Source organism: Peptoniphilus koenoeneniae, assembly GCF_030812875.1.
GTDB classification, from domain to species: Bacteria; Bacillota; Clostridia; order Tissierellales; family Peptoniphilaceae; genus Peptoniphilus_B; species Peptoniphilus_B koenoeneniae.
Window position 1 is genome coordinate 56793 of the sequence record NZ_JAUSTN010000003.1, and the last position, 115343, is coordinate 172135.

Consider the following 115343-nt stretch of genomic DNA (forward strand, 5'->3'; position numbering starts at 1 on the left):
ATTTAAAACTTTTATGGCTTTTGATGCATTTCTTATTCTTCTGCAATCCCTACTTATTACAGATGCATAAGCCTTAAATTCTTGACCTAGGGTCATGGGAACAGCATCTTGTAATTGTGTTCTTCCCATTTTTAAAATGCTTTGAAATTCTTCAGCCTTATCTTCAAGGGCTTCAAAAAGTCTGTCAAGTTCTTTTAAACTTTCTTCGATTAAATCCAAAGCTCCAAGTTTTCCTGCAGAAGGATAAACATCATTTGTAGATTGACCCATATTTACATGGTCGTTAGGATGGACAAATTCATATGTACCTCTTTTTCCGCCCATATATTCATTTGCTATATTTGCAATAACTTCATTTGCATTCATATTTGCAGATGTTCCTGCTCCCCCTTGTATGGGATCTGTTAAAAATTCTTTTAAATATTTTCCTGAAAGTATTTCATCACAAGCAAACTTTATAGCATCAGCTTTTTCTTTTGGTAAGATGCCAACTTTTTCATTAGTTATGGCGCAAGCTTTTTTTATTATTGCCAAATTTTTTACCATCTTAGGATGAAGATGTCTTCCTGTAATTGAAAAGTTTTCAAAAGCTCTTAAGGATTGTACACCGTAATAAGCTTCTGAGGGTACTTGTTTTTCTCCAACTGAATCTCTTTCAATTCTATATTTCATAATATTCACCTCTTTTTTATTATACATCAATTTTTAAAATCTTTATTAAAAGCTTTAGAAATTATGATTGTTAAGAAATTATTAAAGTTTGTCTCTTTAAGTTTACTAATATTTTTTATGTATTAAAATGAAGGTGGAGGTAAAAATGAAAATTTTAATTACTACAGATTTATATTCTCCAACTATAAATGGAGTTGTAACTTCTGTTTTAAACCTTAAAGAAGAACTTGAAAAGATGGGAAATGAAGTGAGAGTTTTAACTCTTTCAAATAAACCCTATTCCTATTATAAAAATGGGGTTTATTATATAAAAAGTTTTCCCCTAAAAATATATCCTGGCGTAAGAGCAACTGTTTCTTTTAGAGATCCGGTTATAAAATCTGCAATAAATTTTAAGCCTGATCTTATTCATACTCAATGTGAATTTTCAACTCTTATAATTGCAAAAATAATTGCAAAAAAAATTCGCTGTCCTATTGTTCACACTTATCACACCATGTATGAATACTATGTAAAATATCTTACTAAATATGACAGACCTTTAAAAAAAGCTTTAAAATCAATTATGCACAGACTCTTAGAAAAATGCGATGTTTTAATTGCCCCTACTGATAAAGTTAAAAATTCTTTAAGATCTTACGGTCTTAAAAATAAAATAGCCGTCATCCCCACAGGTATAGATTTGTCTGTTCATAAAAAATCTTTTGATGAGGATGATATAAAAAATCTTAAAAAAAGTTTGGGAATTGACCTTCATAAAAAAGTTTTATTATTTTTAGGTAGAATTGCCCAGGAAAAAAATCTTCTTGAAATTGTTTATAATTTTAAATATTTAATAAAAGAAGATGACTCCTATATCCTTTTAATTGCAGGAGATGGTCCCTACAAAAAAGAACTAGAAAATATAGTTTCCGAATTTAATTTAGAAAATAGAGTATTTTTTACAGGCATGATAAAACCAAGTGATACTTATAAATATTATAGGCTTTCGGATGTTTTTATTTCAGCATCAAATTCCGAAACTCAAGGTCTTACTTATATTGAAGCTATGGTTAATGGTCTTCCTGAAGTTGTTAAATATGATGATTGTCTTAAGGGACTTCTTGAAGAAGGAAAAAACGGATTTTATTTTTCCAATGCGGAAGAATTTAAAAAGGGCATAAAAAAAATTTTTGCAAATAGGGAAACTTATATGAATATGAAAAAAAATGCTTTAACAAGTGGCAATAAATATTCAAAGGAAGAGTTTGCAAAATCTGTTTTTGAAGTTTATAAGTCTGCTATAAAAAATTATAAATTTCCTAAAAAATATTCAACCACTATGCTTAGAAAAATAAAAATCGGCGGTAAAAGACAATTTAGAAAATTAAAAAAAATTCCCCTCCCCCTTTTAGAAAAGTTGAAGCTTGATTAGATTGACAAAGTTTTAAAAGTAATCTATAGTTAATAATTAACAGATATAAAAATTAATAGAAGTCCATGAAGATGTCCAGTAGAGAAATCGAATTACACCATCTGAGACTTCAAGAGCTGTACTTATACAGAATAAAGCCCAAGTGAATGGTGGTACCACGAATGCGTCCATTTCGCCAGGGCTTTTTTTATTATTTTGGAGGTAATATGAAAAACGTAATTGATATTTTGGAAGAAAGAGGTTTTATAGACCAAATAACTTATGAAGATGAACTTAGAGAACTTTTAGAAAAGGAAAAAATTCCTTTTTATATAGGTTTTGATGCAACTGCCGATTCTTTAACTTTAGGACACTTTTTACAAATAAGAGTTATGCAACATATGCAAAGGGCTGGCCATATTCCTATAGCTCTTTTAGGTGGAGGTACTACTTTTATAGGAGACCCCTCCGGCAAAAATGATATGAGAAAGTTAATGTCAAAGGATTTTATTGAACACAATGTATCTTGTTTTAAAAATCAAATTTCTAAATTTTTAAATTTTTCAGATGGCAAGGGTCATTTTGAAAACAACGGCGATTGGCTTTTAAATTTAAACTTTTTACAATTTATGAGAGAAATCGGAGTTCATTTTAGTGTAAACAGGATGCTTACCTTTGATTGCTATAAGAACAGAATGGAAAAGGGACTTACTTTTTTTGAGTTCGGCTATATGCTTATGCAATCCTATGACTATTTAGTTCTTTATAGAAAATACGGCTGCAAACTTGAGCTTGGAGGATCAGATCAATGGTCTAATATGCTTGGTGGTTATGAACTTGTAAGAAAAATTGAAAAAGATAATGTTTACTGCATGACTTTTAAACTTCTTACAACTGCTTCTGGACAAAAAATGGGAAAAAGTGAAAAAGGTGCTATTTGGCTTGATGAAAATAAAACTTCTGCCTACGAACTTTTCCAATATTTAAGAAATTGTGATGATAGAGATGTTATAAAATTTATGAAATTATTGACTATGCTTTCTATGGAAGAAATTGCAGAGTATGAAAAACTTGAAGGAGCTGACTTAAATAAGGCTAAAGAAGTCCTTGCTTATGAAATAGTTAAAGATATTCATGGAGAGAAAAAAGCAAAAGAAGCTCTTGATGCATCTCATGCTCTTTTTAAAGACGGTCTGGATTCCGATGATATCCCTTCAAGTGAAATGAATAAAAAAGATTTTGAAGAAGGCTACCCTTTAGTTGACCTTATGAAAAATTTAAACCTTGTTAAATCTAATAGTGAAGCCAGAAGATTAATTGAACAAGGTGGAGTTTCCATTGAGGGAGAAAAGGTTGAAGATAGGGATAAGGTTGTTACTTTAGAAGATTTTGTAGAAGATAAAATTTTAATTAAAAAGGGTAAAAAAGTTTACCATAAGGTAACTTTAAAATAGGTTTTAAAAATGATATTAAAAAATGTTCGCCTAATTGATCCGGCAAATAATTTAGATGAAATAAGGGATATTACAATTGAAAATGGCAAAATTAAAAGTCTTTCAAAAACAAATGAAGATGGAATTGATTTAAAGGGTTTAATTGCCTGCCCTGGTTTTGTAGATGTTCATGTGCATTTTAGGGACCCGGGCTTTACCTATAAGGAAGACTTGTTTACAGGAACACAAGCAGGTATAAGAGGAGGCTATACATCTCTTATTTGTATGGCAAATACAAATCCTAAAATGGATAGTCCAAATTTAATTAGAGATTTTTATAAAAAAGCTAAAGAACTTCCCATAGATGTTTTTACAGTTTCTGCCCTTACTAAAAATTTTGACGGAGAAAATCTTGTAGATATGGAAGGTAATTTAGCTGCTGGTGCTTTAGGTTTTACTGATGACGGAATCCCCAATACTAATTCCAATTTAGTTTTAATGGCACTGAAAAAAGCTAAAAATTTAAATGTTCCTGTAAGTTTTCACGAAGAAGATCCAAAATTAATAAAAGAAAATGGTATTAATCATGGAAAAATTTCTGAAAGTCTTGGCCTTTATGGTTCACCTGATATCTCTGAAAGTCTTCTAGTTCTTCGTGATGGTTTTCTATCCTTAAAAACGGGAGCAAAGGTTGAAATTCAACATATTTCTGCAGGGGATTCTGTAGAAATCGTAAGAGAATTTAAAAAACGTGGAGCAAATTTATATGCAGAAGTTACTCCCCACCACTTTTCTCTTACAGAAGATGCTCTTTTAAAATACAAAACTTTGGCAAAGATGAATCCTCCCCTTAGAAGTGAAAAAGATAGGCTTAAAATAATTGAGGGTATGAAAGATGGAACCATAGAAATAATTGCAACGGACCATGCTCCCCATTCAAAGGAAGAAAAAGAAAGGGAACTTACAAAAGCTCCCAGTGGTATTTTAGGACTGGAAACAGCTCTTTCTTTAGGCATAGAAAATCTTGTTGATAAGGGTCATTTAACTTTAAATAAATTAATAGAAATGATGACTATAAATCCTGCCCGCCTCTATAATTTAGATGCAGGTCATCTTTCTTTAGGAAGTCGTGGAAATATTACAATCTTTGATCCTAATGAAAAATGGGTCTACAAAAAATCTTATTCAAAATCTGAAAATTCACCTTTCCTATGTCAAACCCTAAAGGGAAAAGTAAAAATGACAATTTTTGAAGGAAAAGTGATTTTTGATGATTCAAGAGAAAAATAAAATTGTTTTAGTTGAAGATGACAAGATTATTGCAAGAGAACTTAAAAATAAAATTGAGGATTACGGATATAGGGTAAAACTTATAGAAAATTTTGAAAATACCCTTGAGGAGATTAAAGATTTTTCTCCTCAACTTTTAATCCTGGATATAAATCTTCCCTACACTAATGGTTTTACCCTTTGTAAGGAAGTAAGGTCATTTTCAAAAATTCCCATACTTTTTATAAGCTCAAGAGAGGATACTTTTTCCTTTATAAATGCCATAAGTTACGGTGGAGATGATCTTTTAGTAAAACCCTTTGAAAGCCAAGTTTTAATTATGAAAATTCAAGCTCTTTTAAGAAGAAGCTATGACTACACAAAAGAGAAAAAAACTTTTAAAGATTATACTTTAAGTGAAAATATGACTTTAAAATATAAAGACTCGGAAATTGAACTTAGCAAAAATGAATATAAAATACTTTCAATTTTATTTTCCAACCCAAATAGGGTTGTTACTAGAAGAGAAATTATTGAAGACCTCTGGGATTCTCAAGAATTTATTGACGATAACACTTTAACTGTAAATATTAATAGGCTTAGAAAAAAATTAAAGGCTAATGGAATTAATGACTTTATTGAAACTAAAGTTGGTTTAGGTTATAAAATATGATTTTTTTTAAATTAAATAAATCCCACTTTTTATTTTTTATTTTAAATGCTTTTCTTCTCTACATTTTCTTCGTTGCTTTTAAATATAACTTGTGGGACCTATTTTACATCTTACTTGTTGAATTTATATTTTTACTTATTTTTTCTATTTTTAAGTATAAAAAATATAAAAATTATTTAGAGAAAATTAAAAAATATAATGATAGTCTTATAAGTTTTGAAGATTTTTACCAAAGTCCCAGTGATTTATACGTCTATGATTATTTAAAAAGGATTTATAGGCAAGTTGCAGAAACTAAAAGAGAAAATGAAGTTTTTAAGAAAAATTTTAAGGACTATATTAATTTGTGGACTCATGAAATTAAAACGCCCATCTTTGCCCTTAAACTTTTAAATGAAAATAATTTTGAAAGTAAAAAAGAAATTGATAAGCTGGAAAATTTAGTTGACCAGGTCTTAACTTATGCAAGACTTGAGAAAAGTGATTTTGATTATAAATTTAACTTTTTAAATCTTAAAGATCTTGTCCTCCAAGTAATAAAGGCTAAGAAAAATCTTTTTATAGAAAAAAATCTTTCTCTTGAAATTAATATTCCTGAATCCTTAGAAGTTTTAAGTGATTTTAGATTTTTAAAGTTTGTCCTTGAACAGATTATTTTAAATTCCATTAAATATACTAATCTTGGTGGAATAAAAATTACTTTTAATGAAAATTTTATTGAAATAAAAGATACAGGAATTGGAATAAAAAAGCAGGATCTAGATAGAATTACAGATTTTGGTTACAGGGGAGAAAATAATCCCCTTGCCTCTTCTACAGGTCTTGGTTTATATTTAGTTAAAAATATTTTAGACAATTTAGGACATAAGTTTAAGATTCTTTCCAATGAAGATGGAACAAATTTTATAATTTATTTTGAAACTTACAAAAATGTAAGATAAATGTAAGTTTAAATTAGGGAGTTTTCTCCCTTTTTTTATTACAATAATTATAGGTGATAAAAATGCTTAAACTTATTAATGTTAAAAAAACTTATACTTCTCTTTTAAGCTCCAACAATGTTGAGGCTTTAAGGGGTGTAAATTTTACTATGAATGATGGGGAATTTATTTCCATTATGGGAGAGTCCGGCAGCGGAAAATCAACTCTTTTAAATATTATTTCAACTATTGACGATCAAAATGAGGGACAGGTAATTTTAAATGACTTAAATCTTGAAACTTTATCTAAAAGTCAAAAAGCTATTTTTAGAAGAGAAAATTTAGGTTTTGTTTTTCAAAACTTTAATCTCCTTGATACTATGACTGTTAGGGAAAATATTGCCCTGCCCCTTGTTTTATCTCAAGAAAAGAAGGAAGAAATTGACAGAAAAGTTTTAAATGCTGCAGGTTCTTTAAATATAATAGATCTTTTAGACAAGTATCCCTTTGAACTTTCTGGTGGACAAAATCAAAGAGTTGCTGCTGCAAGAGCTATTGTAAATGAACCGGATCTTCTTCTTTGTGATGAACCAACAGGTCAACTTGATTCAAAAAATTCTTTGGAATTTCTTGAACTTTTAAAAAAACTAAATAGATTTATATCAATTATTATGGTTACCCACTCAGCCTTTGCAGCTTCAAAATCAAATCGTGTTTTATTTATTAAAGACGGAATAATTATCCATGATATTTATAAGGGTGATTTAAGTGAAGAGGAATTTTACAAGAGAATTGTAAGATCTCAATCCATGATATTAGGTGGACAAAATGATTTTTAAAACTTATTTCAATCTTTCAAAAAATATATTAAAGAGAAATAAAAATCTCTATATTCCCTATATTCTTACAGGAATTTTTATTGTAGTGATTGCATTTTTTATGGATTATTTTGCAAGCTCATCTTTTATTACTAAGCTTAGGGGTGGAAGGACCATATCCTCTACTTTCACTTTTGGTTTTTTTACTATTTGTATTTTTTCTTTAATTTTTTTATCTTACACAAATAATTTTATTATTAAAAATAGATTTAAAGAACTGGGAGTCTTTTCGATTTTAGGCTTTATGCCCAAGGATTTAATTTTTATAGAGCTTATTTTAACCCTTATAAACTATTTTATAATTGTTTTTTTAGGTATAATTTTTGGGACTTTGCTTTCAAAATTATTTTTTATGTTTGTAAATACAAGCCTTGATATGGGAGGAACCTATTCTTTTGAACTTACTCCCCTTCTTTTAACGGCTTTTGCCTTTTCCTTAATATTTTTAATAATTTTACTTTTAAATTTATTTAAAATTATAAGATTTAATCCTAAAAAAATTATTGAGCAAAAATCCATAGGTGAACTTACTGCAAAAAATTCAAAATTTTTAACTTTCTTAGGAATATTTTTAATGCTGGGAGGATATATAATTGCAAATTTAAATTTAAATCCTCTGGATTCCTTACCTTACTTTTTTCTTGCTGTTATTATGGTAATTTTCGGAACCTTTCTTCTTTTTTCTCAGGGTCTTATATTTTTCTTTAAAAACTTAAAGAAAAGGGAAGATTTTTTCTATAAAAAGAAAAATTTTATCTATATTTCTCAAATGATTTACAGAATAAAATCAAATTCCAAGGGTCTTGCTTCCATTTGCATTTTACTTACCATGGCAATTATTACCATTGCTTTTTCTTTAGGCCTTTTGAATTTTAAAAATCAAGTTATGAATAGGATTGACAAGGATGTAACTTTTACCTTTGTTCCAAATAAAAATTTCAATAAAGAAAAAACTATAAAAGATCTTAAAAATTTCCTTAAAGAAAATAATATAGAAATTCTCCAGGAAAAAATTTCTATAAAAAAAGTTAATTATTCTAAAGATGGTAAAAAAGAAATTGATGGAATTTTTTATGAATTTAATTTAAAAAATAAGGAAGATTATAAAATTTTAAGAAATTTATCCAGTGACTTTTCAAAAAATATTTTAAAGGGTGTTGAATTATTTTCTTATTCTTCAAAATATGAAATGAACAGGGCGTTTTTCTACCAAAGCGGTGGCCTTTTATATATAGGTTTTTTATTATCCATAATTTTCTTTGCTGCAAGCATTATGGTTATGTATTACAAGCAAGTTTCTGAAGGTCTTGAGGATAAGAAAAATTATGACATTTTAAGAAAAGTGGGCATGACTAAGGAAGAAATTAAATCCGGTATCAATTCTCAGGTTAAAAGCATCTTTATGCTTCCTTTAATAGTTGCCATTTGTCATTCCTTTGGTTCTCTTAAAATTGTTAATGGAATTTTTAATACAATTTTTGATTATTCCCATTTAGAAAGCGGTATTTACCTAAAAAGTCTTTTAATAATTTTATTTTTATCCATCCTCGTTTATATTTTCTCTTATAGATTAACTTCAAATGTTTACTACAAAAATATTAGAGAAAAAATTTAATAATAATAAATTTTTATTTTTTACTTTAATATTTTAATTAAAAATCCTATACTTAAAACTCTCTTTTGCTTATAAAAAGAGAGTTTTTTTTAATTTTTTTTGCATTTCACAATAAATTCACCAATTGTAAAGAAAATTTACATTGAAACTAAATTTATATTACATTTATTTGACAATTGTTTTTTATAATCTACTTACATCAAATAAGAAAGGTGATAAAAAAATGAAATTAAAAAAATTAGCTGCAATTACTTTGTCTTTGTTAATGATAGGCTCAATTGCCACAGGTTGTGGTAAAAAAGAAAATAAACCTGCAAATACAAATTCAAAGCCAGCCAACACAGAACAAAAAAATGACAAAAAAGATAGCGAAAAGAAAACCTCTGATATCTCAGGTTCTTTAACTGCTTCAGGTTCATCAGCTCTTCTTCCTTTATGCCAAGATGCTGCTGACAAATTTAAAGAATCTTATCCTAACATTTCAGTTACTTTAAATGCCGGCGGTTCAGGTACAGGACTTAAACAAGTTGCTGATGGATCTGTAGACATTGGAAACTCAGATGTTTTTGCTGAAGAAAAACTTGATGCTGCAGTTGCTAAAGATCTTGTTGACCACAAGGTATGTACTATTACTATGGCTCCTATTGTTAACAACGACATAGCAAGTCAAGTAAAAGACTTAACTAAACAACAACTTATTGACGTCTTCACAGGAAAGATTGCAAATTGGAAAGAACTTGGAGGACCTGATGAAAAGATTCTTCTTGTAACAAGACCTGACTCTTCAGGTACAAGAGCTTTATTTACAAAATACGCTTTAGATGGAAATCAAGAAAGCTCAACAGCTTCTTATCTTGAAACTGATAACTCTGGAGAACTTCTTGAAACTGTAAAGACAAACAAGGGTGCTATAGGATATGTTGCTCTTTCATATCTTGTAAATAACAAAGATGTTGCTCCAATTTCTATTGACGGTGTTGCACCAACTCTTGAAAACACTTACTCAGGTGAATATCCAGTTTGGGGATATGAACACATGTATACAAAAGGTGAACCAAGTGAAGCTGCTAAAGCTTTCATAGACTTCATGATGAGTGATGATTATGCTCAAAACATGGAAGCTCAAGGCTACGGCGTTGCTTCAAAAATGAAAGTTGATCGTTAATTATTTTAACAAATAAAGGGCAGTTTAGGCTGCCCTTATTTTTTAGGAGATTTTATGAATAAAAAAGAAAACACAAAAACTTTGGATATTAACAAATATGAAGAAAATTTCAAAGCTAAAAAAGAATCTCTGTACTATGATAGGAAAATGAAAAATAAAAAGGAAATATCTTGGCAATTTATAATATTTCTCTCAGGAATATTTGTAATAAGTCTTACAATAGCCATAGGTGCTTTTTTAATTTATAAGGGCTCTTATACTTTTTTAGGCCTAGGCCACAGCCTTTCTGAATTTTTATTTTCTTCTGAATTTAAACCTGCTGATTCTGCTAACGCACCTAAGGGTTTAATAGGTTCTTGGGCTTTTATTTCAGGCTCTCTTTTAACTTGCGGTCTTGCCCTTTTGATTTCAACTCCCTTTAGTCTTGCTGCTGCAATTTTTATGACTGAAATAGCTCCTAAGTTTGGAAAAAAAGTATTTCAACCAGCAGTTGAAATTTTTGTAGGTATACCTTCTATTGTTTACGGCTGGACAGGTCTTACAATTCTTGTTCCCTTTATAAGAGATACTTTTAATCTTGGCTACGGAAACACTATTTTTACTGCCGCTCTTGTACTTTCAATAATGATTTTTCCATCTATTACAAGCGTCGCTTCCGATGCAATAAAAAGTGTTCCTAAATTTTATAGAGAGGGCTCTTTTGCTCTTGGAGCTACAAGATGGCAAACAATTTATAAGGTTGTAGTTCCTGCTGCTATGAGCGGAATTATAACTGGAGTTATTTTAGGCCTTGCAAGAGCTTTTGGAGAAGCCTTGGCAGTTGCAATGGTAATAGGAAAAACAAGAACAGTGCCTAAATCTCTTTTTGATTCAGGTTCAACTCTTACTTCCATTATTGCATCAAACATGGGAAATACTTTTGATGGGACTGAATATAACTCAGTTCTTTGGTCTATGGCCCTACTCCTATTTTTAATATCACTCTTATTTATATTTTTAATTCACTTAGTTGGTAAGAAAGGAAATCAATATGAATAGATACAAAAGATCAAAAGCTGTAGACAATTTTATGACAGGAGTATTTTATTTAGTTGCAGGATTTTTTCTCCTTTTACTTTTAGTATTTGCTCTTTATGTAATTATAAAAGGCTTTTCAGGTGCAAGTAAAGAAATGTTTACCTTTTCAAGAAAGGGAATAATGAATCAATTTTTTAATACTATTTATTTAGTATTCCTAGCTCTTTTATTTTCCTGTCCTATTGGAATAGGTGCTGGCATATATTTAAGTCAATATGCAAAGCCTGGCAAATTAACTTCCGCAATACAAATGAGTATAGAAACTCTTTCTTCTCTACCTTCAATTATTGTAGGTCTTTTCGGATATTTGGTATTTATACTAATGACTGGTATGAAATGGAATCTTTTTGCAGGAGCTCTTGCTTGTAGTATTTTATGTCTTCCTCTTATAACTTCAACTGTCTTTGACGCACTAAAAGCCCTGCCTGAGCATTATGCTTTAGGTTCTTATGGCCTTGGTGCAACAAAAAGACAAACCATAGTAAGAGTATTAATTCCCGCTTGTACTTCAAGAATTATGACAGGAGTAATCCTTGCTGCAGGAAGATGTTTCGGTGAAGCTGCAGCTTTATTGTATACGGCAGGAATGAGTACTGATATAAATTGGTACAATTGGAATATAACTTCTCCAACTTGTCCACTAAATCCTTTTAGACCAGGAGAAACTCTTTCTCTTCACATTTGGGCTTCTTTCTCGGAGTCAACTGCTTTAAATGCTAAAGATATTGCAAACTTATCATCAGCTATTCTTATGCTTTTGGTCCTAACTTTTAACTTAGGAGTTAGGGTAATGGCAAGCAACATAGATAAAAAAGCCTTAGGAAAAACAAAGTAATTGCAAATTTTATAAAGAAGTCGCTTATGCTGACTTCTTTTTTTGTTATAATTTATTGGGAGGTAATATTATGTATATAAGAAAAGCTTTAGGAAAAGATTTAGAGAGAATTGAAGAAATTTATGATGCTATTTTAAAAGATACGGAAGACGGTCTTATACATACAAATTGGCAAAGAGGTGTTTATCCCACAAGAAAAACAGCAGAAGAAGGAATTGAAAAAAAAGAACTCTTTGTTTTAATTGACAGAGAAAAAATCCTTGGAGCTGCAAAAATAAATCAAGAACAAGTGCCGGAATATAAAAATGCCTCTTGGGAATATGACGTTGCTGATAATTTAATTATGGTCATTCACACTCTTACAATAGACCCTAAATTTAAAAATAGGGGTTGTGGAAAGTATTTAATGAATTTTTATGAAGACTATGCTTTAATTCACGGTGCCCCCTATCTTAGAATGGACACTGTTGAAACAAATATTGATGCTTTAAGTTTTTATAAAAAATTGGGCTTTAAAAATGTGGGAACAGTATCTTGTACCTTTAACGGAATTCCCAACACAAACCTTGTCTGCCTTGAAAAATCTTTAGTAAAAACAAACAAGGAAGCTGAATAAGCTTCCTTTTATATTTTATTCTTACTTTTTAAAAATTTTTCATTGGCTATCAAAATTTTTTCATAAAATTCATTATATGATTTACTCAATTTTCTCATTGCTGGAATAAAAATTTCATAATAACCTGATTTTTTATTAAATTCTTTAAAAGTATCCATAAGTTTTTTTTCCTTTGAATTTTTATACTCTAAAGAATTTTTATAATCCTCGTAAATTTTTAAAACTTCTTTATTTTCATTAAGAAATTCTTCCGAATTTTCTATTGCCGACTTATAATTTTCCAAACTTTTTTTAATTTGATCCTTTGAAATGTCCTTTGAAATAAAATTCATATACTCTTTAAGGTCTTCAGGGATTTTTATTTCTTCCATGGAATCTAAAAAATCTATAAGAGTATAAAAGGCTTCTTTTTCTTCTTCACTTTCTATTTTTTCATTTAAAAATTGGCCAAAATATAATTTTAAATAATCTCCATAGTAGCCTGGAAAAAGTTTCGTCAACTTATCTATTATTTTTTCTCTTGCGGAAATTCCTTCAATTTCTTTTTTAAAATCTAAGATTGAATCCTGACTTTCTAATTTTGAAATAATTTCCTTTTTTCTCAAATCATTTTTTATTTCAAGTTCTCTTTCAACGGCAATTTTTCGTAAAATATTTTTGTCCCCTTGTAAAATTTTTTGAATTTCAGTTACAGAAAAATCTAAATCCCTAAAATATTTTATCTTTACTAACTTTTCCTGGTCTTCTTTTGAAAAATTCCTATATCCGTTGTCTAAAATTTCAGGTTTTATTAAATTTTTTTCAATGTAATATTCAATGGCCTTTCTTGTTAATTCTGTCTTCTTTGCAATTTCATTTATTAACATCTTATCCCTCCTTATTTTTATATTAATCTCACACCTTAGGTAGAGGTCAAGAGTTTTTTAATTAAAAAACAGTTGGTTTTTCCCAACTGTTCTAATTTTTTATTTCTATTAAAATTTGTTCTTGCTATTTGTAATTATTAAAAAGATAAGACTTATTCCTAAAAAGATTAAAAATTTAAGCCAAAAAATCTTGGGATCAAGACTCCATTCTGGGTGATTTTTAAATTGTATTAAATCTTTAGTAAGAAAAATTAAGCCTAATATTAAAAAAGTTATTGAAAATTTATACTTCAAAAAAAATTTTTTCATACTTTTCCCCCATTTTTTATTTCTAAAAGGCTATTACAATTCCTCCATCATCTGCATAGGTTGTTGAAAGACCCTTTGCTTCTAAAATTATTATGTCTTTAAAATTATAAAGTTCTTTTACCTTTTCTTTAAAGAGCTCTGCTTTTTTCACGTCATTTGATTCCGTTATAAATAAAATTTTATCTTGAAAGTCATGAGAGATATTTCCAAAGCTCTTAGCAAGATTTATAAGACTTTTTTTAAAGCCCCTATTTATTTGAAAAACTTCTATTTCTCCTTTTACTCCCTGCATTATTGGTCTTATATTTAAAGCTCCTGCAAGAATTCCTGTAACTTTTTTCATTCTTCCGTTTTTTACAAGATTATCAAATCTTTCTAAAATAAAAAATGTTTTTAATTCTTTTACTCTTTCTTCTAATTTTTCAACTAAAGTTTCAAAATCAAATTTGTCCTTCCATTGAAGAAAAGAATATAAAAGGCTCACTTCTCCTGCTGCCGCTGAAAGAGAGTCCAGTATGTGAATTTTTTTATTTGGATTTTCTTTTTGTGCCTCTTCCATACCAACTTTTGCTGCATTGTAAGTTCCGGAAAGTTGTTTTGATATGGTTATAATTATTAATTCGTCTTCTTCCATTTCCAATATTTTTTCTTTAAATTCAAAGGGGGATGGGCAAGATGTTCTTATGGGATTTTTACTTGCTTTCATTTTTTCCAAGAAATTATTTTTATCCAACTTGTCATTGTCTACATACTCAACCCCGTCAATATAGATTTTAAAGGGCACTATTCCTATTTTGTTTTTTTCTGCAAATTCTTTACTTATATCACAGCATGAGTCTACAATAATTCCTGTCATGAGTCCTCCTATCTATCTAACCAAGTCTTTTTTCTATAAAACTTGCAAGCTCTTGGGCTTCTTTTTTTATTTCCTCTTCGTCTTCTCCTTCTATCATAACACGAACAAGACTTTCTGTTCCTGAGGTCCTTATTACTATTCTACCCTTGCCTTCAAATTTACTTTCCATATTTTTGATTTTTTCTTTTATTTTTTCGTCTTCAAGATATTTAAATTTTAAATCTGGTCTTACTTTTGCATTCACAAGAACTTGAGGATAAGAAATCATAAGCTCGTTAAGTTCTGAAAGTTTCATCTTTGTGTTTTGCATAACTTCCAAAATGTGAATGCCTGTTGCAAGTCCATCTCCTGTTGTATTGTAATCAAGAAAAATTATGTGGCCTGATTGTTCTCCGCCTAAGGAATAATCTCCCCCAATCATTTGTTCTAAAACATATCTGTCCCCAACTTTTGCATGAATTAAACCTATTCCTTCTTCTTGCAAATATCTTTCAAGACCTATGTTGGACATAATTGTTCCTACAACTTTATTGTTTTTAAGTTTGTTTTGTCTTTTTAAATACATGGCACAAATGGCAAGTATATGATCACCATCAACTATTTGGCCCTTTTCATCTACTGCAATTATCCTGTCTGCATCTCCGTCAAAGGAAAAACCGCAATCAGCCTTTTCTTTTATTACCAGTTCTCTTATTAAATCTGGATTTGTGCTGCCACAATTTTTATTTATATTTGTTCCATCAGGTTTGTCATTAATTACAACAAGATTCGCTCCCAAATCTTCTAAAACTTCTTTTGCAATTTTATATAGGGCTCCATTTCCTGTATCTATGGCGATTTTTTTGCCTTTTAAATTTAAATTTGAAAGTCCCTTTAAATAATTTGCATATTTTTCTCTTCCGTCATCTATATTTCTAAGGTTTCCCACTTCTTCAAAAGTTGCATTTTTATAAATTTTAACATCTGAGTAAATAAGTTCTTCTATTTGATCTTCAACTTTATCTGGAAGTTTAAAACCTTGATCAGAGAAAAATTTTATACCGTTATACTCAAAAGGATTGTGACTTGCACTTATTACAACTCCAAAAAGATAAGACTCTTTTCTTGTTAAATATGCAATTCCCGGTGTAGGTATAACTCCGGCTAAATCTACATCAAGACCTATACTCATTACTCCTGCAGCAAGGGCACTTTCTAAAAGATGCCCTGAAAGTCTTGTGTCCCTTCCTATTATTACACGTCCTTTACTTGCTTTTGAAAGTACATATCCTGCAGCCCTTCCTAAATTAAAAGCGAGTTCCGGCGTAAGTTCTTGGTTTGCTACTCCTCTTACTCCGTCCGTTCCGAAAAGTCTTCCCATTTTTTATTCCTTTCTACAATTTCAATCAAATTTTCTTTTGTATTTATCTTTGGATCATCGAGAACTTTTTCTTCAAGAGCTTTTAAAATTTCTCCAATTATGGGACCTTCTTTAAAACCTAATTTTTTTAAATCAAATCCATCAATTTTTAAAAATTTTTCCTTTGCCGTATCTTGGTTTAAAAGTCCCCTTACCCTTTCTTTTCTATCTATTAAAAAATCTGCCCTTCTATCTTTTCTTGTGGAAATTCTATCTGCTATCATTAAATCGTAAAGTTTTAAAGAATTTTCAGTGCCCAGATTTCTTATTTGCCTTCTTAATGCCCTATCAGTCATAACTTCATGAGCCGTCATGTGATATTGAATTAAAAGGCTCACATTTTTTATAAAATCCTTTGAAAAATTAAGTCTTCTTAAAATCTTTTCAGCACTTTTTGCCGAAAGGTCTTCATGGCCATAAAAATGCCCCTGGCCACCTTCATCAATAGAAAAAACTTGTGGCTTTTCTATGTCGTGTAAAAGAGCTGCCATTCGTATTTCTAAATCTTTGGGACAATTATTTACAACTTCTAAAAGATGATCAAAAAGAGTTTTTGAATGATATCTTGTCCTTTGATCATAATCAATTGTCTTCATAATCTCCGGCAAAAAAATCTCATAAATATTTAATTCTTTTAAAAGATTTAAACCCACCTTAGGATAGTCGCTCATTAAAATTTTAGAAAATTCATCTCTTATTCTTTCAGAAGAAATATTTTTTAAAAGATTTGCATTTTCTTTAATAGCCTCTTTTAAATCTTGGCTTAAAGAAAAATTTAAGGTGGAGGCAAATCTTATGGCTCTTAAAATTCTTAAAGCGTCTTCACAAATCCTATCTTTAGGATCAAGGACCGTTCTTATAACTTTATTTTTAATGTCATCAAGACCACCATACAAATCAATAATTTCATCATAAAAAGCCATGGCATTCATGGTGAAGTCTCTTCTTTTTAAATCTTCTTCCAAATTTTTTGTGAAAAATACCTTGGAAGGCTTTCTATTTTTTATATATTTGCCCTCAAGTCTAAATGGGGTTACATCAAGAGTAAAATTTCCATTTACAACAAGAATTGTCCCAAGACTTACTCCAATATCTTTTAATTTAAAATCTTTAAGACATTCTTTTATTTCATCTGGATCTGCTGAAGTTGCAAGATCATAGTCTTTTGGTATTTTTCCCATAAGCATATCCCTAAGGCAACCGCCTACAAGATAGGCCTTATGTTTTTTATTTAAAATTTCAAGAATTTCTTTAACTTCTTCAGGCAATTTATTCATATAAAAATTATAACATAGTAAAAAGTTTCTTTAAACAATTTGTAAGCCTTAGGATATGTTATAATAGTTCCAACGGAGGTATTTATGAAAAGAAAATTTATAGCTTTAATATTAATTTCCCTTATGCTTTTAACAGCTTGCGGAAAAAATAAAAAAACTCAAACTGTACAACCTGATGAAAGTTCAAAAATTCCCACCAGTGGAGAAGTTTCCACTCAAAATGTAAATGGGGAAGAAAATACGGAAGGCACATTACAAAATGAACCTACAGCAAAAACTTTTGACAGAGATTTGGTTAAAAAGTTATGTGAAGACTCAAGTTACATTTCTCGTGTGAAAATCGGAGAAGCAACGGAAGGTGCCAATGAAATTTCCTTTGTAGTAGATTATAAGGGAGATCTTTCAAATATAAAGATGACAGCTCCTAAAAGCCTCACCCCTGGAAAAGAGTATCTGATTTTTTATAAGGATGACGAAAATGGAAAAGTTGTGCCTACAAAAGCAGAAGACTCTTATGTAGAAATTGCAAGCACAAATGATTCCACTTTAAGCTATGTAGAAAACAGGTATAAAAGACAGGAAAGAAAAAATTTGCCTGAGGAAAAAACTCAAAACTCTGAAAAAAATAATGGCAAGTTAAATAAGGATGATAAAACTTCCAATAAGTCAGGTGGAGATAATTAAAATGAAAAAAACAATAAAAAAATTAAGTATTCTACTTTTAGCCCTTTTAATTTTTGTTCCTTCAAACTTATTTGCAGCAAAGGATATATCTATTTATCTTGACGGCTATAAGATAGAAACAGACGTTAAACCCTTTATAAGTTCTTCAAGGACTTTTGTTCCCATAAGATTTATTTCTGAAAAAATCGGCTGCAAAGTTGATTGGAATCAAGAAAAACAAATGGTTACAATTTCAAAAGATAATAACAATATAAAGTTAACTATAGGAAAAAAAGATGTTCTTATAAATGATAAGGAAAATGTTAAAAATGACGTTGCTCCTTTAATTAAAAATTCAAGGACCTTTGTTCCTTTAAGATTTATTACAGAATATTTTGATCTTGAAACTAAATGGAACTCAAAGGAATATAGGATTGATTTAGTTTCAAAAGATGAAAACAAAAATCTTTCTGAAAATGAAAAAGTCTATGTTTCAAGTGTTAAAGATTTGGAAAATAAATTAAAAACATCCTATGATGATTTAAAAAGCTACTTCTTTGAAAATGCCGATAAATATTCAAACGAAGAACTTAAAAAAATTTATGATGGTAAGATTCAAGAGATAAACGGAATTATTGAAAAAATAAAAGCTTTAGCTCCGCCAGAAAAATTTAAATCTTCCCATGATTTTTTAGTAAAAAGTCTTGATTATTTAAAGAGCGTTCTTGCAAGTCTTAAGGATGGATTTTTAAATTCTAATTCAGATTCAACTAAAGAAAGTTTAAAAAATTTAACGGATTTTTCCATTAAAATAAATGAACACTTAAAAGCTCTTCAAGCAAACATTGATGGCCTAGAGTACATTCCTGACAAGGCAATAGAGCTTTACAACAAGGTTAAAGAAAATAATCCTATTAATGACAAAACTTTAAATAACCTTTGGAATCAAATAGGAAAATAAAAAAAGGACAAGGATTTTAATTCCTTGTCTTTTTTATTTCTCTTTTATGAAAAAAAAATAACTTTAATTTTTAATCATTAAGAGTTTTATTTATAACATCTATTATGTGTTTACATTTTATTAATTTTTTATCTTCTTTTTCAAGTTTTATATCAGGAATATAAATTTTATCAAAGCCCATTCTAAGGGCTTCATTTATTCTTATATCTATGGAGGGGCAGGCTTTTAATTCTCCTGTTAAACCTAAGTCTCCTATAAAGATTGATCCTGCCTTTATGGGAATATCTTTTAAGCTCGAGTATATGCTCATTAGAATTGCAAGATTACTTGCTCCTTCTCTTAGATTTATGCCCCCTCTTGTTTTTACAACTACATTTTTATCAAACATGGATAGGCCTGCTCTTTGTTCCAGAATGGATATTATTGTAAAAAGTTGTTCTTTTCTTAAAGATTCACTTATTCTTGTGGGATAGGGCATAAAGGATTTACTTACTAAAGCTTCTATTTCAAGGATGATAGGTCTTGTCCCTTCTCTTACTACACAAAGGGCTGAGCCTGCCTGCTCTTCTCCTTTTTTTCTTTCAGTCATAAAATATTTTGAAGGATTGTCTATGGACTGAAGACCCTTGGAAGTCATTTTGAAAAATCCCATTTCCCCCGTTGAGCCATATCTATTTTTTGTTGTGGATAGAATTCTTAATTCTTCATAAGAATCTCCCGTTAAGTATAAAACTGTATCCACTGCATGTTCAAGACTTCTTACTCCCGCTAGTTCGTCTTCTTTTGTCATTTGACCTACTATAAATATCGCTCTTGGTCTTTTATAGTTTTTACTTAAAGACATAAGCTCATAAGTACATTCCATTATTTGAGTGGGAGAACCTGGTCTATTTGTAAGTCTTCCTAAAGTAAAAGTTTGTATTGAATCTATAATAAGTATATCTATATCTAATTCTTCTGCTTCTTCTATAACCTTATCAAGGGAATTTGTGGAAATTACCCAGAGCCTATCTGATACTCTTCCGTCAATTCTAAGAGCCCTTGCTTTTATTTGAGTGGAAGATTCTTCTCCCGATGCATATAAAATCTTTTTTCCTTTTTCCGCCAAAATATTTGAAATTTGTAAAAGAAGGGTGGATTTTCCACTTCCCGGTTTTGCAGTTAAAATGGTGAGGGAATCTTTTAAGATTCCTCCACCCATTACTCTGTCAAATTCACTTAAACCTGTTAAGATTCTTCTGTCATCTTTTAATTCAACATCTTTTAAAAGCTTAGCTGGACTTTGACCGCCTAGGCTTTTTTTTAGATTTTTATGCTCTTTTTCTTCAATGCTTTCTTCTAAACTTCCCCAAGCTCCGCATTCAGGGCATTTACCTAAAAATCCTGGAGAAGTGTAACCGCACTTATTACACTTGTACATTTTCTTTTTCCTTATTTTTTGTTGAAATTTTTCTTAAAACAAGTTTTTCATTTTGAATATAAGCTGTTATACCTGAGCCCTTTTGAACTTCTCCACTTAATATTTTATCTGCCAGGGCATCTTCAATGTTAGTTCTTATAGCTCTTGCAAGAGGTCTTGCCCCATATTCTTTATCAAAGCCCTTTTTGCTTATATATTTTACAACATCATCTGAAAATTTAATGTCTATATCCATTTCCCTTATTCTTAAAGCAAGGTCTTTTAACATATTTTCAACTATTTGTTCAACTTCTTTTTCTCCTAATTCCTTAAAGACTATTATATCGTCAACCCTGTTTAAAAATTCAGGTCTGAAATTATTTTTAAGTTCAGTAAAAATAATTTCTTTCATATTTTCATATTCAGTCTTTTTTTGGTCTTCCAAATCAATAGAAAAACCCATTTGAGATTTTTTCTTTAATAAATTTGCTCCAGCATTAGAAGTCATAACAATTACAGTGTCTTTAAAATTTACAGTCCTTCCTTGAGAATCAGTTAATCTTCCTTCATCAAGTATTTGAAGTAAAATGTTAAAAACATCAGGATGGGCCTTTTCTATTTCGTCAAACAAAATTACACTATAGGGTTTTGTCCTTACAGTTTCAGTAAGTTGTCCTCCTTCATCGTAACCTACATATCCTGGAGGTGAACCTATAAGTTTTGATACGGTATGTTTTTCCATATACTCACTCATATCTATTCTTATCATATTTTCAGCCTTGCCAAATAAACTTTCTGCAAGGGTCTTAGCCAAATAGGTTTTACCCACTCCTGTAGGCCCTACGAAAATAAATGACCCTATAGGTCTATTTGGATCTTTTAAACCGATTCTCGCTCTTTTAACGGCCTTAGAGAGGCTATCTACAGCTTGGTCCTGTCCCTTAACTTTTTCTTTTAATTCTTCATTTAAATTTTTAAGTTTTGTTTTTTCTTCTGAATTAAGTTTTGTTATGGGAACTCCCGACCAATCAGAAACAATTTTTGCTATATCTTCAAAGCCTACAAGAGGTTTTTCATTACTCTCTTCAAATTCCTCTTTTTTTATTCTAAGGTCATCTTGTAATTTTCTCTGTTTATCCCTTAAACTTGCTGCAAGTTCAAAATCTTGATTGGAAATAGCCTTTTCTTTTTCCTCTTCAACATCTCTTAATTTTTTTTCATATTCAACTTGAAAATCTGGAACTTTAAAAGAACCTATTCTAAGTTTTGAAGCAGCTTCATCAATAATATCTATTGCCTTGTCTGGTAAGAATCTATCATTTAAATATCTCTGAGAAAGTTTAACAGCAGCTTCTATGGCCTCTTTAGAAATTATAAGTCCATGATGCTTTTCGTAATTTTCCTTTAAACCATCTATTATTTTTATTGAATCTTCTATTGTTGGCTCACTTACATTTATAGGCATAAGCCTTCTTTCAAAAGCTGTGTCTTTTTCAATATGTTTTCTATATTCACTTGTTGTAGTTGCCCCTATTATTTGAAGATCTCCCCTGGTTAGGGCAGGTTTTAAAATATTTGAAGCATCCATAGCGCCTTCTGCAGCTCCTGCTCCTATAAGAACATGGATTTCATCAATAAATAAAATTACATCTTCATCGGCACTTGCTTGGTCTATTACACTTTTTAATCTCTCTTCAAAATCTCCCCTATATTTTGCTCCAGCTATAAGGGCGGAAACATCGAGGGTTAAGATTTTTTTACTTTTAATAAATTCAGGCACTTGTCCTAAAATAATTCTTTGTGCAAGACCTTCAACTATGGCTGTCTTTCCAACACCAGGTTCTCCAATAAGAACAGGATTATTTTTTTTACGCCTTAAAAGAACTTGAATAATTCTTTCTATTTCTTCATTTCTTCCAATAACAGGATCTATCTTTCCCTTTTGAGCTCTTTCATTTAAATTTATTGTCCACTGGGAAAGACCCTTTTCGCCGTCCTCTTCAAGATCGGAATTTCTCTTTTCTGCCATAGCTTTAAAAATGGATCTTTCCAAATTTTCAGAGCTTATTCCCAAACTTCTTAAAACAAGTATGGCAATTCCCTGACCCTCTCTTAAAATTCCAAGAAGAAGATGTTCCGTTGAAACTTCTTTACTCTTAGTTTGTTTTGCCGCCTCAAAGGCAAGCTCTATTATTCTCTTAGTTCGGGGTGTATATCCTAAATTATCCATGCCTTGGTTGTTGCCCCTGGAAATAAGGCTGTCAATTTTTTCTTTTACTTTCTCATAATTTATGCCAATGCCCTTTAAAATTTTAGAACCTAAACCATTTTCTTCTTTAATAATTCCAAGAAGAATATGTTCACTACCTATATAGGCATGGCCGCTTAACCTTGCTTCATTTTGTGCAATTATAAGTGCTTTCTGTCCAGACTCCGACCATTTTATATACATGTCCATCAAAAAACCTCCTTCATAATACGTCTGATTTTGTTGGCACGTAAAATATCCCTGGACTTCTTTTCAATAATTGCTCCTCTTTCTATTTGCAAAGCTCCGTCAGTTAAAGTCTTGGCTAATTCATAAATATCTATTTGATCCTTTGCCTTTATGATACTTAAATCTATACCTAAGGCTATATTTGAAAAATTATTTATCATTTCTTCCTCAGAAATAATCCTTGCATTTCTCAAAATACCATAAGACCTGTTTACCAAATCCTCAAGATTAATTATTTCGTCCATATAAAATTTTTTACGTTTTTCTCTTTCCATATCTTCTATTTCAAGAGCCAGAGAAGAAATTTTGTCAATTAAATAATCTTCTCCAATTCCTATAGTTTTTTCATTAGTTAAAACAAAAATATCCTTACTTTCTTTTCCACTTTTCTCCATTCTGTCAAGGCTAAAACCCATTCTTAAAAGAGAACGACTTAAAGAATCCATGCCATAATAATTAAGAGCAGGAATACTCATTAAAACTCCAAGTTCAAGACCTGTGCCTAAAAGTTGGGGTTGACTTGTTAAATAGCCGAACTCTCCATCAAAAGCATATTTTAAATTTTCACTTATAAAATCATCTATACCATTTATCTTTTCCCACATCTCTTTTAAATGTAATCCTCTTAGAGAGTCTGTGATAACAAGATGATCTTCCTCCATTAAAAAAATATCAGGAGAATTTTTCCTTGACTCCAGAGAAGAAATCTCTCTATTTTCCATAAGCATAGGACTTGTTGAAATACTGTCCAAAAATTTTAATCTCTCAAGAGAAGTCATGCGAGAAATTTCTTGTCTTTCATAGCCCTTTAAATTTAAAAGGTCATGAATTTTTAAAGAAAGCTCTTCAGCTTCTGTAGATGAAATTCTGGGAACAAAAGGAAAACCGCTTATATTCCTGTGCAATCTTATCCCGGAAACAATAATCATTTTTTCCCCCTCAAAGCCTTAATCTCATCTCTAATTTTTGCAGCCTCCTCATAGTTTTCAAGAGAAACTGCCATATTTAATTTGTCATTTAAATCCATTTCATGACGTCTTAACTTTAAATCTTCGGAAATATTAATAGGCATCTTGCCCTTATGAGTCCAGGAATTTTGAAGATTCTTAAGAAATCTTTCCACATCAGGTCTAAATTCATCATAGCAAGATTCACAACCAACACAAGTTTCCTCCATAACTTGACCTAAAGTTGAACCGCAGTTTCTGCACTCTTTTATTTCCATTTGGTCCTCACTGCCGCCTCTAAACTTAAATATATCTTGTAAAAATCCCTTTACCCTATCATTCATAAAAACATTGAAAAAGCCCTCGCCTTTTAATTTTTTTTCAGCACATTGAGAACAGAGATGAATTTCACTTATATCTTCTCCCACAATCTTTGTAAAAGAAATTACAGCTTCATTTTTTTTACAATTATCGCAAATCATAATTTGCCTCCTAAAATAAACAAAACAATATTTTTTAAAATATCAGCTCTTATAGTATTTCTGTCTTCCACATGAGAACCTAAAGCCCTATCACTTATAGCCGCCATAATAATATGAGCCTCCCTTTGTGTAAGCTTTCCGGCATTTAAAAGAGAATTAATAAGTTCTTCAGCCTTGTCCCTTGTAATTGAATCTCCAATTTCATCTATAAATACATTTCTTGCAAGCTCAGCATTTGGAAACCTTACCTTAGTAATCCTAATAAAGCCTCCGCCTCCACGCCTCGACTCAACATAATATCCCTTGTATGGAGTAAAACGAGTAGTTAAAACATAATTTATTTGGCTTGGAGCGCAGTCAAACCTCTCTGCTAAAAGAGATCTTTGAATTTCAAGACTTCCCTCCGCTTCCTTTAACATTGCAAGTAAAAAATCTTCTATTGAATTTGAAATTTTTGCCATAATATCACCTTTGACCATCTTTGCCTTTTCAGACAAAAAAAATATTTCTTTAGATTATGATAACATGAACCAATTCTTCTGTAAAGAATTTTTTGACCTTCTTTGATGTTTTATTAAAAATTAAAGTAAAAATAATTTTTTTATGCTTTACGTATAGCATTTTGTTTTTATTAAAAAAGTTGTAAGTTTTTCTACTTACAACTTTTATTTTTATATGTTTAATATTTTTTGTGCGTTTTTATAAAAAATTTTATTATATATTTCTTTTGTTATTTCTTTTTCTTCTAAGAGTTTATTTAAATAATCCATTAGGGGAAAATATTGGTCTTTTTGGTATATGTCTGTTCCAAACATGAGTCTATCTTGAAATTCTTTTATAAATTTTATTCCAAATTCTTTATCTCGCATAAGGGCATTGCCGCCACTGTTTGCTGATAAGTCAAAGTAGAGATTTTTATATTTTCTTAATTTTCTCTCATTATTCTTAGTGTTTCTTTAAATTCTTTTGTCTTTGTTGCTTCTTCTAGTAGGATTTTTATTTCTTCATCTGTTAGTTCTTCTGAATTTTCTATAAGGCTTTCTAAGATTGCTCCTCTTGTTATTAGTCTATGAGTTCTTTCTTTTCTTCTTTTTATTATGTCTTGTTTTAATATCTTTTTTTCTTGATTTTTTAGTTGCCTTAATCTCTGTTCTGTATCGTCTATTTTATCTTTTATTTCTTTTGACTCTTGTCTTATTTGATCTAATTTTTTCATATTTATCTCCTTTCTTGTAATAAAAAAGACGATGAAGATATCTTCTCCCCGTCTTTAAGTTTCTCTCTCGACTTAAATGTTAACTTTAAAATGTTTGTATTCTCCTTTAAAACACATACTAAAACCTCTGCTATGCTATTATTTAAAAAACAAAAACGAATAATCTATCAGAATGAAATCATTTATCATCTAATAAACAGTTAAAATATTAAATAAAGCCACCCAACACTCTTGTTATGCTATTAAATCCAAAACAAAATGGATGCCACCTGCAAAATATAGGCTAACATCCATGTAATAATAATTATTTAAATATTGTGTCCAGTCTTATGGGTGCACATCAATCTTAGGCACTAACCTTTTAATCTTTCTATTTATCTTTTATCTATATAGTCTGCCCTTTCTTTTTCAAAAATTCCGCTTTCATATAAATCGTCGATGAGGTCTGCTTGAGGAAATCTAATTGTTGTAACTTCTTGATTTTCATAAAGGCTTATTTCTTTTTTCTCATTAAAAAGAACTCTTCCTTCAATTTTTCCTCTTTTTATAAAATCCAACCAATCTTTTTGAATTAAATCTCTGGCCTTTTTATTTTCCTCGCTGATTTCTATATTCATCTTGTCCAAATTTCCAAAGAAAAAGGCAAGCTCAGCCCCATGATAAGCCCCTCTTAAACCATCATAAAGATTTGGCACTTCATTTAATCTGTAGCCATAGACAGGGCATTTCTTTGAAAAATTTTCCATCAAATACAAGGCGCTGGAGTGAAAGATATTAAGTTCCATTATTTGTATTTGCAGATCTATATGGTCCTTAGATAGGGGCTTAAAGCTTTCTTCCAACCTTTCAGCATATTTTCCATATTTTTTCTTTATAGTATTTTTCAAATCTTTTTCTTTTTTTGCAATTCCTAAAAATTTGTAATAAATAGGAATTTCAATCATGGAAAATTCATCCTGGTTGCTGCCAATCAAAATAGGTTTTCTGGAAAATCAAGGCCCTGTATGACTTGTAAGGGATCTTTTGTAAAAAATTTCCCGTCCAAGACATCATTTTGTCCCTTTCTTATCTTCATAAACTTTTCTTTGGGCATCTTTTTTAATTCTTCTCGAGAGTTTATTTTATTATCCTTTAACATTTGATAGTAGGTCTTTTTTGCCTGATCAAGGCTTTTTAGCATGGGAAGATTGCCGCAGCAAATTATAAGCTTATCGAATAATTTATTGGATATAGGATTCAAATAATGATAAAGGGCTGCAAGTCCTCCACCGCAGTGGCCCATCAGAGTAATATTTTCTTCATCCCCACCAAAATAACCTATATTTTTTCTTATCCACTCAAGGGCCTTTTGCTGATCAAAATAAGTGAGATTTGCAGAAAAATCTTCACCCTCCCAAGTTGGCATATAGCCAAAGTTTCCTATCCTATATGTTATAGAAACTGCAACAAGGCCTTTTTTTGCAAGATTTTTCATAGTGTACATAGGAACAGTTCCTGAACCCTCTCCGCCACCGTGGATAAAAACCAAAACCGGCTTCTTTTCTTCAAAACCACCAGTCCAAATATTTACTACAAAGGCATCTTCAGTCTTTTGGTCCTTGATTGGCAAAAATTCAGGTCGTAACATAAAATGTTTTAAAAATACATTCATAAAAAGGGGGTAAGATTTTTGAGGAAAGGCAAAGGTTCCTTCCCTATTTATAAATTTTTCCTTATAGTCATAGTCTTGAATTAATGTCGGATATTCAAATCTTTCTGCCCTAGCATAGTTTATGCTTAAAATTGAATATACACCTGAATCCTCATCCTTTTGTCCATAAAGCTTTCCAATTTTTGTATCTATTATCACTTGTCTTTCTCCTCCTTTAGTTTATTAAATTGAAGTTTCTTTCGCTTATATTTCCCTCTAACCTATCTCCATATAACTGTTCATGGCTTCTATCTATTTCTGATAATTGGTTCTTTTTAAGCTACAGCCCCTTTAAACAAATAGCCAGTAAGTTGAATTGAATATTACAAGTTATGAATTTTTAGTTAAACCAAAACGGTCAATAAATATGCCAAAATTAAGCTCACGAAAAAGAAGATTATAACTTTTGTGATCTGACTTTTCCCATTAAAACCAAAATTATCATAACCCTTAGCACCAACCGTCTCTGGGTAAACTTTAGTCGGCAATTTTAACTTGGTAAGCATGAGATAATCAAAAAAGATAATATCAAAAAGCTTATATCCTTCAAATAGTATTAAAAATCTAACAAAGGCTTGCTGAAAAGTTAAACTAAATTTTACTGTATCAACAATTGCCCAGACTAGGACGGCTGCAATGGTTAGCAATCCAAGTACCATGATAAGTCCGCCGAATATATTGACCCAAATCGGTTTATCTGGCAACTTACTCATCATAACTTTGATATCATCAGGTGCGCCGAAATGCTTCGAGCCAAATTTCGGTATAATAAGTATAAAATTCACCATCATAATTGATGCTGTTAAGCAAATGATTGTTAACATACCAAGTGTTTTCATCAATTTAGTTTGTCTCCTCTCTTAAGATATAAATCATTGTGCAATTAAAATCTTATGTCTTTTGAAATATCTTCTATATTTCTATAATGATTTTCTATTTCTTCTTGCTTCTTTCTTTTTAATTGTTCTTCTCTTCTTCTATATTTTTTTTCTTCTTCATTTGTTTTCTCTACACACAAGATTAGGGTATCTCTATGATATTTTTGTACCTCTTCGATTGTTGTTCCATCTAAAATAATTCTATCAGAATCAACTCTGGCTATTCCAGGTCTATGCATTGATGTAAAGCTTGGTGGGTAATCCCAGTTTCTTAAAAATAATTCAGACCATGTGTCAGTTGGTTTGCTAGATAATCTAAAAGGGACACTATACAAAGCAGAGCCTCTTGTTCCATCATTTTTTGGCAAGGTAACTTCATTTGTTATAATGCCTACGATTTTTATATCCTCTCCCTCAATTGTTATCGGTTCATATTCATCAACATAATATGGTCTTATACCTACTTTAGGTTTCTTTTTAACTTTAAATATCGATGCAATAAGATCCTTATATGATTCTTCATTAAATGGATTACCTCTTAAATCTATTGCAAGTTTTCCGTTTAGGTAAGTAGGTAAAGCTGTATTGAAATCTCCTTGTCTGATGATTGGAATAAACTTCCTATCATTGTGATTATTGTAGAGTTCCGCAGATATTATATGACTTTCATAACCTACACCTTTTTCTCTATTATTAGCTTTCCTTTTATACTCTTCAGTGCATATTATAATTACATAATCACTATCTCTTATCGAGCTTTCCATAAATTTTGGAAGTCTATCCCCTGGACTTACATCATAACTATCTATTATAGCTTCAATACCATCTGATAATAATTTATCTGCTAAAGATTTAACCCAATCTGAGTGTTCTTTACTTTCCCATGAATATGATATAAATACTTTTGGAACGTTACTTTCTGTCATTCAACACCTCATTAAAATATATCTTCTAGTCTTTTCCAATTTTCATTATTCATTTCTTCTGTGTAGTTTGTATTGTTAATATAAAGTCTTGTATCTTTATCTCTAACAAACCCCCAATTTATTTTACGTCTATCTGCATAATCCTTAAAAGCATAGAATTTATTTTCGATTTGCTTATCAATATTTTTACTTTTTCCTTTTGACTCTCCACCTTTAGTTTCAATTATCCATACTTCTCCATTTTTCTTTTTGATTACATAGTCTGGATAAAAAAGATATTCTTTGCTTAGATTATTACCGTAAATAACTGATAGATATTGTTGCCCTGTATCTCCATTTTTATAGTACCAATCTACATCATCTCTACTTTCAAGATAGTTTTCTAAGAGTTGTTCTGAAGTCGATCTAAATTGAGATGTTGTCATAGATGTGTTGTATTCTTTATAAGCATTTTTCTCATACTCGACTACTTCTGTTTCATACGGAAGATACTTATAAAAATCTTCTAATGGCAATTTCCATTTTTCAGTTTTCTTATCCAAGATTTGCATTTGTCTTTCATTAGAAATTGCAGCTAAATCTAAAAAGTCATCTCTGAGTTTATAAGCGTTATTTATCATAAAAGCGTACCACTCACGATTCGAAAGATTTAACAACTTCTTGCTTGATGGTATATTTTTATGGAAAAGATGTTGAAGAATTGCTCTCATTTTGTTAGATGGCACACCAGTGACTTTTTTAATCATATCAACTGCGTGCAAACAATCAATTCCATGATCGTGAGTTGATACTTCATAGGCTATTTCTCTATTTTCGCCTTGCTTTTCATCAACTATATCTTTGAGTTTTATAAACTTACCAGTTCTAAAGGTAGATATAACTTTTGTTCCCATTATAAAACCATAAGACTCTAATAATTTTTCATTGTCCTTTTTAATGTTGGTTAGTTTATATTTTTCTTTGAAATAGTCATAAGCTCTATCTCTAACCAATACTTCATCTACAAACTGATAGTCTTTATTTCTATATTCTTTTACAAGTTCAAAATCTTTACACTTGTCTTTTAAAAATAACCTCTTAACTTCATAGGCATTTCCACCTTGTATAACAGATTCTTTGTACTTTTCATCGAATGTATAGAGGAAGCAAAAATCTAATAAGTCATTGTCATAGTGCCTTGCTCTTGGCATTCTCCTTATGCGTCCTATTGTTTGCGTTTCAAAGGTTTCCGTCATGTTTTCACGAAGTTTTACAAGTATCTTTGCTCTCGGACAATCCCAACCAGTTGATATGGCTTGTTTCATAATCAAGAAGTTTGATTTTGAGTCTTCATCTGTAACATCAAGTGTATTTATTTTCTCATCACTTAACCATTTAGCAAGCATTTTATTTTTATAGGTGTAACCCATATTTGTTAGGTGTTCTTCTACAAAAGTAACTAAGGACTCACTCATATCTGGAAATTGTATAATGACTAAAGGATTTATCTTTTCTCCTATTTTCTCATACTCAGCTTTAATTTCTTTTCTCTTTTCATCGGCTTTTTGTATTAGATAAATAGTTTCACTTTCAAGGTCGTCCATCTCGTCTGCTTCAATACCAGGATTGATGTAAAGTGCCTTTGTTATAAGACCAGAATTTATTACCTCTTCTTCTGGTATTTCATAAAATTCTGCCATTGGGTTTTTGACAGTTGTTGCCGATACTCTTATTTCTCTATCAGAATTAAGGGCATATAGTATATCATCTGCTTTTGAGGTGTTGTTCAAATGCTCCTCGTCAATAATTGTTATAAAAGAAAGTTGTTCCCTATGTGCTTCTGCAATTCTTTCAAAAAGATTTTTCTTTTCACTATCTTTAAGTGCATTATTCTTTTTATTAGTTATCATTTCCCAGTTTATAAAATAGGTATAGCCACCCTTGAAACCTTGCAGAAGAGCATCGTGTATATTAGCAGATTTTGCATGAGGAATAAACTCGTCCATTTTATCTTTTGATTGTTCCTCTAAATCTCCCTTGCCTGGAGTAAGCCAGATAAATACCTTATTAGGGTCCTGCCATAGAAGATAGTCATAGATATAAGAGAGTAGAATTATTGTTTTTCCAGACCCAGTCGGACTTTTTACAATAATTTTTCTTTTTGCATTTGGATCTGTCGTTTTATCCAAAAGATAATTTTTGGCATCCGTTTGAAAATCAAATAAATCTAACATCATAATTCCTTCACCTCTCTTAATTCTTCTGTAAAATAATAATCCGGGATAGTAACAACTTCAAGTTTTCTTTCCTCGATACTATCCTTGATTTCATTAGTAAGCAATATGAATGATGGGATATACAAAACACCACTTTTTTTCATTTCATAAAGTGCTATATTTAAATCTTCATCAGATAAAATGATTCTTCTACTATTCCCATCAATCTCACACATATTTTCAAGCTCGACCATTTCTTTGATATAATCAAGAAGTTTAGAAGATAAAATTTCTTCATCTTCTGAAAGTTTTGGTATAAATTCTGTTTTATAGTATTTAAGGTTATGAGGAAGTTCTTTTTGTATATTCTTCATTCGTTTATAAGTTATTTTTTCGCAAATATTGTTTTCATTGTTAGTACAAAGAATATATTTTCTATTTCCACCATCTTCTTTATTAAGCTGCATAACTGCTTGCCCAGTTGTTCCACTCCCAGCAAAATAGTCTATTATATTAGCATTTTTCTTATTGAACGTACCAAGATTAATTAAATATTTTACTAAAGATAAAGGCTTTGTAGTATCAAATACTTTTTTGTTGTCAAACAACTCTTTTATTTCTTTAGTTCCATTTGCTGAAGTACCTAATGTTTCAGGCAAAATTGAACTTACAGCCGTTTTTGTAATATTTCCTCCAGGTATTATTCGCTTTACTTTTTCTACGTCACTTATTATAAGTTCTTCATCTATAAGCTCTTGTATCCCGTCATATCCTCTACGCCATCTTCCATACCTAGAATCGATAATCGGCAAAAATGATTCCCAATTTTCTTTTTTATATTTTTCAATTAAAGAATTTAAATATAAGTCATTAAACTCTTTATTTTCATTATCGTATAAGTTTTGCAACTCCTCTTTAGTTGGTAAACACCATTTGTTGTCTAGATTATTAAAAAATATTGGGAAAAACATTGTTGGTCTATCTTCCCTATATATAGCTTGTCCCCACTGCCTTAATTGTTCTGTCTTCTCAGTATCACTAACCCTAATTTCCATATAAAAATTTGCTTCGGGTTTATTTTTTGCATAACAAAGAATAGACTCATGCTCAATAGAAATTAAGGCTGTAGTTCCACCTTTTCCAGAACGTGCTTTCCAGATAAATTCTCCCAAGAAATTATCTTCACCAAAAATTTCGTCACCAAGAATTTTTAATTGATGGACTTCATTTTCATCAATATTAATAAATATTATCCCATCATCAGATAATAAATTCTTAGCATAATCTAGCCTTTTTCCCATAAAAGATAGCCATTTAGAATGTCTAAACCCATCATCAAGACCTACCCTATTATCATCATATACAAATTCCTTATTCTTTGTATTGTAAGGTGGATCAATATAGATAACATCAATATTACCCTTGTGAGTCTTATCTAGTAATTTTAGAGAATGTAGATTATCCCCCTCTAAGAGAAAATTGAAATCGGTGGTATTATCTCTAACTATCTTTTTATCTTCTATCTCTTTAAAAACTGGTATGTTATGAACAAGTTGTTTGTCTACTTCTTCTTCGTGTTCTTCCCAAACTAATCCATATTTTTTCTCAGTTAAGGCTGTTTCAATCTTGCTAAGTGCAATCCTACTTTCATCATCTGTGTGAATTTCTTTTAGATGATTTAGGTATTCAAGCATTTCAGCTCTTCTGATTTGTGATAGGTTGCCCAATTTTATTCCACCTCATTTCTATGAATTTCTATAACATCTTCAATTCTGCAATCCAATGCCAAGCAAATCTTTTCTAATGACTCTAAGTTCACATAAGAATTTTTGCTCATTCTTGAAACTATGTTGCTTGTTATGTTTGCAGCTCTTTTTAAGTCTTCTTTGTTCATTTCTCTTTCTACCAATAAGTGCCATAATGGTTTATAAGAAATTGCCATATTAATACCCCATATCCGTTTTATTGTTAAGATATATTATATCGTAAATAGGCTGATAAGTCACTTTAGCCTATTTTATACTTGTGCTTGCGTTAGTATTTATTGAGATAGTCCTTGTTTTTTCCTTGTCCCACTTGGAACTGCTCCAAATCCTTACCCTTCGATAGGCTTTTTTAGGGTGGAAAAGCTTACGCTTTTCTTTCCTATTGTTTTCATTGAGGTTAAATCTGTATTTATTCTTTTTTATTTTGTTTTAATAATTTCGCCTGACGGCGATCGGACCAATAGCAGATATTTGCTGCCAAATCAAAGATTTGGGCAAATAGTTGCATGAGACCTACCACGATTTTTTTCAAAAATCGGGTTAGGTCTTCAAAGTTGGTCCCTACATTCGATTGCGGAGTTCTATTCTTTTGAAACCTCTTCGCATAAAATTGCCCCACATGACCTGTGGGCTTTTGTGGGGCCTAGGGACTGGTTTACCGGTCCGTGTATACAATGTGGGAGAAAAAACTTAACATTTTTTATTAAATCTTTTTATTAAAAAAGTTGTAAGTTTTTCTACTTACAACTTTTATTTTTATATGTTTAATATTTCTTGTGCGTTTTTATAAAAAATTTTATTATATATTTCTTTTGTTATTTCTTTTTCTTCTAAGAGTTTATTTAAATAATCCATGAGGGGAAAATATTGGTCTTTTTGGTATATGTCTGTTCCAAACATGAGTCTATCTTGAAATTCTTTTATAAATTTTATTCCAAATTCTTTATCTCGCATAAGGGCATTGCCGCCACTGTTTGCTGATAAGTCACAGTAGAGATTTTTGTATTTTCTTAAAAGGTAGCTAAGTCTTCCTTCTTCTACTTTTCCTTTTGGATATTCGTTTCTTTCTTCTATGGTGAGATTTTCTTTGTTTTTTGAAATTTCAAACCAAAAGGGCTGTGAGTGTCCTATAAATATTAGTTGAGGAAATTTTTTTAGGGCTTTTTCCAGTCTTGGAAGGCCTTGTTCGTCATACACTCCGTAATATTTTCCTATTTGCGGGCTTATGTGAAATAGGACTGGCATTTTATTTTTCTGACAGGCATCGAATAAAAGGAAAAGTTTTTCTGAGTCTATTTCTTTGTTATAGGTTAGTTCTCCTATTCCTAGTGCTCCTAATGCTTTTTCTTCTTTTATTCTTTCTTCTATTTTGTCTTCCTTATCCAAGTCTATGTTACACATATAACCATATCTTTCTGGATATTTTTCTACTATTTTTCTCAGTTCATAGTTACTCATTAAGTCTTCTTCTTTTTCTGAACTGGACATTAATATGGATTTGTATATTCCCCTTTTATTCATGGATTTTATCATTTCTTGGGGATTTATTATTTCTTCTCCGTTTAATTTTTGTCCTTCTTTTTCTGTTACGTGAACGTGTATGTCAATCTTCACCTTTTTCACTCCTTAGAGCAAGTTCTGCTGCTATTTGATCACTTTTTTCTTTGTTTAGATTAAATATAAATACTATTCCTATTAATTCTATAATACATGCTGCTAGGGGTATTCCCGTTCCAAGATATCTTATGGCACTTATTACGTGTGGGCTTTGGTTTGCTGCTCCTGTTACAAATCCTACAATACTTAATAGGGCTGTTGCTCCAAAGGATGCTAGTGTTGAGCCTATTTTTCTTGAGAATGTATAGATTGAATATAGGGTTCCGTCATTTCTTTCGTGGTAGATATATTCATGATAGTCTATTGCGTCTGCTACAAATGCCCAAACAAGCATTACAAAGGTACATTGTCCTATGTTTGCAAGGGTCATTAGTATTATATAAATTTTTACTTCTTCTATTGGTTTTACAAATAGGAGGATGGCTATTACAAGGTTCCATAGTAGGGCTCCTATTAATAGTTTTTTCTTTCCTATTTTTGTGGAGAGTCTTGGTACTATTACAAAGAGTATAACTGTAAGGGGTATTTGCAAATACATATACATTGATTGCATTTTTGGTGCTTTGTAAAATTCTTTAAATATAAATCCGCCAAATTGTGAATTTCCTGTTATAAATATAAGAGATCCTATTGATGCGAACATTATTCCAAGCATGGCTTTATTTTTTAATGCTTGTCCTACTACTTTAAAGAAGGAGTATTCTTTATTTTTTGTGTTTTCTTCAGATTTTTTGCTTGCATATGAATGTCTTTCTATGGTGAAAAGCATAAGGATGGTGTAACAAATTAGGCATCCAAGGGCTGCTATTATCCCTACTTTTAGATAGCCTGAAGGATTTGGGTTGTTATTTGAATCCCAAATAAACATTGGTATTACTGACATAAATCCATATCCTACAAGGGTTCCCCCTATTGCTCTACATGCGGATAATTTACTTCTTTCTGAGGGTACAAGGGTTACTACTGATGCCATTGCTCCAAAGGGCATTGAGGTTCCTGTGTAACTTACTCCGTATAAAATATATACAAAGGCTACCCAAATATGTTTTGTGATTTCTCCAAAGCCAAGGCTTGTTACGTCAAAGAAGCCAAGTAATATTGATATGGCTAAGGGCCACATGAATATTTTTATCCAGGGTTTAAATTTGTCTGTTTTTTTACTTATTTTAAATCTGTCTGGTAGTGATCCTATTAGTGGGTCGTTTACTGCGTCAAATAGTCTTGCAAATAAAAATAGTCCTGACATAAATTTAGGGTCTACTTTTAAAACGTAAGTTGTAAATACGAGGAAGAAGGCGTCGAATGTAAGATTTACAAAGGATCCTGCCATATCTCCTGCTATATATCCTATTTGGTCTTTAATTCCAAAGGGTCTGAATTTCATAATACACCTCTTTATTTTTTAATATTTTTTGCCCAATCAATTGCTCTTTCTGCGTCATTTTTTGTGAGCATTTTTTCTTTTACTTGATTAAGGGCATATTTTTCAAATTGCTCAATATAGTTTTCAAAACTTCCATAAATTTCTTTAATTTTTTCTTCTGGGAAGAATTCCATAATTCCGTTTGTCAGATTATCCTCTGCGTTGGCAAGATATTTTGCTTTTGGAACTTCTAAAAATGGGCTTCTTATTCCTCCTAATGTGTTTCCATATTTGTCTTTTACAAATTTTCCCTTTTCTCTTTTTAAGGGTTCTATTATAGGTGGTTCATTGCCATTTTTTGCCCAATCATGAAGAAAATCTAAAATAGAATTTATATAAAAATCAAAGGGTAAATCATTTAGTCTGTAGTCATAATCGCTGTCTAAAAGTCTTGCCGGACATTTAGTTTTAACTATTTCTTCGTTTTTTGGAACAAGAGGTGATGCTGCATTAGTATGGGGAGCTCCTGCCATTTCATAATATCTTCTTTTATTTTTATCCGTATTTTCATTTCTTGTCTTTTTAAACTCTGAACCCATGGATTCAAATAATTTATAATCTCCCTCTGCGTTAAATGTTATCACAGGACGGTCTATTTCCTCTTCTCTGCATTCTTTTATGCTCATTGGTACCTTAGAGTCTTTTATTTGTCTTAAGGCCCTTCCAAGACCTCCTGAGGCTAATGAAAGGTATCCATCAAAGGGAATTTCTAAATTATTTTTTTTGTAATAATTATGCATATAATTTACAAATGTATTTAAATAGATTCCTGATTGTGATTGACCTGTTAGATAAATATAATCAGCTTTTATTTGAGGAAGGTCTCCTCTTTTTAAGGCAAGACCTGTTTTTAACAAAATATCCCAAACAAGTCCTTCTTCTGTTCCTTCAATTGATGCTGTTAAAGGGTCTATTGTTGCAGGGGCATTTACAATTTCTCCATTTGACCAATTTAAGCTTTTATATCTTTCATAGTCAAAATTTTTAAGTGCCAAAACATTTATAGGCTTTGTTGTTATTCCAACATAAGCATGGTTGTTTTCCATAATATGAAGATAACTTCTTCTCCAAAGGTCTTCTATATCATAACCGTTACTTGCATTCATAATGTCAACATACAAAATTCCTGTGAAGTCCTTTGAATTTTTTGGTCTTCTAACTAAAATTCTTGTAGTAAAAGGCAAATCTTCTTTAAAAATTTCTACTTGATTATTTTTTAAATCATATACATTTGCCCTATCCTCTATAAAATATTCTTCTTCAATAAAATTATAATCTTCTAGATGTATTATTTCCCTTGAAAATTTCATTGATGAAAATGGATGAGAGTTTTCTGTAACTTCTATGGGACCTATTATTTTCATTATTACCTCCTACTTTTATTATTTATAATGATTACGTTTTCTAAGAATATTTTACATAAAAAAAGGTCAACATTCTTATAAAATATTGACCTTTTTGTGTAATTTAATGACTTTTATTTTGCATTTTTTTAAATTCATTGGGACTTAAACCTGTGAAAGTTTTAAAAACTTTTGAAAAATATTGACTGGAATTATATCCAACGCTAAAAGCTATATCTATAACTTTTAAATCTGTGTGTTTTAAAAATTTTTTTCCTTCTTCAATTCTTATTTCTTGCAAATCTTGCAAAATTGTTTTTTTATATTTTTCTTTATATTTTCTCATCATGTGTTCTTTACTTACGTTCAGCTCATTTGCCAAATCATCTATTGTAATTGGATACATGAAATTCACATTTAAAAGTTTATTGACTCTTTGAGCAAGGGATTTTTCAGAAAGTCCTTGTCTATTTTTAGGATCCGTATATTTGTAGACCATTTCATCGTGTATTTCCCAAATATTTTCTTCCTTTGATGCTCCCTCTATTATAATTGCATAATTTTCAGCCAAGTAATGACTTGTCAAAGAATCCATGCCGCCTTTTTGTGCAAATAAAAAATAAAGAGAATTATAAGAAAGCATAATGTTTTTAAGACTTCTCAGGGAATCTTTGTAAACTCTTTTTAAAAGTCCCATTTCGCCGCTTTTAAGAACTTTTTTTACATAGGGAAGCATTGACTTAACTTTGTCTAAATCCCCATTTTCTATTGCTTTAAAAAAGCAATCTCTTTTTTTATAAGCATCTTCTAATTTCTCTTTATCTATCATATTTTTATTCTATATTTTGTTTTTCAATTTTTTTATTGTCAAAAGGATATTTATACTGGCTTTCATTTATAAACTTATCCAAATTTTTCTTTACTCTTGTTGTAGAAGCAATAGTTCCAACTCCTGCTATACAACCTCCTGGACAAGCCATACCTTCAAGAAGATATCCGTTCTTTCTGCCTGCTTTGGCAAGCTTCATCATTTTAACGCACTCAGAAAGAGTATTTGCTCCTTCAACTTTAATTTCCCTTGTAGGATCAAGTTTTTGTGCAACTTCTTTAACTGCATTAGCTACTCCTCCTGCCACTGGATATCCACGACCTAGGGCAGATGCGTCTTCAACTGTTGAATCTATTTCAATTTCTGAAGGTTCTATATTTTTTGCTACAAACATTCCCATTAGTTCTTCGAAGGTTATTACAAAATCTACGCTGGATTTAATGTTTGTATCTAAAGATTCAAGTTTTTTAGATGTGCATGGTCCTATAAAAACTACAACTGCATCCTTGTCTATGCTCTTAATATATTCTGCCGTATATCTCATGGGAGATCCGGAGTCTGAAATTTGTTCTGCATATTCAGGGAACATATTTTTTATCATAAGAGCCCAGGAATAGCAGCAACTTGTTCCCATAAAGGGAATGTCCTCAGGAACTCTTTCAAGATATTCCTTAGCTTCATGAAGAGTTGTAAGGTCTGCTCCCAAGCCAACTTCTATAACATCTGTAAATCCTAAGTGTTTTATAGCCTCAAACACTTGCATTGGAGATGTTCTTTGACCGAATTGACCTATAAAAGACGGGGCTATTGCACCGTAAAGTTTTTTTCCTGCTTTGATTGCCTTTATAACTTGATAAATTTGTGTTTTATCTGCTATGGCACCAAATGGGCATTCACTTATACATCTTCCGCAAGCTACGCACTTATCATGATCTATCTCAGCACGGCCATATTGATCGCTTCCTATTGCATTTACTCCACAAGCTGCAGCACAAGGTCTGTCATAATCAACTATGGCATTATAGGGACAGGTGTTTTCACATCTTCCGCACTTTACACATTTTTCAGGATCTATGTGAGCACGAGTTTTGCCTATTGATACTGCATTGACAGGACAAACGTTAGTGCAGGGATGAGCCATACATCTTCTACAATTATCCGTTACATAAATAGCTCTTGTAGGACAAGCTTCACAGGCAAATTTTATTACATTTACCAGGGGTTTTTCATAGGCATTTGTATCAATGTCAACTTTATCAAAACCATCTGTTACTCTTTTATAAACATCTATTCTTCTTATGGGCATGCCCATTGCAAGTCTTATACGTTCATCTGCAATTGCACGCTCTCTAAACATATTTTCTCTATACTGAGGCATTTCTCCCGGAAATAATCTATAGCTTGCATCTTCAAGACTTTCCACGTCTAAATCTTCATATGCAATCCTTGCTACTTCCGCAAATACTCTACGCCTAAGTTCAACTATACGTGAATAACTTTCTTTCATTAATCTTTCTTAAGCCCTTTCATAACTTTCTCTCCAACTAATTGAGGCGTTGCATTATAGATAATTTCATCATCTATTATTACAATGGGAGCTACATTTGTATCTGACCTCTTGCATAAATCAAGACATTTTGAGCAATTGACTTCTATACCTTCGGAATCACAAATTTCAGAATCTGGTCCACAAAGATCGTCAATTATGTATTCAAGTTGATCATAAATAGCATTGGCACCCATAAGGGTACAACGCGAACCCATACATACTGTTACTTTCATAAATAAACCTCCTTATTTTTATTATAACAGACAAGTTAACTTTAATATGAATAATTTTAAAATAAGTTAAGAAACTTAAGTATATTTAAAAAATCCCCGGCTTATTTGCCGAGGACTTAAAATTATTTTAAATTTATTTTATTATAAAATCTTTAGAATTTTTAAAACTTATATCTTTAACCATTTGTCCTAAAAATTCTTCATCCCATGGATATTCTCCCAGTTCTACATACTCTCCAACTAAATTACACATAATTCTTCTAAAGTATTCGTGTCTTGGATAAGATAAGAAAGATCTTGAATCAGTTAGCATTCCTACAAATTTTGAAAATACACTTGTTGATGCAAGAGTTCTCATTTGATTTATCATTCCATCTTTATGATCTAAAAACCACCAGGCAGTACCGATTTGTACTTTCATTTCTCCTTCTTTTTCTCCTTGGAAGGATCCTCCGATGGTTGAAAGAGAATATAAATCCTTGGGGTTTAAGCTGAAAAGTAAAGTTTTTGGCAGCCCCCTATCATTCATGGCACTTAAAAGTTTTGAAATTTTTTCTGCTATTTTTTCATCGTGAACTGCATCGTAACCTGTGTCAGGTCCTAACTTTTCAAACATTTTTTCGTTGTTGTTTCTTATTGCTTGAATGTGAAGCTCCATAGTCCAGTTGCGTTTACAGTATTCCTCTGACAAAAATAACATTAGTTCTGTCATATAAGCTTCGATTTCCATATCTGTAAGCTTTTGACCTTGCAAAGCTTTTTGGAAAACTTTATTTAATTCTTCTTTATTTAACCTTGCAAAGGGAACTCTGGACAAACCATGATCTGATGCACAGGCTCCATTTTGGTCAAAGTATTGGATCCTAAAAAGAAGAGCACTTTTTAAAGAATCTATATCTTTAATTTCTAAACCTGATACTTTTGAAAGCTCATCTATATAATTTTTAAAAGAAGCATCTTCAATTTTTAAAGCCTTATCTGGTCTAAAGGCAGGAATAACTTTTGTTTCAAAATCACTTTCTTTTAAAAGCTTATGGTATTTCAAATCATCAAGAGGATCATTTGTTGTACAAACTCCCCACACATTACTTTTTGAAATCAATGCCCTTGGTGAAAAATCATCCCTTTGTAAAAGTTCATTACATTTTTCCCAAATCTCTTTGCAAGTTTTAGGGCTTAATGTTTCTTCTATGCCAAAAAAGTTTTTAAGCTCAAGATGGGTCCAATGGTAAAGAGGGTTGCCTATTAAATTTGGAACAACTTTTGCCCAAGCTTCAAACTTTTCATAATCTGATGCATTTCCAGTAATTCTTTTTTCCTCTATACCGTAAGCACGCATAACTCTCCACTTGTAGTGGTCTCCACCAAGCCAAGCTTGAGTTATATTTTTAAATTTTTTATTTTCATAAATTTCTTTTGCTTCAAGGTGACAGTGAAAATCAAATATAGGTTGATCCTTTGCGTAATCAAAATATAATTTCTTTCCATATTCATTCCTAAGCATAAAATTATCGTCTAAAAATTTCATATTACCTCCATTTATTACTAGTTGATTTTATCACAGGCTTTTAAAAATGTCAGTTTATATTATTTGAACTTTGCCTTCTTCATCAATAATAAGTTTTGAGTCTGGTTTTAATTTTCCTTCAAGGCTTAACAGGGAAATTTGTGTTACTATCTCATTTTCTATAAATCTTTTTACTATTCTTGCCCCAAAATCCTCACTCATAAGTTCTTTTGCAAGTTTTTTAGTGTTTAAATCATCCCAAGTAAGTTCAACGCCTCTTTCAATTAAGTCTTTTTTTAATTCACGAAGATTTAAAGTTAAAATTTTTTCCGTTTCTTCCAAAGTGAAAGATTTAAAATTATAAACTTCATCAACATGATTTAAAATTTCCTTATTTTCTATCTCACTTGAACTTGTTAAAAGAACAAGGGTGTTTTTAAAGTCAATTAATTTTCCCTTATTGTCAGTAATTTTTCCATCTTCAATAATTTGAATGATGATGCCTAAAACTTCTCTGTCTGCAACTTCTATATCTTCAAAGAGTAAGACGGAATAGGGTTTTGTCCTTACTGCTTCTGTTAAAATTCCTCCGGCTTCATGGCCTACATATCCTGGAGGAGCTCCTATTAATTTTGTAACTGAAGATTTATCTGTAAATTCACTCATTTCAAATGTTAAAAGTGATTTTTCATCAAACAATTGATCGGCTAAAACTTTTCCTATATAAGATTTTCCCGTTCCAGATGGGCCTTTTAGTAAAAAAGCTCCTATGGGGTCTTCTTTATTTAACAAACCACTTTTTGATCTTATGATGGCCTTAATTATTCCATCTACTGCTTCTTCTTGACCTACAAAGTGAGATTTAACATTTTCTTTTAATTTTTTTATTCTGTCAATTTCTTTTTCATTTAAAGTTGAAAGAGCGATTCCTGTGAGTCTTGAAAGAACTCCCTTTATTTCTTCTTCTCCAACTTCAAAATTTATAGGATAGTAGGGCTTTTCAATTTCATATTTTTTTAATTTTTCTTTTCTATCTTCAATTTCTTTTTCATATTTTCCGACTTTTTCAAAATCTCTGTTTCCTATGGCGGATTCCAAATTTTCATTTAAAATATCAAGACCCATTTTAAGATCTGAAATGTCATTTAGCCTATCCACTTCTTTTTGCCAAAGATCTTTTTTATTATTGTATTCTTCATTTAAGATTTTTAAGTTTTCTTCAATGATTTTAAGACGATTTTTTGTAAGTTTATCTTCTTCCCTTGAAAGAGATGCTTTTTCCAGCTCTAGTCTTGTGATTTTTCTATTCATTTCATCAAGTTCTGAAGGCATGGAATCTATACTCATTCTTAAAAGTGCTGAAGCTTCATCTATTAAATCTATGGCCTTATCTGGTAAAAATCTTTCAGTTAAATATCTCTTTGAAAGTTTTACTGCAGAAACTATTGCTGAATCTGTAATTTTAACTTTATGATGGGATTCGTATTTATTTTTTACTCCTCTTAAAATAGAAATTGATGCTTCTTCAGAAGGTTCTTCTATTAAAACTTTTTGAAATCTTCTTTCTAAAGCTCTATCTTTTTCTATGAATTTTCTATATTCATCTATGGTTGTTGCCCCGATTGTAAGGATTTCTCCCCTTGCGAGCATGGGTTTTAAAATATTTGATGTGTCAAGAGATCCTGAAGTTGATCCTGAGCCTATAATGTTATGAATTTCATCTATAAATAAAATTATTTTCCCTTGAGATTCTTTTATTATTTCTAAAAGTTTTTTAAATCTCTCTTCAAAATCTCCCCTAAATTTTGCTCCTGCTATTAATGATGCCATATCAAGAGAAAATACAATTTTATCTCTTAATAAAGTTGGAACGTCATTTTTTGCAATTCTTTGAACAAGGCCTTCAACTATTGCTGTTTTTCCAACTCCAGCTTCTCCTATTAAAACAGGATTATTTTTTATTCTTCTTGAAAGAATTCTTATTAAGCTTAAAGTTTCTTCATCTCTTCCTATTATGGGATCAAGTTTTCCTTCTTTTGCTTCTAAAGTTAAATTCCTTCCATATTTTGAAAGAACCTTTATTTGTTCTTCTGACAGACCATCAGCATCAACATCGGTAAATTTTTTCATAAGCTCATTTCTTAAACTTATATAATCTATACCGAAATCTTTAGCAATTGCCTGGGAACTTGTTTTATCTTCTCTTAATATGGCAAGAAAAAGTTGAGGAAGTCTTACATAAGATTCATACATATTTCTTGCTATTTCTTCAGAATTAATAATAATTCTTTGATAGGGTCTTGAATAATATAAATTTGTAAGTCCCTTTGATGATCTTAATTTTTCTATTGCTTCAGTTATCTTATTTTCAAATTCAAGTAAATTTACACCCATTTTGGAGAGGGTTTTTAATAAATCCGTTCCCTTATTTCTTAAAATTGCAAGAGTCAAATGTAAATCAGTAACTTCTGCATTTTCATATCTGATTGCAATGTTTTGAGCATCTTTAAAAACTTGAACTACAAGTTGTGAAAATTTTTCTGCGTTCATAAATCCCCCTTTCCTTTAAAATAATTTAAAAAAAGGACCCTAGGGCCCCCTTTAAATAGTTATAAAAACATCATAATAATATGTGCTGCAATACCTGCGCAAAAACCGCCTATAGTGTGAGATATTATTGCATTACCTGTCATTTCTTTTGTTCCAAGAGCATCCATCATGGCAATATGAGTTGATAAATATCCGCTCCAGCACATACAAATTGCAGTAAATACAGCTATATCATTTGCAGTTATTGCACCTTTACCTGCCATTTCAGCAACTATTCCAATTGCTGCACCACTTGAGCCTAAAGCTGTAATAGGCACTGCTATTGCTTGTGGATTTGTAAATCCAAATAGGGGTTCCAAAATAATATTAAGTTTTTCTCCAAGTAGAGGGAGAACAGCTATACCTTGATTTGCGGAACCGTTATAGACTCCTGCATCTCCTGTTCCATTTGTAAGCATAATTACTATTGTACAAATAATAACTACACCTGGAATTATTGAAATACCCATATCTATGCCGACTTTACCTCCGTCGAGAAGGGCTTGAATAAAACGAGAACCGACTGATCCTTCTCTTACTCTTCTCATTCCGTGCGGAATGGGGTCAGCTAAAGATGAAGAAACATATTCTTCAGTTCCGTAATATTTTTTAGTTTTTCTAAGCATAAGTCTTACTGAAACAATACTTCCTACGATAGCTCCTATGTTTCCAACTAAAGCACCCTTAATAGCTCCATCAATTTTAAATCCCATCATAGTTGTTGTAACTATTAAACCCATTCCAAATGCCGTACCTAAATTTGTAAGAGCAGGCATCTGATATTTTTTAAAATATTGTCTGAAGTTATCATCATGGGCTAGTGTAAGAATAGCAGGGTTATCTGACATGTAGCAATTTAACATTCCAAGAGAACTTGCCCCTGGTAAGTCATATATAGGCTTCATTATTTTACTTAATAAGGTATTTATAAGTGCGATTACTCCAAATTCAGAAAATATTCCTGACACTCCACCGGCAAGAACTGCAACTGCCATTAAATACCAACAGGTGTTCATGAGCAAATCATAACCTGTAAGCATCATTGTCTTTATCATATTTGTTCCGCCCATTTGTCGTCCCATATAGATAAAGAAAGCAAAGAACAGCACTAAAAATATAACTGCTTCCAAGCCAACTTCTTTTTTAAAGCCCGGAATTTTGTTTTCTTTTTTGTCCATCTTTTCTCCTATTTCAAATAAATTTTTTTAAATGTTTTTAATTTAAAACACCCGGCCTTAACCGGATGTTTTAATTAAAACTTTTTCTTTTTTTATTTTTAACTATTTTTTTGCTCCTGGATAGAATTTAGGATTATTAAAGAAGTCAGCTGCGATTTCCTTAACTTCTCCACTGAGCATTACCATACCGCACATGTTGACAAATACTACAAGACCAAGTGTAAAGTCTAAGAATACACCTGCGTTTTCAAATGATACGAATCCACCAAGTAGAACCATACCACAAGCAATAAGTCTCATAATCTTTCCAACAGCTGTACCGAATAGGTATTCACCTTGTTTTTCACAATAGAATACAATTACTATAATTGTTGAAAGAACAAATAGGAATAGTGAAATAGCTATAACAGCAGTTCCTATGTTACCGAAAGCTGTGTTGAATGCTCTTTCTACTGCAATTCCTCTATTTGCTTCATCATGCCAGTTGTCAGTTACAAGAACTACTAAAACTGAAATTGAACATACGATAATAGTGTCGGAAATAACTTCAAATATACCCCACATACCTTGACGAGCTGGGTGGTCTGTTATTGCAGTTGCGTGTGCATAAGGAGCAGAACCCATACCTGCTTCGTTTGAGTAACATCCTCTTGCCATACCTGCTTTAATAGCAGCTGCAAGGGTTGCTCCACCAATTCCTCCTGCTACTGATTGAGGATTGAAAGCTCCCTCAAAGATTACAGCAATTGCATGAGGAAGTTGTCCTATGTGCATAATTATAATGATTATTCCAAAAATTATATATAGGCCTGCCATTAGAGGTACCATTTTTTCAGTTACTTGTCCGATTCTCTTAATTCCACCGTAAGCTACAAGAACTACTAATATTAAAATTATAACTGCAGCGATTCTTCTGTCAAGACCTAATTTTTCAAGAGGACCTGCTGCTGAAATAGTTTGTAGAGTAATTGATGGAAGGATTTCAATCATAAAGAAGAATGAAACTAAGAATCCCATTATCTTACCAAGTGTTCCGCCTATACCTTTTTTAAATGTATATGAAGGTCCACCAACGAATTCTCCGTCAGAGTTCTTTTCTCTGTATTTAATACCAAGTACGATTTCACCAAATTTAGTTGCTTGGCCTAAAATACCTGCAACCCACATCCAGAAAACAGCTCCAGGACCTGCGGTAAATATAATTGCTGGTGCTACTACTATGTTAGCGGCTCCGATTGATGATGCAAGTGCTGCAGATGCTGCTTGGAAAGGTGATACTGTACCTTCTCCACCTACTCCTGAGTTAAACATCTTACCAAAAGTTTGTTTTAAAATAAATGGTAAATATCTAAATTGTAAAAATCCGGTTCTTATTGTTATTAGGATACCTCCACCCATAAGAACTATAAGTATTGGCCAACCCCAGAAAAAGTTAGTTATCGCAATAATAGGTTTTGTTATAGCGTCCATAATAATTCCTTTCTTTTTTAAAGGGCTCCCTTCTTAATTAAGAAGGGAGTCAAAATATTTAATTAGCAAAGTGTTGCGTAAACAACAGCCTTGATTGTGTGCATTCTGTTTTCAGCTTGATCAAAAACAAGTGATTGTCTTGATTCAAATACTTCGTCAGTTACTTCCATTTCCTTTAGGCCGAATTTTTCTTCGATGTCTTTTCCAACTTTAGTTTCAGTGTTGTGGAAAGATGGTAGGCAGTGTAGGAAGATTGCCTTTTCATTTGCATTTTCCATAACTTTCTTGTTAACTTGGTAAGCACCTAAGTGTTTAATTCTTTCTTCCCAAATTTCTTTAGGTTCGCCCATTGATACCCAAATGTCTGTGTAAAGAACATCAGCATTCTTAGTTCCTTTTTTAACATCATCAGTAACTTCTACTGTGCAGAAGTTTTCTTTTGCAATTTCAGTAGCCATTTCAATTAAGTGTTTTTCAGGCCAGTTTTCTTTTGGTCCGCAAGCTACGAAATTAACGCCCATTTTAGCACAAGCAATCATTAGAGAATTTGCAACGTTGTTTCTTGCATCTCCCATGAATACAAATTTAAGTCCTTTTAAATGGCCAAAGTGTTCTTCGATTGTTAAAAGGTCAGCTAACATTTGAGTTGGATGCCATTCATCAGTTAAACCATTCCATACAGGTACTCCTGAATATTCAGCAAGTTCTTCAACTGCAGTTTGCTTAAATCCTCTGTATTCAATACCGTCAAACATTCTTCCAAGAACTCTTGCAGTATCTTTGATACTTTCTTTATGTCCCATTTGAGAACCTGTTGGATCTAAGTAAGTAACTCCCATTCCTAAATCATATCCTGCAACTTCAAATGAACAACGAGTTCTTGTTGAAGTTTTTTCGAATATAATGGCAATATTTTTTCCTTCTAAATATTTGTGAGGTATTCCTGCTCTTTTCATTGATTTAAATTGTTTTGAAAGATCTAAAAGATATCTCATATCTTCTGATGTAAAATCAATTAACTTTAAAAAGCTCTTACCTCTAAAATTTTTCGGCATATTACGCATCTCCTTTTTCTTTTTTATAAAATCGTATTCCTACAATTTCATTTTACTATATGGCATGGTTTTTAAAAGGACAAAAACAATTTAAAATTTTGTTTTTAATTGAATGATTTAGCTCTTTATCTTAAAAAAAGTTTTACAAATTTTTCCTAACTTGGAAATAGAGTGTCTTTTTATATAAATATCTCTTTTTTTATTATAAAATTCTTATTTCCCCTAATTTGATATATAATATAAAAAAGGAGGTTAATATGAACAGCTCAAATTATATTGAAATCCAAGGCACTTATTCAACAACTTTAAGAGAAGGTCAAATTGCAAGCTTCGATTTGGAAACTGATTTGAACTCTACAAGACCTCTCTTACATAAACAATCAAGGTTTCTATACATAACTGACGGCAAGGGAAAAATTTTAATCCAAAATCAAGTACATATAATGGAACCCGGCGTTGTGATTACTCTTTTGCCTTGGCAGATAAGTGAAATAATTGAAGTAAGCGAACCTATAAGCTACTATCTTTTAATTTATTCTTTTGATCTTATTAATAATGTTATAAAAAGGATTTTTAACATAGATAACGAAGAGTTTAACATGGTTGATCTTTTATACAAAAACAATTCCATTTTTTTAAATGAATCGGATAGTCGTAAATTTAAGAGAATTTTTGAAGATATCCGTGATGAAGTAGGCATGAGAAGTGTTGACATAAATACTAATAAAATGGATTTTTCAGGTATTTATGTGGTAAGTAAACTTACAGAACTTATTGTTGAATATTTAAGACATACTAAAAAAGAATATAAAAATGAAAACACTCCTCTTCCTTCAGAAGAAATTTTTCAATATATGTACTTAAATTCTCAAAAGAAGATAAGTTTAAAAGAAATGTCAAGAATTTTCTTAATGAGTGAATCTTCAATTTCTCGTTATATATATTCCATGACAGGTCTTGGCTTTTATGATCTGTTAAATGAAATGAAATATGCCAAGGCAATTTTCTTTCTTCTTTATACAGACATGAACCTGGAAGAAATAGCTGAAATCTTAAATTACACCGATGCCGCTCACTTTTCAAAGACCTTCAACAATCGTAATGGAATGGGTTCAAAAAAATTCAGAGAAACTTATCAAAATATAAATAAAATTACTCATATAAAGCACGATGAAAATACTGGTCAAATGATTGATTACATTTACAAAAATTACTACAAAAATTTAAATATAAATTTAGTATCAAAAAAATTTGATATGACTATAACTTCTATAAATGATTCTCTAAGATACCTGGTGGAATTAAATTTCTCAAACTTTTTAAATAGAATTCGTATAAATAAGGCAGCAAGTCTTTTATTAAATACTGATAAAACTATAACCGATATAGCTCTTGAAGTTGGTTACAATTCTACTAAAACTTTTAACAGAAACTTTTTAAAATTTATGAAAATTAATCCTGGAGAGTTTAGAGCCCTTGTAACTGAACAAAATGACAAGGAAAAAAGCTTTTAGGAAAAAGTTGCCACATTTTTTTGTATTTAATTGAATAATATTTATGTAAACCTTGAATCTTCAAGGTTTATTTCTTTTTCTAACCTTTGTTAAAACACAAAATCATATTCCTATGATACAATTTAAGTAAATAAAATATAAGGAGGAGACTCATGAAATTTGAATTGCCACTTTTTACATGTCCTGATTTCTCTCAAGATAAATACAAAGATATGGGACAGGTAAATTTTGCAAAAGTTGAAAAAGACGGTGTAGCTCCTGATGGATTCTATCTGACTACACACATGCCCACTTTTTATCATGTAAATGGTAAATGGCATTTACCCGAACACAACTCACTAAACTGTGTTGCAGTTCTTGAAAACGGAAAGATAATTATTAAAGAACTTAGAGACTTAAAAGTTGGTGAAGAAGTTGCCCTTGGAAGAAGTCGTGACGGAAGTGAAGGTATTTTAGAATATAAAGAAGGCTTCCCACAATCTGTTTATAACACTCCAGGAAAAGCTGTAGAAACTTCTTTTTCAAGAGATTATGACACTTTATTCTCTCAAATGGAATATGAAAGAGATAACGGCGGATATATAGTTTGGGTTCTTGGACCTTCAGTTGTATTTGACCATGACACAAGAATTGCCTTAAACCACCTTGCAGAAAATGGATATATTAATTGTCTTCTTGCAGGAAATGCAATGGCTACTCACGACCTTGAAGGAGGTTTCTTAGGTACAGCTCTTGGACAAAACATCTACACTCAAGAAAATGTTCCTATGGGACACTATAACCACCTTGACTTGCTAAATGAAGTAAGAACAATTGGTTCAATCAAAAAATTTATTGATGCTGGAAATGTAAAAGACGGTATTATTAAAACTTTAACTCAAATGGATATACCTTATGTTCTTGCAGGTTCAATTCGTGATGACGGACCTCTTCCTGAAGTTCACGGTGATGTTGATGATGCTTTAACAGCTGTTAAAAAAGAACTTGATAAGGCTACTTTAATAATAGGTCTTGCAACTATGCTTCATAATGTAAGTACTGCAAACCTTGCTTCAAGTTACAGAATACGTAAAGACGGAAAAATTTCACCTGTTTATATGTATGTAATAGACATAACTGAAAATATTGCAAACAAAGTTTGTGCAGCAAGAGAAAATGTTGCTTGTATCCCTATGATTACAAATGTTCAAGACTTTGTAGTTAACTGTGAAAAAGCACTTGTAACTCCGGCAGATAAAACTTTCGCAAGAGAAATGGAACTTCCGGAAGAAGAATATGTAGAACTTGATAAAAAACAAAAGGAAGGGGAAAGAAACAATGAAATTTGAAATGCCAAAATATCATCATCCCGACTTTGAACAAGATTTTTTAAAGAATGCACCTAATGTTACTCTTGAAGAAGTAAAAGTTGATGGAATAAGCCCAAGACACTATCATGCCCTTTCAGTTTACCCTGAATATTTCAAGATTAACGGAAAATGGGTTTTAGCTACTCAAAGTAGAATGGACACTGTTTGTGTTGCAGATGATACACCGGGAAAAGAAAGTGTAAATATAGTTGAATTCAGAAACTTAAAAAAAGGCGACAAGGTTGTAATTGGTCGTACTGAAGACGGTTCTGAAGGAATTTATATGTGGACACAAGGCTTCCTTGAAGATACACAAGAACTTGATACTTTTGCTTTTAGAGCAGGACGTTCAAGAGAAACTGCTTTCAGTGTTGACTACGATACTCTTTATGAAGTATTAAGACATGAAAAAGCAAACAATGGATATGTAACTTTAATTGTAGGTTCAGCTCTTGCCCTTGATAGAGATTCAAGGTTAGCTCTTGAAAGACTTATAAGAAACGGTTATGTTCAAGCAATTTTCTGCGGTACTGAAACAGCAGCTTTTGACCTTGAAAAAGGAATCTTCGGAACATCTTGGGGACAAGAAACTTTTGAAAGAGAACAAAATACAACACAAAACTTATTTGATACAATAAATCTTGCAAGAAAATACGGTTCAACAAAGGCTCTTTGTGAATCAGGAAAAGTAAAAGACGGCTTTATGAAAGCCTGCGTTGAAATGAATGTACCTGTTGTAATGGCAGGAACAATTCGTGATAGACTTGGTCTTCCTGAAACAATAAACAATGTTTACGCTGCACAAAATGAAATGAGAAAGCACGCTCGTAAAACTTCAACAATTATAATGATGGGTGCTATTCTATATACAATAGCAACAGGAAACATGACTCCTTCTTACAATGAGTTTGACGGACTTATAAGACCTGTTTACATGTATACAATAGATATACAAGAATTTGCCGTAAACAAACTTTCAGATAGAGGAACTTTAACAGCTGTATCAATGGTTACAAACGTACAAGACTTTATCAGAAATGTAGATAGAGCTCTTAACGGCTGATAATTGACAAAAAAAGCGGTTTTTTATAAAATATAATTAACCCTTGGGACAATATTTTATATTGTCGGGACGGCTTAAGGCCGTCCTTTTTATTTTATTAGGAGGTAATTATGAAAAAATATCTTACAGAAGAAGAATGTTACGAAATATTGGATAAGGCTGATTACGGAACTCTCGCCCTAAGTCAAGGAGAAAGACCCTACTTAATTCCCATGAACTATACTGTAATAGATGGAGAAATTTATCTTCACACTGCAATGAAGGGAAGAAAAGTCGACATACTTAAAGAAAATAAACGTGCAGCTTTTTCTATTGTCATCTCCCACAAATTAGTGGAAGAAAAATTTACCTTCAATTTCACTTCCATCCTCTATGAAGGCCTTGCTCAAATAGTTGAAAATAAAAATGAAAAAGTAAAAGTTCTTGAATCCTTAGTAAAAAAACACTCCAAAAACTTTTTACAAGAAGCAAAAAAAGTAATAGAAAGATCCTGTGACCATACCCTCATAATAAGACTTAAAAAGGAAAAACTTACAGGTCGATTAAGTAAAATGGATTAAAAATTTAATAAAAGAAATTAAATTTTTAAGTTTTTTATGGAGATAAAAATGAAATTTGCCTACTATAAAACGGACTTTGATCCTGATAAAACTTTTATAGAAATAGGTTATGAAAAGGATTTTATAAAATCTATAAAACTTTTGGACGGGATTTCTCATAAAGATGAAAAATCAAAAATAAGCGACCAATGTTTTAAAGAGTTGGAAGAATATTTTAAGGGCAAAAGAAAAAAATTCACTGTAAAATTTAAGGCTCAGGGAACAGAATTTCAAGAAAAATGTTGGAAAGAACTTTTAAAAATCCCCTACGGTCAAACAAAAACCTATGGTCAAATTGCTGAAGAAATAAAAAATCCCAAAGCTGCAAGAGCTGTGGGAAATGCAAACAATAAAAATCCCCTATGGATAATAATCCCTTGCCACAGGGTTATAGGAAAAAATGGAAGTTTAACAGGTTATGCCGGTGGACTTAAAATAAAAGAAAAGCTTTTAAAACTTGAAAAAGAAAATTTATAGGAGGTATAAATACCTCCTATTTTTTATTTCTATTCTTCATCTTTTTTCTCTTGACTTTGAACTTCTTTTAAATGTTTCAATTCCTTAAGGTCTCCCTTTCTTATAGTTTCAGCCTTTATATCAAAAATTGAAAGGGCATTTTCCCAAGAAACAGCTTCTACATTTTCTTTTCTATCCTTTCCAGGAACAAGTATTATGGAAAATTCTTCAGTTTCAAGAGGACTTGAGTCCATAATCTTTTGAAGTTCTTTAAGAATTTTTAAAGCTTCTTCAAAACTTGGATTTTCACAGAAGCCATAAGCATTTGCCTTAACTTGATAGGGAAAATTATTAAAATCAATTTTTTCATCTATGGTGAAAATATTTTTATAGCCATCCTTTTCTATTGGCTCAAGGGTTATTTTATATGGAAATTTATTTTCCTCTTCAATTTTTCTTCCATATTGGTAAAGCCCCTCCATAAATCTTGAATATGTGTTAAATATCCTATCTCCATAAGTGTCATATATAAGTCCTCCCAACTTATTAAAGCTGAGGACAAAATTACTGTCAATACTATTTTCATCTCTTAAATGAATATCATAAGTTCCAGATTTAAAATTGTAGATGGTCTTATCTCTTATTAATTTAAGGTCTTTATAATTGTTTTCTATGTATTTATCCGCCGTCCTATCCACTAAAATTTTTGAAATCGGATTGCCGAAAAAGGAATTTGCTATAAATAAAAATATAAGTAAAAGGACTATTAAAAAAATCTTCCCTATTTTATATAAAGTTTTATTTTTTTCTTTCATAAGTTTGCTCCCTTCCTATGAATTAACAAATATCTTATCTTAAAAATATTATACATGAAATTGAAAAAAATCGGCAAAAAGAATTTTATCTTTATATTGCCGATTATTTTTAATATATTTTTAATTTATAAAAAGATCAATCTTCTATTTCCTTATAGGGATTTTCTCTGTGAAATTTTGAAAATCTTATTACTTTTTGAATTTCACCAAGGATAAGAGGAATGAAGCCTCCTATTAAAACAACTATCCATTCACGAAGACCTATATTTTCCAATTGGAAAAGTTCTCTTACGTGGGGCACATACATTACAATTACCATTAGTAAAAATGAAAAAGCTGTTGCTAAAACTAATTTACTATTGGAAAAAGGTCCTATGTGCCAAATTGTATATCTTATAGATCTTGAAGAATAAGATCTTAAAAGTTCTGCAAGAATTAAGGTTCCAAATGCCATTGTCCTTGCATATTCAAGACCTATGCCTTCTTTCCCGAACCACTTTAAGCCTATTATATAAGCACCTATTGTTGCAATTGTTATTGCTATTGATTGAACTATTACTGTAATTCTTATTTCATCATCAAGTATTGGTTCTTTAGGACTTCTTGGAGCTTCGTCCATTATTCCTTCATCACCCTTTTCTACTCCCAGAGCAAGGGCTGGAAAAGAATCTGTTACTAAATTTAACCACAAAAGTTGAATCGGAATAAGGGGTACAGGAAGATTTAATAAAATTGAAATTAAAACTATTAAAACTTCTCCTATGTTGCAGGATAACAAATAGGAAACGAATTTTTTAATGTTTGAATAAATTATACGACCTTCTTCAACAGCATTTACTATAGTTGCAAAGTTATCGTCTGTTAAAATAACTTCTGCAGTTGATTTGGCAACATCCGTTCCTGTTATACCCATTGCAATACCAATATCAGCTTTTTTTATTGCTGGAGCATCATTTACTCCGTCTCCGGTCATGGCAGCTATGTGTCCATTTTGTTTTAAAGCTCTTACAATTTGTACTTTATTTTCAGGGCTTACTCTTGTGAAAACTCTCTTTTTCTTAACAACTTCTCTTATTTCTTCTTCAGTCATGTTGTTAAGTTCTGCCCCTACTATGGCTTCCGAAGCATCTTTTGCAATGCCCAGTTCCTTTGCTATGGCAAGTCCTGTTTCAAAATAATCTCCCGTTATCATAATTGGAATTATTCCTGCTCGTTTACATTCTTTTATTGCTTCTTTTGCTTCTGGTCTTGCAGGATCTATCATGCCTGTAAGTCCTACAAATACCATTTGATTTTCAATAGTATCTGAATTTATATTGTTGGGAAGCTCTTCAAAACTTCTGTAGGAATATGCTAAAACTCTCAAAGCTTGTCTTGCAAATTCTATATTTTTATTTAAAATTTTTTCTCTTTTTTCTTCTGTTAATTCCTTAATTTCTCCATCTTCAAGGATGTGACTGCATCTTTGTAAAATTATATCCGGTGCACCCTTTGTAAAGGAGACAACTTTTTCTTTATAGTTATGAAAAGTTGTCATCATCTTTCTTTCAGAATCAAAGGGGATTTCTTCAATTCTTTGGTGATTTTTATTTAAGTGAGCTACTTTTGTTCCCTGCTTTTCAGTAAAGGTTAAAAGAGCAATTTCAGTAGGATCTCCTCCTATTTGAACTTTTTCCCCGTCAAAACCAAGTCTTGCATCATTTGTAAGACCGGCTATATCTGAAAGAATTTTTAAATCTTCTATATCTTCAATTTTTTTATCCTTTGAAGAAAGTTGTCCCAGGGGAACATAACCTGTTCCGGAAACGTCTATTTCCGCATTATCTACAAAGGCTTTTACAACTGTCATTTCGTTTTGAGTAAGGGTTCCTGTTTTATCTGAGCATATTACAGTTGTTGTGCCTAGGGTTTCTACTGCAAGAAGTTTTTTAACAATTGCATTTTTATCCGCCATCTTGCCCATGCCTAAAGACAATACTATTGTTACAATAGCAGGCAGTCCTTCAGGAACTGCTGCAACTGCAAGGGCAATTGCCGTCATAAACATTTCTAAAGTGTCATTTTTATATAATTTTCCTACAATAAAAACTATTATACAAATACCAATTACAAGAAGACCCAGGGTCTTTGAAAGGCCTGCAAGTTTTTTTTGCAGGGGAGTTTCTTCATTATCTACAAGGGCTATAGAGGTCGCTATCTTTCCTATTTCACTTTGGTGACCTGTTGCTACTATAAGGCCTTTTCCACGTCCATATGAGACCACTGTGGAGCTGTAGGCTATGTTTTTTCTATCTCCTATTCCCTCATCTTGGGTATAAACTTTTTTTGCATCTTTTTCTACGGGAACTGATTCTCCAGTTAAAGAAGATTCATCAATTTTTAAGTTTTGAGATTCTATAAGTCTTAAATCTCCAGGAACTATATCGCCCGTTTCTAAAACAACCAAGTCACCTGGAACTAAAAGACCACTTTCAATTTCCATTTCTCTTCCGTCTCTTATTATTTTTGCCTTGGGAGAACTCATTTTTTGTAATGCTGCTATAGCTTTTTCCGCTCTTCCTTCTTGATAGAGGGATAAAATTGCATTTACAACAACTATGGCTATAATTATTACCGCTTCTACCTTATCTCCTGTAAATGCTGATAATATTGAAGCTATTATAAGAATTATAATCATAGGGTCTAAAAATTGGTCCTTTAATTTTTCAATTAATGGCTTTTTTTCTTCCTGTTTTAATTCATTTCTTCCATATTTTTTCAGGGCCTTATTTGCCTTTTCACTACTTAGCCCTTTTTTAATGTCCGATGAAAATAATTCTGCTGTTTCATCAATTTTCTTTTTATACCAGTCCATCTTACCTCCTATAAAAAAAAGACTTTTGCTTAAAAAAACAAAAGTCTTGCATACCTTTTAGGTTTTATCAACCGGGTTTAACCGTAATGACGATTGATAAATTTTTGCTACTCCCTAATGTATTATTATTTTATCAAAAATTCTTTAATTTTTAAACTTAAATTTTATTTATTTTTATTAGGAACTAATTTTTCCATACCGCCCATATATGGTCTTAAAGGCTCAGGAATTTTTACGCTTCCGTCTTCTTGAAGAAGATTTTCAAGAAAAGCTATTAACATTCTTGGCGGTGCAACTACCGTATTGTTTAAGGTGTGTGCTAAATAATTTCCGTCTTTACCCTTTAATCTTATATTAAGTCTTCTTGCTTGAGCATCTCCCAAGTTTGAACAAGAACCTACTTCAAAATATTTCTTTTGACGAGGTGACCAAGCTTCTACATCAAGAGATTTAACTTTTAAATCAGCAAGGTCTCCTGAACAGCATTCAAGGGTTCTTACAGGGATTTCAAGACTTCTGAAAAATTCTACAGTGTTGTTCCAAAGTTGATCGTACCAATAGGGAGAATCTTCTGGTTTGCAAATTACAACCATTTCTTGTTTTTCAAATTGGTGAATTCTGTAAACTCCTCTTTCTTCTATTCCGTGAGCCCCAACTTCTTTTCTAAAACAAGGTGAATAAGAGGTTAAAGTAAGAGGCATATCTTCTTCTGGACTTATTGTATCTATAAATTTTCCTATCATTGAGTGCTCGCTTGTGCCTATTAGATATAAGTCTTCTCCTTCGATTTTATACATCATATTTTCCATTTCTGAAAAAGACATAACTCCCGTTACAACATCACTTCTAATCATAAAGGGTGGTACATAATAGGTAAAGCCCTTGTTAATCATAAAGTCTCTTGCATAAGATAAAATTGCAGAGTGAAGTCTTGCTATATCTCCTCTTAAATAATAAAAGCCGTTTCCTGATGTTTTTCTTGCAGCATCAAGATCTATTCCGTCAAAAGTTTCCATAATATCTATGTGGTAAGGAACTTCATAAGAGGGAACTTTAGGTTCTCCGAATCTTTGAAGCTCAACATTTTCACTGTCGTCTTTTCCTATAGGAACTGTATCGGCAATCATTTGAGGAATTACCATCATTATTTCTTTTACTTTTGCTTCCAGATTTTTTTCTTTTTCTTCAAGGGAGTTTAGTTCTTCATTTATTTTATTGACCTCATTTTTAACTTCTTCTGCCAATTCTTTTTCTTTCTTTTGCATATGCATTCCGATTTGTTTAGAAAGGGAATTTCTTTTTGCACGAAGTTCATCACCCTTAGTTTTTGAATCTCTAAAATCCTTATCAAGTTCAATAACTTTGTCTACAAGTTTGATTTTTTCATCTTGGAATTTTTTCTTAATATTTTCCTTTACTAAATCAGGATTTTCCCTTAAAAATTTAATATCAAGCATTTTTTTCTCCTCTCAAATTTTATTTATTATTGCATAAAAAAACCGCCCCTATAAAGGGACGGTTTAACCGCGTTGCCACCCAATTTGATTCTTTCGAATCCTCTTTAAATGTATGACTCCGAGACGGATTCAAGTTTTACGACACTTTCTTGCACCAAACGAAAGCTCTCTTTAGCCGATACGACTTTACTATTTCTCTTCACAGTCTTATTAAATTAGCTTAAATTATACATTTAAATATTTTTAAAGTCAAGATACAAAGAATCTATCTATTTCTTTTCTTCTGTATTTGCAGGAATGATTTTTACAAGTCCTGTCTTAAGCATTATTTTTGCACAAATTACTGACATTATAATGGAAATTACAATCCAAATACCTTCTTTTCCTACAACTTTACCACCTGTCAAATGCCAAATAATCATAATTACTGCAGGAACACATAGGGGTAAAAGTTTATTCTTAACAGTATTTTTACCTGATTTATTTCCTGAAAGCATTGTATAGAATAAGGAACCAAATAGGGCAGGTAAAATATATTTAGATGCTACTTGAACTGGTTCTGATTGTAAAAATGGTTGAAGAGGAATTAAAAGAACAACTCCTAAGGCTATTATTAACATTGTAATAAGTGATGATGAAGCTATTGCAATCAAACTTATTACATCAGATTCTTCAGTGCCTTGTTCCAAGTTCATAAGAGCTTGAGCATTTAAGGCACAGGGAATTTTTAAGTTTGTAACATTTCCGGTTATATATGCAAGATAAGTTCCAGATCCTAAAATAGGTCCATAACTTATAAATTCTGCAAGAACTGTTGGAATGAAAACTGCAAGAAGAGTACTTGCTATGGCTAAAACTTCTTTTAAATCAAATCTTAAGCTGTAAGATACTGCAATTAAATATGGAACTAAAAGCATGGCACCTATACTTAATACAGATCCTATTCTTCCTACTCTGTGAATTGTATTAAAATATTTTGTTTTTTGTAAATCTTTATTATCCATGATTTCCTCCTATAAAAGCATGCTTTCAAAAATAATTGAAAGTCCCATTCCTACAATAAGTGCAAAGGCTAAAACAAATTCTTTCATCCAAGATATCTTCATCTTTTCTGCAAGTTTTAAAAGAATAATGGAAACTAAAAAACTTGCTGCAAAAACAAGAATGGAAACTTTTCCTTTAAGTAGTTGAGATATGGAAAGTACTGTAATCATTGCAAGAGTAAAGTAACCTATTATTAAAGTACCTTCTGCTCCACTCTTAGTTTTAAATTTTGTTACTCCCTTGTGGTAAGACTTACCTAAGAATATATTTAAAACTGCTGCAAAAATTATACTTATACTCATTACCATAAAAATTGCAGGAACTAAGTTTACATCCGTTCCATTTATAAATTCCGACATGTTTTCATAACCTGCAGCACTTGTTACCATACTTGCAGCAGTAAGCTCATACATAAGAGCTCCTATAACTGATAGTCTAAACCATGCCCAGGGTGTACCTACAACTGTAGATAAACTTGCAAGTCCTATGTCTATTGATACTGATGGCACTATAGAAAAAAGTACCGATGATTTTATAACCTTATTAATATCTTTATTTGTAAATCCCAATTCTTTTGCTCTTTTTATTGCAAGTTTTAATGATACTAAAATAAATGCAACTACTATAAGTAGGGAACAAATTACCATAATATATAGTGATTTTCCATTGACTATATCTCTAACGTTCATAATAACCTCCTGTTAAAATTATGCTTGAATTTTTGGATCTCTTATTTTTAATTCTTTAGGTATTGGAGAAATATATTTTTCTCCTCTTTCTTCAATTAATTCTTCTTTTGCTTTTTTTATAATTTCAGGATTATTTAAAGCTCTTATTGCAGTTAGGGCTAAAGTGCCAACTGCTCTATCCATACCTTTTTTTGCAATTTCAGTTTTTCCTTGAGAAACTCTTTGCCAAGAGTGAAGAGGAGTTGCAAAGGCTGCTGTTGAAATTAAACATTGGGCTGTGGGAACGCATTTACTAAAATCTCCAACATCTGTTGAGCCGTTTGCCATATCTGAATTTTTTCCCATTATTATAATGTCACTTATAAGGCCTTTTTCTGCATATTCCTTAGCCTTGGCCATGCCTACAAATCTTGACAGACTTTTTACGGTTCCGTCTATAATTTCAGGACTTAAAGTGGTCATAAATTTTTTTGCTTCCTTGTAATCTTCTTGACTATAATCTTGACCTCCTATATCTTTTAAAGCTTCTTCCATTAATTTTGTCAAAGTTGGGTTTGGAAGATAATCCGAAATCGCCAAATCAAATTCAACATCTAACTTAGTTCCTGTCATAAGAGCTGCACCTTTTGCACAATCTACAACTCTTTCATAGGCTGACATGGCATCTTCCATCCTTGGAGCTCTTATAAAATAATAAACTGCCCCACTTGCTTGAACTACATTTGGAGCCTTTCCTCCAACATCCAAGTACGAATAGTGCATTCTAATATCACTTTTAACATGTTCTCTTAAGTAATTAACTCCCACATTCATAAGTTCGCAGGCATCAAGAGCAGATCTACCTAACTCAGGAGATGCAGCTGCGTGAGAGCTTATTCCCTTAAATTTAAAAGTTGCAATTACATTTGCAAGAGATCCACATTCCCAAACAGAATTTACTGAAGCGGGATGCCAAGTAAAACCTATGTCCAAACCGTCAAAAATTCCATCTCTTGCCATAAATGTTTTTCCGGCATCTCTTTCTTCAGAAGGAGTCCCGAAAATTTTAATTGTTCCCTTTTTATTTTCTTTTTCCATGTAGGCCTTTAAAACAAAAGCTGCAGCTATTGCACCTACTCCCAAAAGATTGTGGCCACAACCATGACCAGCTCCTTTTTCTGTCAAAGCTTCCTGTTTCAAAGAACATTCCTTTTGGCTAAGTCCGGGTAGAGCATCATACTCTGCTGTAAAAGCGATTGCAGGCTTACCTTCTCCCCAAGTTGCCACAAAACTTGTAGGCATATCCGCAAGACCTTCTTTAACTTCAAAGCCTTCTTTTCTAATTGCATCGCAAAGAATTTTTTGGCTTTTAAATTCTTCTAGACCCAGCTCTGGATTGTCCCAAATGGCATCACTTAGCTTTCTGTAGCCTTCTTTCTTGCTGTCAATAATTTCTTTTACAATTTTTACGTCTTCCATTAAATCTCTCCCTTCTTTAAGTTTAAAAAAACTTTTATTTTAAGTATCATATCACCCTGCTAATAAACAATCAAATTAGCAAAATATAATATGATATACGTTTTCAAGTCATTTTACAAATAAAAAAGAGCAAAATTAATTGCTCTTTTAAAATCTATTCTTCTGCTTTTAAAATCTTTCTTGCTTCTCCCAGTTGACTTTCCTCTTCTTTACTCAATTTTGGAAATTCCGGATTCATTTTTTCAAGTTTTTGTCTTAAAATCTCGGAAATTAAAAACCTTGAAAACCATTTTTGGTCAGCCGGTAAAATATACCAGGGGGCATATTCCGTTGAAGTATTTTTTAAAACGCTTTCATAAGTTTTCATATATTTTTCAAAGTATTTTCTCTCTTCAATGTCTGAATAGGAAAATTTCCAATGTTTATCAGGTCTTTCAACCCTATCAAGAAGTCTTAAACGTTGTTCTTCCTTCGAAACATGTAAAAAGAATTTTAAAACTTCAAAGCCATTTTCATAAAGATATTTTTCAAAATCATTTATCTGTCTGTATCTTTTTTTCCAAACATCATCTTCAATTAATTCTTCAGGAAGATTTGAATTTTCTAAAAGATTATGAACTCTTGTAACTATAACATCTTCATAGTGACTTCTGTTAAAAATACCTATTTCTCCTCTTGCCGGAAGAGCCTTATTTATTCTCCACAAATAATCATGGTCCAGTTCTTCATTAGAAGGCTGTTTAAAAGCTCTCACAGGCGTTCCCTGAGGGTTTAAAGCGGTCAGGACATGTTTTATTATACCGTCTTTTCCAGCAGCGTCCATGGCCTGTAAAACTATTACAATACCTCTTTGGTTTTCAGCATATAATTTTTCTTGTAAAACTTTTAAAACTTCAAGATTTTCCGGTGTAAGTTCTTTTTTTGTAATATCTTTTTCAAAATCTTTTGGAGCTCTTGTTGAAAATTTTCCCAAGTTAATAGGCTTGTCATGTATAACCCTATATTTTTCAGTATTCATTTTTTAACTCCTTTCGTATTAAATATTTAAACATAATTAATTTATTTGATCAATTAAATTTACCATTTCTATAGCTGAAACTGCTGCTTCAAATCCTTTATTTCCAGCTTTTGTCCCTGCACGTTCTATGGCCTGTTCAATAGAATCTGTTGTAAGGACTCCAAATATTACTGGAATTCCTGTTTTTAAAGATGTTTGTGCAATTCCCTTTGAAACTTCACTTGAAACATATTCAAAATGAGAAGTTGCTCCTCTTATTACTGCTCCAAGACAAATTACAGCATGAAATTTTTTTGATTCTGCACACTTTTGAGCTATAAGGGGAATTTCAAAAGCACCAGGAACCCAAAAAATCTCAATTTCATCTTCTTTTACTCCATGACGACTTAAGCCGTCTATAGCTCCGTCCAATAATTTTGATCCTATAAATTCATTAAATCTTCCTACTATTATTGCAAACTTTTTACCTTTTGCAGTAAGGTCTCCACCGTGAATTCTCATTTTTCCTCCTCAAATTCTTTTAAAATATGTTTCATTTTTTTTGCTTTGGTCTTTAAATAAAATCTGTCCACTTCATTTGACTTAATTTCTATGGGGACTCTTTCCTTTATTTCCATTCCATATTCTTCCAAAGAATATACCTTGTCTGGATTATTTGTTAAAAGCCTTAATTCATGAACTCCCAAGTCTTGTAAAATTTGTGCCCCTTTTGAATAATCTCTCATATCTTCAGGAAAACCTAAAGCAAGATTTGCTTCAACTGTATCCATACCTTGGTCTTGAAGGGCATAGGCACGAATTTTATTTAAAAGTCCTATTCCTCTTCCTTCCTGTCTCATGTACAAAAGGATGCCTCTACCCTCTTCATTAATTCTTTTCATGGCAAGTTGTAGCTGATTTCCACAGTCGCACCTTAAAGAACCGAAAGCATCTCCTGTTAAACATTCAGAGTGAACTCTGCAAAGAAGATTTTTTCCATCTCCTATATTTCCCTTAACAAGGGCAACGTGATGTTCTCCAGTAATAGTGTCTAAATAGGCGTGAGCTGTAAACTCTCCATATTTTGTAGGAAGTTTTGCCACAGCTATTTTTCTCACCATTTTTTCATGTTTCTTTCTATATTTTGCAATGGCATCAATAGTTGTGATTTTCATATTAAACTTTTCAGCAAGGGCAAAAATATCCTTTCCCCTTAACATGTGGCCGTCTTCAGCCATAATTTCACAACAAAGACCAATTTCTTTAAGACCTGCTATTTTTAAAAGATCTACAGTTCCTTCTGTATGACCCCTTCTTACTAAAACTCCCCCTGTCCTTGCAATTAAAGGAAACATATGACCCGGTCTTCTAAAATCTTCAGGACTTGCAGAATCTTCTGTTGTTTTTATTGCAGTTAAACTTCTTTCATAGGCAGAAATTCCCGTACTTGTATCCTTATGATCAATTGAAACTGTAAATGCCGTTGAATGATTATCTGTGTTTTCATTTACCATTTGAGGTAAACCAAGTTTTTCTCCATAAAACTTACTCATGGGCATACAGATTAAGCCCCTGGCATATTTTGCCATCATATTAATATTTTCAGGACTGGCAAATTCTGCCGCACAAATGAAATCTCCTTCATTTTCCCTGTCTGGATCATCAGTAACAATGATTATTTCTCCATTTTTAAGTGCTTTTACAACTTCTTCAATAGTATTAATTTTCATATCTACTCCTTAAAAATCTTTAAGCAAATCCATTGAAATTTCACTTTCCCTATAGGGAGTAAAAAGTCTTTCAATGTACCTACCTATAATATCAGTTTCAATATTTATTAAATCTCCTGTCCTAAGTTTGGTAAGGGTGGTTTCCTTTAAAGTTGTGGGAATAATGGAAACTACAAAAGAATCTGCATTTACTTTTGATACTGTAAGAGAGATGCCGTTAAGGGTAACTGAACCTTTCTTTACTATATACTTTAAAATTTCTTTAGAGGCGCTTATGTGATATTCCACAAGATTATTTAAATTTACAATTTTTATTATCCTGCCCAGTCCATCAACGTGGCCTTGAACAATATGACCATTTAATCTCCCATTAGAAGGAAGAGCCCTTTCAAGATTTACAAAAGAACCCTTTTTTATTTCTTTTAAAGTCGTCCCATCAATAGTTGCCTTCATAATATCAGCCTCAAAAAAATCTTTGCCTAAATTTGTCACTGTAAGGCAAACTCCATTTGTTGCAATGGACTCTCCAAGACCTATGTCAGTAACTTTTTTTGCCCTAATTTTAATTTTATAAAGGTCATTTTTCTTTTGTATACTTTCAACTATCCCCACTTCTTCAATTATTCCGGTAAACATATTTCACCTCTTATGCACAAATCTTCATCAAACCTGTCAATTTTTATATTTTTTAACCTTATGGAATCTTCTAAATTTTTAAAACCTTGACCTTCAACACTTGTAAGAGCATCTCTTCCTCCTATTATTTTAGGAGCTAAGAAAAAATATCCGTAATTTACGAGGCCCTCACTTAACATGGAAAAATTTAAATTCCCCCCTCCTTCAAGAAGGATACTTGAAATATTTTTTGAACCTAAATCTTTAAGCATTTCCCTTAAATCCACTTGCTTATCTGAATTTGTTACAACAATTTCAAGGTTTTCAACCCTACAAAGTTTTTTATAAACTTCCCTGTCATAATTTTTGCTTGTGTAAATATAAGTTTTACTTCCTATATCTTTTTTTAAGAGCTTTGAATCCAAAGGAATCCTAAGCTTAGAATCCACAATAATTCTATTGGGCTGAGATGGATTTAAAATATCTCTTACATTAAGACTTGGATCATCTTTAATAATTGTATTTATGCCAACTAAAATTCCGTCTAAATCATTTCTTAAACTATGGGCAAATCTTCTTGAAGCTTCAGAACTTATCCACTTGGAATTTCCTGTAAAAGTTGCAATTTTTCCATCAAGACTTGTTGCAGTTTTCAAAACTACATAGGGTCTTTTATTTTTAATAAAATAAAAAAACTTTTTGTTTAAGTCCCGACATTGGTCTTCTAAAACTCCCAGCCTTACTTCAATTCCATTGTCCCTTAATTTTTGAATCCCCTTGCCTGCAACTTTTTCATTTGAATCAAGGCAGCCCACCACAACTCTTTTAATTTTTGATTTAATAATTAAATCTGTACATGGTGGAGTCTTGCCAAAATGAGAGCAGGGCTCCAGGTTTACATAAAGATCTGAGCCTTCAAGAGAAACCTTTGAATTTAAAATTGCATTTCTTTCAGCATGGTTTTCTCCAAATTTTTCATGATAACCCTGAGAAATAATCTTCCCATCTTTTACAATAACGCACCCTACAAGAGGGTTTGACCTTGTGTGTCCTCTTCCAAGTTTTGCAAGTTCAATTGTTTTTTTAATAAATAATTCGTCTAATTCCATAAAAAAAAGCCCCTTTCAAGGCTTACAAAAATATTACTTCTTTCATCCGGACTATAACCGTCGGTATCGGAATTTCACCGATTCATGCAAATGCTCGCGGACTTTACCGCCGGTGAGGAATTACACCTCGCCCTGAAGATTTAAAAATATCTACTTAATTAATATAATAGCATTATGGTAAATTATGTCAAGTTAATGTTTTCATAGTCCTTCGTTAAAAATTCCCTAGCAAATTTTACTTGAGCAAGACTTCCATATTTTAAAGCCCTCTCATCCATGTCAAAATGCTCATTGTGATGCTCTGAATAAATGCCCTTTTCCCTATTTCTAATGCCTACAAAGGCAAATAAACTAGGTGCTATGCTCCTATAAAAACTGAAAGATTCTGAAGCAAACCAAATTTCCTTTTGATGAAGATCAAAAATTTCAAGATCCCTTATGGCAGAATTTGCCAGATTGGAAAGTTTTTCATCATTTATAACAGGACCTTCCTTAAAGCCGGACTCCTTGGTAAATTCAAGGCTACACCTACTAGCGGCACTTATATTTTCCGCAACATTTTTTAAAACTTCATAAGCTTTTTTCCCTTCATCCACATCATAAAATCTCATTGTTCCCGTAACCCTTACAGTGTCTGGAATAATATTTCTCTGTTGACCTCCATTTATTGAACCTAGACCTAAAGTAACAGTTTTAGTAACATCAATTTGATTTACCCAAGCAGAAGCTAGGCCATTAATAATATTTGCAGCTGCAAAAATTGGATTAATAGAAAGATCTGGTCTGGAACCATGTCCACCCTTTCCATGAACGGTAAAATCAATTATGGCAGATCCTGCCATAACAGGGCCTGGAGTAAAACTTATAGATCCCACATCCATAAAAGAAACTAAATGATTTCCATAAATTCCATCAATCTTAAGTTTTTTAAGCTCCTCTATCATAGGTCGGATACCCGTTCCCAATTCTTCTCCCTCTTCAAAAATAAAAATGATTTTTCCCCTTAGAGCCTCCTTATATTTTGTCAAAATTTTTGCAGAATTAAGAAGCATTGCCATATGGCCGTCATGACCACAGGCATGCATAATGCCCTTATTTTCAGAAACCGAAACTTTTTCACAAGTCATATTGCACTTATTTTCCTCAATGGGAAGGCCGTCAATATCAGATCTTATACCCAATGTTTTCCCCGGCTTTTTTGTATCAAGGACAGCATAAAAGCCCGTCCCCTTCACCTCTTTAATTTCTAAACCCAAACTTTTCATCTGATCTTTTAAAAATTCAGAAGTTTTTATTTCTTTTCCCGAAAGCTCCGGATGAGTATGAAAAAATCTTCTAGTTTTTACCAAAAAATCAAAACTATTTTCTATTTCATCAATAATTTTTCTGTCAAAATCATCCATCTTTATCTCCTTAAATAATTTCACTAATAGTTTATCAATAAATAACTTGTATGTTAAATAAAAAAATAACCCGACTTATAAAGCGAGTTATTTTTCTCTCTTATTTTACAAAAACATATTTTTTCATTCTGTCAAAAGCTTCTTTAACTCTTGATAGAGGTAGAGCTAAGTTCAATCTTATGTGGTGAGGTCCATGGAACATTCTACCATCTTGCCATGCTACTCCAACATCCCAGCCTGCTTTTTCTATTTCTTCTATACTTACATTATTTTTCTTGCAATATTCAGTGCAATCTATAAAAAGCATATAAGTTCCTTGAGGCTTGCTGTATTTTACTCCTTCAAAGTTTTCGTCAATGAATTTTGTTGCATACTCAAGATTTCCCTTTATTACTTCAAGCATTTCTTGAGCCCATTGATCTCCTGTTTCGGAGTAAGCTCCTATTAGTCCGTACATTGATAACACGTTCATATCATTATAATGGCTTAAAGATGATTCTTTTAAGACCCTATCTCTTAGCCAGTCATTATAAATTATATGATAGCTTCCTATTAAGCCTGCAAGGTTAAAAGTTTTTGATGGAGCATATAGGGCTATGGTCCTTTGTTTTGCGTCTTCTGATACTGATTGTGTAGCTACATGACGATTTTCTCCCACTATTATGTCTGACCAAATTTCATCTGATATTACATATACATTATGTTTTTTGTAGATTTCCATTGCCTTTTCTACTTCTTCTTTTTCCCATACTCTTCCTGTAGGATTGTGAGGTGAGCAGAATATTGCAGCGTGGATATTGTTTTCTACAATCTTCTTTTCCATGTCTTCATAGTCCATTCTATAGATGTTGTTTTCATCTAAAACCAGTGGAGAATGAATTATATTGTAGCCGTTATTTTCCAAAGATCCTGTAAAACCTATATAAGTTGGTGAATGTAAAAGGACATTGTCGCCCTTTGAACAGATTACGTTCATAGCACTTATAAGTCCACCCAAAACTCCATTTTCATATCCTATATATTCTTCTTTAATGTCATCTACATGTTTGTATTTTTTGTGCCAGTTAATAATGGCTTCAAAATATTCTTTTCTTGGTGCAAAATATCCATATAGAGGGTGTTTTGTCCTTTCTATAATAGCTTCAGGAATACTTGGTGCAGTTTCAAAGTTCATGTCTGCAACCCACATGGGGATTATGTCAAACCCTGCCTTAGGTTTATCTGGTGCAAAACCCGGTCTCTGACCTAAAACTTCTACTGCTATGGCATCTTTTCCCATTCTGTCTATTATTTTTTCAAAATTGTATTTCATTTTTCCTCCTTACTTAAAATATAAAAACTCATAATAATATTATATCCCATCTTTTTTATTATTAAAAAGATACAAAAAAATTAAGACAAAATAAAAATTTACTTTGTCTTAATGAATAATTATTTTTCAATCTTTTATTGCTTTTTCTTCTTCCGTTCTCATAAGACCGAAGTGTATAGTAATTAGAGCTGCGATTATTAATGCAAAGAAGTAGAAAGAATATTTCAACACCTCTATAGGTGATGCGTTGGAAAGTCCTGTTACTATTAGCATTCCTCCGTCATGAGGCATTAGGGCAATAAAGGCACAGGCAAAGATATCTAAAAGCGATGCTAACCTCTTTGGAGCTATATTATATTTCGAGCCAATTTCTTTTGCCATTGGTGCCGCTATAATTATTGCTATTGTATTGTTAATCAAAGCAGCTGATAAGATTCCTGACAAAAATGATATCCCATATTCTGCTCCACGACGGGTTTTGATTCTCGAAGTTATTGCATTTACCAGCCACTCAACTCCACCATAATATCTTACAAGACCAATAATTCCAGATACTAAAATAGCCACAATAGTTATACTAAACATATCGGACATTCCTTCCCCTGTTGCTTGTGCCCAAGTAATAATAGTTAAATTACCTTGAACGAGACCTATTAGCCCGGATAATAAAATTCCCGAAAATAATACAACGGCAACATTAACGCCCATAAGAGCTGTAATTAATACTGAAATATAGGGAAGTATCTGTATTAAGTCATAGTCAGGCTTTTCAACTATAGCCCCTGAACCTCCTAAAATTCCATAAAGAATTGCAGCAACTATGGCAGCAGGTAAAGCAATTAAAAAGTTCATTTTAAATTTATCCTTCATTTCAGCGCCAACCCCTTGAGTAGCTGAAATTGTAGTATCTGATATCATAGAAAGGTTATCGCCGAAATATGAACCTCCTATAACAGCTGCACATGTAAGAGGTACATTTAAACCTGCCCCTTGAGCAACGCTTAAAGCAACTGGTGCAAGGGCTGCAACTGTACCCATAGATGTTCCTATAGATGTAGAAATAAAAGCACCCATTAAAAATATACCAGGAACTAAAAATTGTGATGGTATATGATTTAAGCAGAAATTAACAACAGAGTCCTTTCCGCCCATAGCCGCTGCAGTTCCTTGAAAACCACCAGCTAAAAGGTAAATAAGACCTATCATCATAACTCCTGAATTTCCCATATTTTCACATAAAATATCAATTTTTTTACCTATAGGAGTTGTTCTTTCCATAATTAAAGCTATAGCTATACCTACAAAAAGGGCAACATGTCTTGGAAATTTACTAAATGGTGATTCAACACCTTGAACTGTAAAAAACAGTCCTATTCCCACATAAAGTACTAAAAACACAATTAGTGGTAAAAAGGCTAAAAAGCCAAACTTTTTTTCATTTTTCATATGTATCTCCTTAATTTTAACCCTATAAGGCTTGTTTCCAAGCCTTATTTTTATAAACTTTTTGCATTTTTGACTATATTATCAACAGATTCTTTTACCATTTCTGGTGTTGTTGCAAGATTTAGTCTTATATAGCCTTGATATTCTTCTCCAAACCATGCTCCATAGTCCACTGCAAGCCTACATTTATCTTGCACAAATTCTTTTAATTTTTTTGAAACGGGCATGTTATTAACTATTACTTTTTCATCATCTTTTACATCAATAAAACTTGATAAATCTATCATAGGCAGATAGGTTCCCTGCATATCTGCAACTTCTACTTGAGGAAGTTCTCTATTTAATGTTTCTTTAAGATAAATATAATTTTCCCAAATTATATCCCTAAGAGCATTTAGCCATTCAGCCCCACCTTCATAGGCAGCTCTTGTGGCAATGCAACCCATTATGTTTACTTCCATTGGCACGTTGTTGTTTTGATATTGATCAAATTTTTCTCTAAGTTCTTTGTTTTCAATAACTATGTTTGAATGTACAAGGCCTGCAAGGTTAAAGCTTTTTGATGCTGCATTTACAAGTATTATATTGTCTTTGTACTTGCCCTTACCTACTCTTGGTGCTGGTGTGTGTTTATTGCCGTTAAAGGTAAAGTCTTGGTGAATTTCATCACTTATTATTAAAACTCCATATTTCTTACAAATGCCAAATAATTTGTCCAGCTCTTCTTCTTTCCATACTCTTGATGCAGGATTGTGAGGAGAACAGAAAATCATCATTTTTACATTTTCTTTTTTTATTGCTTCTTCTGCTTTTTCATAATCAATATAATATTGATTGTCCCTGTGTATTAAATCTACCGTTACTTTTTTTCTTTTTGTATCTGTAATACAGTTATGGAAGGGATAATATACAGGAGGCATAATTAGTATTGAATCATTTTCTTTTGTAAAACAATTTATAAACCAATATAAAGCCGGTACAACTCCCACTGAAGTGCGAACCCATTCTCTTTTTACAGGATAATCAAAATTTTTTTCCATCCAATTTGAATAAGCTTCATAATATTTTTCAGGTTTAAAGCTGTAGCCGAAAACTCCATGTTCAACTCTCTCTTTTAAAGCCTCTCTTATACATTCTGGACTTTTAAAATCCATATCTGCTACCCACATGGGAACCAGATTGTCATCTTTGTATCTTACCTTTAAAAAATCCCATTTTAAGCAATTGGTATTTTGTCTGTTTACAGAATATTTTTCTAAAAATTCTTTTTTATTCATTTTACCTCCTATTAAATATATTTAAGTAGCTTAACCGTTAAGTATATTATATAAAATTTGATAGCCTTGTCAACTTTATTTAGAGCATTTATTATTAACTTGTTAAAGTTTTTTTATGCTATAATTGTAAAAAGAGGTGCCTATGAAAGATTATAAAAGTGATAAAAGTATTTATGAAAATGATATTATAGATTCCTGGATTGAAAAAGATGAAGATGAGGAAATTGTTTCTCAAAGATATAGAGAACTTTCCAAGATAATGAATCCTATGTATGATTTTATTTTGGCTTATTCCAATTATTTTTCCATTAGAAGGGACTATGGTTACGGACCTGAGCTTACTATGGTAGAAATTCATATTCTTACAGATATTCATGATCACCCTGATACTACCGTTACTGAAATTGCTAGTCAATGGAAAAGGACTACTTCTGCTATTTCTCAAATTGTTAGAAAGCTTATTAATTTCGGTTTAATTGACAGAGTTAATTCTAAAGAAAATGGAAAGATTTACCATCTGACTACTACTCCCAGCGGTGAGAAACTTGCTCTTGCCCACAAGAGATATGACAATATTGATATTGTAAAGACCAGAAAGGTTCTTTTAAAAAAATTTACTGTTGATGAGCTAATTGCTTTTGATAATATTTGTAAGGAATATACAAATATTCTCAGAGAGAGTACAAAAAAAGAGGACGATTGATTATCGTCTTTTTTTATGCTTCACGCCAAGCATTTTTAAAATTATATTCTAATTTTGAATTAACATTAATTTTAAATTATTTAAGAAATCCTTCCATTTTAAACAAACTTCTTTCTTAACATAATCTTTAAAAATCCTCTAGGGACCAATTTATTGGTCCGTGTGTATATTGTGGGAAAACAAACCATGCATTTGATTTAAAATTTATTTTAAAATTTTTTACAAATATTTTTTACGCTCTACATAGAGCATTTTGTTTTAAATTTTTCCAATAAATCTTTTTTCTATATTTTTTCTTTCTCATTTTTTATTTTATTTTCAATCATTCGCCTGACGGCGACCGGACCAATAAATTGGTCCCTACATTCGCTTGTAAGGTTTTAATCTCTTGGAACCTTTTCTCACAAAATTATCCCACATTCACGTGTGGGATTTTGTGGGCTGTAGGGACCGGTTTACCGGTCCGCGTGTATAATGTGGGAGAACAAAATAAATATTTGATTTAAAATTTATTTTAAATTATTTTTTATGCTCTACGTGAAGCATTTTTATTTTTAAAAATTTTCAATTGAAATTTTTTCTGAATTTTTTCTTTTTCATTTTTTATTTTACATATGTAACGCGAGGGGGACTAATGGACTTGCGATTGTCCCTATCGTCCCCCTCACACTCCCCCTCCTTACCCCTCGAAACGCTTTTAAGATGTGGAAAAGCTTACGCTTTTCTTTCCTATTGTTTCTGTGGAGGTTGAATCTACATTTATTCTTTTTCGTTTTTTTATTTTATTTCCAAGCTACTATTGAAGAGCCCTTGCTTTCTTTTTTGATTACTTCTTCTGTATCGTCAGATTGATATGCTGCTACTATTTTTTTGAATACTTCATTGTCTTTGTCTTCTGGTCTTGCTGCAATTATATTTATATATGGTTTTGAGTTTTCGTCTACTGGTTCTAAGAATATTGAATCTGTTGTTGGACTATATCCAGCGTCTGTTGCTACTCCATTGTTTATACATGCTGCGGTCACATCGTCTAATGCTCTTGCTGTTTGTGATGCGTCCATTGGAATTATTTCTAGGTTCTTTGGATTTTCTATAATGTTTTTAGGTGTCAATGGATCTCCTGGTTTTCCGTCAACTTTTATAAGTCCTGCAGTTTGAAGAAGAGCTATGGCTCTTGCTTGGTTTGAAACGTCGTCAGGGATTGCAATTTTATCTCCATCTTTTATTTCATTTACGTCTTTTATCTTATTTGAGTAGATGCCAAGGGGTGCAAGCACTGTTTTACCAATAGAAACTATATTTGATTTTTTGTCTTCGTTAAAGTGATCTAAGAAGTTTTGATGTTGAAATGAATTTAAATCTATATCTCCTGATAAAAGTGCTGCATTTGGTTGATTGTAATCTGTAAATTCAACAAGTTCTGCTTTTATTCCTTCTTTTTCAAGTTTTTTTATTACAAAATTCCAAGTGTCTGACTTGGTGCCTACAACTCCTATCCTAACTGGACGATCTTTTCCTATATTTTCGTCTACTTTGTTTGCCTTATTTTTTGAACCACATGCTGTTAATGCTAATGCTAATCCTAATATTCCTAAAATTTTAATTGTTTTTTTCATTTTATTTTCCTCATCTTTCTAATTTTTTTATTGCTAAATTTGATATTCCTTGTACAAAATACACAAGTATTAGTATAAGGACCATTGATACTATTACTACGTCGTCTTGAAATCTATTATAACCGGTGGCTATTGCAAGTTTACCTAAGTCTTGAGCTCCTATGGCTCCTGCCATGGCGCTAAGTCCTATTAAAGAGATCATTGTAAGGGCTGAAACCCTTATTAAATTTTGAAGTCCTTCTCTTAAATAAACTCTTGTGATTACATAAAAGGGACTATCCCCCATGGAAATTGCAGCTTCTATAAGCCCTTCATCTATTGAAGATAAGGCTGATTCTACTTGCTTTGCATAAAAGGGGAAAGCTCCAAAGAAAAGTGGAACTATTGCTGCTGTCGCTCCTATTCTTGTGCCGACAATTGCCTTTGTTAGTGGAGCTACCACTGCCAAAAGAATTATAAATGGTACAGCACGAAGAAAGTTTATAATCTTATCCAATATGGAGTTTAAAACTTTATTTTCCAGTATTCCCCCTTGTTTTGTGGTGACAAGTACTATTCCAAGTATTAGTCCAGCTATACCTGCAAAGATTGAAGTAAAAAATACCATATAAATTGTTTCTAAAGTTGCAGGTAAAAAGTCGCCTTTAATAGCTATTACATTTTTAAAAAATTCACTCATTTTCTTCCTCCAGTCTAAGTTCTCTTACCCTTACATTTTTTTCTTTCATGTAGTCAAAGGCTTCTAAGATGTTTTTACAATCTCCCTTTAAGGAAACTATAAGCACACCAAGAGGTGTATTTTGTATAAACTCTACATTGCCCCATAGTATTGATGTCACTACATCAAACTTTTTATAAAGCTCAAGGATTATTGGCTCCAAGGTTGAATCTCCTATATAGTCAAGCCTTACAAGTTTTGAATTGTCCGATGTAACTAAATCCTTATTATTTTTTAAAGTTTCTAATACTTCTTCTGATTGGATTGTGCTTTCAATAAACTCTTTTGTAAGTTTATGCTCTGGATTAGAAAAGATTTCTAAAACAGATTTGCTCTCAACAATGTTTCCATTTTCCATTACAGCACACTTTGTGCAAATGGATTTAACCACCTGCATTTCGTGAGTTATGATGACTATTGTAAGTCCCAGATCTTCATTTAACTTCTTCAAAAGTTTTAATATTTGAGAAGTGTTTTGTGGATCCAGGGCTGAAGTAGATTCATCGCAAAGAAGTATGTCAGGATCATTTGCAAGTGCTCTTGCTATGGCGACTCTCTGTCTTTGACCTCCTGAGAGTTTACTCGGGTAATCATCTCTTTTTTCATAGATGTCCACCAGTTTCAAAAGTGATTCTACTTTTTTAATTTTCTCACTTTCTTTTAATTTTGAATGCTTCAAGGGATAGTAGACATTTTCAAATATAGTCCTCGTTGAAAAGAGATTAAAATGTTGAAAAATCATCCCTATCTTCATTCTTTTTTTTCTAAGTTCCTTTTCAGTTAATTTTGTTATATCCTCTCCCTTTATATATACTTCTCCAGAATCCGGCCTTGTAAGTAAATTTATACATCTTACCAAGGTTGATTTTCCGGCTCCAGAGTAACCAACAATTCCAAATATTTCTTTTTCTTTTATTTTAAGAGATACATCCCTTAGTGCGTGTACCACCTTATTTTTATTTTCAAATGCTACACTTACATTCTTTAGTTCTATCATTTTTCCTCCATCAAATTTAAATAAAAAAAACGTCCTTTCTATCCATATAGGATAAAAAGGACGAAATTATTCCGCGTTACCACCTTAATTGCATTTAAAATAAAAAATGCCTCTTCATGTACCATCATACACTAACTCTGTAACGGGAGTTCCCGTGTGATTCTAAATATCGAACCACCCTATCAAGAATCATGTTCAAAAGATCTCATCTTGCTACTCTCACCACAATATAGCTTCTCTGTAAAGACTAAAATTCTTTTTACTCTTTCTTTCAAATAGTTTTTAATTTTTAAGTTTCTTTTTTAAACTTGTTTTTGATTGTACGAGCTGTGGAAAAATTTGTCAACACTATTTTTAAAATTTTTAAAAAAAATTTTTTTAAGTTTTTTTGCAAAAATCGCCTCAGGTATTCAAAATTGGCCCTTGCATTCCTTTGCAGAGATTTTCTTTTGTGAGCATGTAAACTGGTCCACATGTGTTGAGTGGGAGAAAAAAATAAATATTTTTTATAAATTATTTTTTTACGCTCTACGTGAAGCATTTTTAAAATTATATTTTAATTTTGAATTAACATTAATTTTAAATTATTTAAGAAATCCTTTCATTTTAAACAAACTTCTTATTGCCACAACCCTTGAAAATCCTGTAGGGACCGGTTTACCGGTCCGCGTGTATAACGTGGGAAAACAAAACCTGCATTTGATTTAAAATTTATTTTAAATTTACATTTTTATTTTATTTTATGTTTTTTCAATTTATATTTTTTCTACATTTTTTCTTTCTCTTTTTTTATTTTAAATATGTATCGCGAGGGGGACTAATGGACTTGCGATTGTCCCTAACGTCCCCCTCGCACTCCCCATCCTTACCCCTCGAAACGCTTTTTAAAGGTGGAAAAGCTTACGCTTTTCTTTCCTATTGTTTCTGTGGAGGTTGAATCTGCATTTACTTTTTTTCATTTTTTTATTTTGTTTTAATAAATTCGCCTTACGGCGATCGGACCAATTGCAGATATTTGCAGCCAAATCAAAGATTTGGGCAAATAGTTGCATGAGACCTACCACGATTTTTTTACAAAAATCGGGTTAGGGCTTCAAATTGGTCCCTACATTCTGTTGAATGGGTTTTCTTTTGTGAAACCTGTTCGCATAAATTTACCCCACGTTTCTGCATGGATTCCATGTTTGGATAAAATTACAATAAATTTATTCGTTGGTTTTTGTGGGGCCTAGGGACCGGTTTACCGGTCCGCGTGTATTGTGTGAGAGAACAAAATAAATATTTGATTTAAAATTTATTTTAAAATTTTTTATAAATTATTTTTTTACGCTCTACGTGAAGCATTTTTATTTTTTAATTTTCAAGCAGGGCTTTTATTACTATTAAGGAGAATATAAGGGTCAAGCCTTCTGATAAAACACTGCTGAACCAAATGTATTGGGGATTTATTTTTGAGAGTAAAAATAGGGCAAGGCCTATCATGACAAAGGATCTCAGGATATTTATTATTATGGAGTTGTTTGGTTTTAACATGGATGCTGAAAAACCAGATATTATTATGTTGTACCCTATTAATAAATATGAAAAGCTGTATTTTGCCATTGCTCCTTTGGAGTATATTATTTGTTCTAAGTCTCCTTTTAAGAATACTGAAAATATATTTTGGCTGAAGTAGTTTATGAGTCCGAAACTTATAAGGCTTACGCTTATGGTTGAAATGAGTGCATATTTAAAGATTGTTCTTGCTTCTTTCAGTTTATTTTTTCCGTAATAGTAGCTTACCAGAGGACTCATTCCTTGGGATATTCCTGCATAAAAAACTGCTACCATTTGTGTTACATAGGATATTACTGTAAAGGTTGATAGGGCTCTTTCGCCTAAATAGTTTATTATGAAGTGATTGTATAAAAATATTATTGCTCCTCCGCCTATTTCTGCTATACAGCTTCCTATGCCTAAGTGGACTATTCTTTTTAAGATATTTCCATGAAATTTAAAGGTTCTAAATTTTAAATTTGATTTTTTTCCTAAAAAATGCACTAAGAATATTAATGTTGCTAATAGTTGTGATATGCCTGTTGCTATTGCAGCTCCTTTTATTCCGTAATTATAGACTGCTACAAATAAATAATCTAAAAAAATGTTTGTCAGAGCTGATATTGCTACTACTATTATTGAAAGATAGGGATATCCGTCTATTTTTACAAGGACTTCAAGGTTGTAGGAAATTATAAAGAAGGGGCTAAAAATCATTATTATTCCAAGGTAGTTTTCTACAAGTCCTATTAGATCCTCTCTTGCTCCTAGTAGTATTGCTATTTTGTCCATGTTTAGAAAGGATGTTATGCCTAATATTAAAGAAAATATTGTAAGGCTTAGGACTGATTGGGTAAATACTCTTGATGCTTCTTCTTTGTTCCCTCTTCCTAATAAAACTCCGCACATTGTTTGGGTACCTATGGCAAAAACTACTGATATGCCAAATAAAATACTTATAAAGGGCAGGGATATGTTTACTGCTCCCAGTGCTGTTTCAGATACGTAGTTTGCAACAAAAAATCCGTCCACCATGGTGTATATTGCAAATATCGTTTGTGCTAATACTGATGGTATTACATATTTAAAAAATTTTTTTCCTTGTTCACTAATAATAAAACCTCCTAAAAAATAAGGCTCTAATTTTAAAAATTAGAGCTTATTTTACTTTAATATTTTTATTTTTCTTCTTCTTTTTCTAAATAGTCAGAGTTAAAAATTTCAAGTTTTACTTTTTCAATTCTCTTGTCTTTTGCGCTAAGTTCAGTAAGTTTTAATTGATCTTTATATAAAACGGAGTGGTTTATTTTATCTCCTTGGCTTGGAATAAAGCCTAAAAGCTCTACCATAAGACCTGATATGGTCTCGTGATTTTCACTATATAATTTTGTATTTAATTCGTCGTTAATGTCATCAAGATTCATACGGCCGTCTATTATAAAGGTGTCTTTTGAAATCTTTTCAATCTTCGGCTCGTTTTTATCATACTCGTCTTCTATCTCTCCAACTATTTCTTCGACTATATCTTCTACTGTTACCATTCCAGAAAAACCACCGTACTCATCTATTAATATGGCAACATAATTTTTGCTTGCCTGCAATTCTTTTAAAAGTTGGTCGATTTTTTTTGTTTCCGGAACAAAGTAGGGTTCTTTTAAAATATTATCTAAGGATATATCTTTATAGTTTCTCTTTGTATATTCTGCAAATAAATCTTTAATGTACAAAGTTCCTACTATGTTATCAGTATTTTCTTTATATACCGGCATTCTGGAAAAGCCTTTTTCCAGGATTTCCTTTATCATTTCTTTATTAAATTCATCATAGTCAATCATATAGATGTTTGTTCTTGGAGTCATGATTTCATAGGCTAATCTGTCGTCAAATTCCATTATGTTGACTATCATTTCTTCTCCGGCACTGTTTATTACACCCTGCTCTTGAGAAACTTTTATATAACTTTTAAGTTCTTCTTCGGATATTTTTTCTTCCACATCTTCAGAATATTTGCCAAGAAGTTTTAAAACCAAACTTGTGGCAAGAGATGTGAGTTTTACAAAAGGAAAAGTCAATTTTGTAAAGATTTCTATTGTTCCTGCTGAAAAAAGTGCTACTTTTTCCGAATTTTGAAGAGCTATTCTCTTTGGAACAAGCTCACCAAACACAAGGGTTATAAAGGATAGGATAAAGGTTACTAAAATAAGTGCTATAGTATGGCCATACATTATCCCAAAAGCTAAAAATCTTTGTCCCAAAGCACGAGAAACTGTTGTCGCTGCACTTGCTGATGAGAAAAATCCCGCAAGTGTGATTCCCACTTGTATTGTTGATAAAAATCTGGTTTGATCTTTCGTAATGTTTAAAAGTTTTTTTGCTTTTTCATTGCCTTCTTCAGCCAAAGTTTGTATTTTTGTTTTATTGCAAGATACTATTGCAAGCTCTGCTGAGGCAAAAAAAGCGTTTATAAGTGTTAAAACTATTATTATTAAAAACTGCGGTATTAACCCAGCACCGCCGTCGTCCATATAATTCCCCCTAACATTTAAATATTATATCAAGAATTTAAGCATATTGCCATAATGCTGTAAGTTTATCCTGTTAATTTTTTATGATAAAATAAATGTGTATTTATATTAAATAGAATAAAATTTTAAAATAAGGAGTTCTTATGAAAACAAAGAAAAAATTTATTATAGTAATTGTTATTCTTTTGCTTATAGGAGTTTTTTTCGGTGGTTATAAACTTGGCTCTGAAAAAAAAGAACCTAAGATAAGTGAAAGTCTACTTAAAAACAGACTGGAAAGGGCAAGCCAACTTATAAGCCTTGATTATATTTACACAAATATGAGTGAATACAGCGATGTAAATTATTTTTACGGTTGGGAAGTTCCATTTACTGAAAAAAAGTTTATTATTTCCTACAACGGCTCAATTAAATCGGGAGTTGATTTAAAACAAATGAACATTTCTATTTCCGGCGACACTATTGATATAAAACTCCCTCCGGCTAAAATTCTTGCCCATGAAATAGATGAAAATTCTATAAAAATATTCAATGAAAAAAATTCGATTTTTAATCCTCTAAAGGTTGATGATATGAAAGATTTTACTATTGATCAAAAGGAAAAAGTTGAAAAAGATGCGATAAAAAAAGGCCTTCTTGACCAAGCTTTTACCAAAGCTCAAGAATCAATTATGGAAATTTTAAGTATTGACAAGATCAACGAAAAATATAAAATTAATATTAATAAATTAAATTAGTCTTTATGGGAGGAAGAAAATGATTATAGGAATACCCAAGGAAAATAAGGACACTGAAGCAAGAGTTGCTGCTACTGTTTCTTGTGTTAGAAATTTTACTGAACAAGGACATACTGTTCTTGTTGAAAAAAATGCAGGTTTACAATCGGGTTTTACCGATGAGGAATATAAAAATGCCGGCGCCCAAATAGTTTCTCACGAAGAAGTTTGGACAAAATCTCAAATGATTTATAAGGTTAAGGAACCTCAAGAATGTGATTATAAATATTTAAGAGAAGGCCTTATAATTTTTGCCTACTTGCATTTAGCTGCAAATGAAAAATTATTTAGAGAACTTGTTGAAAAAAAATGTATAGGCATTGCTTTTGAAACTGTAGAAAAAGATGGAAAACTTCCTCTTTTAAAACCTATGAGTGAAATTGCAGGACGACTTGCCCTAGTTGTTGGTGGCTATTATCTTGCAAATTTAAAAGACGGTAAAGGAATGTTAATAGACGGAGTGCCTGGAGTAAAACCTGCAAATGTTGTAATAATAGGAACAGGAACTGTAGGAACTGCAGCAGCTAAAGTTGCCGTAGGTATGGGTGCAAGAGTTACTGTAATCGGCAGAAATACAGAAAGACTTGGACAACTTATTGATATTTTTGGAAACTCAATTGAAACCCTATATTCAAACGAATACAACATTGCAGAAGCTGTAAAAAGTGCAGACCTGGTAATTTCAACAGTTTTAATTACAGGAGCCCTTGCTCCAAAACTTGTAACTGAAGAAATGGTAAAATCCATGGGAAAAGGTTCCGTTATAGTTGACGTTTCCATAGACCAAGGCGGTTCCATAGAAACAACTGCAAATCATCCAACAACTCATTCAAATCCTGTTTTTGAAAAATATGGAGTTATCCACTATGCAGTTGCAAATATACCAGGCTCAGTTCCTAAGACCTCCACACAGGCCCTTTCTAATGCAACCTCATATTATGCCCTTAAAATTGCAAATGAAGGCTGGAGAGAGGCTATAAAAGGCTGTGAAGAATTAAAAAAAGGAGTTAACATGGCGGAAGGTTATGTAACTTTCAAAGCTCTTGCAGATGAATATAAACTTCCCTATACAGATGCTTTAAATATTTAATTTTAAACATTAAAAAAGCTCTAATTTAAATTAGAGCTTTTTTTATTTTTTTATACTTCTTAAATGCAAGTAAACTGTATTTTTTGAAATGTGAAGAATTTTCGAGACTTTTATTACAGAATCTTTAAGATTGAAAATTCCTTTTTCATTTAATCTCAATATTATTTCCTTATTTACATTTGTACTGCTTATTTGAGGATTTTTTTCTACTTCCAATTTTGCATCATTTATTGCACTTATTATTACATCATCTATCTCTGAAACAAAACTCTCCGTATGTCCTGGCCCATCATCTTGATTATAAAAATATGGATTTAAAAATTCCATTACAGATGTGTCCATATAAAAGTTTATACACAAAAGACCTATTAATTTATTTTCAGATCCTTTAATTGCTATTGTTGTTGATTTAAGCCTTCTTCCACTTTTATCTTTATTGAAATAAGAAATATAATTTAAACTTTTATCCGTTTCAAATTTTGTCAACATTGATAAGGCTAAATTTGTTATTGGAGATCCTACTTCTCTGTTTGTATAAAATCCATTTATTATTTTTATTACAGAATTATCCAAGTCATCTAAACTATGAAGAACAAATTCAAATCCGTTCCCCAAGTAGTCTGATAAGCCTTCTAATACGGTTTTATAGGAATCTAATATTTCCTTGTCTTTTGCGTTAAGTTTAATTCTTTTTGTAAATTCAATCATTTTATTTCTTCTTTTGTTTCAAATTTTCTATCCCAGCCTGTCAATATTGATGCCATTAATACTAAAAACATGACCATTGGATAAAAACATCCTAAAAATATTTGACTTGCTGAAATTGATGGAATAAAAGAATATTCACTTTGTAAAGGCATAATTACAGATATGGAAATAAATATAAAGGCACTTATAAATGGAGTTATTGCAGGAAAGGAATTTGCAAAGCATGATAATATATTTGCTCTTCTGTAAGGATGCAAATCATGCTTTTTGCCAATAGCATCGGCAACAGGTCCAAAGGTAAGCACTGATGCACTGGTAACTCCTCCTAAGAATAAGGTTGTTATCATAGAACCTAGGGCTATTAATATTTCAGTTCCTCTTGGTGTTTTTGCCATATTGCTATTTAAGAAAAAGCCTATTATTTTATCTAAGGCACCGCTATCTTCCATAACTCCCATAATTCCAAAGAGAGAAATACAGAAAAGGCATATTCCAACCATTCCGTTAAAACCATTATATAAAAATCCTACTGGTTGGCCTTCTGAAATTGAAAATATTTCATTTGCTGTAAATGCTCCTGTCAAAAGTCCTATTAATATACCGCTTATCAGTCCTCCAGTTATTGCTTTAAATATATCGCTTGTTTTTATGGATATTATTAATAGAACAACAACTGGTATAAGCATCCACAAACCTTTTGCATTCATAGAAGCCATCATATCATGACCTATACTATTTATTTCTGTTTTGCTTCCTCCAAAAATTGCAAACAATACAAGAGCTATAGCTCCTGATATTAAGGCATATTTTAATCTGTAAGCTACAGTTCCTCCAATATCAGCTGTTTCTTCTTTATATTTATAAGTTTGTGTTCCCGTTGATGCAATGGTAACATCAGAAATTGGTGCAAGGTTATCTCCAAAAACTGCTCCTGATAGAATTGCCCCTGCTAAAACTCCTGGGTTTGATCCTAAAGCAATTCCTGCAGGATATAAAATTGGATATGCTGTAAATAAAGTTCCTATTGATGAACCAGTTGCTGCTGTAATTAAACATGTTGTAAGAAAAGTAAAAGCTGTAAATAAACCACCATACAATCCAACTTTATCAGCTAACCATAAAAATCCTTGAGATACTCCACTTACTGCCATAAGTTTTGTAAACATACCTATTAATAAAAGGACAACTATTATTGAAATTGAAGATGATTTCCCTATACCTTCTACTACAGAATTCCAGTATTGACTGTAAGTTTTTGTAAATAAAGCTCCAACTAAAAGCCCTAAAAAACCTCCAACTGCCAAAGCATTCATGTCAAAACTTTTGAAAACTATAAAAAAAAGTATACAAGTTATAAGGAATATTGCCATTGGCAATAAAGACATTGCCCAGCCAAAATGAAATGTAATTTTATTTTTTTCTTTCATAATTACCTCTTATTTTATTTAATTCCTTTTTCTTCAGCTAATTTAGTCAAAGCTGTTTTCATTCTCTCTAAAGCTTCTAATAATTTATTTTCATCTTTGTAAGCTCCGTGAATTATTCTTAAATGTCCTTCTCCCATTTTTCCGTAAGGAGTACCTTCATTTACAACAACATTTGCATTTTCTATAAGATATTGATTTACTTCTGCAGAGCTTCCAAGTTTTGAAATATTAACCCATGACATAAAACTACTTTCAGGCATTGCCATTGTAACTCCCGGAATACTGTTCATTATTTCATAAACTTTTTTTCTTCTACTTTCAAAAATTTTATTGTATTCAGCAACAAAACTATTGTCTTTTAAAGCTGCTATGGCTCCCGCTTGAGCTGCAGTGTTTGTAGCACCTATAACATTTACTGCACATCCGAAGTAAACATCCATTATTTTGTCATCTGCAACAATATAACCTACTCTATATCCACTTAAAGCCATGCCCTTTGAAATTGAAAAAACTGATACTGTTCTTTCCCACATTCCTGGTAAACTTGCAATGGTCACAAATTCAATTCCATCATAGACACTATCTTCAAAAGCTTGGTCACAAACAACAATCAAATCATGCTTTATTGCAACTTCAGCTATAATTTCCAAGCTTTTTCTTCTCAAAACTGTTGTAGTTGGATTTATAGGGTTTGTCAAAATAATTAGTTTAGTTTTATCTGAAATCTTTTCTTCAAGAGCTTCTTTTGAAACTTGATAATTTTTACTTTCATCTAATTCTACTGTAACTGTCTTTCCGCCTAATAATTCGGGATCTAAAAAATTGTTTGGATAACTTGGATCTAAAACTATAACTTCGTCTCCTGGTTCAACAAAAGGCATCATGGCAAAAAATAAACCTGAATCGGAACCCGGTGTAATTAAAATATTCCTTGCTGGATCTACATCTAATTTGTTAAATTTTTTAAGTTTTTGACTAATAAGCTCTTTTAATTCATCATTTCCTATTGGTTTTGTATAGTGAGCTCCTGTTCCTTTTTTTATTTCAGCAATGGTTGCTTCCTTAACGTGTTCAGGTATACATGGGTCTGGTGCAAATGGATCTGCCCAACACATAAGTGCCGCTCCCTTTGCAGCTAATTCGTCTAAAGCAGTTCCAACATCAGCTTTTGTTACTTTTTCAAATAGTCCACCTTTTATTCCTCTAAAGGCAGGTGACATTTTTTCTCTTATATTCATAATTCCCTCCTATTAAAATATTGTCTGATTTAATCTTTCTTTAAGGAGAATTATAACACTAAAATATTTTTTATTCAATAGTCTATTTTTCATTCTCGTTAATATTTTTCATTTAATTAATAACTTTTTATATACCCTTAAAATAAATTCATTTTTAAAATTAAATTATTTTTTATATAATTGAAAAGAGGTGGAAAATGAAATTTAAAACTAATGCTTTCTTTTTAAAAATACTGGCTATTGTTACTATGGTAATTGATCATATGACTCTTGCTCTATCTTCTTTTTTGTCTGATAAAATTTATTTTTTAGGTAGGGGCATTGGAAGGATTTCTTTTCCTATTTTTGCTTATTTAATTGCTCAGGGTTTTTACAAAACTAAAAACAGAAAAAAGTATTTATTTAGGCTTTTTCTTGTGGGATTTATTAGTGAAGTGCCCTTTGACCTTCTTGTTTTCAATAATTTTTTTGATTTGTCTTATAATAATGTTTTTTGGACTTTATCTCTTGGTTTGTTTTCTCTTATGTCCTATGATTGGGTTCTTTCTTATTTTTCTGATAAAGATATTTTTTTGAGAAATCTTCTATCTTTTATTCCTTTTATTGCTTGTCTTTTTGTCAGTCATTTTTTAAAAAGTGATTATGGTGCTTTTGGGGTTGCTTTAATTTTTTTATTCGGCCAAGTTTATTTTCGCAAAGATTTATATTTTATTCCGGGCCTTTTAATTTTTTTACATACTCCTCTTGCGGCTTTTTCTATGCCTTTTATTGTTTTAGATGATCATTCTATGGGTCGTAAAATTCCTAAGCTTATTACTTATGGTTTTTATCCTTTTCACATTATTTTAGGTCTTATTTTGCGTGATTTTATTTTTTAATTTTAATAATCACAGGTTGTAAATTTAAATGTTATAAAAATAAAAAATACCAGAGAAAATATAAATTCTCTCTGGTATTTGATTTAACTTTATGGTGTAACCAAAATGTCTATTTTTTTGATTATTTTCTTGTGATTATTTTTTTTCGCTGAAATTATAAATTATTTGTGCTAATTCAGCTCTTTTGAAATTACCCTTTGGATTGAATGTGTTTTCATTAGTTCCATGTATAATGCCTAAATTTACAAGGTCTGTTACTGCATCTCTTGCCCATTCTGGAATAGCCTTAGCGTCTTTAAATTTTATAGTTTCCTTTTTAGTAGGTTTATCTAATTTTAATATTTTTGCCATTCTGTGGATAATTGTTGCCATTTCAGCCCTGCTTATTGTGGAATCTGGATCAAATTTCCCATTTCCTCTTCCTAGGATAATTTTATTTTCTTTTGCCCACGAAATAAATGGAGAATAATACTTGTCTGAACTTACGTCTACAAAGCCAGCTTTATTTGCTTTATTACTTATTCCTGCGTATCTTGCAAGAACTGTTATAAATTCTGCTCTTGTTACTGGTTTTTCTGGATTGAAGTTTGAATCATCTGCTATGTCTTTAAAGTATCCTTTTTCTATACATAGGTCTATTGCTTTTTTTGCCCAATGATTTTCGTAGTCTTTTTGTATTTTTTGTGTTTCTTCTTTCTTTTCTATTTCTTTTGGTTTTTCATTTTGTGAGCTCAATACTATGCTAAAATGTCCTTGATATCTGTCATGTCTTTCTTCAACTTTAGGAGTCGGAGTTATTTCAGGATTTTCTTTTCCTGGATTTTCTTTTCCTGGGACTTCATGTTTTTCATACTTAGAAAGGGCATTTTGAATTGCCTTGTGGATTATGCGTGAGCTTACTGTAGCTCCAGAAATAGAGTCTATTCCTAATTTTTTACCTAATTGATTTCCTAATACTTCATCCACGCTCTTGCCTATATAAGATCTCATAATTGGTAGGGCTTTTTTAAAATATCCTCCATTGTGTTCTTCGTCTTCATTTGGATCGTCATGAACAGTTTTATTATCTATTACATGAATTATTTTTCCTTCCTTTACCCAAACTTTTACCTTTATAGTGTAAGGTTCTATATAGTGAGTTCTTTTTACGTCAGCTTCTCCTTCAAGCTCTATGGCTCCCTCTAAAGGATTTTCAACTCCTGTTAGGCTCTTTAATGCTAAGTCTAAATCGCTTATTAGTTGTTCAACTGCTTGGTCAGAAATATTTATAACCATTAATTTTTCTTTTGCTCTTTTGTAAGATATTTCAACTTGTTGCCATTTTTCTTTGTCAAATTTTTGTGAATTGGCATCTAAAAGTTCCTTTTCAAACATTAAAGTGTTTATTTCTGATCTCTTGTTTGCAAATTTCATTTCTTTTGTAGCACCAACTACACTTGCTTTTGATGCTTTAGAGTCTTGATTTATACTTTTTGCTTCCTTTAATGCATTTTCAAAATATGCCTTAAATTCTTTTGTCAGCTTATTCTTGTCTACTTTTTCTGCCAAATCAATTTGATTTTTAAGCTCAGCCTTGTCAGTGTCTGTTGCTAAAACTTTAGGATTTACTATAAATGTCTTTCCTTCGTCATCATGAATGTTATTGTTGTCAATATTTATGACAACAGCTTTTGGATTTGCTTCGCTTGGGTTGTTAGCAAATGCTTGGAAACCTAAAACTTTAAGCGTAGAAGGCATATTAAGCTCTGTAAATTTGTTGTTTCCAAAAGCTTGATTTCCAATTACTTCAAGTCCTTCAGGCAATTTAATATCTTTCAAATTATTATCTGCAAATCCAAGATATTTTATTTCCTTTAATTTAGATCCTTCTTTAAATTTAACTTCATTCAAATTACTTTTTCTAAACGCTGCATCCATTATAGTATTTACGCTTGCTGGAAGTTCTATGGAGCCTAGGTCAGTTTCATAGAAGCAGGCCTGATCAATGTATTCTAGCTTATCGTTAAATTCCACTTTCAAGTCAAAATTGCTCATGAAAACGCCCATTCCTAATGTCTTTAAATCTCTCGGAAGTTTCACCTTGCTTATTTCGTTAAATTGCAAAGCATAGTCCTCAATTTCGACAACAGTATCTGGAATTTGGACAGATTTTATATCAAACCCTTGGTTTAGATTTCTAAATGCATCCATGCCTATTACTTTTAAGTCTTTTCCATCAGGTGTTTTTGCAGGTATGACTAGATTTTTATTCTTTCTAATTTTTAATAGACCTTGATCTGAAAAGCCTTCAAGCTTATCCTTCTTGTAGGTAAAGTCTTCTTGAGTCCATTTAGTGTAATCAATAGTTGGTCCTTGTCCTGGATTTTTAGGATCTACTATATAATTTTCTTTGTCTTTTAATTTGTTAGGATTTTTGCCAGATTTTGTCCTTATAACTAATTTTCCATTGTAGGCATCAGAACCTGTATTTGTTTCAAAGGCTTGCTTGCCTATTGTTTTTAAGCTATCAGGTACTATAATTTCTTCAAGATTATTTTCAGCAAAAGCTAAATCTGATATAGCTTCTATATCGCCCTTAAATTCAACCTTGTTGAGTTTATTGCCCCTCATAAGGACTGCTGGTATCTCAGTTATTCCCTTAGGCACAATCAAGCTTGTAATTTCATTTCTAAAAAATACAGCTTCACCAAGACCCAATAAACTATCAGGTAGCTTTATCTCTCCGCTTATATTATTAAAAGCAAAGGCCATTTGACCGATATATTTGTAGCCTTCAGGTATTGACAGATCACCAGTGATTCCCTTTTCGCCATATTTACCCATGAAGGCCACATCAGTGACAGCTTCAACTTTTTTTCCCTTGGTATCCTTACTTGGAAGCACAAGTTTTTTTAGAGTCTTGGATTTTTTTAATCCAGCTTCAGAAAATCCCGCAACTGCATTTAAGTTTACTGTGGTCTCTACATTGTTTTCTTCATATTTAATGGGCATTTCTTTATATTTGAAGTCTTCGGCTGTCCATTCTGATTCGTGCTTATCCGGTTTTGAAGGTTCAGAGCTTGTATTCCTTACAATAACTTCCCAGAAATTACCACTATCTCCAATTGTTTCTTTGATTTTATCAGAGGAAACATAGCATTTTACCGTTATATTTTCATAATTTAAAAACGCATTTCCCTCTATATAAAGCATAGAGTCTGGTAGTTCGATTTCTGTTAAACCAGAGCTTGAAAATGCTTGTTCTCCTATTGTTTCATAGCCCTTTGGTATTACAATTTTCTTTATTTGAGGATCTACGTCACTAAAAGCATAATCAGCTACTCCTGTGACTTTCTTTCCCTTAGTGTCTACTTCCGGCAATTTTAAAGTAACATCTTCTCCCAGTTTCTTGTATTTCTGTAAACCTTCTCTGGAAAAATCTGAAACTTTATCTTTTTCATAAGAAAAATCACTGGCTACAAACTCAACTGTTTGCTTCTCAGCTTGCTTAGGATCTACTATATAGTTATTTCCAGCTTTTATATTGTTTGGATTATTCTTTTGAGGTGTCCAAAGGATTACCTTATTTTCGCCTTTTTTAAGTGGATTTTCCTTGCCAATGTTTCCATCAAAAACATCTCTTTCTATACAGCCCTTCTTTAAGCTTAAAGGTATATTTACTTCCTTTATTTTGTTGTTTTTAAATGCCTCTGCCCAAATACGATCCGTTTTGTTTCCTAGGGTAAGGCTTGCTATCTGATTGTCCATAAAAGAGCTTGGTCCTATGGATGTACAAGAATTAGGAAGTACAAGACTTGTCAGTTTATTTCCCTTAAAGGCTGCTTTAGATGGATATTTGAATGTTTCTGGCAATGTTAAATTTGTCAGTTCATTATTTTCAAAGGCACTATCTTGAACATAAAGAAGTCCATCGTGTAATTTAAGATTTTTTATGCCACAATTTTTAAAGGCCCTGCTTTGGATATGGGTGTAATTTCCAGGTATATCTACACTTTCAATCTTTTTGTCCTTGAAGGCATCGTCTTCTACCCATACCGGCTTATATCCATTTGGATCTTTCTCAGGTAAAACAAGGTTTTTATTGCTTTCAAGTTTTTTTATTCCTTTTTCAGATAGACCTGTCAAACAATAGTATGCTTGAGCATCCTCATTGTCTGGCTCTGGATCATAAGTGTAGTAGGTGAAATCCTCTGCACACCATTTATCAAGTGAATATTTGTCCTTTAATTTTATCTCAATAGTCACATCTGCCGAGGGCATAATAAAGCTATTATCTTTGACCTGCAAGTTTGAATATTGTCCTTTTTTTACACTTACTTTCAATATTTCTTTTGTATCGTCAGTAATCTTATAGGACAGACTTACTTTTTCTCCTGCTTTTGCTTCATTAGCTGGGTTTGTAGATAGTGTGACTCCTTTGTCTAAATTGAAATTTATTTTGTATTTATCTACATTTTTCTTTACATCTCTCAAATAGATAAATTTAACTAGTCCACCGCCCTCTTGGTTATCAAAAGCCATGCTGTGTATGCTAACTTTACCCTTTGTGTTATCTATTTCAACATTTTTAAGTCTATTATAAGCAAAAGAATTTAAGCCTATTTTCTCTACTGAGTTTGGAATCCTAAGGCTTTCCAGCTTGTTGTAACAGAAAGCATTTTGTTCAATTACTTTAAGACTATCTGGAAAATCAATTTTAGATATTGAATTTCCTGAAAAGGCGCTATCTTCTATTTTTTCTAAATGTGATGGCAAAATGACTTCTTCAAAGGCAAGTGAAGCATCATCTATTGACCTATTAATAAATGCTAACTTATATATGCTTTTTACCTTTTTACCATCTATAACTGATGGAATATTTAGAATATGGTTAGTCTTTCTCTTTTCTTGGCCTTTGCTACTAAGCCCAGTTATTACAAGACCTTCTTCTTCCCTGGCTCTTTCTCTTACAGTAAAATCTTCTTCTGTATATTCATTAGATGCCTTAGCTGTTATGGTGAAATCTTCTTTTTTACAATTTGAAAATTCTATTTTGTCTATTTTCGAAATATGTAAATTTGTGCTTTTATCAAAGGCATCTTTAAAAATTTTTGTTACTGAATCTGGCACTTCTACATCAGAAATATTATTTTCTGCAAAAGAAAAAGCAGAAATCTCCGTCAAAGAATTCGGCAAGGTCAAGTGCTTAATTTGATTTTTCCTAAATGCACTATATCCTATTTTTTTAATAGTATTAGGCAAATTTAGCTCTTCTATATTATTTCCATAAAAAGCTTGACTGCCTATTTCTGTTATTTGATCGGAAAAAATTATAGACTTTATTCCCAAATTTTCAAATCCAGATTGGCTAATCATATAAATAGGATTGCCATGGTTAGTCTTTAAGCTTGGAAAATATAAGACTCCATTGTTTGCCTTTAGTTTATCCTTTCCTCTTTCAGAGAGTCTTGAAAAGGATACTCCTTGAAAAAAGAAATCCTCCTCATTCCACTCTTTTGTACTGATACTTTCTCTTTTAGAGCCTACTTTTGTAGAATCTTCTTCTGCATATATTATCTGTCCTGGAAGACAAGAAAATAATACTACAAAAGCCAAAAGTAAACTCAGCAACTTTCTTACTTTTTTCATAAAATCCCCCTTTTGGTATTGATAATAATTATCTTTAGCTATATTACATCATGTTCTTTTTTCTTTGTCAATAAATTAGTTGCATCCAATTAAAAAAATATTAATTTGTTTTTTAATTATCTAATTTTTATTTTAAGACTCTATAAAATTAAGATAATGATTAATAAAGAAAAATCAGAAATTGAAGAAAAATGAAAAAACTGAAAGATATAAAGACATGTTTTAAGAAATAATTTGCGGCCATTAAAAGGAAAAGTTCATACTTTTTTATAGAAAATTATTATCCTGCTTTCTTTTTTTTAATGTTAGAAATATTTATGGTCTAAAAAATATTTTTATATTAAGAATTTTTTAGAGACTCATTTTTTAAGTAGATATTATATGGCATAAAAAAAGTATCTCGACATTTTCGAGATACTATTTAAAAATATTTTTAAATTTTATTTATACTAATTGTAGTATTGCAACTTCCGCTGCATCTCCACGACGTGGACCTTTTTTTAATATTCTTGTATAGCCACCGTTTCTTTCTTGATATTTGGGTGCTATTTCTGTGAATAATTTTGTCACTACATCTTCATCATATATATATGCAAGGGCTTGTCTTCTTGCGTGAAGATCGCCTCTTTTTCCAAGGCTTATCATTTTTTCTGCCATTCTTCTTGTTTCTTTTGCTCTTGTTAATGTTGTTTCTATTTGTCCTTCTCTTAAAAAGCTTGTTACAAGATTACGAAGCATGGCAAGTCTGTGGTCTGTTGGTCTTCCCAATTTTCTGAGTTTTGCCATCTTTACCTCCTTACTCTTCTTCTTCTCTTAGACCTAGTCCAAGTTCTGCTAATTTATTTCTCACTTCGTCAAGTGATTTTTTCCCTAAGTTTCTAACTTTCATCATGTCTTGTTCTGATTTGTTTGTAAGTTCTTCTACCGTGTTTATGTTTGCTCTCTTCAAGCAGTTGAAGCTTCTTACTGAAAGGTCAAGTTCTTCTACTGTCATTTCTAAAACTTTTCCTTTTTGATCTTCTTCTTTTTCTACCATGATGTTTACTTCACTTACATGGTCTGTTAGGCCTATAAATAGTTTCAAGTGTTCTGTTAGAATTTTTGCTGCAAGGGATGTTGCTTCATCGGCTTTCATTGAACCGTCTGTTGTTACTTCTAATATTAGTTTGTCGTAATCTGTTCTGTTTCCAACTCTTGTGTTTTCTACTTTCCAGTTTACTTTTTTTATTGGCGTGTAATTTGAATCTATAGGTATTACTCCTATTGTATTCACTTCTTCTTGTTTGAGTTCAGAAGGCTCGTATCCACGTCCTCTTTCCACTGTCATCTCGATATAGACATCAGCATCTTCGTTTAATGTTGCTATATGTTGATCAGGGTTTATTATTTGAAGTTCTGGCGGACATTGTATGTCTTTTGCCGATAGTTCTCCTGGTCCTTTTTTTTCTATAACAACATTTACAGGTTCATCTTCTGTTAGTTTTAATACCACACTTTTTATGTTCAGGATTATTTCCGGAACGTCTTCTAAAACTCCAGGAATTGTTGCAAATTCATGCTCTACTCCCCTTATGTTTAAGAAGGTTACTGCTGAACCCGGTAGTGATGATAATAAAACTCTACGTAGTGAGTTTCCTATTGTAATGCCGTATCCACTTTCAAGGGGTTCCACTACAAATTTTCCAAATTTGCCATCTTCGCTTAATTCTTCAATTTTTATGCTAGGCTTTTCTATTTCTATCATGGGTTCCCTCCTCTTGGGTATTAAACTCTTCTACGTTTAGGCGGTCTGCATCCGTTATGTGGAATAGGTGTTACATCTTTTATCATTGTAACTTCTAAGCCTGATGCTTGAAGTGATCTTATGGCTGCTTCTCTTCCTGAACCCGGTCCTTTTACATAAACTTCTACTGTTTTTAGTCCATGTTCTTTTGCTTTTGCTGCTGCTGATTCTGCTGCTTCTTGTGCTGCAAACGGTGTTGACTTTCTTGATCCTCTAAATCCAAGTTGTCCTGCGCTTGCCCAGGAGATTACATTTCCGCTCATATCTGTTAGAGTAACCATTGTGTTGTTAAAAGTTGATGCTATATGAGCTTGACCTTTTTCTATATTTTTACGCTCACGTCTTCTAACTCTTGTTACTTTTTGTTTTTTAGCCATGTCTACCTCCTTTATTTATTCTTTGAAACTAATTTTTTAGGACCTTTTCTGGTTCTTGCATTAGTTTTTGTTTTTTGTCCACGTACAGGTAATCCTTTTTTATGACGTATTCCTCTATAGCAGTTAATTTCTCTAAGTCTTTTTATATTTAATGCTATATCTCTACGTAAGTCTCCTTCTACGTGATATTTATCTATTTCATCTCTTATGCGAGCTAATTCACCTTCTGTGAGGTCTTTTACTCTTGTGTCCAAATCGACTTCTGCATTTTTTAGTATTTCTCTTGATCTGTTTTTACCAATGCCGAAGATATATGTTAATCCGATTTCAACACGTTTTTCCCTAGGTAAGTCTATACCAGCAATTCTTGCCATTTCATACCTCCATTAGCCTTGTCTTTGTTTGTGCTTCGGGTTTTCGCAAATAACCATTACTCTACCTTTACGCTTAATGATTTTGCATTTTTCGCACATCTTTTTTACAGATGGTCTTACTTTCATCTTATCCCTCCTAAGTCACAATAGGGTTTATTTATTTCTCCAAGTTATTCTGCCGCGAGTTAAGTCATAGGGTGACAGCTCTACTGTTACCTTGTCTCCTGGCAAAATCCTTATATAGTTCATTCTTAACTTTCCTGAGATGTGTGCAAGTATTACGTGCCCATTCTCAAGTTCTACTTTAAAATTTGTGTTAGGTAAAGCATCTATAACTTTGCCTTCTACTTCTATTACATCTTCTTTTGCCACAGTCAGGCCTCCTTATTTATAACCTTTAGCGATTTTCTTATATAGCTGTCGTTTAAATTTTCAACATGTAAGTCTATTAATGCATTATATGGTTTTAAGTGCATTACTTTTTTTAGTTTAGGTCTTTCTAATTTTCTAAGTTTCCCATCTACTATTTTTACATATTTCTCATCAACTATTTCAAGTATCGCAAAGATTTTTCCCTCATCTCTTCCTGCTAATGACTTTACCACTTGACCTGTTTTCAGTCTAAGCGTCTTTTGCATCTAAACTCTTCTCTATTCTTTTAAAGGTTTCTTTCATGTCTCCTTTGCCATCTACATCAAGGAGTAAATTTTGTGCCTTATAGTAGTCTATTAGAGGTGATGTTTGATCAAAGTAAACTTGTATTCTGGTCTTTACTGTGTCCTCTGTATCGTCGTCTCTTTGGAAAAGCGGTCCTCCACATTTATCACATTTGCCTTCTTCTTTTGGTGCTTTATTTTTTACGTGATAGGTTGCTCCGCAGCTTTTACATACTCTTCTTCCAACTGCTCTTTCTACTAAAATTCCTGTGTCTACATTGATGTTTATTACTGAATCCAATTTTTTATTTTGTGAATCAAGAAATGCATCAAGAGCCACTGCTTGAGCTACTGTTCTTGGAAATCCGTCTAATAAGAATCCTTTTTTTGTGTCATCCCATGTTAAACGGTCTTTTACAATATCAATTACTACTTGGTCAGGAACTAAAAGTCCTTTGTCCATATATGATTTTGCTTTTTTGCCAAGATCTGTTCCATTTTTTATGTTTTCTCTGAATATGTCTCCGGTTGAGATGTGAGGAACTTTATATTTGTCGATTATAAAATCTGCTTGTGTTCCTTTACCTGCTCCTGGAGGTCCTAAAATTACGAGTCTCATTATTCCTCCTATTTCTTTAAGAATCCTTTGTAATGTCTCATTAACATTTGTTGTTCAAGAACTCTTGCAGTTTCCAAAATAACGCCGACAACAATTAGTATTGATGTTCCGCCATAGTTGAATCTTAAGTGTGCAACTCTTGTTAAAATTGTTGGAAGTACAGTTAAAATTGCAAGGGCTATTGCTCCTGGCAATACTAATCTGTTAACACTTCTTCCAAGATAGTCACTTGTTGGTTTTCCTGGTCTTATTCCAGGGATAAATCCACCGTTTTGTTGCAAGTTCTTTGAATATTCAACTGTGTTGAACTGAATAGTTGTATAGAAAAATGTGAAGAATATTATCAATACTATTGATAACAATACATATATTACTATTCCCGGTCCCCCTTGTGGTGTAAGCCATTTTATTACAAAGTCTTGGAATTTTCCTGGACCTGTAAACATTATAAGGGTTGATGGAATTGCAAGTAGTGAGTTTGCAAAAATTATTGGCATAACTCCTGTCATAAGAACTTTAATAGGTATGTGAGTTGATTGTCCTCCATACATTTTTCTTCCGACTACTCTTTTTGCATATTGAACCGGTATTCTTCTTTCACCTTCGTTGAGTATTACTACGAAGAATACTATTGCTATTGCAAGCACAATGTATAGTGCTAGAAAAGCCCAGTGTACTCTTCCCATTTTTACTAATAGAAATGATTGGTATAAATCTCTTGGCATTCTAACTATTATACCTGCAAAGATGATTATTGATATACCATTTCCTATTCCTTTTTCTGTAATTTGTTCTCCTATCCAAATTAGCAATGCTGTTCCTGCTACTATAGATAGAATAACAACCAACTTTTGCAATAGTGTATGAGCAAGGACTGCATCTTTAAATAATACAAATGTAAATCCTATTGCTTGTACTAATGCTATTGCTATAGAAAGATATCTTGTATATTTTGCAATTTTCTTTCTACCTGTATCTCCTTCTTTAGCCAATGATTCCAGTGAAGGAATGGCTATTGTAAGAAGTTGTAATACAATTGATGCAGTAATATATGGTGTTATATTTGCTGCAAAAATTGTAAAGTTGGAGAAGTTTCCTCCTGCCATCATATCAAGAAATGTTAATACTCCGGCATTGTTACCGCTAAATAATTGTGCTATTGCTTCTTTATTCATAAACGGTACTGTTATGTGTGATCCTAATCTGTATACCAAAAGCATGAAAAGCGTAAATAGCATCTTTTTTCTTAATTCCGGTATTTTCCAAGCATTTTTAAATGTGGACAGCATTAGATCACCTCAATCCTTCCTCCAGCTGCTTCTATTTTTTCAGCTGCAGATTTTGAGAAATGGCTAGCTTTAACTGTTAGTTTTACACTTATTTCTCCTTGGCCAAGAATTCTAACACCGTCTTCTAATTTACTGATGCATCCTTTTTCTAATAATAATTCAGGTGTTACTTCAGTTCCTTCTTCAAAGTTATTTAAATCCTTAACATTTACAACTGCAAATTTTTTTGCAAAGATGTTTGTAAAACCTCTTTTTGGAAGTCTTCTGAATAGAGGCATTTGACCACCTTCAAATCCAGGTCTTACTCCACCGCCGCTTCTTGCGTTTTGACCTTTGTGTCCACGTCCGGAGGTTTTTCCTGTACCGCTTCCGATACCTCTACCTAATCTTTTTTTAGCTTTTACTCCGCCGCCTTCTGCAGGTCTTAAGTTGTGTAATTTCATGGTCGCACCTCCTTATTCAGTAACCTCTAACATATAATCTATTTTCTTGATCATACCTCTTATTTGAGGATTATCTTCATGTTCAACAACCTGTCCGATTTTTCTAAGTCCCAATGCTTTTACTGTTCTTTTGTGAGACTCCATTTTACCGATAGGGCTTTTTACTAATTTTATCTTAAGCATGTTTACCCCCTTAACCTAAAATTTCATCAACAGACTTGTTTCTAAGTTTTGCTACACTTTGTGCTGTCTTTAGTTGTCTAAGCGCATCCATTGTTGCATTTACGATATTTCTCGGATTGTTTGTGCCCAAGTTTTTAGTACGAATGTCTGAAATTCCTGCAAGTTCTAATACTGCACGAACAGCTCCTCCGGCTATAACTCCTGTACCTTCGCGGGCAGGTTTTAAGAAAACTCTTCCTGCTCCAAATATTCCAACTACTTGGTGAGGAATACTTGTGCCTAATAGGTTTACTTTAACTATATGTTTTCTTGCATCTTGAACTGCTTTTCTAATTGCTTCTGGTACTTCAAGAGCTTTTCCTGTTCCAACTCCAACGTATCCGTTTTTATCTCCTACAACTACAAGAGCGGAAAATCTGAAGTTTCTACCACCTTTTACTACTTTTGCTACTCTGTTGATTGCTACAACTCTTTCTTCAAGTTGTAATTCATCAGGGTTTATTAGTGAATATTCCATATTTCCCCTCCTTAATTAAAATTTAAGTCCGGCTTCTCTTGCCGCTTCAGCAAGTGCCTTTATACGTCCGTGATATAGATAACCGGATCTGTCAAATACTACTTCTTCTATTCCATTATCCAAAGCACGTTTTGCAATGCTTTCTCCTATTTTCTTTGCCGCTTCAATGTTGTGAGTTTGTTCAAGACCAAGTGCTTTATCAAGTGTTGAAGCACTTACAAGAGTTGCTCCATTTTCATCATCTATTAATTGAGCATAGATGTGCTTTCCTGATCTGAACACACTAAGTCTTGGGCAAGAAGAAGTTCCGGAGATTTTATTTCTGATTCTGTGTTGTCTTTTAACACGTGTTTCTTTTTTATCTACTTTTTTAAACACTATTTATTCTCCTTCCTACTATTACTTACCGGTCTTTCCGACTTTACGTCTTATAACTTCATCAACATACTTGATTCCCTTACCTTTATAGGGTTCAGGTTGTCTAAATCCTCTAATATATGCAGCATATTCTCCAACTTTTTGTTTGTCAATGCCTTTTACAATCATCTTATTTGGAGCCGGTACTTCAACTTCTATTCCCTCAGGATCTTCAAGATCAAGTGGATGTGAAAGTCCAAGAGTTAAGCTTAATTTTTTACCTGCTTTTTGAGCTCTGTAACCTGTTCCTACTATCTCAAGTTCTTTTTGATATCCTTCAGTAACGCCGATGATCATATTGTATATAAGAGTTCTTGTAAGTCCGTGAAGCGCTCTAATCTTTTTTTCTTCATTAGGTCTTTGAACAACAATTTCGTTGTTTTCCATCTTTATATCTAAGTTATTGTTAAATGTGTTAACCAATTCTCCTTTTGGGCCTTTAACTTTAACGTTAGTTCCGTCAATGTTAACTGTTACTCCAGCGGGGATTTCAATTGGTTTTTTTCCGATTCTGGACATTTTTCACCTCCTATTACCAAACGTAGCAAATAACCTCGCCACCAACATTTTCAGTTCTTGCAACTTTGTCAGTAACAATTCCTTTTGATGTTGATATTATTGCGATTCCAAGTCCACCAAGAACTTTTGGAACATCTTCGCTATTTACATACACTCTTAGTCCCGGCTTTGAAATTCTTTTAAGTCCGGAAATTACTCTTTCTCCATCTTTAGTATATTTTAAGTCTATTCTAATGACACCTTGTTTATTGTCATCAATAACGTCATAACTCTTTATATAACCTTCGTTTAGAAGTATTTCGGCAATCTCTTTTTTAATGTTTGATGCCGGAACGTCTACCGATTTATGTTTTGCATTATTGCTATTTCTAATTCTTGTAAGCATATCTGCAATAGGATCTGTCATCATATAGGTATCCTCCTTTCGCTAAACTTTACCAGCTAGCTTTTTTAACACCCGGGATTTGTCCCTTGTAAGCTAATTCTCTAAAACAAATTCTGCAAATTCCATATTTTTTTAATACTGAATGCGGTCTTCCACAAATTGTACATCTTGTGTATTCACGAGTGGAAAATTTTTGTTTTCTCTTTTGTTTAGCAATCATTGATTTTTTTGCCATTGTTTACCTCCTTATCTGGCAAAGGGCATTCCCATCATTTCAAGGAAAGCTTTGGCTTCTTCATCAGTATTTGCTGTAGTTACTATAACAATATCCATTCCCCTAATAGCATCTACTTTGTCATATTCTATTTCAGGGAATATAAGTTGTTCCTTAAGCCCTAAAGCATAATTACCTCTGCCGTCAAAAGCTGAAGGTTTGATTCCTCTAAAGTCTCTTACTCTTGGTAGAGCAACGTTCATTAATTTATCTAAGAAATCATACATTCTATCTCCACGAAGAGTGACTTTACAACCAATGTTGTGTCCTTCACGAAGTTTAAAGTTTGCAATAGATTTTTTTGCTTTAGTTACAACAGGTCTTTGACCTGAGATAACTGTTAAATCATTAATTGCGCTTTCTAAAGCTTTAGGATTATCCTTAGCTTCTCCAAGGCCTATGTTAATTACAACCTTTTCAAGCTTAGGAACTTCCATTATATTTTTGTAGCCGAATTTATCTACTAAATGGCCAACAACTTCATTTGAATATTTTTCCTTTAATCTGGAAGTCATCTTCTACCTCCTTAAATGGTTTGATTGTCTGATTTTTTAAATCTGACTTTCTTACCGTTTTCTATTTTATATCCAAGTTTTGTTCCTTTTCCCGATTTTTCGTCAAAATACATAACATTTGAAACGTGTATAGGAGCTTCAACTTTTGTAATTCCACCAGGATTTTGAGGTCCCTTTGGTTTTTGATGCTTTGTTACAATGTTAATTTTTTCAACTACTACTTTATCTTCTTTCGGGAAAGTTTTTAAAACTTTACCGGTTTTTCCTTTATCTTTACCGGCTATTACTTTAACTGTGTCACCTTTTTTTATACGCATAGTTTCCTCCTAATTAAAGCACTTCCGGTGCAAGAGATATAATCTTCATGAAGTCTCCGCTTCTAAGTTCTCTTGTTACTGGTCCGAATATACGAGTTCCAACAGGACTCTTGTCGTCTTTTATTATAACTGCGGCATTGTCATCAAATCTTATATATGAACCGTCTGGACGACTGATTCCTTTAGAAGTTCTTACAATAACAGCTTTAACAACGCTACCTTTCTTAACAACGCCACCCGGTGTTGCAGATTTAACGCTACAAACAACAATATCTCCAATGTTAGCTATTCTTCTGTTAGTTCCACCTAACACTTTTATTACTGAAAGTTCTTTTGCACCGCTGTTGTCAGCGACACGCATCCTTGACTCTTGTTGTATCATAAAGAAACCTCCCTTCTTTATTGTGCCTTTTCCACAATTTGAACCAATCTCCATCTCTTGTCTTTAGAGAGAGGTCTGGTTTCCATAAGTTTTACACGATCTCCTATGCCACATTCATTATTTTCATCATGAGCTTTGAACTTTGTGGTCTTTCTAACTCTTTTTTTATAAATGGGATGATCAACAAAAGTCTCAACAGCAACAACAATAGTCTTATCCATTTTGTCACTTACAACTGTACCTATAATGGTTTTTCTGTGATTTCTTTCCATGGATTAAGCCTCCCTTCCCATTTCAAGTTCTCTTTCTCTTAAAATGGTCTTTGCGCGAGCAATGTCTTTTTTCACCATTTTAATACTTGATGGATTATCAAGTTGACCTGTTGCTAATCTAAATCTTAGATTAAACAATTCATTTTTAAGTTCATCAATTTTGCTTGTAAGTTGTTCACTTGACAAGTTTCGAATTTCTTTAGTCTTCAATTGATTCACCATCCTTTTCTTTCATAACAAATTTACATTTGATTGGAAGTTTCATAGCTGCAAGTCTAATAGCTTCTCTTGCAATTTCTTCTGAAACACCATTCATTTCAAACATAATTCTACCCGGTTTAACAACGCTAACCCAATAAGCAGGTGCACCTTTACCAGAACCCATACGAGTTTCAGCAGGTTTTTCCGTAACAGGTTTGTCCGGGAAGATTTTAATCCAAATATTACCGCCACGGCGAATGTATCTTGTCATCGCACGACGAGCAGCTTCTATTTGATTTGAAGTAATCCATGCAGGTTCAAGTGCTTGAAGGCCATATTCACCATAGGTAAGTGTGTTACCTCTTTGTGCCTTGCCCTTCATTCTGCCTCTGTGAACTCTACGGAATTTAACTCTTTTAGGCATTAACATAATATTTCCTCCCTCCTACTTAATCGTTTGTACGTCTGTCTCTTTTTTGATTATTTCTCTTACGGTTATTTTTACCTTGTTGGTCATTTCTTTTTCTCTTTTTGTTGTCTCTTTCTCTGTTTGAATGACCTTGTGCATTAGGAAGAACTTCTCCCTTGTAAAGCCATACTTTTACACCAAGTTTACCGTAAGTTGTGTCAGCTTCAGCAAAGCCGTAATCAATATCTGCTCTTAAAGTTTGAAGAGGAATTGTTCCTTCTGAATAACCTTCAGTTCTTGCCATATCAGCTCCGCCAAGTCTTCCTGCAACTGCAGTTTTAATTCCCTTAGCGCCTGCTCTCATTGTTCTTTGAATAGCTTGCTTCATAGCACGTCTGAATGAAATACGTCTTTCAAGAGATTCAGCTATAGATTCTGCAACAAGTTGCGCATCCATATCTTGATTTTTAATTTCTTCAATATTAACTACAATGCTTTTTCCTGTTTTCTTTTCCAGTTCATTTCTAAGTTCTTCAACTCCTACACCGCCACGGCCTATTACCATACCGGGTTTTGAAGTATAAACTGAAACTTTAACTTTATTTGCCGCTCTTTCAATTTCGATTTTTGAAATACCGGCTGCATACAATTTATTTTTAATAAACTTACGAATTTTATTATCTTCAACTAATAATTCGGCAAAATCTTTCTTATTAGCATACCATTTAGAATCCCAGTCCTTAATGATGCCAACACGAAGACCATGCGGGTTAACTTTTTGACCCATTGTATACCCCCTTATTCTCTTTCTGCTACAACTACGCCAATATGACTTGATCTTTTTAAAATTGGATAAGCCATACCTTTAGCCTTAGGATGGAATCTTTTCATTGTAGGTCCATCATTGGCGTAAGCTTCTTTAACATAAAGATTATCAGCATCTAAACTAAGATTGTTTTCTGCATTGGCTATGGCAGATTTTAGCACCTTTAATAATTCTTTAGCACCACGCTTAGGTGTAAATTCAAGAATAGAAAGGGCTTCTTTTACTGACTTTCCACGAATCTCATCACATATAAAATGTATTTTGAGAGGTGAAATTCTTATATATTTAGCAATTGCTCTTGCTTCCATTTGAACCCCTCCTTATTATTTAACACCGGTAGTTTTTTCACTTTTACCGGCGTGTCCTCTAAAAGTTCTCGTCGGAACAAACTCTCCAAGTTTGTGACCAACCATATCTTCCGTAATATAAATCGGAACATGTTTTCTTCCGTCGTGCACAGCAATAGTGTGTGATACCATCTCAGGGAAAATTGTTGAGCGACGTGACCATGTCTTTATAACTTGCTTTTCATTTTTTTCGTTAAGAGCATCAACTTTTTTAAGAAGATGTTCATCAGCGAAAGGTCCTTTTTTTACTGATCTACTCATTTTAATCCCCCTTACTTAGTTCTTCTTCTTATAATTAACTGGTTAGACTTTTTATTTTTCTTTCTTGTCTTAAGACCCATAGCTTTCTTGCCCCAAGGAGTCATAGGAGAAGGTCTACCTACAGGAGCTCTACCTTCACCACCACCATGAGGGTGATCAACAGGGTTCATTGCAGAACCTCTTACATGAGGTCTTTTTCCAAGATATCTGCTTTTTCCAGCCTTACCTAAAGTTATAAGTTCGTGTGAAATATTTCCAACTTGTCCTATTGTAGCCTTACAATCAATTGGTACAAGTCTCATTTCAGTTGAAGGAAGTCTTAAAGTTGCATATTTGCCTTCCTTAGCCATAAGTTGAACTTCAGAACCTGCACTTCTTGCAATTTGACCGCCTTTACCTGGTAACAATTCAACATTGTGAACTGTTGTACCAACAGGAATGTCTTTAAGTCTTAAAGCGTTTCCGATTTTAATATCAGCTTCGCTTCCACTTTCAACAATATCTCCTACCTTTAAGCCGTTAGGTGCCAAGATATATCTTTTTTCACCGTCAACATAATGTAGTAGAGCTATATAACTTGTTCTGTAAGGATCATATTCAATAGCTGCAACCTTAGCAGGAATATTATCCTTATTTCTTTTAAAATCTATAATTCTGTATCTTCTTTTTACTCCGCCGCCTCTATGTCTTGAAGTAATCTTTCCACGGGCGTTTCTTCCTGCAGTAGTTTTGAGATTTACAGTAAGTGACTTTTCAGGAGTCTTTTTAGTAACCTCTTCAAAAGTGGCAACAGTCATTTGTCTGCGTGCCGGAGAGGTCGGTTTGTATCCTCTAATTGCCATTATTTACCTCCTTCTCATTGAATGCTATCGAAGAATTCAATAGTATTTGAACCTTCTTTTAATTTAACAATGGCTTTTTTCCAAGAAGGTGTAAATCCGAAAGTAGCACCTTGTCTTTTCTTTTTGCCACGAACATTCATAGTAGTAACTTTTTCAACCTTTACGTTGAAAATTTCTTCAACAGCACTTTTAATTTCAGGCTTAGTAGCATTTTTAGCAACCTGAAAAGTGTACTTGTTGTTTTCCATTTCCGCCATACTCTTTTCAGTAACAAGCGGCTTTATAATAACATCAAATTTATTCATCAGTTAAACACCTCACTAATTGTGTTAAGTGCAGCCTTAGAAATAATAAGTGAATCAGAATTTAAAATATCATAAACATTTATAAATCTTGCTTCAGCTACATTAACACCCTCAACATTTCTTGCTGAAAGGTAAACATTCTTATTATGTTCATCAGTAACAAGATAAGTTTTTTTGTTTGCTTTCACATTTTTAAGGAAATTAGCGAAGTCCTTAGTCTTAATAGAATCCATCTTAATATCGTCAACGACAATAAGTTCACCATCTTGAACCTTTGAAGTAAGCACGGATTTAAGAGCAAGTCTTCTAACTTTTTTCGGAGTAGTGTAAGAATAATCTCTCGGTTTCTTTGCAAAAACAATACCGCCGCCTCTCCATTGAGGAGATCTTATACTACCTTGACGAGCACGACCTGTTCCCTTTTGTCTCCAAGGCTTTCTTCCACCTCCACGTACTTCAGCACGAGTTTTAGCAGAATGAGTTCCTTGTCTTTTGTTAGCTAAAATATTTTTAACAACAAGATAGACAACATGCTCATTTATTTCAACATCAAAAATATTACTATTAAGTTCGATTTCTTCAACAGGATTTCCTTCCATATTAACAACATTAATTTTTGTCATGACAATCCTCCTTACTTACCGGACTTAACCGTAGACTTAACTATAACTTTGCCCTTCTTAGGTCCTGGAACAGCACCCTTAACAAAAATTAAGTTTTTATCTACATCAACTCTTACAACTAAAAGGTGTTGAACAGTAACACGTTCATTACCAGTCTTTCCTGCCATTCTATGGTTTTTAAAAACCTTTCCTGGGTAAGATGCAGCACCCATACCACCGGGCATTCTGTGGAATTTTGAACCGTGAGTTTCACGTCCACGTCCGAAGCCGTGACGAGTAACAACCCCTTGAGTTCCCTTACCCTTTGAAGTTCCGGTAATATCAACAAATTCGCCCTTAGCGAACAAGTCAACCTTCATTTCATCACCGACATTGTAAGAATCTACATCATCAGTTCTAAATTCATTTAAATATCTTTTATACTCAACATTCGCCTTATCAAAGTGACCCTTTAAAGGTTTGTTAACATTCTTTTCTTTCACCTTGCCTGCAGCAATTTGAACACCGTTATAACCATCAGTTTCAACAGTTTTCTTTTGAACGACTTTATTGGGTTCAGCTTCAATAACCGTTACAGGAGTAACTGTACCATCTTCGTCAAAAAGTTGAGTCATGCCGATTTTACGGCCAATTAGAAATTTCAAATTTCTACACCTCCTAAAATTTACAGCGGATTACAAATGTAATCATATAAAGAACAATTATTACAGCTTAATTTCAATATCAACACCGGCAGGCAAATTTAACTTCATAAGAGCATCAACAGTCTTTTGGTTAGGACCAATAATGTCGATAAGTCTTTTATGAGTTCTTTGCTCAAATTGTTCTCTGGAATCCTTATACTTATGAACAGCTCTTAAAATTGTAACAACTTCCTTTTCAGTTGGAAGTGGAATAGGTCCTGAAACAACAGCACCTGTAGCTTTAGAAGCTTCAACAATTCTCTTTGCAGAATTATCAAGAAGTTCATGATCATAAGCCTTAAGTCTGATTCTGATTTTTTGTTTGCTATTACTTGACATTTTTACCTCCTCGTATTCGCGAGTGGGGTTATAGATAAACGCACCCCGGTGTGTCCGAAGTGTTTGGAAAAAATAACCCTGCCCAAATTATTTTGGACTTCTCCGTCGTAATTACCTTATAATTCTCTTTTTCCCGCAAGAATTCAAGCAACCTACGACTTCATCGCATTAAGTTTTATTTCAAACGCTTAAATATTATACACAAAAAATAAGCTAAAATCAAGGATTAATAAGAAAAAACTTTAAAAAAGCCTTAAAAATAGCCAGTGTTTTTATTTAGCTTTGAAATTATATAAAATCTCTCATAAAAAAGCAAGAGAAAAATAAAATTTTTTTCATAAAAATAAAAAATAAATAAAAATGCTTTACCTAGAGCATAAAAAATTTTTATAAAAAAATTTAAATCAAATATTTATTTTTTTCTCTCACATTATACACGCGGACCGGTAAACCGATCCCTACAGCCCACAAAAGCCCACGAATAAATTTATGGTAAATATGTTTCGCAAAAGTAAACCCCCGCAAATGAATAATTGGAAATAAAATAAAAAAATGAAAAAGAAAAAATATGGAAAAAAGATATGTTGAAAAAATTTTAAAATAAAATAAAAATAAAAATGCTTCACGTAAAGCATAAAAAATAAATTTTAAAATGCTCTACGTAAAGCGTAAAAAAATATTTGTAAAAATTTTTAAAATAAATTTTAATTCAAAAATAAAAATATATAGACTAAATATTAAATACAAATTCTTATAATTAAAAAGCCGGGCTTTACCCGACTTAAAGTCTTTCGCTTATTCTTTTTGCTATTTCTTCTTTTCTATCTTTAAAAAATTCTTCTACTTCTTCATTTTCTGAAAAAACATCTATTATTATTTTATAAATCTCATCCCTATTTGTTTTAGGAATGTTTTCTTCTCTTATTAACTTTCTCTGTTTTATCCTATCTTCAAAAAATGGTTTTGTTTTTGGGTTTGCATATTTTATAAGTTTAGTAGAAGTATCATAAAAAAGACTTGTTCCCGAGTCATATATAGGGGCAAGATCTATAATTCTTAGAGTGTTTACATCCCTTATTAATCCAAAATTATTATAGTGCCTGTCTTCGTTGTAAATCACATAGTCTAAATACATAAGTTCATCCATTTTTCGTCTTGCTTCTTTTACCCCCACTTCTTCCATCTTTTCTATGATAAATTCATAGTAGGATATATGGTTGGGCTTTTTAAAGGGAGCTAAGAAGGAGTTTGCTGTAATAAGTTCTGTGTTTTCATCTATAAAATTTTCACATAGGGAAAAATATTCTTTTCCTATTTTTTTCAGATCATATCTTATATGGTTAAGACCAAGACTCTTTCCTATTTCATAAGCTATTTTTTCATTAAAGGGTTCCTGCATATATGGTTTGGATCCGCCCTTTATAAGGACTCTTTTACCTTCTATATTTGTCCATGATTTTTTCAACCAGCCGTCCGTTGTGTTGTCTGGGGTTTTTAAGGATATGTTTTTAACTTCTTTGCCAACCATTAATTGTCCCAAATCATCGGAAAAATCATTTGTAAAAAAATTAATATCCTTCCAAAATACTTCTTCTTTCTTTTCTTTAATCCAATATTGGTCTGATAGGGAAAGACCGTAATATTTAAAGTTTAAGTCATATGGAGTTTTTACCTTACTTGCCCTTAAGATTTCATCCAAATTTTGCCTGGTGTCTGGAATGGCTCTCCACCTGAAAAATTTTTCAAGATCTGATTTTGCTATTTTTTCTCTTTTCTTGTTAATAGCTAAAGAAAAAGGAAGGTATTCCGGGTTTAAAAGCTTATTGATTTTTAAAACATGACCTTCTATCATTGAAAACTCCAAAACAGGCACATTTTTATTCATAAATATATAATCCATGTACGTCCTCCCTTTTAAAATATTTTTTGGCTCTCTTAGTAAGTTTTATAGTATTTATCACATTTGCTAAAAGATTTCAATATTAATAAAAGCCCTTTTTATAGGGCTTTTAAAGCATATTATTTTTTATATGTTCCACGAATGGGAGTATGAAAGCCCATTATCTTCAGATTTATACCAGGATGGAAGCCTTACATAAATGTCTTCTTCTACCATGTCTTCACTTATTTCCATTCCATCTTCTTTTGCTTCTTCTACGCTTTCATAATTGACAATTTTAAAATCTTCAGATTCTTTTATAAAAGAATCTCCCTCAATTAAAATATGCTCTGATATATTCATTCCCGGCTCTTCTGAGAAAAATTCCATTTTTAAATGAGGAAATTTTTCATGAACTTCTTCAAGACAGGTTCCTTTAAACCAAACTTTATCTTTGTATTCATCCCAAGATTTTTTATAGCCTTCATGTAAAAGGCTGGCAAATAAAGACCAAGCACAGATTCCACAAAAAGTAATAAAAAATTCTCCCCTTTCATTTTCCCCTTGGCTCACGGTTTTAAAGTCATGTATTCTCCAAAAATGAGGTCCCTTAGGTTCTATAAAATCAGGGGCTTTTTCTTTATCATTTAAGAAATTGTAATTATAAGCTTCTGTGAAATACTTAAATACTTCCTCTACTTCTTCTTTTTTTCCTAAAATTTTTCCTTCAAAATAGCAATCATTAGCCATAGTTAACTCCTTTATTATTAAAATGAAGCCTTATAAATTTGATAAACGTCCTCACCATAAAGGGTTTTAAAGCCTTTTATTTTTCCTCCTGCATGTTCTACAGCAAGGTCCGCCATTTCTTTTAATTTATCTTCTTCTATTCCCACTTGTCTAAGGCTCATAGGAACTCCCAAGTTCTCAAAAAATTCATAAAGTTTTTTTATTCCTTCTTTAGCGGCTTTAAGATCATCTTCTTCTTTTACATCAAAGACATTTCTTGCAAAGTTTCCTATTGTTTCTTGTCTTTCTTCATCTAAGCAATGTTCCAACCATCTGGGTGTAAGAATTGCAAGTCCTGTTCCGTGAGTTATATCAAAAAATGCGCTTAATTCATGTTCCATAGGATGAACTGACCAACTTGTTGACTTTCCACTGTCAAGAAGTCCATTTATTGCCCAAGTTGATGCCCACATAATATTTGCTCTGGCTTCGTAATTTTTAGGATCTTTTTTTAATATAGGACCATATTTTATACAGGTTTTCAAAAGTCCTTCAGATAATTTGTTTTGGAAATAGCAGCCATCTCCTAAACTGAAATAATTTTCCATAGTGTGGCTCATTATGTCACAAACTCCTGCTACTGTATGTTTTTCAGGAACTGTAAAGGTATATTTAGGATTCATGAAAGAAAATACCGGTAAAACTAAATCACTGGCAAAAGATAATTTTTCCTTTGTTTCCAAATTTGTTATTACTGAGAATGGATCCATTTCCGTTCCCGTTGCAGCTATAGTAAGAACAACTCCTATAGGAAGAGCTTTTTCTATTTTTGATGAGTCAAGGACTACTTGCCAAGGATCCACGTCTAAATAATAGGCTCCACTTATTAATTTTGCCAAGTCTACTACTGATCCTCCTCCTACGGCAAGGATGAAGTCAACCTTATTTTCCCTTGCTATTTTAAGTCCTTCTCTTGCAGAGTCAACTCTTGGATTAGGTTCTATGCCGCTAAGTTCTACATATTCTATCCCGTCTTTTTTAAGTTCTCCTGTTATGTCATCATAGATTCCGTTTTTCTTAATGCTTCCGCCTCCGTAGCATAGTAAAACTTTTTTTCCGTATTTTTTAATTTCCTTTCCAAGTTCACTTAGTTGGTTTTCTCCAAAAATAATTTTTGTGTCTACATTAAATACAAAATCTTTCATTGTTCTTTTAACCTCCTATACCTTTCAATATTTTCTTCATTTAAAAATTCATAAGCATTATTAACTTTTTGAAACATTTCCTTTGCTCCCGCTTCCTTATTTATGTCGGGATGGTATTTTTTTGCAGCCTTTCTAAAGGCAAGTTTTATTTCATATTTATCATAGGTTGGTTCTATTCCCAAGGTCCTGCAAGCTTCTTCATATTGATTTTTAAAACTTGTCCCATAATTTGTGTATGGACCCCTGTAATTTTGATTATAGTCCTGATTGTAAGAGCCACTTTGATATTGACCTTGATTAAAGCCTCCGAAGTAGCCTTGATCTCCAAATAGATCTTCAAAGTTTATATCATCTCCAAAAGTCCAATAAGTTCCTCCGAAGCCTCTTCCGAAAGACTCTTCAAATCTTTTCTTTTCTTCTTCCCGCCTTTGTCTTTCTTTTTCCTCTCTTATTTTTTCTTGCTCTTCCCTATATTTTTCACCGTAGCCTCCAAGGTTTGAATAGCTTTTCTTTCTTCCTAAAAGATAGTAGTCACTTAAATCAAAAAAATACTCAGTTAAAACATAGTGAATATACTTTAAATAGCTTACACTTATAGTTCCTATAAAAGGAAAGACGAAAGCCAATATTATAAAACTAGTAAGGCCCCTATACTTATTAAAAAAAGCATAGGCAAAAAAAGGATTTAATATAAGGAAAAATATAAAACATCCACTAAAGGCGAAAAGAGCTCCAATTGCCCTTTTTGCAGTTGTAAAAAAATCTATTAAAAGTTCCACTATCCCTATAAAAAATCTGAATATATAATCTATAATTTTTCCCAGACCTTTAAAAAATAATCCGGCTATTTTTTTCATTCAACATCTCTTCCCTTTTTATAATTTTCTATAAAATTTTCATCTTCTATAACAAGATCATTGTTTCCCGCTAAAAACTCAAGATGATGTCTAAGCTCATGTCTTAAAGTTTCTCTCAGTCTTTCTTTTAAACTTTCTCTATCTAAATAAAAATACAGTTTCATAAAAGAACCGTAATAAATTACTATTTGCCTTCCTAAATTATCTATCTTATAAGAACCAAGGACAATTAAATCATTTCCTTCCGGGTGATAATTGACCTCTTCTTCTAATATTACCCCACCGTTTAAATTATTTAAATATTGGTCTGGTATTTCATCTAAAAGTTCTTCTAAAATTTCCATAACTTCATCAATTCTAGAAAGATCAACCCCACTTTCATTTTTTCTTTCTTCATTGAAATTTTCTAAGTTTTCATTTTCTTTGGAAATATTTTCTTCAAATGTCATTTTATCACCTCAATAAGATTTTTATTTATACCTGTTACTTCTATTTCGGCTTTTAAATAAGTTCCTATAGTATCTATAACATCTTGATCAATAAGTTCTCCTGGAACTATTATGGGGCTTCCCGGTGGATAGGGGCAAATAGTATCTGCACTTATCCTTCCAGCCGCCTCTGTATAATTTATAAATTGGCTTTCTCTTTCAAAGGTCTCATACATCTCCATAATTTTTTCCGGCAAAACTTGTCTATAAAGATCTTTAAAATTTTCTTCTTTTAAATTAATTTCTCTCATAGCTTTTTTTAAAGGTACAAGAGTTTTTTCACTATCTACCGGTCCCACTAAAGCAAGAGCGTAATTTATATCTGCCATTTCAAGTCTTATGTTCTTTTTAAAAAGTTCTCTTAAAATTTGGCTTCCACTGACATTTTCCTTGGCAAATAAAAGTTTTGTAGGGTCGTGAAAATCACTTTCATAGAAAAAATATTTATCTTTTAAATCATTTTTAAGTTCTTTTATTAAGTTTAAAACATTTTTTAAGTTTTCTCTTCCTTCTTCTTCCATATATTCAAGAGCTCTTTCCATAGAAAGCAACATTAAATATGATGGCGAAGTGGAACTTATCATGGAAATCACTTTTTCAAGTCTTTCTATGTTAACTTTAGAGCTTCCCACATGAATAAAGGATGAACCCGTTAAACAGGGTAGGGTTTTGTGGGGAGATTGAACTATTATATCTGCTCCCCCTGATAAGGCACTTAAATTTTTATCTAAAAAGTTAAGGTGTGATCCGTGGGCCTCATCAACAAAAAGATATGCTCCATATTTATGAACAACTTCCGCAATTTCTCTTATGTTTAAAACCATCCCATAATAAGTTGGACTGGTTAAGATCACAAGTTTTATATCCTTATATTTTTTTAAATAACTTTCTATTATTTGTGGACTTAAAGGCAAAAAAAGTTTTGTTTTTTTATCATAGGAAGGATACATAAATTCCGTTTTAAGTTTATTTAAAATACATCCATTTAAAATTGACCTATGGGCATTTCTTTCTATTAATACCCTATCTCCCTCTTTTGTAATACTTTTTAAAGCTATATGGTTTGAAATTGTAGAGCCTCCTGTTAAATAGTAGCTTTTTTTGCTTCCATATATTCTTTTTAAGTTTTCCATAGATTTTAAAATTACATCTTGAGGGTGAAGAAGATTGTCAGTTCCTATAGTCTCTGTTACATCAAATTCAACTTGGCTGGGCAAAGAGAAAATTCCCTTATGACCTGGAGTTGAAAAAGAAATATTTCTTGACACTTTTTTTACAGCTTCATTAATATATTTTTTCATTATTACCTCATCTATATTATATCTAATAAATCTCCCTTGTGATAAAATTTATATAAGGAGGATTTTATGGCTTCAATTTATGCACATAACAAATTTGCTAAAACTGTTATTAATTCTATAGACTTTAAAGTTTCCAGCGCTGAAGAAAGACAGATGTTTTTATTTGGTTCTCAGGGACCTGATCTTTTCTTTTTTAATTTAAATTTAAAAATTAAAGGGAATAATCCTGGATCTTACATTCATTCAAGACCCTTTATTGAATATCTTGACACTACAAAAGAAAGAATTAAAGCTATAGATCAAAAAGGTCCTGAATTTTTTTACTATTTAGGAACAATAGCTCACTTTATTTTGGATGTTACAATTCATCCCTATGTAGATGAACTTATAAATATAAGCTATTCTCACATGGAAATTGAATCTGAATTTGATAGATTTCTCATGCTTAAAGACGGACTTAATCCTTTTAAGTTTAAAATGCAATCTCTTATTCCAAGTCCTGGAAAGGCTCCTAAAATTTTACCAATTTATGAGCCCTATGGTCTTAAACTTAAAGATATTTATAATTCTATCTTAGGTTTTAACAAATATAAAAAATTATTTAATCCAGCAGGTAAACTTAAAGAAACTTTTATTTTAAGTGTTCTTAAAATTTTAAAACTAAATGAATATGGTGGTCAACTTATAAAGCAAGAGGAGCACCCCCAAGCTGAAAAAAGTAACAAAGTTTTGCTTAAAGCTTATGACCTTGCCCTTGAAAACTTTAAGGATATTTTTAATTCAGCCTTAGACTATATTTATGATGGCGGAGAAATTAATCCCATATTTTATAAAAATTATGAAGGAGTAAACCTTGAATAAATTAAATAAACTTGAAAAATCTTGGATCTACTATGACGTTGGAAATTCAGCTTTTATTATGCTTTTTACAACAATAGTACCCATATTCTTTAATAACTTGGCGGGGAAGTCTTTAAAAGATACAACTTATCTTGCCTATTGGGGCTACGCTATTACAGCATCAACTCTTATAATGGCTTTTTTAGGACCAATCTTAGGAGCCTTGGCTGATTCCAACAAACAAAAGAAAAATCTTTTTAAATTGTTTGTTTTTATAGGAGTCCTTTCCTGTGCAGGCCTGCCCTTTGCCATAAATTGGTTTATGTTTTTAATTCAGGTTGTAATTGCAAAAGTTGCCTTTAATGGTTCTTTAGTCTTTTACGATTCCATGTTAATAGATGTTACAGAAGAAGAGAGGATGGACAATGTTTCTTCACAGGGTTACGCCTGGGGTTATATAGGTTCCTGCCTCCCCTTTGTTATAAGTATATTTATAGGTCTTAAGGGAACAAGTTTTGGGCTTTCACAAAGTCTTTCCATGAACTTAGTATTTTTTATAAATGCTCTTTGGTGGCTTTTATGGACTCTACCCCTTTTAAAAAGATATGAGCAAATTTATGTAAGTCCTATAAAATTAAAAAGTTCTCAAGTATTTAAACATCTTTTAAATACTTTTAAAGAAATAAAAAATGATAAAAAAGTCTTTTATTTTCTTTTGGCATTTTTATTTTACATTGACGGAGTTTATACAATAATAAATATGGCAACAGCTTACGGAAAAAGCTTGGGTCTTTCTTCCCAAGGCCTTATCCTTGCCCTTTTAGTAACTCAATTAGTCGCCTTTCCCTGCGCAATATTTTTTGGTGTTATTTCAAAAACAAGACCAGTGGAAGGGCTTATAAAAATTTGCATAATATGTTACGGAATAATTGCTTTTTATGCAGTAACTTTAGACAGTCTTACTAAGTTTTGGATCCTTGCTTTGGGCGTAGGAATGTTTCAAGGTGCAATACAAGCCCTTTCCAGATCTTACTTTGCAAAAATTATTCCACCGGAAAAAAGCAGTGAATATTTTGGAATTTATGATGTTTTCGGAAAAGGGGCTTCAATTTTAGGCAGCCTTATGGTTTCAGTAATAACTCAAATTACAAACAATCAGCACTATGCAATCTTAGGTCTTGCCTTTATGTTTGTCATAGGCTTTATAATGTTTTTAAAAGTTGAAAAAGAAAAAGTAGAAGAAAAAGAATTTTAAAAAAATAGATAAAAAATAAAAGAGACGCATAATGCGTCTCTTTTATGTATAGCTGGAAAGAAAAAAGATGATTGAGGTTTAGTTTCCTAAACCTCTTTTATATTAACACCTTAAAGTTAATTTTTCAACAAATTTTAATATTTTTCATAATGAAGCTTTGATTTTATGTCAACTGCTTCTCTTTTTCTTACTTTTTCATGTCCATAACCTATAGGAATCATTGCCAAAATATTTTTATCCTTAGGTATATTAAACATCTTTCTAAAATATTCTTGGTAATCTTCTCCATCTTTTGTTTTTCCATCTCTAACATCTATAAAAGAAGTATTTAAACCCTCTTCTTGAGCTAAAAGTTGTAAATATGCAGCTGCTATACTTGCTTCTTCAATCCAATACTTAGAATCTTGATTTAAAATAATTACAAGAGCCGGCAAATCTTTTATATAAAGGGTGCCAAATTTTTGCATTTGAGATAATTCTTCTAATTTTTCCTTATCTTCAACTAAAATAAATTCCACATTTCTGGTTCCGCCATAAACCGGTCCCAAAACTGCATAGGATAAAATTTCTTCTATTTTTTCATGATCAACTTTTTTTTCTTCATATTTTCTAATAGAACGTCTTTCATTAATTAATTCTTTTAACATAAAATCCTCCTAAGTTTAAAAATTTTATAATTTTAAAAGCATAAAGCTATTTATTATATTTATACCCTAAAATAAACTTTTGCCTTTAAAATTCTTTTATAAAAATCGTTTTCAACTTTTTATTTTTATTTTATTTTAAATTTTTATTTTAAAATAATTTTTTTATAAATTTTTTTCTTAAAGATAATTATAGAAAAATCCGTTTTTTTCATAATGGAAGAATTCTTTATATTGATATTTTTTAAATAATAACAAACTTATCAAATTTTTTTCAAATTAAAAAATACTTGTTAAAATTTTTAATTTGACTTACAATAAATATGTGCGAAGTGGCTAAAAATACAAGAAAGTTGTCATACCACTTTTTGAACATAAAATTATAAACAATTTTATTATGAATGGATTTTTATTATTTTTTCATAATAGTACTTAATTTCGCACTAAAATTTTTGTAGATTTGAGGTGAATTGTAATGGAAGAGATAAGGCCTAAGGGACATCGTATAAAGTTAATCACCGGTCACTTTGGAAGCGGTAAGACGGAGTTTGCTATTAACTATGCATTATTCTTAAGAAAATATTTTCCAAAGGTTGCAGCCATAGATTTGGACACTATAAACATGTATTTCAGGTTAAGAGAAAAAATTGATTTTTTTGAAGACCATGGAATTACAATTTTAGGTTCTTCTATGAAAAAAGCACAAACTCTTGATATACCTGCAATAGACCCTCAAATATTAATGCCCCTTGAAAATGACGATTATCAAGCTGTTCTTGATATAGGAGGAAATCCTAAAGGTTCCCTTTCTTTGGGCAGATACAGAGATTTGCTCGCTGATAAAGGCTATGATCATTATTTTGTTATAAACAGGAACAGGCCTGAAACAAAAGATGTTGCGGACATTGTAGCTTTTATTAAAAGCACTGAGGCCCATTCACAAACAAAAGTGACAGGTCTTATAAACACAACTCATATGCTTAAAGACACCAGTGTAGATGATATTTATTACGGTCAGGAAATTGTCGAGGAAGTTGGAAAACTTCTTAATCTTCCTGTTGTTTACACAGTGGCTCTAAGTGATGTTGCTAAAAAGCTTGCTGAAGAAGGCTCTATAAAAAATGAAATCTTTCCAATAAAACTCTATTTCAGAGACAATTGGATGATATGAGGAGGAAAAAAATGGCAAAAGGTAGAGTGGAATTCAATGAAGTCAGATGCAAAGGATGCGGTCTTTGCGTAACGGCATGTCCTAAAAATGTAATTGAAATCAATCCACACAAAATTAATCAAA

118 protein-coding genes, 1 pseudogene, 1 riboswitch and 2 other annotated features (2 of these 122 cut by a window edge) are annotated in these 115343 nt (G+C 31.9%); of the genes and pseudogenes, 27 read left to right on the top strand and 92 right to left on the bottom strand.

Annotation, left to right across the window (positions count from 1 at the left end):
* A protein-coding gene (locus J2S72_RS03180) for an aspartate ammonia-lyase (protein ID WP_023055338.1) crosses the window boundary here: on the bottom strand, positions 1 to 672 show its 5' end (the start). The gene continues 753 nt to the left of window position 1, outside the view; only the first 672 of its 1425 coding nucleotides appear in the window; the start codon lies at positions 670 to 672; the stop codon falls past the left edge of the window.
* Between the two features lie 145 nt (positions 673 to 817).
* Here J2S72_RS03180 and J2S72_RS03185 point away from each other — a divergent pair, with 145 nt between their 5' ends.
* The 11 genes from J2S72_RS03185 to J2S72_RS03235 all read left to right on the top strand — a co-directional run bounded on the left by J2S72_RS03185 (position 818) and on the right by J2S72_RS03235 (position 12546).
* The gene (locus J2S72_RS03185) at positions 818 to 2086 is read left to right on the top strand and encodes a glycosyltransferase (protein ID WP_307494968.1); all 1269 of its coding nucleotides are present in this window, start codon (positions 818 to 820) and stop codon (positions 2084 to 2086) included.
* A gap of 206 nt (positions 2087 to 2292) precedes the next feature.
* Positions 2293 to 3519 (top strand): tyrosine--tRNA ligase, encoded by a 1227-nt coding sequence (tyrS, locus tag J2S72_RS03190; protein WP_023055398.1) that lies wholly within the window; start codon positions 2293 to 2295, stop codon positions 3517 to 3519.
* A gap of 9 nt (positions 3520 to 3528) precedes the next feature.
* The gene (locus J2S72_RS03195) at positions 3529 to 4788 is read left to right on the top strand and encodes a dihydroorotase (protein WP_307494969.1); all 1260 of its coding nucleotides are present in this window, start codon (positions 3529 to 3531) and stop codon (positions 4786 to 4788) included.
* Positions 4769 to 5440 carry a response regulator transcription factor gene (locus J2S72_RS03200; RefSeq protein ID WP_023055317.1) on the top strand — a complete coding sequence of 224 codons (672 nt, stop codon included), beginning with the start codon at positions 4769 to 4771 and terminating at the stop codon, positions 5438 to 5440. Before J2S72_RS03195 ends, J2S72_RS03200 begins: the two co-directional genes overlap by 20 nt.
* Positions 5437 to 6381, top strand: a complete 945-nt coding sequence (locus J2S72_RS03205) for a sensor histidine kinase (RefSeq protein ID WP_307494970.1) — start codon at positions 5437 to 5439, stop codon at positions 6379 to 6381. Before J2S72_RS03200 ends, J2S72_RS03205 begins: the two co-directional genes overlap by 4 nt.
* 62 nt (positions 6382 to 6443) lie before the next feature.
* On the top strand, positions 6444 to 7199 hold the full coding sequence (locus J2S72_RS03210; RefSeq protein ID WP_442417712.1) for an ABC transporter ATP-binding protein: 756 nt from the start codon (positions 6444 to 6446) through the stop codon (positions 7197 to 7199).
* Positions 7189 to 8853 carry an FtsX-like permease family protein gene (locus J2S72_RS03215; RefSeq protein ID WP_307494971.1) on the top strand — a complete coding sequence of 555 codons (1665 nt, stop codon included), beginning with the start codon at positions 7189 to 7191 and terminating at the stop codon, positions 8851 to 8853. Before J2S72_RS03210 ends, J2S72_RS03215 begins: the two co-directional genes overlap by 11 nt.
* A gap of 223 nt (positions 8854 to 9076) precedes the next feature.
* Positions 9077 to 10018, top strand: coding sequence for a phosphate ABC transporter substrate-binding protein (locus tag J2S72_RS03220; protein WP_023055406.1), 942 nt, complete (start codon positions 9077 to 9079; stop codon positions 10016 to 10018).
* A 54-nt stretch (positions 10019 to 10072) separates the two neighbouring features.
* Entirely contained in the window at positions 10073 to 11056 is a 984-nt protein-coding gene (gene pstC / locus J2S72_RS03225) for a phosphate ABC transporter permease subunit PstC (protein ID WP_023055357.1), read from the top strand.
* Positions 11049 to 11930, top strand: a complete 882-nt coding sequence (pstA, locus tag J2S72_RS03230; protein ID WP_023055421.1) for a phosphate ABC transporter permease PstA — start codon at positions 11049 to 11051, stop codon at positions 11928 to 11930. The genes pstC and pstA overlap by 8 nt, the downstream gene beginning before the upstream one ends.
* 70 nt (positions 11931 to 12000) lie before the next feature.
* Complete coding sequence (locus J2S72_RS03235; protein ID WP_023055419.1) at positions 12001 to 12546, top strand: GNAT family N-acetyltransferase; 546 nt, start codon at positions 12001 to 12003, stop codon at positions 12544 to 12546.
* An 8-nt stretch (positions 12547 to 12554) separates the two neighbouring features.
* Here J2S72_RS03235 and J2S72_RS03240 read toward each other — a convergent pair whose 3' ends face one another.
* From J2S72_RS03240 to J2S72_RS03260, 5 genes are all read right to left on the bottom strand, one after another.
* Entirely contained in the window at positions 12555 to 13412 is an 858-nt protein-coding gene (locus tag J2S72_RS03240) for a MerR family transcriptional regulator (protein WP_023055355.1), read from the bottom strand.
* A gap of 108 nt (positions 13413 to 13520) precedes the next feature.
* Positions 13521 to 13721, bottom strand: a complete 201-nt coding sequence (locus tag J2S72_RS03245; protein WP_023055361.1) for a hypothetical protein — start codon at positions 13719 to 13721, stop codon at positions 13521 to 13523.
* A gap of 22 nt (positions 13722 to 13743) precedes the next feature.
* Complete coding sequence (locus J2S72_RS03250; protein ID WP_023055427.1) at positions 13744 to 14577, bottom strand: DegV family protein; 834 nt, start codon at positions 14575 to 14577, stop codon at positions 13744 to 13746.
* Positions 14578 to 14593: 16 nt separating this feature from the next.
* Positions 14594 to 15937 carry a phosphoglucosamine mutase gene (glmM, locus tag J2S72_RS03255; RefSeq protein ID WP_023055323.1) on the bottom strand — a complete coding sequence of 448 codons (1344 nt, stop codon included), beginning with the start codon at positions 15935 to 15937 and terminating at the stop codon, positions 14594 to 14596.
* The gene (locus J2S72_RS03260; protein WP_023055394.1) at positions 15907 to 17253 is read right to left on the bottom strand and encodes a CCA tRNA nucleotidyltransferase; all 1347 of its coding nucleotides are present in this window, start codon (positions 17251 to 17253) and stop codon (positions 15907 to 15909) included. Before J2S72_RS03260 ends, glmM begins: the two co-directional genes overlap by 31 nt.
* 84 nt (positions 17254 to 17337) lie before the next feature.
* On the opposite strand from J2S72_RS03260, the gene J2S72_RS03265 reads away from it, so the two are divergent.
* Together J2S72_RS03265 and J2S72_RS03270 are read left to right on the top strand one after the other, a co-directional pair.
* Entirely contained in the window at positions 17338 to 17937 is a 600-nt protein-coding gene (locus tag J2S72_RS03265) for a hypothetical protein (RefSeq protein WP_023055380.1), read from the top strand.
* Position 17938: 1 nt separating this feature from the next.
* Complete coding sequence (locus J2S72_RS03270; RefSeq protein WP_023055324.1) at positions 17939 to 18877, top strand: copper amine oxidase N-terminal domain-containing protein; 939 nt, start codon at positions 17939 to 17941, stop codon at positions 18875 to 18877.
* A gap of 70 nt (positions 18878 to 18947) precedes the next feature.
* Here J2S72_RS03270 and radA read toward each other — a convergent pair whose 3' ends face one another.
* The 25 genes and pseudogenes from radA to argF all read right to left on the bottom strand — a co-directional run bounded on the left by radA (position 18948) and on the right by argF (position 47666).
* Positions 18948 to 20297: a DNA repair protein RadA gene (gene radA, locus J2S72_RS03275; RefSeq protein WP_023055327.1), complete on the bottom strand. Its 1350-nt coding sequence runs from the start codon at positions 20295 to 20297 to the stop codon at positions 18948 to 18950.
* Entirely contained in the window at positions 20284 to 22734 is a 2451-nt protein-coding gene (locus J2S72_RS03280; RefSeq protein WP_023055435.1) for an ATP-dependent Clp protease ATP-binding subunit, read from the bottom strand. Before J2S72_RS03280 ends, radA begins: the two co-directional genes overlap by 14 nt.
* Positions 22734 to 23702, bottom strand: a complete 969-nt coding sequence (locus tag J2S72_RS03285) for an ATP--guanido phosphotransferase (protein WP_023055439.1) — start codon at positions 23700 to 23702, stop codon at positions 22734 to 22736. The genes J2S72_RS03280 and J2S72_RS03285 overlap by 1 nt, the downstream gene beginning before the upstream one ends.
* Positions 23699 to 24202: a UvrB/UvrC motif-containing protein gene (locus J2S72_RS03290; RefSeq protein ID WP_023055363.1), complete on the bottom strand. Its 504-nt coding sequence runs from the start codon at positions 24200 to 24202 to the stop codon at positions 23699 to 23701. The genes J2S72_RS03285 and J2S72_RS03290 overlap by 4 nt, the downstream gene beginning before the upstream one ends.
* Positions 24199 to 24663, bottom strand: coding sequence for a CtsR family transcriptional regulator (locus J2S72_RS03295; protein WP_023055314.1), 465 nt, complete (start codon positions 24661 to 24663; stop codon positions 24199 to 24201). The genes J2S72_RS03290 and J2S72_RS03295 overlap by 4 nt, the downstream gene beginning before the upstream one ends.
* 210 nt (positions 24664 to 24873) lie before the next feature.
* Positions 24874 to 25074 (bottom strand): annotated as a pseudogene (locus J2S72_RS03300) (hypothetical protein); the annotation flags it as partial.
* 53 nt (positions 25075 to 25127) lie between these two features.
* Positions 25128 to 25418 carry a DUF3847 domain-containing protein gene (locus J2S72_RS03305; protein WP_023055416.1) on the bottom strand — a complete coding sequence of 97 codons (291 nt, stop codon included), beginning with the start codon at positions 25416 to 25418 and terminating at the stop codon, positions 25128 to 25130.
* Between the two features lie 374 nt (positions 25419 to 25792).
* On the bottom strand, positions 25793 to 26362 hold the full coding sequence (locus J2S72_RS03310; protein ID WP_023055431.1) for a carboxylesterase family protein: 570 nt from the start codon (positions 26360 to 26362) through the stop codon (positions 25793 to 25795).
* A 26-nt stretch (positions 26363 to 26388) separates the two neighbouring features.
* The gene (locus tag J2S72_RS03315; protein WP_023055374.1) at positions 26389 to 27267 is read right to left on the bottom strand and encodes a carboxylesterase family protein; all 879 of its coding nucleotides are present in this window, start codon (positions 27265 to 27267) and stop codon (positions 26389 to 26391) included.
* Between the two features lie 185 nt (positions 27268 to 27452).
* Positions 27453 to 27947 (bottom strand): hypothetical protein, encoded by a 495-nt coding sequence (locus tag J2S72_RS03320; protein ID WP_036739347.1) that lies wholly within the window; start codon positions 27945 to 27947, stop codon positions 27453 to 27455.
* Between the two features lie 44 nt (positions 27948 to 27991).
* Positions 27992 to 28912 carry a toll/interleukin-1 receptor domain-containing protein gene (locus J2S72_RS03325; protein ID WP_023055316.1) on the bottom strand — a complete coding sequence of 307 codons (921 nt, stop codon included), beginning with the start codon at positions 28910 to 28912 and terminating at the stop codon, positions 27992 to 27994.
* A gap of 11 nt (positions 28913 to 28923) precedes the next feature.
* On the bottom strand, positions 28924 to 31128 hold the full coding sequence (locus J2S72_RS03330; RefSeq protein WP_081696577.1) for a DEAD/DEAH box helicase: 2205 nt from the start codon (positions 31126 to 31128) through the stop codon (positions 28924 to 28926).
* Positions 31125 to 32834: a site-specific DNA-methyltransferase gene (locus tag J2S72_RS03335; RefSeq protein WP_023055364.1), complete on the bottom strand. Its 1710-nt coding sequence runs from the start codon at positions 32832 to 32834 to the stop codon at positions 31125 to 31127. Before J2S72_RS03335 ends, J2S72_RS03330 begins: the two co-directional genes overlap by 4 nt.
* Before the next feature lie 2 nt (positions 32835 to 32836).
* Positions 32837 to 33049 (bottom strand): helix-turn-helix domain-containing protein, encoded by a 213-nt coding sequence (locus tag J2S72_RS03340; RefSeq protein ID WP_008902116.1) that lies wholly within the window; start codon positions 33047 to 33049, stop codon positions 32837 to 32839.
* A gap of 580 nt (positions 33050 to 33629) precedes the next feature.
* On the bottom strand, positions 33630 to 34487 hold the full coding sequence (locus J2S72_RS03345; protein ID WP_307494972.1) for an amidohydrolase family protein: 858 nt from the start codon (positions 34485 to 34487) through the stop codon (positions 33630 to 33632).
* The gene (locus J2S72_RS03350) at positions 34477 to 35874 is read right to left on the bottom strand and encodes an MFS transporter (protein ID WP_023055335.1); all 1398 of its coding nucleotides are present in this window, start codon (positions 35872 to 35874) and stop codon (positions 34477 to 34479) included. Before J2S72_RS03350 ends, J2S72_RS03345 begins: the two co-directional genes overlap by 11 nt.
* Before the next feature lie 11 nt (positions 35875 to 35885).
* Positions 35886 to 37277 carry an alpha/beta hydrolase domain-containing protein gene (locus J2S72_RS03355; RefSeq protein WP_307494973.1) on the bottom strand — a complete coding sequence of 464 codons (1392 nt, stop codon included), beginning with the start codon at positions 37275 to 37277 and terminating at the stop codon, positions 35886 to 35888.
* A 103-nt stretch (positions 37278 to 37380) separates the two neighbouring features.
* Positions 37381 to 38085 (bottom strand): helix-turn-helix domain-containing protein, encoded by a 705-nt coding sequence (locus J2S72_RS03360; RefSeq protein WP_023055412.1) that lies wholly within the window; start codon positions 38083 to 38085, stop codon positions 37381 to 37383.
* Between the two features lie 4 nt (positions 38086 to 38089).
* Positions 38090 to 39592 carry a 4Fe-4S dicluster domain-containing protein gene (locus J2S72_RS03365; RefSeq protein WP_023055403.1) on the bottom strand — a complete coding sequence of 501 codons (1503 nt, stop codon included), beginning with the start codon at positions 39590 to 39592 and terminating at the stop codon, positions 38090 to 38092.
* Positions 39592 to 39867 (bottom strand): (2Fe-2S) ferredoxin domain-containing protein, encoded by a 276-nt coding sequence (locus J2S72_RS03370; protein ID WP_023055390.1) that lies wholly within the window; start codon positions 39865 to 39867, stop codon positions 39592 to 39594. The genes J2S72_RS03365 and J2S72_RS03370 overlap by 1 nt, the downstream gene beginning before the upstream one ends.
* A 133-nt stretch (positions 39868 to 40000) precedes the next feature.
* On the bottom strand, positions 40001 to 41395 hold the full coding sequence (uxaC, locus tag J2S72_RS03375) for a glucuronate isomerase (protein ID WP_307494974.1): 1395 nt from the start codon (positions 41393 to 41395) through the stop codon (positions 40001 to 40003).
* A gap of 54 nt (positions 41396 to 41449) precedes the next feature.
* A complete protein-coding gene (locus J2S72_RS03380) occupies positions 41450 to 43924 on the bottom strand; it encodes an ATP-dependent Clp protease ATP-binding subunit (RefSeq protein WP_307494975.1) in 2475 nt (824 codons plus the stop codon).
* Between the two features lie 59 nt (positions 43925 to 43983).
* Positions 43984 to 45141, bottom strand: coding sequence for a CD0519/CD1768 family membrane protein (locus tag J2S72_RS03385; protein ID WP_307494976.1), 1158 nt, complete (start codon positions 45139 to 45141; stop codon positions 43984 to 43986).
* Between the two features lie 102 nt (positions 45142 to 45243).
* Positions 45244 to 46611, bottom strand: a complete 1368-nt coding sequence (locus J2S72_RS03390) for an alanine/glycine:cation symporter family protein (protein WP_307494977.1) — start codon at positions 46609 to 46611, stop codon at positions 45244 to 45246.
* Positions 46612 to 46673: 62 nt separating this feature from the next.
* On the bottom strand, positions 46674 to 47666 hold the full coding sequence (gene argF / locus J2S72_RS03395) for an ornithine carbamoyltransferase (protein WP_023055426.1): 993 nt from the start codon (positions 47664 to 47666) through the stop codon (positions 46674 to 46676).
* A 257-nt stretch (positions 47667 to 47923) separates the two neighbouring features.
* Here argF and J2S72_RS03400 point away from each other — a divergent pair, with 257 nt between their 5' ends.
* From J2S72_RS03400 to J2S72_RS03420, 5 genes are all read left to right on the top strand, one after another.
* Entirely contained in the window at positions 47924 to 49180 is a 1257-nt protein-coding gene (locus J2S72_RS03400) for a helix-turn-helix domain-containing protein (protein WP_307494978.1), read from the top strand.
* Between the two features lie 152 nt (positions 49181 to 49332).
* Positions 49333 to 50508, top strand: coding sequence for an ornithine cyclodeaminase family domain (locus J2S72_RS03405; protein WP_307494980.1), 1176 nt, complete (start codon positions 49333 to 49335; stop codon positions 50506 to 50508).
* On the top strand, positions 50498 to 51592 hold the full coding sequence (locus J2S72_RS03410) for a putative NPN-dependent ornithine cyclodeaminase (RefSeq protein WP_307494981.1): 1095 nt from the start codon (positions 50498 to 50500) through the stop codon (positions 51590 to 51592). Before J2S72_RS03405 ends, J2S72_RS03410 begins: the two co-directional genes overlap by 11 nt.
* Before the next feature lie 110 nt (positions 51593 to 51702).
* On the top strand, positions 51703 to 52152 hold the full coding sequence (locus J2S72_RS03415; protein ID WP_023055370.1) for a pyridoxamine 5'-phosphate oxidase family protein: 450 nt from the start codon (positions 51703 to 51705) through the stop codon (positions 52150 to 52152).
* Positions 52153 to 52200: 48 nt separating this feature from the next.
* The gene (locus J2S72_RS03420) at positions 52201 to 52668 is read left to right on the top strand and encodes a methylated-DNA--[protein]-cysteine S-methyltransferase (RefSeq protein WP_307494982.1); all 468 of its coding nucleotides are present in this window, start codon (positions 52201 to 52203) and stop codon (positions 52666 to 52668) included.
* A gap of 29 nt (positions 52669 to 52697) precedes the next feature.
* On the opposite strand, the gene J2S72_RS03425 is transcribed toward J2S72_RS03420, so the two are convergent.
* From J2S72_RS03425 to J2S72_RS03495, 15 genes are all read right to left on the bottom strand, one after another.
* On the bottom strand, positions 52698 to 53462 hold the full coding sequence (locus J2S72_RS03425) for a YfjL-like protein (protein WP_307494983.1): 765 nt from the start codon (positions 53460 to 53462) through the stop codon (positions 52698 to 52700).
* A gap of 136 nt (positions 53463 to 53598) precedes the next feature.
* Positions 53599 to 56316 carry a calcium-translocating P-type ATPase, PMCA-type gene (locus J2S72_RS03430; protein ID WP_307494984.1) on the bottom strand — a complete coding sequence of 906 codons (2718 nt, stop codon included), beginning with the start codon at positions 56314 to 56316 and terminating at the stop codon, positions 53599 to 53601.
* A gap of 164 nt (positions 56317 to 56480) precedes the next feature.
* The gene (gene serS, locus J2S72_RS03435) at positions 56481 to 57773 is read right to left on the bottom strand and encodes a serine--tRNA ligase (protein WP_307494985.1); all 1293 of its coding nucleotides are present in this window, start codon (positions 57771 to 57773) and stop codon (positions 56481 to 56483) included.
* A 51-nt stretch (positions 57774 to 57824) separates the two neighbouring features.
* Positions 57825 to 57985, bottom strand: a binding site (T-box leader).
* 57 nt (positions 57986 to 58042) lie between these two features.
* On the bottom strand, positions 58043 to 58777 hold the full coding sequence (locus J2S72_RS03440) for a hypothetical protein (protein WP_307494986.1): 735 nt from the start codon (positions 58775 to 58777) through the stop codon (positions 58043 to 58045).
* Between the two features lie 9 nt (positions 58778 to 58786).
* Positions 58787 to 59506 carry a DUF5058 family protein gene (locus J2S72_RS03445; RefSeq protein WP_307494987.1) on the bottom strand — a complete coding sequence of 240 codons (720 nt, stop codon included), beginning with the start codon at positions 59504 to 59506 and terminating at the stop codon, positions 58787 to 58789.
* Positions 59507 to 59524: 18 nt separating this feature from the next.
* Positions 59525 to 60964, bottom strand: a complete 1440-nt coding sequence (locus J2S72_RS03450) for an amidohydrolase (protein WP_307494988.1) — start codon at positions 60962 to 60964, stop codon at positions 59525 to 59527.
* Between the two features lie 154 nt (positions 60965 to 61118).
* Complete coding sequence (locus tag J2S72_RS03455) at positions 61119 to 61982, bottom strand: polyphosphate kinase 2 family protein (protein ID WP_307494989.1); 864 nt, start codon at positions 61980 to 61982, stop codon at positions 61119 to 61121.
* Positions 61983 to 62018: 36 nt separating this feature from the next.
* Positions 62019 to 62483, bottom strand: a complete 465-nt coding sequence (ribH, locus tag J2S72_RS03460; protein ID WP_023055341.1) for a 6,7-dimethyl-8-ribityllumazine synthase — start codon at positions 62481 to 62483, stop codon at positions 62019 to 62021.
* Positions 62480 to 63691 carry a bifunctional 3,4-dihydroxy-2-butanone-4-phosphate synthase/GTP cyclohydrolase II gene (locus J2S72_RS03465; RefSeq protein WP_023055350.1) on the bottom strand — a complete coding sequence of 404 codons (1212 nt, stop codon included), beginning with the start codon at positions 63689 to 63691 and terminating at the stop codon, positions 62480 to 62482. Before J2S72_RS03465 ends, ribH begins: the two co-directional genes overlap by 4 nt.
* Positions 63692 to 63700: 9 nt before the next feature.
* Entirely contained in the window at positions 63701 to 64327 is a 627-nt protein-coding gene (locus J2S72_RS03470; RefSeq protein WP_307494990.1) for a riboflavin synthase, read from the bottom strand.
* A complete protein-coding gene (gene ribD / locus J2S72_RS03475; RefSeq protein WP_307494991.1) occupies positions 64312 to 65415 on the bottom strand; it encodes a bifunctional diaminohydroxyphosphoribosylaminopyrimidine deaminase/5-amino-6-(5-phosphoribosylamino)uracil reductase RibD in 1104 nt (367 codons plus the stop codon). Before ribD ends, J2S72_RS03470 begins: the two co-directional genes overlap by 16 nt.
* Positions 65416 to 65445: 30 nt before the next feature.
* Positions 65446 to 65559: riboswitch (FMN riboswitch) on the bottom strand.
* Between the two features lie 38 nt (positions 65560 to 65597).
* Positions 65598 to 66818 (bottom strand): amidohydrolase, encoded by a 1221-nt coding sequence (locus J2S72_RS03480; RefSeq protein WP_307494992.1) that lies wholly within the window; start codon positions 66816 to 66818, stop codon positions 65598 to 65600.
* 100 nt (positions 66819 to 66918) lie between these two features.
* Positions 66919 to 68130, bottom strand: coding sequence for a MalY/PatB family protein (locus J2S72_RS03485; protein WP_023055423.1), 1212 nt, complete (start codon positions 68128 to 68130; stop codon positions 66919 to 66921).
* Positions 68131 to 68256: 126 nt separating this feature from the next.
* On the bottom strand, positions 68257 to 69576 hold the full coding sequence (locus J2S72_RS03490) for a Na+/H+ antiporter NhaC family protein (RefSeq protein WP_023055318.1): 1320 nt from the start codon (positions 69574 to 69576) through the stop codon (positions 68257 to 68259).
* Between the two features lie 50 nt (positions 69577 to 69626).
* A complete protein-coding gene (locus tag J2S72_RS03495) occupies positions 69627 to 70853 on the bottom strand; it encodes a MalY/PatB family protein (RefSeq protein WP_023055388.1) in 1227 nt (408 codons plus the stop codon).
* Between the two features lie 142 nt (positions 70854 to 70995).
* Between J2S72_RS03495 and J2S72_RS03500 the strand changes: the two genes are divergently transcribed.
* Positions 70996 to 71556 (top strand): MarR family transcriptional regulator, encoded by a 561-nt coding sequence (locus J2S72_RS03500; protein ID WP_023055411.1) that lies wholly within the window; start codon positions 70996 to 70998, stop codon positions 71554 to 71556.
* A gap of 782 nt (positions 71557 to 72338) precedes the next feature.
* Here J2S72_RS03500 and J2S72_RS03505 read toward each other — a convergent pair.
* From J2S72_RS03505 to J2S72_RS03515, 3 genes are read right to left on the bottom strand one after another with little or no spacing between them, the layout of a single operon-like run.
* Positions 72339 to 73172: a MetQ/NlpA family ABC transporter substrate-binding protein gene (locus J2S72_RS03505; protein WP_023055362.1), complete on the bottom strand. Its 834-nt coding sequence runs from the start codon at positions 73170 to 73172 to the stop codon at positions 72339 to 72341.
* A 10-nt stretch (positions 73173 to 73182) separates the two neighbouring features.
* Positions 73183 to 73851, bottom strand: a complete 669-nt coding sequence (locus J2S72_RS03510; protein WP_023055315.1) for a methionine ABC transporter permease — start codon at positions 73849 to 73851, stop codon at positions 73183 to 73185.
* Positions 73844 to 74887 (bottom strand): methionine ABC transporter ATP-binding protein, encoded by a 1044-nt coding sequence (locus J2S72_RS03515; RefSeq protein ID WP_023055358.1) that lies wholly within the window; start codon positions 74885 to 74887, stop codon positions 73844 to 73846. The genes J2S72_RS03510 and J2S72_RS03515 overlap by 8 nt, the downstream gene beginning before the upstream one ends.
* Positions 74888 to 74940: 53 nt before the next feature.
* Positions 74941 to 75171, bottom strand: a binding site (T-box leader).
* A gap of 55 nt (positions 75172 to 75226) precedes the next feature.
* On the opposite strand from J2S72_RS03515, the gene J2S72_RS03520 reads away from it, so the two are divergent.
* Positions 75227 to 75595: a hypothetical protein gene (locus J2S72_RS03520; protein ID WP_023055399.1), complete on the top strand. Its 369-nt coding sequence runs from the start codon at positions 75227 to 75229 to the stop codon at positions 75593 to 75595.
* A 645-nt stretch (positions 75596 to 76240) separates the two neighbouring features.
* On the opposite strand, the gene J2S72_RS03525 is transcribed toward J2S72_RS03520, so the two are convergent.
* The gene (locus J2S72_RS03525; RefSeq protein WP_036739353.1) at positions 76241 to 77539 is read right to left on the bottom strand and encodes an MATE family efflux transporter; all 1299 of its coding nucleotides are present in this window, start codon (positions 77537 to 77539) and stop codon (positions 76241 to 76243) included.
* A 62-nt stretch (positions 77540 to 77601) separates the two neighbouring features.
* Positions 77602 to 78948, bottom strand: a complete 1347-nt coding sequence (locus tag J2S72_RS03530) for a hemolysin family protein (protein ID WP_023055373.1) — start codon at positions 78946 to 78948, stop codon at positions 77602 to 77604.
* Between the two features lie 143 nt (positions 78949 to 79091).
* Between J2S72_RS03530 and J2S72_RS03535 the strand changes: the two genes are divergently transcribed.
* Entirely contained in the window at positions 79092 to 79685 is a 594-nt protein-coding gene (locus J2S72_RS03535; protein WP_023055336.1) for a DUF4230 domain-containing protein, read from the top strand.
* A gap of 19 nt (positions 79686 to 79704) precedes the next feature.
* Entirely contained in the window at positions 79705 to 80814 is a 1110-nt protein-coding gene (gene ald / locus J2S72_RS03540; protein ID WP_023055379.1) for an alanine dehydrogenase, read from the top strand.
* 42 nt (positions 80815 to 80856) lie between these two features.
* Here ald and J2S72_RS03545 read toward each other — a convergent pair whose 3' ends face one another.
* From J2S72_RS03545 to J2S72_RS03555, 3 genes are read right to left on the bottom strand one after another with little or no spacing between them, the layout of a single operon-like run.
* Positions 80857 to 81522, bottom strand: a complete 666-nt coding sequence (locus J2S72_RS03545) for a helix-turn-helix transcriptional regulator (RefSeq protein WP_023055837.1) — start codon at positions 81520 to 81522, stop codon at positions 80857 to 80859.
* Positions 81519 to 82949, bottom strand: coding sequence for a Na+/H+ antiporter NhaC family protein (locus tag J2S72_RS03550; RefSeq protein WP_023055859.1), 1431 nt, complete (start codon positions 82947 to 82949; stop codon positions 81519 to 81521). Before J2S72_RS03550 ends, J2S72_RS03545 begins: the two co-directional genes overlap by 4 nt.
* Positions 82950 to 82963: 14 nt before the next feature.
* On the bottom strand, positions 82964 to 84187 hold the full coding sequence (locus J2S72_RS03555) for a pyridoxal phosphate-dependent aminotransferase (RefSeq protein ID WP_023055857.1): 1224 nt from the start codon (positions 84185 to 84187) through the stop codon (positions 82964 to 82966).
* Between the two features lie 197 nt (positions 84188 to 84384).
* Between J2S72_RS03555 and J2S72_RS03560 the strand changes: the two genes are divergently transcribed.
* On the top strand, positions 84385 to 85065 hold the full coding sequence (locus tag J2S72_RS03560; protein ID WP_023055854.1) for a TraX family protein: 681 nt from the start codon (positions 84385 to 84387) through the stop codon (positions 85063 to 85065).
* Between the two features lie 135 nt (positions 85066 to 85200).
* On the opposite strand, the gene J2S72_RS03565 is transcribed toward J2S72_RS03560, so the two are convergent.
* The 37 genes from J2S72_RS03565 to J2S72_RS03745 all read right to left on the bottom strand — a co-directional run bounded on the left by J2S72_RS03565 (position 85201) and on the right by J2S72_RS03745 (position 111310).
* On the bottom strand, positions 85201 to 90693 hold the full coding sequence (locus J2S72_RS03565; protein ID WP_023055863.1) for a leucine-rich repeat protein: 5493 nt from the start codon (positions 90691 to 90693) through the stop codon (positions 85201 to 85203).
* Positions 90694 to 91137: 444 nt separating this feature from the next.
* Entirely contained in the window at positions 91138 to 91479 is a 342-nt protein-coding gene (gene rplQ, locus J2S72_RS03570; protein ID WP_023055879.1) for a 50S ribosomal protein L17, read from the bottom strand.
* A 10-nt stretch (positions 91480 to 91489) separates the two neighbouring features.
* Entirely contained in the window at positions 91490 to 92437 is a 948-nt protein-coding gene (locus tag J2S72_RS03575; protein WP_023055887.1) for a DNA-directed RNA polymerase subunit alpha, read from the bottom strand.
* A gap of 20 nt (positions 92438 to 92457) precedes the next feature.
* On the bottom strand, positions 92458 to 92853 hold the full coding sequence (rpsK, locus tag J2S72_RS03580; protein WP_023055874.1) for a 30S ribosomal protein S11: 396 nt from the start codon (positions 92851 to 92853) through the stop codon (positions 92458 to 92460).
* Between the two features lie 11 nt (positions 92854 to 92864).
* Positions 92865 to 93227 carry a 30S ribosomal protein S13 gene (rpsM, locus tag J2S72_RS03585; RefSeq protein WP_023055871.1) on the bottom strand — a complete coding sequence of 121 codons (363 nt, stop codon included), beginning with the start codon at positions 93225 to 93227 and terminating at the stop codon, positions 92865 to 92867.
* Positions 93228 to 93239: 12 nt separating this feature from the next.
* Entirely contained in the window at positions 93240 to 93353 is a 114-nt protein-coding gene (gene rpmJ / locus J2S72_RS03590) for a 50S ribosomal protein L36 (protein WP_004820371.1), read from the bottom strand.
* A 27-nt stretch (positions 93354 to 93380) separates the two neighbouring features.
* On the bottom strand, positions 93381 to 93599 hold the full coding sequence (gene infA, locus J2S72_RS03595) for a translation initiation factor IF-1 (protein ID WP_023055845.1): 219 nt from the start codon (positions 93597 to 93599) through the stop codon (positions 93381 to 93383).
* 2 nt (positions 93600 to 93601) lie between these two features.
* Complete coding sequence (locus J2S72_RS03600) at positions 93602 to 93865, bottom strand: KOW domain-containing RNA-binding protein (RefSeq protein WP_023055852.1); 264 nt, start codon at positions 93863 to 93865, stop codon at positions 93602 to 93604.
* Entirely contained in the window at positions 93849 to 94502 is a 654-nt protein-coding gene (locus J2S72_RS03605) for an adenylate kinase (RefSeq protein ID WP_023055865.1), read from the bottom strand. Before J2S72_RS03605 ends, J2S72_RS03600 begins: the two co-directional genes overlap by 17 nt.
* An 8-nt stretch (positions 94503 to 94510) precedes the next feature.
* Positions 94511 to 95791 carry a preprotein translocase subunit SecY gene (secY, locus tag J2S72_RS03610; protein ID WP_023055838.1) on the bottom strand — a complete coding sequence of 427 codons (1281 nt, stop codon included), beginning with the start codon at positions 95789 to 95791 and terminating at the stop codon, positions 94511 to 94513.
* On the bottom strand, positions 95791 to 96234 hold the full coding sequence (gene rplO, locus J2S72_RS03615) for a 50S ribosomal protein L15 (protein WP_023055880.1): 444 nt from the start codon (positions 96232 to 96234) through the stop codon (positions 95791 to 95793). The genes secY and rplO overlap by 1 nt, the downstream gene beginning before the upstream one ends.
* Positions 96235 to 96246: 12 nt before the next feature.
* The gene (rpmD, locus tag J2S72_RS03620; protein ID WP_023055860.1) at positions 96247 to 96417 is read right to left on the bottom strand and encodes a 50S ribosomal protein L30; all 171 of its coding nucleotides are present in this window, start codon (positions 96415 to 96417) and stop codon (positions 96247 to 96249) included.
* A 10-nt stretch (positions 96418 to 96427) separates the two neighbouring features.
* Positions 96428 to 96934, bottom strand: a complete 507-nt coding sequence (rpsE, locus tag J2S72_RS03625) for a 30S ribosomal protein S5 (protein ID WP_023055888.1) — start codon at positions 96932 to 96934, stop codon at positions 96428 to 96430.
* A gap of 15 nt (positions 96935 to 96949) precedes the next feature.
* Positions 96950 to 97312: a 50S ribosomal protein L18 gene (gene rplR / locus J2S72_RS03630; RefSeq protein WP_023055851.1), complete on the bottom strand. Its 363-nt coding sequence runs from the start codon at positions 97310 to 97312 to the stop codon at positions 96950 to 96952.
* 21 nt (positions 97313 to 97333) lie between these two features.
* Complete coding sequence (rplF, locus tag J2S72_RS03635) at positions 97334 to 97870, bottom strand: 50S ribosomal protein L6 (RefSeq protein WP_023055870.1); 537 nt, start codon at positions 97868 to 97870, stop codon at positions 97334 to 97336.
* Between the two features lie 13 nt (positions 97871 to 97883).
* Entirely contained in the window at positions 97884 to 98279 is a 396-nt protein-coding gene (rpsH, locus tag J2S72_RS03640) for a 30S ribosomal protein S8 (RefSeq protein WP_023055849.1), read from the bottom strand.
* 25 nt (positions 98280 to 98304) lie between these two features.
* A complete protein-coding gene (locus J2S72_RS03645; protein ID WP_023055847.1) occupies positions 98305 to 98490 on the bottom strand; it encodes a type Z 30S ribosomal protein S14 in 186 nt (61 codons plus the stop codon).
* A gap of 11 nt (positions 98491 to 98501) precedes the next feature.
* Positions 98502 to 99044: a 50S ribosomal protein L5 gene (gene rplE, locus J2S72_RS03650; RefSeq protein WP_023055839.1), complete on the bottom strand. Its 543-nt coding sequence runs from the start codon at positions 99042 to 99044 to the stop codon at positions 98502 to 98504.
* Between the two features lie 11 nt (positions 99045 to 99055).
* On the bottom strand, positions 99056 to 99361 hold the full coding sequence (gene rplX / locus J2S72_RS03655; protein ID WP_023055848.1) for a 50S ribosomal protein L24: 306 nt from the start codon (positions 99359 to 99361) through the stop codon (positions 99056 to 99058).
* Positions 99362 to 99374: 13 nt separating this feature from the next.
* Complete coding sequence (gene rplN / locus J2S72_RS03660; RefSeq protein ID WP_023055872.1) at positions 99375 to 99743, bottom strand: 50S ribosomal protein L14; 369 nt, start codon at positions 99741 to 99743, stop codon at positions 99375 to 99377.
* A gap of 17 nt (positions 99744 to 99760) precedes the next feature.
* Complete coding sequence (rpsQ, locus tag J2S72_RS03665) at positions 99761 to 100015, bottom strand: 30S ribosomal protein S17 (protein ID WP_023055856.1); 255 nt, start codon at positions 100013 to 100015, stop codon at positions 99761 to 99763.
* A 3-nt stretch (positions 100016 to 100018) separates the two neighbouring features.
* A complete protein-coding gene (rpmC, locus tag J2S72_RS03670; protein ID WP_036739655.1) occupies positions 100019 to 100225 on the bottom strand; it encodes a 50S ribosomal protein L29 in 207 nt (68 codons plus the stop codon).
* Positions 100215 to 100646 (bottom strand): 50S ribosomal protein L16, encoded by a 432-nt coding sequence (rplP, locus tag J2S72_RS03675; protein ID WP_023055840.1) that lies wholly within the window; start codon positions 100644 to 100646, stop codon positions 100215 to 100217. Before rplP ends, rpmC begins: the two co-directional genes overlap by 11 nt.
* Positions 100647 to 100665: 19 nt before the next feature.
* Positions 100666 to 101412, bottom strand: coding sequence for a 30S ribosomal protein S3 (gene rpsC, locus J2S72_RS03680; protein ID WP_023055886.1), 747 nt, complete (start codon positions 101410 to 101412; stop codon positions 100666 to 100668).
* An 11-nt stretch (positions 101413 to 101423) separates the two neighbouring features.
* Entirely contained in the window at positions 101424 to 101759 is a 336-nt protein-coding gene (rplV, locus tag J2S72_RS03685; RefSeq protein ID WP_023055843.1) for a 50S ribosomal protein L22, read from the bottom strand.
* A 15-nt stretch (positions 101760 to 101774) separates the two neighbouring features.
* Complete coding sequence (gene rpsS / locus J2S72_RS03690; protein ID WP_023055841.1) at positions 101775 to 102059, bottom strand: 30S ribosomal protein S19; 285 nt, start codon at positions 102057 to 102059, stop codon at positions 101775 to 101777.
* Positions 102060 to 102070: 11 nt separating this feature from the next.
* Complete coding sequence (gene rplB / locus J2S72_RS03695) at positions 102071 to 102901, bottom strand: 50S ribosomal protein L2 (RefSeq protein ID WP_023055850.1); 831 nt, start codon at positions 102899 to 102901, stop codon at positions 102071 to 102073.
* 14 nt (positions 102902 to 102915) lie between these two features.
* Entirely contained in the window at positions 102916 to 103206 is a 291-nt protein-coding gene (rplW, locus tag J2S72_RS03700; RefSeq protein ID WP_023055861.1) for a 50S ribosomal protein L23, read from the bottom strand.
* On the bottom strand, positions 103206 to 103829 hold the full coding sequence (gene rplD, locus J2S72_RS03705) for a 50S ribosomal protein L4 (protein WP_023055858.1): 624 nt from the start codon (positions 103827 to 103829) through the stop codon (positions 103206 to 103208). Before rplD ends, rplW begins: the two co-directional genes overlap by 1 nt.
* Before the next feature lie 11 nt (positions 103830 to 103840).
* Positions 103841 to 104473 (bottom strand): 50S ribosomal protein L3, encoded by a 633-nt coding sequence (gene rplC, locus J2S72_RS03710; RefSeq protein WP_023055878.1) that lies wholly within the window; start codon positions 104471 to 104473, stop codon positions 103841 to 103843.
* Positions 104474 to 104533: 60 nt separating this feature from the next.
* Positions 104534 to 104851, bottom strand: coding sequence for a 30S ribosomal protein S10 (gene rpsJ, locus J2S72_RS03715; RefSeq protein WP_023055884.1), 318 nt, complete (start codon positions 104849 to 104851; stop codon positions 104534 to 104536).
* Positions 104852 to 105632: 781 nt separating this feature from the next.
* The gene (locus tag J2S72_RS03720) at positions 105633 to 106751 is read right to left on the bottom strand and encodes a HipA domain-containing protein (protein WP_023055883.1); all 1119 of its coding nucleotides are present in this window, start codon (positions 106749 to 106751) and stop codon (positions 105633 to 105635) included.
* Positions 106752 to 106877: 126 nt separating this feature from the next.
* Positions 106878 to 107480: a hypothetical protein gene (locus J2S72_RS03725; protein WP_023055885.1), complete on the bottom strand. Its 603-nt coding sequence runs from the start codon at positions 107478 to 107480 to the stop codon at positions 106878 to 106880.
* Between the two features lie 17 nt (positions 107481 to 107497).
* Positions 107498 to 108664 carry an iron-containing alcohol dehydrogenase gene (locus J2S72_RS03730; RefSeq protein ID WP_307494994.1) on the bottom strand — a complete coding sequence of 389 codons (1167 nt, stop codon included), beginning with the start codon at positions 108662 to 108664 and terminating at the stop codon, positions 107498 to 107500.
* Positions 108661 to 109521, bottom strand: a complete 861-nt coding sequence (locus tag J2S72_RS03735; RefSeq protein ID WP_023055853.1) for a DnaJ domain-containing protein — start codon at positions 109519 to 109521, stop codon at positions 108661 to 108663. The genes J2S72_RS03730 and J2S72_RS03735 overlap by 4 nt, the downstream gene beginning before the upstream one ends.
* Complete coding sequence (locus J2S72_RS03740; RefSeq protein ID WP_023055876.1) at positions 109518 to 109970, bottom strand: metallopeptidase family protein; 453 nt, start codon at positions 109968 to 109970, stop codon at positions 109518 to 109520. The genes J2S72_RS03735 and J2S72_RS03740 overlap by 4 nt, the downstream gene beginning before the upstream one ends.
* Positions 109967 to 111310 (bottom strand): aminotransferase class I/II-fold pyridoxal phosphate-dependent enzyme, encoded by a 1344-nt coding sequence (locus tag J2S72_RS03745; RefSeq protein WP_023055866.1) that lies wholly within the window; start codon positions 111308 to 111310, stop codon positions 109967 to 109969. The genes J2S72_RS03740 and J2S72_RS03745 overlap by 4 nt, the downstream gene beginning before the upstream one ends.
* A 66-nt stretch (positions 111311 to 111376) precedes the next feature.
* Between J2S72_RS03745 and J2S72_RS03750 the strand changes: the two genes are divergently transcribed.
* Together J2S72_RS03750 and J2S72_RS03755 are read left to right on the top strand one after the other, a co-directional pair.
* A complete protein-coding gene (locus J2S72_RS03750) occupies positions 111377 to 112171 on the top strand; it encodes a zinc dependent phospholipase C family protein (protein ID WP_023055881.1) in 795 nt (264 codons plus the stop codon).
* A complete protein-coding gene (locus J2S72_RS03755) occupies positions 112164 to 113405 on the top strand; it encodes an MFS transporter (RefSeq protein ID WP_023055864.1) in 1242 nt (413 codons plus the stop codon). The genes J2S72_RS03750 and J2S72_RS03755 overlap by 8 nt, the downstream gene beginning before the upstream one ends.
* Positions 113406 to 113539: 134 nt before the next feature.
* Here the strand turns inward: J2S72_RS03755 and J2S72_RS03760 are convergent, their stop codons facing one another.
* Positions 113540 to 114052, bottom strand: coding sequence for a nitroreductase family protein (locus J2S72_RS03760; protein WP_023055873.1), 513 nt, complete (start codon positions 114050 to 114052; stop codon positions 113540 to 113542).
* Between the two features lie 472 nt (positions 114053 to 114524).
* Between J2S72_RS03760 and J2S72_RS03765 the strand changes: the two genes are divergently transcribed.
* Together J2S72_RS03765 and J2S72_RS03770 are read left to right on the top strand one after the other, a co-directional pair.
* Entirely contained in the window at positions 114525 to 115220 is a 696-nt protein-coding gene (locus J2S72_RS03765; protein WP_023055846.1) for a hypothetical protein, read from the top strand.
* A gap of 11 nt (positions 115221 to 115231) precedes the next feature.
* A protein-coding gene (locus tag J2S72_RS03770) for a 4Fe-4S dicluster domain-containing protein (protein WP_023055842.1) crosses the window boundary here: on the top strand, positions 115232 to 115343 show its 5' portion. Its footprint extends 107 nt past the window's final position; 112 of the gene's 219 nt are visible here — the first part of the coding sequence; it begins with the start codon at positions 115232 to 115234; the stop codon falls past the right edge of the window.

Bases quoted from the DNA above. Each gene is read 5' to 3' on its own strand.
- J2S72_RS03185 (WP_307494968.1), top strand. From the start codon at position 818: ATGAAAATTTTAATTACTACAGATTTATATTCTCCAACTATAAATGGA.
- tyrS (WP_023055398.1), top strand. From the start codon at position 2,293: ATGAAAAACGTAATTGATATTTTGGAAGAAAGAGGTTTTATAGACCAA.
- J2S72_RS03195 (WP_307494969.1), top strand. From the start codon at position 3,529: ATGATATTAAAAAATGTTCGCCTAATTGATCCGGCAAATAATTTAGAT.
- J2S72_RS03200 (WP_023055317.1), top strand. From the start codon at position 4,769: ATGATTCAAGAGAAAAATAAAATTGTTTTAGTTGAAGATGACAAGATT.
- J2S72_RS03205 (WP_307494970.1), top strand. From the start codon at position 5,437: ATGATTTTTTTTAAATTAAATAAATCCCACTTTTTATTTTTTATTTTA.
- J2S72_RS03210 (WP_442417712.1), top strand. From the start codon at position 6,444: ATGCTTAAACTTATTAATGTTAAAAAAACTTATACTTCTCTTTTAAGC.
- J2S72_RS03215 (WP_307494971.1), top strand. From the start codon at position 7,189: ATGATTTTTAAAACTTATTTCAATCTTTCAAAAAATATATTAAAGAGA.
- J2S72_RS03220 (WP_023055406.1), top strand. From the start codon at position 9,077: ATGAAATTAAAAAAATTAGCTGCAATTACTTTGTCTTTGTTAATGATA.
- pstC (WP_023055357.1), top strand. From the start codon at position 10,073: ATGAATAAAAAAGAAAACACAAAAACTTTGGATATTAACAAATATGAA.
- pstA (WP_023055421.1), top strand. From the start codon at position 11,049: ATGAATAGATACAAAAGATCAAAAGCTGTAGACAATTTTATGACAGGA.
- J2S72_RS03235 (WP_023055419.1), top strand. From the start codon at position 12,001: ATGTATATAAGAAAAGCTTTAGGAAAAGATTTAGAGAGAATTGAAGAA.
- J2S72_RS03240 (WP_023055355.1), bottom strand. From the start codon at position 13,412: ATGTTAATAAATGAAATTGCAAAGAAGACAGAATTAACAAGAAAGGCC.
- J2S72_RS03245 (WP_023055361.1), bottom strand. From the start codon at position 13,721: ATGAAAAAATTTTTTTTGAAGTATAAATTTTCAATAACTTTTTTAATA.
- J2S72_RS03250 (WP_023055427.1), bottom strand. From the start codon at position 14,577: ATGACAGGAATTATTGTAGACTCATGCTGTGATATAAGTAAAGAATTT.
- glmM (WP_023055323.1), bottom strand. From the start codon at position 15,937: ATGGGAAGACTTTTCGGAACGGACGGAGTAAGAGGAGTAGCAAACCAA.
- J2S72_RS03260 (WP_023055394.1), bottom strand. From the start codon at position 17,253: ATGAATAAATTGCCTGAAGAAGTTAAAGAAATTCTTGAAATTTTAAAT.
- J2S72_RS03265 (WP_023055380.1), top strand. From the start codon at position 17,338: ATGAAAAGAAAATTTATAGCTTTAATATTAATTTCCCTTATGCTTTTA.
- J2S72_RS03270 (WP_023055324.1), top strand. From the start codon at position 17,939: ATGAAAAAAACAATAAAAAAATTAAGTATTCTACTTTTAGCCCTTTTA.
- radA (WP_023055327.1), bottom strand. From the start codon at position 20,297: ATGTACAAGTGTAATAAGTGCGGTTACACTTCTCCAGGATTTTTAGGT.
- J2S72_RS03280 (WP_023055435.1), bottom strand. From the start codon at position 22,734: ATGGACATGTATATAAAATGGTCGGAGTCTGGACAGAAAGCACTTATA.
- J2S72_RS03285 (WP_023055439.1), bottom strand. From the start codon at position 23,702: ATGATTATTGTTTCCGGGATAAGATTGCACAGGAATATAAGCGGTTTT.
- J2S72_RS03290 (WP_023055363.1), bottom strand. From the start codon at position 24,202: ATGATTTGCGATAATTGTAAAAAAAATGAAGCTGTAATTTCTTTTACA.
- J2S72_RS03295 (WP_023055314.1), bottom strand. From the start codon at position 24,663: ATGGCAAAAATTTCAAATTCAATAGAAGATTTTTTACTTGCAATGTTA.
- J2S72_RS03305 (WP_023055416.1), bottom strand. From the start codon at position 25,418: ATGAAAAAATTAGATCAAATAAGACAAGAGTCAAAAGAAATAAAAGAT.
- J2S72_RS03310 (WP_023055431.1), bottom strand. From the start codon at position 26,362: ATGATTGAAATTCCTATTTATTACAAATTTTTAGGAATTGCAAAAAAA.
- J2S72_RS03320 (WP_036739347.1), bottom strand. From the start codon at position 27,947: ATGAAAACACTTGGTATGTTAACAATCATTTGCTTAACAGCATCAATT.
- J2S72_RS03325 (WP_023055316.1), bottom strand. From the start codon at position 28,912: ATGACAGAAAGTAACGTTCCAAAAGTATTTATATCATATTCATGGGAA.
- J2S72_RS03330 (WP_081696577.1), bottom strand. From the start codon at position 31,128: ATGATGTTAGATTTATTTGATTTTCAAACGGATGCCAAAAATTATCTT.
- J2S72_RS03340 (WP_008902116.1), bottom strand. From the start codon at position 33,049: ATGGCAATTTCTTATAAACCATTATGGCACTTATTGGTAGAAAGAGAA.
- J2S72_RS03350 (WP_023055335.1), bottom strand. From the start codon at position 35,874: ATGAAATTCAGACCCTTTGGAATTAAAGACCAAATAGGATATATAGCA.
- J2S72_RS03355 (WP_307494973.1), bottom strand. From the start codon at position 37,277: ATGAAAATAATAGGTCCCATAGAAGTTACAGAAAACTCTCATCCATTT.
- J2S72_RS03360 (WP_023055412.1), bottom strand. From the start codon at position 38,085: ATGATAGATAAAGAGAAATTAGAAGATGCTTATAAAAAAAGAGATTGC.
- J2S72_RS03365 (WP_023055403.1), bottom strand. From the start codon at position 39,592: ATGAAAGAAAGTTATTCACGTATAGTTGAACTTAGGCGTAGAGTATTT.
- J2S72_RS03370 (WP_023055390.1), bottom strand. From the start codon at position 39,867: ATGAAAGTAACAGTATGTATGGGTTCGCGTTGTACCCTTATGGGTGCC.
- uxaC (WP_307494974.1), bottom strand. From the start codon at position 41,395: ATGAAATTTTTAGACGATAATTTTATGCTTAGGAATGAATATGGAAAG.
- J2S72_RS03380 (WP_307494975.1), bottom strand. From the start codon at position 43,924: ATGAACGCAGAAAAATTTTCACAACTTGTAGTTCAAGTTTTTAAAGAT.
- J2S72_RS03385 (WP_307494976.1), bottom strand. From the start codon at position 45,141: ATGGACAAAAAAGAAAACAAAATTCCGGGCTTTAAAAAAGAAGTTGGC.
- J2S72_RS03390 (WP_307494977.1), bottom strand. From the start codon at position 46,611: ATGGACGCTATAACAAAACCTATTATTGCGATAACTAACTTTTTCTGG.
- argF (WP_023055426.1), bottom strand. From the start codon at position 47,666: ATGCCGAAAAATTTTAGAGGTAAGAGCTTTTTAAAGTTAATTGATTTT.
- J2S72_RS03400 (WP_307494978.1), top strand. From the start codon at position 47,924: ATGAACAGCTCAAATTATATTGAAATCCAAGGCACTTATTCAACAACT.
- J2S72_RS03405 (WP_307494980.1), top strand. From the start codon at position 49,333: ATGAAATTTGAATTGCCACTTTTTACATGTCCTGATTTCTCTCAAGAT.
- J2S72_RS03410 (WP_307494981.1), top strand. From the start codon at position 50,498: ATGAAATTTGAAATGCCAAAATATCATCATCCCGACTTTGAACAAGAT.
- J2S72_RS03415 (WP_023055370.1), top strand. From the start codon at position 51,703: ATGAAAAAATATCTTACAGAAGAAGAATGTTACGAAATATTGGATAAG.
- J2S72_RS03420 (WP_307494982.1), top strand. From the start codon at position 52,201: ATGAAATTTGCCTACTATAAAACGGACTTTGATCCTGATAAAACTTTT.
- J2S72_RS03425 (WP_307494983.1), bottom strand. From the start codon at position 53,462: ATGAAAGAAAAAAATAAAACTTTATATAAAATAGGGAAGATTTTTTTA.
- J2S72_RS03430 (WP_307494984.1), bottom strand. From the start codon at position 56,316: ATGGACTGGTATAAAAAGAAAATTGATGAAACAGCAGAATTATTTTCA.
- serS (WP_307494985.1), bottom strand. From the start codon at position 57,773: ATGCTTGATATTAAATTTTTAAGGGAAAATCCTGATTTAGTAAAGGAA.
- J2S72_RS03440 (WP_307494986.1), bottom strand. From the start codon at position 58,777: ATGGATAATAAAGATTTACAAAAAACAAAATATTTTAATACAATTCAC.
- J2S72_RS03445 (WP_307494987.1), bottom strand. From the start codon at position 59,506: ATGAACGTTAGAGATATAGTCAATGGAAAATCACTATATATTATGGTA.
- J2S72_RS03450 (WP_307494988.1), bottom strand. From the start codon at position 60,964: ATGGAAGACGTAAAAATTGTAAAAGAAATTATTGACAGCAAGAAAGAA.
- J2S72_RS03455 (WP_307494989.1), bottom strand. From the start codon at position 61,982: ATGAATACTGAAAAATATAGGGTTATACATGACAAGCCTATTAACTTG.
- ribH (WP_023055341.1), bottom strand. From the start codon at position 62,483: ATGAGAATTCACGGTGGAGACCTTACTGCAAAAGGTAAAAAGTTTGCA.
- J2S72_RS03465 (WP_023055350.1), bottom strand. From the start codon at position 63,691: ATGAAAATTAATACTATTGAAGAAGTTGTAAAAGCACTTAAAAATGGA.
- J2S72_RS03470 (WP_307494990.1), bottom strand. From the start codon at position 64,327: ATGTTTACCGGAATAATTGAAGAAGTGGGGATAGTTGAAAGTATACAA.
- ribD (WP_307494991.1), bottom strand. From the start codon at position 65,415: ATGGAATTAGACGAATTATTTATTAAAAAAACAATTGAACTTGCAAAA.
- J2S72_RS03480 (WP_307494992.1), bottom strand. From the start codon at position 66,818: ATGGATGATTTTGACAGAAAAATTATTGATGAAATAGAAAATAGTTTT.
- J2S72_RS03485 (WP_023055423.1), bottom strand. From the start codon at position 68,130: ATGAAATACAATTTTGAAAAAATAATAGACAGAATGGGAAAAGATGCC.
- J2S72_RS03490 (WP_023055318.1), bottom strand. From the start codon at position 69,576: ATGAAAAATGAAAAAAAGTTTGGCTTTTTAGCCTTTTTACCACTAATT.
- J2S72_RS03495 (WP_023055388.1), bottom strand. From the start codon at position 70,853: ATGAATAAAAAAGAATTTTTAGAAAAATATTCTGTAAACAGACAAAAT.
- J2S72_RS03500 (WP_023055411.1), top strand. From the start codon at position 70,996: ATGAAAGATTATAAAAGTGATAAAAGTATTTATGAAAATGATATTATA.
- J2S72_RS03505 (WP_023055362.1), bottom strand. From the start codon at position 73,172: ATGAAAAAAACAATTAAAATTTTAGGAATATTAGGATTAGCATTAGCA.
- J2S72_RS03510 (WP_023055315.1), bottom strand. From the start codon at position 73,851: ATGAGTGAATTTTTTAAAAATGTAATAGCTATTAAAGGCGACTTTTTA.
- J2S72_RS03515 (WP_023055358.1), bottom strand. From the start codon at position 74,887: ATGATAGAACTAAAGAATGTAAGTGTAGCATTTGAAAATAAAAATAAG.
- J2S72_RS03530 (WP_023055373.1), bottom strand. From the start codon at position 78,948: ATGGACGACGGCGGTGCTGGGTTAATACCGCAGTTTTTAATAATAATA.
- J2S72_RS03535 (WP_023055336.1), top strand. From the start codon at position 79,092: ATGAAAACAAAGAAAAAATTTATTATAGTAATTGTTATTCTTTTGCTT.
- ald (WP_023055379.1), top strand. From the start codon at position 79,705: ATGATTATAGGAATACCCAAGGAAAATAAGGACACTGAAGCAAGAGTT.
- J2S72_RS03545 (WP_023055837.1), bottom strand. From the start codon at position 81,522: ATGATTGAATTTACAAAAAGAATTAAACTTAACGCAAAAGACAAGGAA.
- J2S72_RS03550 (WP_023055859.1), bottom strand. From the start codon at position 82,949: ATGAAAGAAAAAAATAAAATTACATTTCATTTTGGCTGGGCAATGTCT.
- J2S72_RS03555 (WP_023055857.1), bottom strand. From the start codon at position 84,187: ATGAATATAAGAGAAAAAATGTCACCTGCCTTTAGAGGAATAAAAGGT.
- J2S72_RS03560 (WP_023055854.1), top strand. From the start codon at position 84,385: ATGAAATTTAAAACTAATGCTTTCTTTTTAAAAATACTGGCTATTGTT.
- J2S72_RS03565 (WP_023055863.1), bottom strand. From the start codon at position 90,693: ATGAAAAAAGTAAGAAAGTTGCTGAGTTTACTTTTGGCTTTTGTAGTA.
- rplQ (WP_023055879.1), bottom strand. From the start codon at position 91,479: ATGGCAAAACTCAGAAAATTGGGAAGACCAACAGACCACAGACTTGCC.
- J2S72_RS03575 (WP_023055887.1), bottom strand. From the start codon at position 92,437: ATGATAGAAATAGAAAAGCCTAGCATAAAAATTGAAGAATTAAGCGAA.
- rpsK (WP_023055874.1), bottom strand. From the start codon at position 92,853: ATGGCTAAAAAACAAAAAGTAACAAGAGTTAGAAGACGTGAGCGTAAA.
- rpsM (WP_023055871.1), bottom strand. From the start codon at position 93,227: ATGGCAAGAATTGCTGGTATAGACTTACCTAGGGAAAAACGTGTTGAA.
- rpmJ (WP_004820371.1), bottom strand. From the start codon at position 93,353: ATGAAAGTAAGACCATCTGTAAAAAAGATGTGCGAAAAATGCAAAATC.
- J2S72_RS03600 (WP_023055852.1), bottom strand. From the start codon at position 93,865: ATGCAAAAGACGCTTAGACTGAAAACAGGTCAAGTGGTAAAGTCATTA.
- J2S72_RS03605 (WP_023055865.1), bottom strand. From the start codon at position 94,502: ATGAGACTCGTAATTTTAGGACCTCCAGGAGCAGGTAAAGGAACACAA.
- secY (WP_023055838.1), bottom strand. From the start codon at position 95,791: ATGCTGTCCACATTTAAAAATGCTTGGAAAATACCGGAATTAAGAAAA.
- rplO (WP_023055880.1), bottom strand. From the start codon at position 96,234: ATGAAATTACACAACTTAAGACCTGCAGAAGGCGGCGGAGTAAAAGCT.
- rpmD (WP_023055860.1), bottom strand. From the start codon at position 96,417: ATGCTTAAGATAAAATTAGTAAAAAGCCCTATCGGTAAAATGGAGTCT.
- rpsE (WP_023055888.1), bottom strand. From the start codon at position 96,934: ATGGAATATTCACTAATAAACCCTGATGAATTACAACTTGAAGAAAGA.
- rplF (WP_023055870.1), bottom strand. From the start codon at position 97,870: ATGTCCAGAATCGGAAAAAAACCAATTGAAATCCCCGCTGGAGTAACA.
- rpsH (WP_023055849.1), bottom strand. From the start codon at position 98,279: ATGATGACAGATCCTATTGCAGATATGCTTACAAGAATTAGAAATAGC.
- J2S72_RS03645 (WP_023055847.1), bottom strand. From the start codon at position 98,490: ATGGCAAAAAAATCAATGATTGCTAAACAAAAGAGAAAACAAAAATTT.
- rplE (WP_023055839.1), bottom strand. From the start codon at position 99,044: ATGACTTCCAGATTAAAGGAAAAATATTCAAATGAAGTTGTTGGCCAT.
- rplX (WP_023055848.1), bottom strand. From the start codon at position 99,361: ATGCGTATAAAAAAAGGTGACACAGTTAAAGTAATAGCCGGTAAAGAT.
- rplN (WP_023055872.1), bottom strand. From the start codon at position 99,743: ATGATACAACAAGAGTCAAGGATGCGTGTCGCTGACAACAGCGGTGCA.
- rpsQ (WP_023055856.1), bottom strand. From the start codon at position 100,015: ATGGAAAGAAATCACAGAAAAACCATTATAGGTACAGTTGTAAGTGAC.
- rplP (WP_023055840.1), bottom strand. From the start codon at position 100,646: ATGTTAATGCCTAAAAGAGTTAAATTCCGTAGAGTTCACAGAGGCAGA.
- rpsC (WP_023055886.1), bottom strand. From the start codon at position 101,412: ATGGGTCAAAAAGTTAACCCGCATGGTCTTCGTGTTGGCATCATTAAG.
- rplV (WP_023055843.1), bottom strand. From the start codon at position 101,759: ATGGAAGCAAGAGCAATTGCTAAATATATAAGAATTTCACCTCTCAAA.
- rpsS (WP_023055841.1), bottom strand. From the start codon at position 102,059: ATGAGTAGATCAGTAAAAAAAGGACCTTTCGCTGATGAACATCTTCTT.
- rplB (WP_023055850.1), bottom strand. From the start codon at position 102,901: ATGGCAATTAGAGGATACAAACCGACCTCTCCGGCACGCAGACAAATG.
- rplW (WP_023055861.1), bottom strand. From the start codon at position 103,206: ATGAATAAATTTGATGTTATTATAAAGCCGCTTGTTACTGAAAAGAGT.
- rplD (WP_023055858.1), bottom strand. From the start codon at position 103,829: ATGACAAAAATTAATGTTGTTAATATGGAAGGAAATCCTGTTGAAGAA.
- rpsJ (WP_023055884.1), bottom strand. From the start codon at position 104,851: ATGTCAAGTAATAGCAAACAAAAAATCAGAATCAGACTTAAGGCTTAT.
- J2S72_RS03720 (WP_023055883.1), bottom strand. From the start codon at position 106,751: ATGGATTATATATTTATGAATAAAAATGTGCCTGTTTTGGAGTTTTCA.
- J2S72_RS03725 (WP_023055885.1), bottom strand. From the start codon at position 107,480: ATGGCTAATGATTGCTATTTTGAAGGAAAAATTTTAGGAAAAAAAGAA.
- J2S72_RS03730 (WP_307494994.1), bottom strand. From the start codon at position 108,664: ATGAAAGATTTTGTATTTAATGTAGACACAAAAATTATTTTTGGAGAA.
- J2S72_RS03735 (WP_023055853.1), bottom strand. From the start codon at position 109,521: ATGAAAAAAATAGCCGGATTATTTTTTAAAGGTCTGGGAAAAATTATA.
- J2S72_RS03740 (WP_023055876.1), bottom strand. From the start codon at position 109,970: ATGACATTTGAAGAAAATATTTCCAAAGAAAATGAAAACTTAGAAAAT.
- J2S72_RS03745 (WP_023055866.1), bottom strand. From the start codon at position 111,310: ATGAAAAAATATATTAATGAAGCTGTAAAAAAAGTGTCAAGAAATATT.
- J2S72_RS03750 (WP_023055881.1), top strand. From the start codon at position 111,377: ATGGCTTCAATTTATGCACATAACAAATTTGCTAAAACTGTTATTAAT.
- J2S72_RS03760 (WP_023055873.1), bottom strand. From the start codon at position 114,052: ATGTTAAAAGAATTAATTAATGAAAGACGTTCTATTAGAAAATATGAA.
- J2S72_RS03765 (WP_023055846.1), top strand. From the start codon at position 114,525: ATGGAAGAGATAAGGCCTAAGGGACATCGTATAAAGTTAATCACCGGT.